Raw genomic sequence first — 113,178 nt, forward strand, 5'->3', positions numbered from 1 at the left:
ATGACGGCCACCATGCTTCCGTCTTCCTGGTGAACCTGAGCGTGTCCGGCGCGCTGATCGAATCGGCCCAGCCCTTGAGCCGCGAGGGCGAGACGGTGCAGCTGGACTTTACCCTGCTGGCGCCGCCGGACGACCGGCAAGTGCGCATCAATACCCCGGCGCTGGTGCGCAACGCCACGGTCGCGCAGTCGCAGAAGGGAGACGGGAAGGATGTGTTCAGCTATGGCGTGCAATTCATCGGACTCGATCCGGCACACTTCACCCTGCTGCAAAACCTGACTTACGAGGCCATGCTGGCCGACCGTCAAAAAATCGTCTGACCGGTCCAGGGGACCACTTCAACTTTGAACGTCAGCTGAGGCGGAATGCCATCAGGATGCCGCTGAGGTCGAGGATCTCGCCACCCTTCAATGGGTGCGGCTGGCGCGGCATCGGGTCGCCGTTCAGCAGGGGCGATTTGTCGCCTTCCACGTGGGCGACGGAATAGCCTTCCAGGGCGCGAGTGATGACCACCACTTGCACGCCTGGCCGGCCCAGGCTGGTGACGGCCTTGGTCAGGCTCAGGGTCTTGCCGGCGTTGCTGCCGTTCAGGACTTCGATATGGGCGAGCGGCAGTTCGGCGAACTGGGTGTTCGGCGCGACGGCCGGGGCCGATGGCGGAACCGGCATGGCCGGGATGGTCGCTGCTGCGGCGGCCAGGGGGCGGATGCCGTCGCTGACGAATTCGAGGTGGTACTTGGCCATCTTGATCACATCCTTGTTCTGCAGGAAGTGCTTGCCGATGCGGTGGCCGTTCACAAATGTACCATTTGTGCTTTGCAGGTCTTCCAGGAAGGAATCGTCCAGGATGGTGGTGACGAGGGCATGCTCACCACTGACTGCGGGGTGATTCAGGACAATGTCGTTATGCTTATGGCGGCCGACGGTCATGCGCTCCTTGGTGAGCTGCACTGTCTGCTCGATAACACCTTCTCGCATCACGAGTAGTTTTGCCAAATCGATATCCTCCGGGTAAACAAAAACGGGGAGCCGAAGCTCCCCGTTATCATACAGCTACTATTACAGCATTGCCTTCAACAGACGAGCCATTTCGGAAGGATTCTTGGTAACCTTGATGCCGCAGGCTTCCATGATTTCCAGTTTGGCTTGTGCAGTGTCGGCGCCGCCGGAGATCAGCGCGCCGGCGTGGCCCATGCGCTTGCCTGGAGGAGCGGTCACACCGGCGATGAAGCCAACCACTGGCTTCTTCATGTTGTCCTTGATCCAACGGGCTGCGTTGGCTTCGTCCGGACCGCCGATTTCGCCGATCATGATCACAGCGTCGGTGTCAGGATCGTCGTTGAACATGCGCATCACGTCGATGTGCTTCAGGCCGTTGATCGGGTCGCCGCCGATACCCACGGCGGAAGACTGGCCCAGGCCCAGTGCGGTCAGCTGGCCGACTGCTTCATAGGTCAGGGTGCCGGAGCGCGAAACCACGCCGATACGGCCTTTCTTGTGGATGTGGCCAGGCATGATGCCGATCTTGATTTCGTCAGGGGTGATCAGGCCTGGGCAGTTAGGGCCCAACAGCAGGGTCTTGGAACCTGCTTTAGCCATGCGGTCTTTCACTTCCATCATGTCGCGGACTGGGATGCCTTCGGTAATGCAGATGGCCAGGTCCAGTTCAGCTTCTACGGCTTCCCAGATGGCAGCGGCTGCGCCTGCTGGTGGAACGTAGATCACGGAAACGGTTGCGCCGGTTTCCGAAGCTGCTTCCTTGACGGATGCGTAGATTGGGATGCCTTCGAAATCTTCGCCGGCTTTCTTAGGGTTCACGCCAGCAACGAAAGCTTCTCGGCCGTTCGCGTAGTCGCGGCACATGCGGGTGTGGAACTGGCCGGTCTTGCCGGTGATGCCCTGGGTGATGACTTTGGTGTCTTTATTGATCAGGATAGACATAGTGATTCCTTAATTATTTACCGGCAGCGGCAGCAACAACGCTCTTGGCTGCATCTTCCATGGTGTCAGCGGAGATGATTGGCAGGCCGGAGTCGGCCAGCATCTTCTTGCCCAGGTCTTCGTTGGTGCCCTTCATGCGGACGACCAGCGGTACTTGCAGGGACACGGCTTTGGATGCGGTGATCACGCCTTCGGCGATCACGTCGCAGCGCATGATGCCGCCGAAGATGTTCACCAGGATGGCTTTCAGGCCTGGGTTCTTCAGCATGATCTTGAACGCTTCGGTGACTTTCTCGGCCGTTGCGCCGCCGCCCACGTCCAGGAAGTTGGCTGGCTCGCCGCCGAACAGCTTGATGGTGTCCATGGTTGCCATGGCCAGGCCGGCGCCGTTCACCAGGCAGCCGATGTTGCCGTCCAGGGAGATGTAGGCCAGGTCGAATTTCGAAGCTTCGACTTCGGCTGGATCTTCTTCGTCCAGGTCGCGGTAAGCAACGATTTCCGGGTGGCGGAACAGGGCGTTGGAGTCGAAGTTGAACTTGGCGTCCAGGGCGATGACCTTGCCGGAACCGGTCAGGATCAGCGGGTTGATTTCAGCCAGGGAAGCATCGGTTTCCCAGTAGGCTTTGTACAGGCCTTGCAGGTTGGTCACCGCGTCGGCGATCGAGCCTTCCGGCACGCCGATCTTGGCGGCGATGCCGGCGGCTTCAGCGTCGGTCAGGCCAACGGCTGGATCGATCGCGATCGAGTGGATTTTTTCCGGGTGCGATTCAGCGACTTCTTCGATGTCCATGCCGCCTTCGGAGGAAGCCATCAGGACTACGCGCTGGGTGACGCGGTCGGTCACCAGGGAAACGTACAGTTCCTTCTTGATGTCGGCGCCTTCTTCGATCAGCAGGCGGCGGACTTTCTGGCCTTCAGGGCCGGTCTGGTGGGTCACCAGCTGCATGCCCATGATCTGGTCGGCGTACTCTTTCACCTGTTCCATGGTCTTGGCAACTTTCACGCCGCCGCCTTTACCACGGCCACCTGCATGGATCTGTGCCTTCACGACCCACACTGGGCCGCCCAGGGTTTCAGCAGCTTTCACTGCCTCTTCCACGGACATGCACGGAATACCGCGCGGTACGGTCACTCCGAACTTTCGGAGGATTTCTTTGCCTTGATACTCATGGATTTTCATGCTGGCTTTCCCTTCTTTCGAATACCTGTTTGTTGGTTAGATGTATTTTGTACAGCACCTAGGCTGCTTCCGTCTTGTTGACGTACCAGCGTGGGTAGAACTCGGCAACTGCCCCGCCATCGGTCTTGAGGGCGTGGCACTTGTCAAGTTGGAACGGTTTTTCTGTCGCAGTGCTGGAGCGCTCGTTCACTGGCCAGACATCGTTGGCAAAGGCTTGCACGGCTGCCGTCGGCAGCACCAGGGCCAATTCTGTCAGGTGGGTACAGCCTTGTACGCCGGCCAGCCTTTCCTTGACTGCATGGCGAAAACCCTTCATCAGGTTCAGGCCGATCAAGGCTTTGTAGGCGGGGCCGATCGTGTTGCAATGGCCAGGATAGGGAACAGCGTCCGAACTTGCTTCGGCATCGACGATGGTCAGCTGCTTATCGACGGTCACGCGCAGCCACAGGTCGTGCAGGGCTTCGTTGCCCTTGCGCGGGCCCGATGCCAGCATGGTGTCGAAGGATTTGATGTCCGTGATATGGGCGTCAAGATCCCACAGGCCATCCTCGCGTGAATACGCCTGGATGTCTATGGCGCGCGTGTGCCGCAGCGCTCGTCGGGAGACAGGATTTGACAAGGACATAAGACCGATGCCACTCAAAAGTGGCCAAAATTATAAGCAGCTAATCAGTACGCCGCAGCTTCTACGGACAACCACCGCACCCGCGGTGCTGCATAAAACTCTCGAAGTGTAGCATACCTTCCGAGGCCAATTTAAAAGTCCTCGTCGGGCATGGTGCCCTTCATGGCGGTGCGGATGGCCTTTTGTGAGAAGCCGCGCGACATGAGGAAGCGCAATTGCTTCTGTCGGCCTTCGGGATCTTCGGCCACTTCGCCGAATTTGCGGCGCCAGACTTCGCAGCAGCGCTCGACTTCGTCTTCTTTCAGGCTTTCCTTGACTTCGGCCAGCATGTCGCCGCCGATGCCGTGGTGCTGCAGCTCGGCCACGATGCGGCTGTTGCCGTAGCGGGCGGCGCGGCGGTGCACCAGGTTTTCGGAGAAGCGCTCTTCCGAGAGCCATTTGTTTTGCTCGAGGAAATTCAGGAGGGCTTCGACGTCGTCGCCCTCTTCCGCGTGGCGCTGCAGCTTGCGGGCGAGCTCGAGGCGGCTGTGCTCGCGCTGGCTGAGCAGGCGGAGAGCACGGGCTTTTAGGGTGGGTTTGGGGAGGGGCATCTGTTAAACCGGTAAACCGATGTCTGACCCGCAGGGTCAGACACCTTCTGATCTACGGCCTGTGGCTCCGGCATACCAGTGTCTGACCCTGCGGGTCAGACGGGACGGCCATCCGGCTGCCTTACCGGTTTTAGTCGACCGCGCGCAGCTTCGGCGCTTCTTCGCCATCATCGGAAACGGCCGGCAGCTCACGCACGCCCAGTGCCGCACGCACCTTGTTCTCGATTTCACGCGCCAGTGCCGGACGCTCCTTGAGGAAGGAACGGGCATTGTCCTTGCCCTGGCCGATACGCTCGCCGCCGTAGCTGTACCAGGAACCCGACTTCTCGACGATCTTGGCTTCCACGCCCAGGTCGATGATCTCGCCTTCGCGCGAAGTGCCTTCGCCATACAGGATGTCGAAGTGGGCTTCCTTGAACGGCGGCGCAATCTTGTTCTTGACCACCTTGACCTTGGTCTCGTTACCGATCACCTCGTCGCCCGACTTGATCGAGCCGGTACGGCGGATGTCGAGGCGCACGGAGGCGTAAAACTTCAGGGCATTGCCGCCGGTGGTGGTTTCCGGCGAGCCGAACATCACGCCGATCTTCATGCGGATCTGGTTAATGAAGATTACCAGGGTGTTGGTGCGGTTGATGGTGCCGGTCAGCTTGCGCAGCGCCTGGGACATCAGTCGCGCCTGCAGGCCCGGCAGGGAATCGCCCATATCGCCTTCGATTTCGGCTTTCGGGGTCAGCGCGGCAACCGAGTCGACCACGATCAGGTCCACGGAACCGGAGCGCACCAGCGCGTCGCAGATTTCCAGGGCCTGTTCGCCGGTATCCGGCTGGGAGATCAGCAGCTCGTGCAGGTTGACGCCCAGTTTTTGGGCATACACCACGTCCAGCGCGTGTTCCGCGTCGATGAAGGCGCAGGTGCCGCCCATTTTCTGCATTTCAGCGATGGCTTGCAGGGTCAGGGTGGTTTTACCGGAAGATTCAGGACCGTAGATTTCCACCACACGGCCGCGTGGCAGGCCGCCTACGCCCAGCGCGATATCCAGGCCCAGGGAGCCGGTGGAGACAGTCTGCACTTCCTCGATCGGGGCGGATGCGTCCATGCGCATCACGGAGCCTTTGCCAAACTGCTTTTCAATCTGGGCCAGTGCGGCCGCCAGGGCCTTGGCTTTTTCCGATGCAGGTACTGCGCCTTTTTTGTCGTCCATGATGTTCTTTCGCGGGCTAAATGAATTGAGTCACTACGTTGTACAGGTGGTACTGTATAAAATTACAGTGCTTTTGACAAGCCCCTTTTTGCAAACTTTGCGAAAAGTCAAACGGCTGGAGTACAGTGTCCTTATGCGTATCCTATTAGCCGAAGATGACAGCGTCCTCGCGGACGGCCTGACGCGCTCCCTGCGCCAGTCCGGCTATGCGATCGACTGCGTAAAAAACGGGCAGGAGGCGGACACCGCCCTGTCCACCCAGGAATTCGACCTGCTGATCCTGGACCTGGGCCTGCCCAAGATGTCCGGGCTGGAAGTGCTGCGCCGCCTGCGCACGCGCGGCTCGCTGCTGCCGGTGCTGATCCTGACCGCCGCCGACTCGGTCGAGCAGAGGGTCAACGGCCTCGACCTGGGCGCCGACGATTACATGGCCAAGCCGTTCGCGCTGTCCGAGCTGGAGGCGCGGGTGCGGGCGCTGACCCGGCGCGGCCAGGGCGGCGGCTCCACCGTCGTCAAGCACGGCCCCCTCACCTACGACCAGGTCGGGCGCAGCGCCTATATCAACGAGCAGATGCTGGACCTGTCGGCGCGCGAACTGGGCTTGCTGGAAATCCTGCTGGCGCGCACCGGGCGCCTGGTGTCGAAAGAGCAGCTGGTGGACCACCTGTGCGAATGGGGCGAAGAGGTCAGCAACAACGCCATCGAGGTCTATGTGCACCGCCTGCGCAAGAAGATTGAAGTGGGCGGCATCCGCATCGCCACCGTGCGCGGCCTCGGCTACTGCCTGGAGAAATTCAACCCGCCGCAACCGCCGGCCGCACCGTGAACGGCGAGCAGCAGGCCGCCGACTGGGCCCACGCCCCGGCCGCCGAAGAGAACGAGATCCAGCACTCGCTGTTCGGCGAGATCCTCGACTGGATGCTCGCTCCCCTGCTGCTGCTGTGGCCAATGAGCATCGCCATCACCTACCTGGTGGCGAAGTCGATCGCCAACCAGCCCTTCGACCATGCGCTGGAAGACACCGTCACCGTGCTCACGCAGCAGGTGCGCGAAGTGGGCGGCGTGATTCCCCGCCTGCCCGGCCCGGCGCGCGACATCCTGCGTGCCGACGACGTGGACAATATCTATTACCAGGTCAGCAGCCCGACCGGCGCCCACGTCGACGGCGACCGCGACCTGCCGCCGCCGCCGAAGCAGGATCCCGAGCTGCAGGACATCCGCGCCGGCGCGGTCCTGTTCCGCAACTCCACCCTGCACGGCACGCCGATCCGCATCGCCTGGACCTGGGTCAACCTGGAAGAAGACAAGGCGCAGCCGCAGCGCCTGGCCCTGGTGCAGGTCGGCGAAACGCTGGAAAAGCGCGCCAAGCTGGCCAATGAAATCATCAAGGGCGTGATCCTGCCGCAGTTCATCATCCTGCCAATCGTGCTGGCCCTGGTGTGGTTTGCACTGTCGCGCGGGCTGCTGCCGCTGCGTGAACTGCAGGAGCGCATCCGCGCCCGCCCGTCGGACGACCTGAGCCCGATCCCGCCGCGCCAGGTGCCGGAAGAAATCACGCCGCTGGTCAAGTCGCTCAATGAAATGCTGGAGCGCCTCAAACTGTCGATCGATTCGCAAAAGCGTTTCATCGCCGATGCTGCGCACCAGATGAAAACCCCGCTGGCCGGCATGCGCACCCAATCGGAACTGGCGCTGCGCCAGACCGACCAGGCCGAGGTGCACCGTTCGCTGGAACAGCTGGCCAAATCGTCGCAGGCGGCCACCCGCCTGGTCAACCAGCTGCTGGCACTGGCGCGCGCCGAGAACCAGCCGCAGGCCGGCACCGCCATGGAGCCGCTGGAGCTGGGCGGAATGGCGCGCAGCACGGTGCACGACTGGGTCCAGGCGTCCTTCAACTACGGCATCGACCTTGGCTACGAACCGCCGCCCGAGGACGTGCCGATTTCCGGCAACGCGATGATGCTGCGCGAGATGCTGTCCAACCTGATCGACAATGCCTTGCGCTACACGCCGCGCGGCAGCGCCGTCACGGTGCGCGTGCGCCGCACAGGCAAGCATGCCCTGCTTGAAGTGGAAGACAACGGCCCCGGCATCCCGGCAGCGGAGCGCGGCCATGTGTTCGAGCGCTTCTACCGCATCCTGGGCAGCAACACCGAGGGCTCCGGGCTGGGCCTGCCGATCGTGCGCGAAGTGGCGCAGCAGCACGAAGCGGAAGTCGACCTGTTCGCCAACCCGCGCACCACCGACCCGAAATACCCAGGCTGCCTGTTCCGCGTGACGTTCCCGCTGCGCGTGCCGGACACGCCGCCCGAAGAAGAAGAGGTACCGCATTTTGGATAAGCTCGAGCGCCACTGGCGCCGCGTACGCCGCATGACCGGCTGGCTGCTGGCCACCTGGCTCCTCACCACGTTCTGCATCATTTTCTTCGCGCGCGAATTGAGCGGGCTGTCGATCTTCGGCTGGCCGCTGTCGTTCTACCTGGCGGCGCAAGGCGCTTCGCTGATCTACCTTGGCATCATCGGCTTCTACGCCTGGCGCATGCGCGCGCTGGAGCGGCGCTACAGAAGCGAGCAGTTGCGCGAAAGCGGGGGCCAGGCATGAGGACGCCCTTCTTCCGCAAGCTGCAGCGCTACTACACGATCTTTACCGGCTGCTTCGCCATGTTCCTGCTCGCGCTGGCGATGCTGGAAAAGGAAGGCATGCCGCGCCTGTGGATCGGCTACCTGTTCATGTTCGCCACCATCATCCTGTACGCAGCGATCGGGGTGATCAGCCGCACTTCCAACGTGGCGGAGTATTACGTGGCGGGAAGGCGCGTGCCCTCGCTGTTCAACGGCATGGCCACGGCGGCCGACTGGATTTCGGCCGCGTCCTTCATTTCGCTGGCGGGCGGCCTGTACCTGCACGGCTTCGACGGCCTGGCCTACATCATGGGCTGGACCGGCGGCTACTGCCTGGTGGCGCTGCTGATCGGGCCTTACCTGCGCAAGTTCGGCCAGTACACGATTCCCGACTTTTTCGCGGCGCGCTACGGCGGCGGCTACAACGGCCGCGCCGTGCGGCTGATGGCTGTCGGCGCCACCATCATCGTTTCCTTCACCTACGTGGTGGCGCAGATCTACGCGGTGGGACTGATCGCTTCGCGCTTTACCGGCGTCGATTTCTCGGTCGGCATCTTCCTCGGCCTGGCGTCGATTCTGGTGTGCTCCTTCCTGGGCGGCATGCGGGCCATTACCTGGACCCAGGTGGCGCAGTACATTATTATCCTCGTGGCCTTCCTGATGCCGGCCATGTGGCTGGCGGTCAAGCACGGCGGCAATCCGGTGCCGCAGGTCGCCTACGGCAAGCTGCTGCCCAAGCTCAGCGCACGCGAGACGCAGCTGGCGCGCGACGAGAAAGAGGCCGAGGTGCGCGAAGTGTTCCTGCAGCGCGCCGAAGATTTCGGCGTGCGGCTGCACGGCTTGCCGGCCTCCTGGGATTCGGGCCGGCTCGAAGCGCAGCACAATCTGGACATGGTCAAGCAGCGCAATGGCTCGCTGCTGGAAATCCGCGCTGCAGAACGGGCACTGGCCAACTATCCGAAAACCGTGGAAGACGCGGCCGTCGTGTGGACCGCGCAGCGCAACTACAACCTGGCGCGCGGACGCGAACTGGTGAAGCACGCCGAGCCCTTCCCCGGCGCCGACCGCGAGCAGTCGGACCAGAAGCGCAACAACTTCCTGGCGCTGGTGTTCTGCCTGATGGTGGGCACGGCGGCCCTGCCGCATATCCTGATGCGCTCCTACACCACGCCTTCGGTGCAGGCGACGCGGGTGTCGGTGTTCTGGACCCTGTTCTTCATCCTGCTGGTGTACCTGACCATCCCGGCGTTGGCGGTGCTGGTCAAGTACGACATCTACAGCTCGCTGGTGGGCAGCGACTTCGCCCACCTGCCGACCTGGGTCTCCTACTGGGCCAATGTGGACAAGACCAGCCCGCTGCTGTCGATCAGCGACATCAACCTGGACGGCATTGTGCAGCTGGCGGAAATCCAGATCGACAGCGACGTGCTGGTGCTGGCCACGCCCGAGATTGCCGGCTTGCCGTATGTGGTGTCGGGACTGGTGGCGGCAGGCGGGCTGGCGGCAGCGCTGTCGACCGCCGACGGCCTGCTGCTGGCGATCTCGAACGCGCTCTCGCATGACGTGTACTACAAGATCGTCGACCCGCAGGCATCGACCCAGAAGCGGGTGACGATTTCCAAGCTGCTGTTGCTGGCTGTGGCCTTCATTGCCGCCTATGCCGCCTCGACCAAGCCGGGCGACATCCTGTCGCTGGTGGGCGCCGCCTTCTCGCTGGCAGCATCGACGCTGTTCCCGGCCCTGGTGGCCGGCGTGTTCTGGCAGCGCGCCAACCATCAGGGCGCAATGGCCGCGATGGTGGCAGGCTTCTTCACCTGCCTGTACTACATGCTGCATGCCAACCCGGTACTGGGCGGCAGCCTCAGCGGGCAGTGGTTCGGCATTGCCGCCAATTCGGCCGGCGTGTTCGGCGTGCCGGCCGGCCTGGCAGCGCTGGTGGCAGTCAGCCTGCTGACGCCGGCGCCGGATGCGCGCACCTTGTCGCTTGTGCGCCACATCCGCACGCCAGAATAAACGAATGTTACATTTGGCTAGTAGTTATGATTGCCAATAGAGTAACATTCGTTTCCTGTGAATATCCCATCGCACGCTCTGGAGATGCTGCTGCCGCAGCAGTATCCCCACTAGAAGCCTTCGCCGACAACCCCTGCATTCTTCTCCAATGATCAAGTATTTCCTGGCCGGACTGGCTACCGTGGCCGGACTGGCCCAGGCTGCGCCGCCAGCCCAGCATTTCTTCGAAGCGGCGCGCTACAAGGAAGCCCGGCTCTCGCCGAGCGGCCGCTACCTGGCGCTGCGCGTCGGCAGCAACGAGACCCGCGATTCGCTGGCTGTGATCGATACCGACACTTTGCAAGTGGTGAGCACCAAACGGCTGGCCGAATACGACGTTGGCCACATCCGTTGGGTCAACGATGAGCGCCTGGTCTATACCGTCACGGACAAAGACGCGGCGCCGGGGGACCGTCGCGTTGCCCCGGGACTCTATGCCATGAGCCGCGACGGCAAGGAAACGCGCCAGCTGGCTGAACACCACGGCGGCAATCAAAGCACAGGTTCGCATATCAAGTCGCGGCTGGAGCCATGGAATACTTACCTGATGGATGAGGATGGCGCCCAGGATTCCACCATCATCTACGTCGAGCGCCCGATCTGGACGGCGAAGGCCGGCTACGACATCGAGCGTACCGAACTGGTCAAGCTCGACACCGCGAGCGGCCAATCCAGCGTGCTGTCCCATCCAGGCATATCGCAGGGCTGGATGCTGGACCACAAGGGCGTGCCGACGATCATGGTGTCTTCGAAAGACGGCAATGAGACCATCCATTACCGCGACGCTGGCGGCGAATGGCGCGACGTCGCGACCCAGGCAACCTACGGCAGCAGCTCACAAGGCCTGTCGCCGATCGGTTTCTATGACGACAAGCGCCTGCTGGTCAGGACCCGCAAGAACGGCGACAAGGCCGCGCTGTACCTGATGGACCTCGGCACGGGCAAGATCGATGCCGAGCCATTGGTGGCGATGGCGGACTTCGACTTCAACGGCCGCATGGTGTATTCCAAGCAGCGCCTGGTCGGCATCCATTACCTGGCCGACGCCCGCTCCAGCGCCTGGTTCGACCCGGCGCTGCAAACGGCGCAGAAAGAAGTGGACCGCCAATTGGCCGGCCTGGTCAACATCATCACTCCGCCGACGCACCCGGACAGCGCCTGGACGCTGGTAGCCAGCTACTCGGATCGCCAGCCGCGCTTCTATTCCCTGTACAACAGCAACACCCGTGAAGTCAAAGGCCTGGGTGGCACGCACCCGGACATCAAGGCCGCCGAAATGGGCGCCCAGGACATCGTCAAGTACCGCGCCCGCGACGGGCTGGAGATCCCGGCCTGGCTGACATTGCCGGCCAAGGGCGGCAAGAAGCTGCCGATGGTGGTGCTGGTCCATGGCGGGCCTTATGTGCGCGGCAGTGAATGGGGCTGGGATGCCGATGGGCAGTTCCTTGCCTCGCGCGGTTACGCCGTGCTCGAGCCGGAATTCCGCGGTTCCACCGGCTACGGCCTGAAGTTGTTCAATGCAGGCCGGAAGCAATGGGGCTTGAAAATGCAGGACGATATTGCCGACAGCGTCAAGTGGGCGGTGGACAAAGGCATCGCCGATCCTGAGCGCGTGTGCATCATGGGCGGCAGCTATGGCGGTTACGCCACGCTGATGGGCCTGGTCAACGATCCAGGCGTTTATCGCTGCGGCATCGCGTACGCGGCCGTCACCGACATCCCCCTGCTGTACGACAGCGGCATGGCCGTCCTGTCCGACCTGCCGCCCGATTACAAGACCTACGGCGTGCCGGTGCTGGTGGGCGACCTGGAAAAAGACGCCGCGCAGTTCACTGCGACTTCGCCGCTGAAGCAGGCGGCACGCATCAAGCGCCCGCTGCTGCTGGCGCACGGCACGGATGATCGCCGCGTCCCCTTCCCGCATTACAGCAAACTGCGCAACGCGCTGCAAGACGCCAAGGCCGATGCCGAATTCGTTGAATACATCGGCGAAGGCCACGGCTGGAGCACGTTGAAGACCCGTCTCGACTTTTGGGGCCGGGTCGAGAAATTCCTCGACAAGCATATCGGCCAGAAATGATAGGGCAAGCCGTGGCGGACCCGGTTCGCCCGCCACGGATCAAGGGGAAAGTTACATTTGGCTAGTTTTCAAAGCTTGCCATTCCAGTAACATACGTTTCCCACAACAGTATTGGCAGCAAGCATGATGATCAAGCATTTTCTTCTGTCCCTGGCTACCGTCGGCGGCCTGGCGCACGCGGCCCCGCCGCTGCAGCAATTCTTCGAACCGGCCCATTTCAAGGACGCCGCCATCTCGCCAAGCGGCCGCTATGTAGCACTTCGTATCGGCGATAACACGCTGCGCGACGGCATGGTGGTCATCGACAGCGAAACCCAAGCCGTTGTCGGCGGCACGCGCCTTGCCGGTTACGATATCGCCGCCATCCGCTGGGTCAACGACAACCGCCTGGTGTACAACGTGGACGATTCCAAGCTGACCGCTGGCGAAACAGAATTTGCCCCTGGCCTATGGGCCGTCAACCGTGACGGCACGGACAAACGCCAACTGGCCGAACACAGGATCGCGTACGTCATCGGCAGTCTGATCACGCGCCATGTCGAACCGTGGAATACTTTTCTGATGAGTGAACGGGGCGCGCAGGATTCGGAGTTCATCTATGCCCGCCGCCCCGAATGGAAAGAACGCTCCCATGTCATTGAGCGCACCGACCTGATCAGGTTGAACACTTCGACCGGGCAAGCGACTACTGTCAGCCGCCCGGCGGCTGCGAAGTACTGGATGCTGGATCACAAGGGCGAGCCCAGCATCATGGTGTCGCTCAAGGACGGCAAGCAAACCTTCCACTACCGTGACCCTGCCAGCCGCGAATGGCGCGTCCTGGCCACCTTCACAGCTTACGGCGAGGAAGACGGCATCGAGCCGGTCGGCTTCGTCAATGACGAGCAGATGCTGGTCAAGGCCCGCCTGAAAGGAGACAAGGCGGCTCTGCACACCCTGGACCTGTCCTCCGGCAAGGTCGACCCGGAACCTCTGGTTTCGCTGAGCGACTACGACTTCAGCGGCAGCATGGTGTATTCGAACAAGCATCTGCTTGGCATCCACTACCTTGGCGAGGCGCGCAGCAGCATATGGTTCGATGCCGGTATGAAGGCGGCCCAGGCGGAAGTGGACAAGAGGTTGCCGGACCTGGTCAATATCATCACCCCGCCGGCAACTCCGGAAGTGCCTTGGCTGCTGGTAAGGAGCTATTCCGATCGCCAGCCACACACCTATCTGCTGTTCAACAGTAAGACCGGCCAGTTGAAAGTCATCGGTGCCAGCCACCCCGACATCAATCCGGCTGAAATGGGACGCCAGGAACTGGTCAAGGTCAAGGCGCGCGACGGCATGCAGATCCCGGTCTGGCTGACCAAGCCAGCCAAGGGCGGCAGCAAGCTGCCGATGGTGGTGATGGTGCATGGCGGCCCTTATGTGCGAGGCACCGCATGGGGCTGGGATTCCGACGCCCAGTTCCTGGCTTCACGCGGCTATGCCGTGCTGGAACCGGAATACAGGGGCTCGACAGGTTACGGCGTCAAACTGTTCTCCGCAGGCTTCAAGCAATGGGGCCTGAAAATGCAGGATGATATTGCCGACAGCGTTAAGTGGGCCGTTGAAAAAGGCATTGCCGACCCCGATCGCGTCTGCATCATGGGCGGCAGCTATGGCGGCTATGCCACCTTGATGGGACTGGTCAACGATCCGGAACTGTACCGCTGCGGGATTTCCTACCTGGCTGTCACCGACATTCCGCTGCTGTATGACGGCGGTATGGCCCTGCTGTCCGATCTGCCGGACGACTACAAGAAGCACGGCGTGCCGGTGCTGGTGGGTGACCTGGAAAAGGACGCCGCGCAGCTTGTTGCCACATCGCCGCTGAAGCAGGCGGCCCGCATCAAGCGACCTCTGCTGATGGCACACGGCAGCGACGACCGCCGCGTGCCCTTCGTGCATTTCAAAAAGATGCGCAGCGCATTGGAAGACGCCAAGGCCGATGCCGAATTCGTTGAATACGTGGGTGAGCAACACGGCTGGCATACGCTGAAGACCCGCCTCGACTTCTGGGGCCGGGTCGAGAAATTCCTCGACAAGCATATCGGCGCGGGGGCAAAAACGGAGTAAGCTGGCGGCTCGTCCGTCACTCACTTCGAAGGAGGCAGCGCGATGTCGTCTGGCAAAATCCTGGTCGCACAAGGGGGCGGTCCGACCGCCGTGATCAACCAGTCGCTGGTCGGCGTCGTGCTCGAAGCGCGCCGCTTCCGCAACGTGACGCGCATCTACGGTGCGCTGCACGGCGTGCGCGGCATCGTCAACGAGGACTTCGTCGACCTGACGCAGGAGACCAGCCATAACCTGGAACTGGTCGCCGCCACCCCTTCCTCCGCCCTCGGTTCCACACGCGACAAGCCGGACCTGAAGTACTGCGAAGAGATCTTCAAGGTGCTGAAGGCGCACGAGATCGAACACTTCTTCTACATCGGCGGCAACGATTCCTCGGATACCGTGCGCATCGTGGCCGAGCAGGCGCAGGCTGCCGGCTATCCGCTGCGCGCCATCCACATCCCCAAGACCATCGACAACGACCTGGTGGGCAATGACCACACGCCGGGTTTCCCCTCCGCTGCGCGCTTTGTGGCACAGGCCTTTGCCGGCGCCAACCTGGATAACGCTTCGCTGCCGGGCGTGTACGTGGGCGTGGTCATGGGCCGCCATGCCGGCTTCCTGACGGCAGCTTCCGCACTGGGCAAGAAATTCCCGGACGATGGGCCGCACCTGATCTACCTGCCGGAGCGCGTATTCTCGATCGAGCAGTTCCTGGCCGACGTCAAGGACACTTACGCGCGCTACGGGCGCTGCGTGGTGGCGGTGTCGGAGGGCATCCACGATGCATCCGGCGCGCCGATCGCCACCTTGCTGGCGAAGGAAGTGGAGCGCGATGCGCATGGCAACGTGCAGCTGTCCGGCACCGGCGCGCTGGCCGACCTGCTGTGCGACGAGATCAAGGACAAGCTGGGCATCAAGCGCGTGCGCGGCGATACTTTCGGCTACCTGCAGCGCTCCTTCATCGGTTGCGTGTCCGACGTGGACCAGCGCGAGGCGCGCGAAGTGGGCGAGAAGGCCGTGCAGTTCGCCATGTGGGGCGACCGCAACGGCTCGGTGGCGATCAAGCGCACCGGCTTCTATTCGGTCGACTATGAGCTGATGCCGCTGGAAGCGGTGGCAGGCAAGACGCGCACCATGGAAGACGAATTCATTGACGAGAAAGGCACCGGCGTGACCGATGCCTTCCGCATGTACCTGCGTCCCCTGCTCGGCTCCGGCATGCCGGACGCCTATCGCCTGCGCCCGGCGCCGGTGCCGAAGATCCTCAAGCGTTAGAACATCGCCGGCAATTCCGCCGCCAGGAAGTCGGACAGGGCGCGCACCTTGGTCTGCAGGTGGCGGTTGCCGGGATAAACGATGTAGGCCACGCGCGGTTGCAAATGCCAGGCCGGCAGGACGCGTTCCAGCGCGCCGTGGGCCAGCATCGGCCGGGCAATGAAGGATGGCAGCGAACCGATGCCCTGCCCCGCCGCCAGCATCTGTCCCAGCATCAGGCTGTTGTCCAGCCACATGCGCACCGGCGGCTCGATTTCGACCGTCCCTCCCTCGCCATCCAACCGCCACAGGCCGGGCGCTTCCGCCAGGCGGAAGGCCAGGGCGCGGTGGGCAAGCAGGTCGTGCGGCTTCTGCGGCGCGCCGTGTTCTCGCAGGTAGCTGGGGGAGGCGCATAGCCATTGCTCCACCTTGCCGGCCGAACGTACCACCAGCGAGGAATCGGGCAGCGTGGTGCGCACGCGCAGCGACAGGTCGAAGCCTTCCGCCACTACGTCGAGCAAGCGGTCCGCCATGGTCAGCTCGACGTCGATCTCGGGATACTGGTCCATGAAACGCGCCAGCAGCGGCGGCAGCACCACCAGGCTGAGCGACATCGGGGCGTTGATACGCACGCGCCCTTTCATGGCGGCCTGCTCGCCGCTGGTGCTGCGTTCAAGCTCCTCCAGTTCGTCGAGCAGGCGGCAGCATTCCTGGAAATAGGCGCGGCCGGTATCGGTCAGGCTCATGGTGCGCGTGGTGCGCAATAGCAATGCTGCGTGCAGGCCCTGCTCCAGCCAGCGCACTTGCTTGCCGATGCCGGCCGGCGACAGCCCCAGTTCCTCGGCCGCCTTGCTGAAGCTGCCGCGCTCGACCACGCGGCGAAAGGCGTGCATGGCCGCCAGCTTGTCCATTCGATCCTCCTGGTAAAAAGTCTTTATCAAAAACGCCTGATTATCTTAGCGGCAGAATCAAATATGCTGGCCTCACTGAACTTTCTTTCAAAGGAACCAAGATGAGACTCGCAACTACCCTCGCCGCCTTGCTGCTGTCCGCCAATGCCCTGGCCGCCGAACCGGGCACCAGCCGCTGGGGGCCGCAAGATGAGATCGGGCGACTGAACCTGGTCACGCAAGCCTCCAGCGCGGCCATCCTGGCCCGCATCAGCGGAGGCCGCGCATACGACCTGTCGGTGGACTATTTCGTCGGCATGCCGAGCTGGCAGGCTGCCGGCGACCCGCCTTACCTGATGTGGATGACGCATACGCCGCACGGCAATGTGCTGTCGGACCCGATGGAGACCGGCAAAGCCATGAACCAGCACGTCAGCTACACGGGCAGCGCCATCTCGATGTATGCGCACATGGGCACCCATATCGATGCGCTCAACCACTTCGGCCTGAATGGCAAGATCTGGAATGGCTTCAAGGCTTCCGAACACCTGGGAGACCGGGGCTGGAAAGTGGCCGGTGCGGAGAAGCTGCCGCCCATCGTGGCGCGCGGCGTGCTGATCGACGTGGCGGCGGCCAAGGGCGTCTCCATGCTGCCGGATAACTACCGCGTCACTGGCAAGGACCTGGCCGAAGCGCTGGCGCGACAGAAGGTGGCGCTGCAGAAAGGCGATGTGGTGCTGATCCGCACCGGGCGCATGCAGCAGTTCGAGAAGGCCCAGGCCTTCATGCAGAACCCGCCCGGCATGGGCCTGGATGCGGCGCGCTTCCTGGTGGAGCAGAACGGCGCTATGGTGGTGGGGGCGGACAACCTGAGCTTCGAGGCCTTTCCTTCCGAGGCCAAGGACAACTACATCCCGGTCCACACCTACCTGCTGGCCGAGCATGGGGTGCCCATCATTGAGCTGGTCAACCTGGAAGAACTGGCGCGCGACAAGGTCTATGAGTTTGCCTTTATCGGCGCCTCGCTCAAGCTGCGCGGTGCGGATGCGGCGCCAATGCGGCCGATCGCGCTGCCGCTGCGTTGATCACTCCTGGTGGACGTCGCGGTAGGCCAGCATGTCCACCAGGCGTTCTTCCTTGTCGGGATCGAAGCCGCAGGTGGCTTCGAACTTCTCCGGGTTCTCGTAGGTTCCGAACAGCATGTCCCACCACACGATGTCTCCGTAGTTGTTCTTGTGGCGGCCGTACTGGTGGTGGATGCGGTGCATCTCGGGACGCTGGAAGAACCAGCCGACCCAGCGCGGCGTGGTAACGCTGGTGTGGTAGAAGAATTCGCCGAGCGCGGTGCACAGCGTATAGACCGCGCCGGATTCCGGAGACAGGCCAAGGAAGGCATAGACCAGCAGGCTGCCGATGATCGAGTTGACGATCATTTCGCCGGGATGCTTGTAGAACGAGGTGATGACTTCGATGCGCTGCGGGCTGTGGTGGATCTGGTGGAACAGGCGCCACAGCAAATCCGATTCGTGGCGCACGCGATGCCACCAGTAGAACACAAAGGTGGCGATGAAGTAGGCCAGCAGGCCGCCGACAACCGGGCCGACATGGTCCGACAAGTGCAGCAGCGAGGCTTGCGAAGTCCAGCGTTCCCAGCTCACGCCGGCCAGCAGCACGACGCCAAGCTGCACGGCATTGATGGCAAGAACGCGCACGGGCCAGGTGCGGATACGGGGAAGTTTCCAGCCGGGGCGCAGGCGCTCCAGTACAAAGCAGGCGGCGAAAACAATGAAGATTGTGGTGAGCATGGCGTGTCCTTTCGTTTGGCAAGGACGAAATGATCGCGCCAGCGCTTTGCACAAGCCCCGAAATTCCGCCGAGGTATCGGATTCAGATACTGCCGGCATATAGGGCAAGTTCTCGCCTGTTGGCGGCCTAGCATGGTGGCTCTTTCAAACAGGAGACAACCATGAAAAAACTGATTGGGGCACTGGCGCTGGCGGCAAGCGGCGCGGCTGGCGCGGTCGGCGGCACGGCGACGGCAAGTGCACCTGCTGCCGCCGAAATCGAACGGGCGCGGCATGCTTTCGACTTCCTGCACGGCGACTGGACGGTGCAGAACCGGCGCCAGTCCGATTACGCCAATCCGGACAGCCCGTGGGAAACCTTCAGCGCCAGCAACCTGGTGCACGCGCTGCCGGCCGGCATCGGCAACTTCGACGAGTACCGGCCGCTGGGCGACTGGCGGCCCGGCTTCGTGGCGATGACCTTGCGCGTATTCGATCCAACGACCGGGCGCTGGAGCATCTACTGGCTGACCAACCGCGACGGCGGGCTCGATCCCGCCACCGGCACCTTGCTGCCGCCGGCGGTGGGCCGTTTCGATGCCGATGGCGTGGGACGCTTCGAAGGCGAAGAAGTCTACAAAGGCCGCACGGCCCGCGTGCGCTTCACCTGGACCCGCAGCAGCGAGCGCCAGGCGCGCTGGGAGCAAGCCTACTCCTGGGATGATGGCACCAGCTGGCAGACCAACTGGGTCATGGAGTTCACCCGTCGATAGCTCAGATCTTCACGCGCACGTAAGCCATGACGCTACGCGGCGCACCTGGCTGGATCTGGAAGTTGTTGTTGGCCGATTCGTAATACACCTTGTCGGCAAGGTTGTTCAGGTTCAGCCCGGCTTCCCAGTTCTTGCCTTTGTAGCCAAGCATCGCATCGAAGCGCACATAGGATGGCAAGCGCACCGCATTGTCCTCAACGGCGAAACGGTCTCCCACGTAGAAGGCGCCGGCGCCGATGGTAAAGCCGTGGCCCAGCTCATAGTTGGACCACAAGCCCGCCGCATGCTTGGGAATGTTGGCGGGGCGATTGCCCACCCTGTAGTTGTTGGACTGGGTAATGCGGGCGTGGTTGACGGTGGCATTGGCAAACACTTTCCAGCCCTGCGCCAGGCTGCCCGTCAAGTCGACTTCGAGCCCGCGGCTTTGCTGTTCGCCGGTCTGCACCTGGCGCACGCCTGCCGGATCTGAAGGGTCTTTGGTCGCCACATTGCGTTGCGTGATCTCGTACAGGGCGACGGTCGACTGCAGGCGTCCATCGAACCATTCGCTCTTGTCGCCAATCTCCTTCTGCAAGGATTCAACTGGCTTGATCTGTGCAAAATCCTTGCCGCCGTAGAAGAAGTCATTCCCTACCGGGAGGAAGGAGCGGCTCAGGTTTGCGTACAGCGCGTGCGCCTGGCCCGGCTGGTAAACCACGCCGATGCGCGGGCTCCACACCGAGTCGGTGCGGCTCTGGACCAAGCCGGTGCGCCGGTCCTCCTGTTCCTGCTTGAAGCGGTCGAAGCGCACGCCGGCAAGCATCTTCCACTGCTCGTTAAACGAGACCTGGTCCTGTGCATACCATGCGGCCGTATCGGCCTTGAAGTCGTTGTCGATCGTGACCGGCAACGCGGCCAGGTCCGGCATGGCCATGAGCTGCTGTGGCGCCTGCAAGCTGACCGGCGTGGTCGCGGCAGCACGCACCAGGCGGCCGGACTTCTGGTGTCCCAGCTCAACGCCGGTCATCAGCGAATGACGAACGCCGCCGGCATCGAGCTGATACGCCGCTTCGGTCTGGTTCAGGAAATTGCTCTGGTCCTGAGGGAAGTAGGTGATCTGGCGACGCACTTGCGTGTTGGCTGCAGCCAGGCCCAGGGTGCGGGTATTGATCGCATCCAGCTTCAGCTTCGAATACTGGAAGCTATTGCGCAGAACCAGCTTGTCGTTGACCGCATGTTCGACATTGAAGCGGGCATTTTGCGCATCCGTCCTGGCGTAGTCATAGCGCTCGCCGTAGAAGTTGCCGACCGGGACATCGGCCGGCACGCCGTTCAGCGAAGGGATGCCACGATCGGGGGTACGGTTTTGGTGAAGGAATTCGGTTTGCAGCAGGAAGCTGGTGTCGCGCCCCGCCGTCCAGGCGATGGATGGCGCCAGCACTGCACGCTCGGAATGGACCACGTCGCGGTAGTTGTCGCCCGCTTCGTAGGCGCTGGTCAGGCGGAACGCTGCCTGTTCGCCAGCAGCACCGCCCAGGTCCAGGTCGATGCGGCGGAAGTTCTCCGAGCCGCCGCTCAACGTCACTTCGCGCACCGGCGTTTTCACCGGCTTCTTGGTGACGCGGTTGATCACGCCGCCCGCCGAGCCACGGCCGTACAGCACCGCGGCCGGGCCCTTCAGCACCTCGATCCGTTCCACATTGCCCAGGTCGCGGAAATACAGGCTGTCGTCGCGCATGCCGTCAAGCAGGGTGTCGCGGGTGGCGTCGAAGCCCCGGATGTAGAACTGGTCGCGCCGCCCTTCCCCCTGGGACGGGGCAACACCGCTGACGTTGCGCAGCACATCTTTCATATCCACCGCCCCTTGCGCCCGGATCAGCTCTTTGTCGACGAACTGCACCGACTGCGGCACGTCACGCAGCGGCACATCGAGCTTGGTGGCGCTGCTGGTGCCGTGCAGCGGATCGGACGCCGCTGCCGTCTGCACGGTGACCATCGGCAGTTCGGTGTCCGCCGCATAGGCAAATTGCGAGCACAGTGCGGCGGCGGCCAGCGCCAGGACATGGGGTTGAATACGACGATGTTGCATGACTTTCCTTCGGATGTGACGTTAAAAAAATCGTTAAGGCCTACGCATCTTCCTGCAGGTAGATATGCTGTGGATGCGGATGGCGCAGGAAATCGTGGTGCGAGATGTGCCAGGCGTAAGCGCCCGCATACTGGAACAGCAGCAGGTCGCCGACCCGCAGGCGATCGAGCATGGCGTCGCTGGCCAGCACGTCTTTCGGCGTGCATAACTGGCCGGCGACCGTCACCGACCGCTGCACGGATTCGGGACGCGAATAGGGATGGTTCCAATCCTCCACCGGCACTACCCGGAACGGATGGCTGTGGCCCTGTGCATAAGGGGTACGGAAGTGATGCGTGCCGCCGCGCACGATGGCGAATACGCGCTCTCCCGCCTCCTTGATGTCCAGCACCTCGGTGGCGTAGTAGCCGCAAAACGCGCTGACGAAACGCCCGAGTTCAAAGCGCAGGCGCGGCACGTCATCGCCATGCTGGCGTGCTTCTTCGGCCAGCAAGCTTGCCAGGCCGGCGCTGAAGCGCGGCCAGTCGAACTGGCGCTGCGGTTCGCGGTAATTGACCCCGATACCGCCACCGACGTTGATATGCTCGATGCGCAAGCCGTATTGTTCGCACCATTCGCGCGCCTGGCGCAGGTAGGCTGACAGCAATTGCAGGTGTTTGTCCGCATCGAGCTGGTGCGACAGCAGGTGGAAGTGGAAGCCGCGCAACTCCAGGAGTGGCTCTTGCCGCAGCCGTTCCAGGCAAGCCGGCAAGTGCTCGATGGCGATGCCGAACTGGGTCGGCTTGCCGCCCATTACCAGCGTGGTGGTCGCCAGCTCGGCCAGCGGCGGATTGACGCGCAGCAGGATCGAGGCCGGCTTGCCGCCGGCGTGGGCCAGCACCGCCAGGCGTTCCAGTTCATGCAGGCTTTCCACGTGCACCGTGGCGCCATGCTGCAAGGCCAGCGCCAGCTCGCTATCCAATTTTCCCGGTCCGCTGAAGATCACCGGCACCTGCGGAAAATGCTGGCGCAGCCAGGCGATTTCACCGCCGGACGAGGCTTCAAAACCATCGACGGTTGGCGCCAGCGTTTGCAGCAGGGGAACGTCCGAATTGGCTTTGATCGCGTAGAAGAAGTCGCATTGGCCGGGCAATCCTTCGCGCAAATGCACCGCGTGGCGCTTCAGCGCCGGCAAGTCGTAGATGAAGGCGCACAGCGGTTCATCCAAGGCGGCGTGCGCCTGCTTCGCCGCCGCGATCGCGCGGTCCCAGTCGAGCCTCATGCGAGTTGCTCCTTGATGGCGGCCAGCGGATTGACAAAGGGCGCGTAGTCGGCCGCGCGGTCGGCCTGCTTGAGGAAGCGGTTGCACAGGTTGCCCTTGGCCGGCAACGGTTCGCCATCGAGTACCGAAGCGATGCGCGCGGCGGATTCCGTCGTGCCGTGCAGGTGCTGGTATTGCTGCAGGTGATGGCGTACCTGCGTCCACAGCCTTTGCTGCAGGGCCGGATTGCCGGCTGCCAGCTGGTGGATCGCTTCGCAAAAATTGTTGACGAACAGGCAGTAGGCGATGCGCTTCCAGCCGCGCTCGCGGTCGTACTGCAGCGCTGCCTGCGCACGCTGGCTGACGCCGGACAGGCGGCTGGCGCCCCACTCTTCCTGCACCAGCTTGACGCCTTCGAAATCGCGCAGGAAGGCTTGCGCCGGCCAATCCCCGACCAAGCCGATCACCACGTTCTGCAGGTGCGGCTCGAACACGACGCCGTGCGCGAAGTAGCAATGCAGCACCGGATACATCATCTGTTGCACATAGCGCGAGAACCACTCGACAGCCACCGCCTCGGGCGCCATGCGCTCACGCTCGGCGATCTGGCGCAGCAGTGCCGACAGGCGCGCCTCGCCCAGTACGTGGTTGCCGAACAAGGCACCGGCCAGCAGGGGCACGGCGCCCGGCAGCAGGTTGTGCTGGTCGAAATTGCCGCGCAAGATCAGGCCGAAGCCTTCCGTGATTTCGCGCTTGGCATCGGCGTCGCCGTCGCGCAGGTTGACCGAGAGGAAGGCCGGTTCCGGCATGATGGCGGCGCCGGGGAAGCGCTCCCTCAGTTCCGGAATCAGGCCGCTCATGATGCGGTTCACTTGCAACGCGCCTTCCAGCTCGTACACCGCGTTCTTGCGCACGCAATTGGTCAGGCGCACATGCAGCGAGAATTTGTAGAAATATGGGTTGCCGGGCTGGTACAGGGTGCGTACCGAGGAGGTCGGGTAATACAGCTCGCCTTGCGCTCCCAGGTGGCGGATACGGCCGTCGCGCATGGCGGCGGCGATCAGCGGCTTTTCCAGCAGCCAGCGCGCCTGCCAAGGGTGGGCGGGAACCAGCAGGTAGTCGTCGCCGGCCACCACCCCTTGCGGCGCCTGGGCGGCCAGGATGTCACCGCAGGATTGCGCCAGGGTCGACTGCTGCAGCACGGCGTCGCGCTGCACGGCAAAATAGTGCAGAGGGAAGCCGCCGCGCAGTTCCGGCGAATAGCGGCGCAGGTCTTCTGCGCTGAAGCCTTGCCTGCTCTTGGGCGCGGGATGGAAGGGATGGCCGTAGGTCAGCGACTGTTCGGAATCCAGGTAGGCCGCCAGCGGATCGGACGGCATCGCGTTTGGCCATGGTGCTTCCAGGATGGCCGTGGTGACCTGCACGCTGTCTTCGATCTGCGCCAGCAATTCGTGGTTGTAGGGCTGGCCGGTCTTTGCCGCGAGGTCGCGGATGATCAGGTCGGCCAGCATGCGCCAATCCAGCAAGGCCCATGGCTGGCCGGCGCTCTTGCAATACAGCGCGGACAGGTAGCGATAGTTGGCGGTTGGCGAGTCATCCTGCACGGCGACCACGACGCGGCTATCGAGACGCGGCAGCACGATGTGCAGGGCCTGGCCGGTGGCCAGTGCGCAACGCAGGGCGAGCGGCCAGTCGTTCTGGCCGAACAGCGGGCCGATGCTGGCGTGTCCTTCCGGGATGGCCACTTCGCGGCAATAGCAGTTCAACAGGGTTTCCAGGCTGCGCTGGCTGGCGGCGCAGTACGCCGCCGACATATTCGGACTACGGTGCAAAGCTGATGTCGACATGAAATTTCTCCAAGCATGTGATGGCTGGCTACACGATCAGTCGGTGCTGTGCGCTGGCTGTTTGAAATCGCCCCGGTATAGGCGGAACATGAGTACAACGAGATAGATGCAACTGGCCGCGAGCGCCGCCGCGCCAAGCAGGAAATGGGATTGCAATCCCCAGCGCTCGGCGGCGATGCCGGCAGCCAGGCCGGCTGCCACCGCGCCCCATTTGGTGCTGCCCTCAAGGGAGCCGAAACGGCGGCCGGCGTTGCCGGCGTCGGTGATCGCGGCCACCATCCCGTGCAAGGCGATATAGCTGGCCGTCATCGCCACGCCCATCACGAGGCGCCATGCGGCCAGCGCTGCCAGAGAATGGCTGCCCGCCTGTCCCAGCAAGGCCGCGATGAGCACTGCCTGGGCGGCAGCCAGCGTCGCAAGCAGGCGCCGGCGGCCGCAAAAGCGCGACAACGGCAGCGCGCACAGCAAGTACACCAGGTGCGGCAGTCCGAACAGCAGCCCCGGCGCCGCCCCAGGCAAGTTCGCCAGCGTTTGCTCGGCATACGGCACGAAGTAGGGAAAGGTGATCACCGTCGCGAAAATGAAAGCGAATTGCAGGCCATACAGTTGGCCGGGCGGGATCGCTTCGCCGGCGAGTGCCTTGCCATCGCCGTCCGTGGCCAGCGCCTCGCTCGCAGCCGGCGGGGCCGCGACGGCCGGCAGGCGCCAGACCAGCAGGGCAGACAGGAGCGGCAGCAGCGCCAGGTAGCGATACATCAGCAAAGGTTCGGCCCCATGGGAGAGCATTCCCATCAAGGCAGGCCCGGCAAACAAGGCGGCGCGGGCCGAGCCTTGCATCAGTGTCAGCAAGCGGGTCAGGCGATGGCCGCTCACCACCGTGGCCAGGTAGGCGTTCGATGCGGCGAAGGTGCCGCCCAACAGGCCTTGCAGGATCAGCGCCGCGGCAAACTGCCAGACATTGCCGGCCAGGCTGGTCAGCCAGAAGCTCACCGCCAGCCCGAGATGGGCGCGCAACAGCAAGCGCTTCTTGCCATAGCGGTCGGCCAGGCGCCCCCACCATGGATTGGACAGCGCCGCCACCAGCGTCGGAATGACGAACAGCCAGCCGGCCAGCCATGCGGCATTGCTGCCCAAGGCCTCGTGCAGGATGCGGTCATAGAACGGCGGCATGCCCAGCGCGGCAAAGGCGGCGGCGAAATGGCCCGCCAGCGTGGCGGCGACAATCCGGCGCGTGCTCATGCGCTCGCCTTCGGTCGCCATCGATGCAATGGATTGGGCACGGTTTGCAGGCGCGCTTCGGTTTCCGCGAACAGGCGGCGCTTGGCCAGTTGCTCGATGCGGATGGCGGGAGCAAACAGGTCGAATGCCGCAAAGCGTTCGACAAGTTCCGGATGGCGCGCCTGGTAGCGGCCGATGCAGGCCGCGATGCGGCGCCAGAAATCGGCTTCCGCCAGGCCGTAGTGCTGCTGCAGGAACATCGCCAGTTCGCCGAAGTTGATGAAGAATACGGCGTCGTGGAAGTAGTCGTGCACCTCCTCCGGCGACATGCTTTCCATTCCCGCGGTGGCGTTGACCTGCTTGCGGAACGATGGCGTCGGCAGCAACTGCGGGCAGATGCCGGGATCGGCCAGGTATTGGCGCACGAAGCGCAAGCCGCCCGGCAAATCCTTGAGCGCAATGCGGTTGGGCAGGCCGGCGCGATGGATCAGCACGATGTTCTGCGCATGGGCCTCCATGCCGATGCCTTGCGCATAGAGCAGGTGGATCAGCGGCGGCAGCGAGGCTTCCATCAGCGCATCCAGCCACGGCAGCAGGCCATGCTGCTCGACCCACGGAGCGATGAAGGGGCGGCCATCCGCTTCACACTGCGAGAGGCCGGAAAACGGTGCGGCGGCTTCGCCAGCCTGCAAGGCACGGTCGGCACTTTCGCGCCAGACTGCGCCCAGCATGCCGTATTGCGCTGCCTGCAGCGCCAGCGGCAGCCCGGCATCGCGATAAGTGATGCCGGCCACTTCGCGCAGGAACACCAGTCCGGTGGCGCGCAGCGCTGCGTCGCGCTGCAGGATGTCGTTCAGCCAGTCCGATACCGGCGGCGCATTTTCCACGTTATGACAGGACAGGATGCGGTCAGCCGAGGTGTTGACGATACCGATCGGCAGTTTGACATGGGCGGCCAGCGGACGCGTGGCATTGGCCAGCGAACGGATCGATTGCAACGGCCGGTACACGTCGCTGCCTTCGCCAAGCCAGACCAGGTCGCGGCTGTGCAGCAAGGGGAACAATTGGCTGGCGATCTTCTCGCGCCAATGCCACGGGTGCGCCGGCAACAGCCAATAATCATCCGGCTCCAGTCCCATGGCGGCCAGCCTGGCGCTGAAACGCGCGTACTGCTCCTCGCCAGCTTCGCTGCGCAGGAAAGATGGCAAGTCGATGTCGCGGCAGGCGGCGACGTTGGCCTTGGCGCGCCGCAGCGCCAGCCAGGACAAGCGTACCGCCGGGGCAAACTCCGGCCCGTAGGCGGCATTGTCGAGCGGATCGAAGCCGACGCGCGACTTGTAGCAGGGGTGGTAGGGGTGCGCGTCCTGCAACTGGCCTTCCAAAGCGGTCAGGTCGCGCCCTTCGCCATCTTGCCGGCGCGTGTAGCGTGCCAGCGTGTCTTTTTGCAGCGTCTGTTGCAGCTCATGCAGGAAGCGGTGCAGCAGGTTCTCGTCGGTATCGATCAAGGCGCCTGCTTCGAGCACGAATTCCTGGAGCGATGCGACGGGCCGCGCGCCATCGGGCGCGCTGCGCATGAGCGAGGCGCCATCCACCCGGATGCGGCCGAAGCTCTCGCTGACGCGGCCCTTGCAGCGATAGGCTACCGGCTGGCCGGCCGCCGTCCGGCCGGGAATGTGGAAGCACACGCCGTCATCCTCTTGCGTGATTTCCGCAGCCAGCACCTGCTCGAACAGCAGTGCCTCGATCAGTTGGCGCAGCACACGCTGTTGCGCGGCCAGATAGTGTTGCGAAGCCAGGGCGTCCGCAAACAAGTCCCAGGTGATGGGCGAAGTCATACCGCCGCTCCAGCGGCAGCGAAGTTGGTCCACATAGGGGATTCCTTGGAAAGCGTGCCATGCCAAGGGAATGCCGGATCGCGCTCCCTGGCAAAACCTCAATGACTGGCAGCTCTCCGCAACTTAAGGAAGCCCGCTGGCTGTGTGGTGTGCAGTGAATAAAAATGCAATTCGCCGATCATAATACAAATGAGAATCATTTTCAATAAGATGGCTGAATCGGAACGGCGGGGGCAAAAAAAACGGAGCCGCGAAGGGCTCCGTTCTTGGGGCGGCAGGCGCTTAGACGACGATGGTCTGGTGTTCGCCTTCCGCGCGGGCGCGGATCTTGCCGATGCGGGATACAGTCTCGCCGGCTGCGGTCAGCTGGGCGACGGCTGCGTCGGCGTTTTCAGCGGACACGATGACGGTCATGCCGATGCCGCAGTTGAACACGCGGTGCATTTCGGCGTCGGCCACGCCGCCGTGCTGCTGCAACCACTTGAACAGTGGTGGCATGGTCCACGAAGAACCATCCAGTTCGGCAGTCAGGTTGTCGGCCAGCACGCGCGGGATGTTTTCCACCAGGCCGCCGCCGGTAATGTGCACCAGGCCTTTGACTTCCATCGATTCCATCAGCGCCAGCAGCGGCTTGACGTAGATGCGGGTCGGCTCCATCAGCACGTCGGCCAGCTTGCGGCCGTGGAAGTCGGCTTCCAGGTCCGGCTTGGCCACTTCGATGATCTTGCGCACCAGGGAGTAACCGTTGGAGTGGGCGCCCGAGGAGGCCAGGCCCAGCACCACGTCGCCCGGCTGAATCTTGCTGCCGTCGATCAGTTTGGATTTTTCCACCGCGCCGACGGCGAAGCCGGCCAGGTCGTATTCGCCGTCCGGGTACATGGACGGCATTTCAGCGGTTTCGCCGCCGATCAGGGCACAGCCGGAGATCTCGCAGCCCTTGGCAATGCCCTTGATCACGTCGGTGGCGGTGGCCACGTTCAGCTTGCCGCAGGCGAAGTAGTCGAGGAAGAACAGCGGCTCGGCGCCCTGCACCAGGATGTCGTTCACGCTCATGGCCACCAGGTCGATGCCCACGGTGTCGTGGCGGTTCAGCTCGAACGCCAGTTTCAGCTTGGTGCCGACGCCGTCGGTGCCGGAAACCAGCACCGGCTCCTTGTATTTCTTGCTGATCTCGAACAGCGCGCCGAAGCCGCCGATGCCGCCCATCACGCCTTCGCGCATGGTGCGCTTGGCGAATGGCTTGATCGCTTCAACTAGGGCGTCGCCGGCGTCGATATCGACACCTGCGTCACGGTAGGACAGGGAAACATTCGAAGGTTGGCTCATGGTGTTGTCGCAACTGAGGCGGAAGAATGGAAAAGCGGTGGCCGAATACGGCAAGTCCGCTATTTTAGCATTTTTGCCCCCGCATTTTCTCTTGTTATCGGCCGTTTTCAGCCACCGGACCGGCAAACTTCCCCAAATCCAGGGCGCGCACCCAGCTTCAGCAGGCGTGCAGCCAATTCCTCGTTCTGCTTTTCCAGGGCGACGTCGTAGGGCGTCAGGCATTCGTTGTCCGGGCTGGCCTTGCCATTCGGGTCGGCGCCTTGTTCGATGGCGAAGCTGACGCGGGCGGTTACCGCCGCCACGCATTTCTGCCACTCCGCTTCGAAGCGCTCGGGAGCAACCAGCTTGCGCGTCATGTCCTTGTCGCATTCGCTGACCAGGCGCACCAGCATGCTGCGCTTGCCCCAGGTGCTGCCGTTGGGATCGGCGCCCAGGGCGACCAAGCGCTTGGCGGCGTCAAACTGGTCCTTGCGGATGAAGCGGTTGAGCAGGGCCGAATAAGTCGTGGACTGGACGTTCGGGTTGGCGCCGGCCTGGATCAGCAGCGCCAGGAATTCATTATCAGTCTCGCAATGGTCGCAGGTGGACAGGTTGATGCCCTTGGCGCTGGCGCCGTGCTCGATCAGCAGTTGGGCCAGCGCCAGGCGGCGCGGCCAGCTTTCCTGCGGGGCATTGCGGGCGAAATAGGCCTGGCTCACGGTCTCCTGCAGCAGCACGGTACCCAGTTCGCCGGAGATGTCGGCCTTCCCGGCCAGGTATTCGAGGACGGCGAAGCGCTTGGCGTCCCTGGCCGGGTCGGGCTTGGTCAGGTAGGTATTGACGGCCACGCCCAGCATGTTTTCCGGCGCAAAGCTGGGGTCTTTCCTGGGGTCGAAGCGCTTGATGCGGTCCAGGTCACCCTCGTCCGTTGCGTCGATGACCTTGGTGGACGGCTTCTTGAAGTTCACCGCCTCGGCGACGTTGGCAGCGGCGTTGGCGGCGGCGTTTGCCACGCTGGCTGCAGCGGCCATGGGCAGGCACAGCAGGCGGTTGAAGCCTTCGCATTTTTCGCCATCATCCGCTGCCATGGCAGGGGAATGCGCGGCGAACGCCAGGGACAGGGCCGCTATGGCGGCTTGGGTACGAACAGACAGCATGACTTCCACTTCAAAGTTTATTTATGGAAATATTAAACTACTGGTAGGCCCCGCGCATGGTGTTTTTAACAGCAGAGGCGTTAGAATAGCCCTTCCTTCGTCCCGACCACGCCCCAGCAGATGCCTCTTCCCCTCTCGGCAGAACAAAAACAAACGCTATTCTGGGTATCGGTCTGGGCCGCCTTCTTTTTCCTGCTCTGGGTCCTGGGGCCGGTACTGACGCCCTTCCTGGCCGCCGCCATTTTCGCCTATGCGCTGAATCCCGCAGTCGACAAACTGTGCCGCCTGCGCCTGTTCAAGCGCTGGAAGATGCCGCGCGCACTGGCAGTATCCATCGTTATCACGCTGTTTGGCGCCGCCGTGCTGGCGCTGCTGCTGATCGTGGTGCCGGTGCTGCAAAAGGAAATCCCGCTGCTGCAGGCGGCCATTCCCGCTTCGCTGGCAAAACTGAATGACACGCTGGGGCCGCGCCTGCAGCAACTGGGCGTGGAATTCACGCTCGATGGCGCCAGCATCAAGGCCCTGGTGGCCGAAAAGATGGCGGAAAGCGGCAACCAGATCTGGACCGCCGTGCTGAATTCCGTGCGCACCGGCGGCAGCGCCGTGCTGGGCTGGCTGGCGACGCTGGTGCTGATCCCGGTCGTGCTGTTCTACCTGCTGCTGGACTGGCACCAGCTGCTGGCGCGCATTGCCGCTGCCGTGCCGCGCCGCTACATCGGCGCCACCATGGAAATGGCGCGCGAGTCGGATGCCTTGCTGGCGCAATACCTGCGCGGCCAGTTGCTGGTGATGCTGGTGTTGTCGGTTTATTACTCTACTGCGCTGGCGGTGGCGGGTTTCGACGTTGCGCTGCCGGTCGGCATCCTGTCCGGCGTGCTGGTCTTTATCCCCTATCTCGGCTTCGGCCTGGGCCTGCTGCTGGCGCTGATGGCGGCGGTGCTGCAATTTACCGACTGGAGCGGGCTGGTGGCCGTGGCCATCATCTACGGCCTGGGCCAGGTCATCGAAGGTTTTTTCCTGACGCCGCGGCTGGTGGGCGAACGCATCGGCCTCGATCCGCTGGCCGTGATCTTCGCTTTGTTGGCCTTCGGCCAGCTGTTCGGCTTCGTCGGCGTACTGCTCGCTTTGCCTGCTTCCGCCCTCTTGATGGTGGGTTTCAGGCACTTGCGCCGCCACTACCTGCGCAGCAGCTTTTATAATGCGTAGTGTGAAGATCGATTACGTTAGCAAAAAATCCACAAAGCCGGGACAAGTCCAATGAAACAGCTGGTGCTTGACCTGGGTGCGGAGCCGGTGTGCACCCTCGAATCCTTCGAGGTGGGCCGCAATGCGGAGGTGGCGGCGCTGATGCGCCAGTTCGCCGACCGCAGCTCCCGCGAGCATTTCGCCTACCTGTGGGGGGAAATTGGCGCAGGCAAGTCGCACCTGCTGAAGGCGCTCGCCTCGAGCGACCGTGCGCGCTATATTTCGCCGTTTTCGATTGAAACCGAGTTCCTGTATTCGCCGGACGTGGACCTGTACCTGCTGGACGACTGCGAAAAGCTGTCGCCGGTGGCCCAGATCGATGCCTTTGCCCTGTTCAACGAGATCCGCGCCAACAACGCCTTCATGGTGAGCGCGGGCTCGGTCGCCCCGGCCGTGCTGCCGGTGCGCGAGGACCTGCGCACACGCATGGGCTGGGGCCTGGTGTACCAGATCCATGGCCTGACCGACGAGGAAAAACTGGCAACGCTGACGCAGATGGCGGAAGCGCGCGGTTTGACCCTGTCGCCCGGTGTGCTACCTTACCTGCTGTCGCACTTCCAGCGCGACATGGTATCGCTGTCCTCGATGCTCGACTCGCTCGACCAGTATTCCCTGGAAACCAAACGCCCGATCACCCTGCCCCTGCTGCGCGAATGGCTGCAGGAGGAAGCGAACGAATGATGAAACTCGCCCTGTTCGACCTTGACCATACCCTGCTGCCGATCGATTCCGATTTCGAGTGGGGCCAATTCCTGTGCCGCGTAGGCGCCGTCGACGCCGTAGAATTCAAGCGCCGCAACGAAGAGTTCTTCGCACAGTACCAAGCGGGCACCCTGGACCCGGTGGAATACCTGGAATTTTCGCTCGGAACCCTGGCTTCCTTCGAGCCTGAGCAACTGGCCGAACTGCAGCAGCAGTACATGACCGAAGTGGTGATGCCGAACATCCTGCCTGCCGCCCGCGCGCTGCTGCAAAAGCACCTCGACGCCGGCGACCTGGTGGCGATCGTGACGGCGACCAACCACTTCGTGGTGGCGCCGATCGCCAAGGCCTTCGGCGTGGAGCACCTGATTGCCGCGATGCCGGAGCGCGATGCCGCCGGCCGCATCACCGGCAAGCTGCTCGGCACGCCAACCCAGGGCGAAGGCAAGATCGTGCACACCAAGGCATGGCTGGAGAAATTGGGACACTCGCTGGACAGCTTCGACAGCGTCCACTTCTACAGCGATTCCCATAACGACCTGCCGCTGCTGTCGATCGTCAGCCATCCGATTGCGACCAACCCGAACGCCAAGCTGTCCGAACACGCGACCGCGCAAGGCTGGCCACTAATTCACCTGTTCAATGATTAAGAAATTCATCCGCAAGATCCTGGGCGTCAAGAACGCGAGACCCCGCAACGAACCGCTCGTGCTGGGCCCGAAGGACCATGGCATCGACCCGCGCATGGTGTCGAACAACGCGATCCGCGTCACCAGCACGCTGCAGGAAGCCGGCTTTGAAGCCTTCGTGGTCGGCGGCGCAGTGCGCGACCTGCTGCTGGGCGTCAAGCCGAAAGACTTCGACGTTGCGACCAATGCCACCCCCGAACAGGTGAAGCGCCTGTTCCGCCGCGCCTTCATCATCGGCCGCCGCTTCCAGATCGTGCACGTGATGTTCGGCCAGGACCTGCTGGAAGTGACCACCTTCCGCGGCACCACCACCGACAATGCGCCGAAGGACGAACATGGCCGCGTGCTGCGCGACAACACCTTCGGCTCGCAGGCGGAGGACGCGGAGCGCCGCGACTTCACCATCAACGCCATGTACTACAATCCTGCCACGCAGGAAGTGCTGGACTACCACGGCGGCATCGAGGATATCCGCAGCAAGACGCTGCGCATCATCGGCCAGCCGGAAGCGCGCTACCGCGAAGACCCGGTGCGCATGCTGCGCGTGGTGCGCTTTGCGGCCAAGCTGAAATTCTCCATCGAGCGTTCGACCGCCGAGCCGATCGGGGTGATGGCGCCGCTGATCGACAATGTGCCTGCGGCACGCGTGTTCGACGAGATGCTCAAGCTGCTCACGTCCGGCCAGGCCCTGGCCTGCCTGCAGCAGCTGCGCAAGGAAGGCCTGCATCACGGCCTGCTGCCGATGCTGGATGTGGTGCTGGAACAGCCGATGGGCACCAAGTTCGTGACGCTGGCGCTGGACTCCACCGACAAGCGCGTCATGGCCGGCAAGACCGTGTCGCCGGGCTTCCTGTTTGCTTCGCTGCTGTGGCACCAGGTGCTGGAGAAATGGGAGGCCTACCAGGCGGCGGGCGAATTCCCGATTCCTGCGCTGCACCTGGCGGCCGACGAAGTGCTGGAGTCGCAGACCGAGAAGCTGGCGATCCAGCGCAAGATCGGTTCCGACATGCGCGACATCTGGGCCATGCAGCCGCGCTTCGAGCGCCGCAATGGCAAGAATCCTTACAAGCTGCTGGAACACCTGCGCTTCCGCGCCGGCTACGACTTCCTGCTGCTGCGTTGCGCTTCGGGCGAGATTGACCGCGAACTGGGCGACTGGTGGACGGCTTTCTATGAAGGCGACGAAACCATGCGCGCCGAACTGGTGTCGACCGCATCGTCCGGCGGTGGCAAGAAGAAGAAACCCGCGGCACGCCGCAGTCGCGCCGCAGCGCTTGACGACGCGCCGGTGGATGCCAATCCGGATGGCGAAGAAGGCGACGAGTCGGATGACGATGACTTCCTGAATCCGCGCCCTGAGGGCGAAGCGCCGACACGCAAGCGCCGCCGTCGTCCGCGCCGCGGCCGCCGCAGCGGCGGTGGCGGCAACGCCCCGGCCGGCGAAGCTTGATGCCTGTTACCGCGTATATCGGCATTGGCGCCAATCTCGGCGATGCGCGCGCGAATGTGCTGGATGCTTTCGAACGCCTGCGCAAAGTGCCGGGTTCCACGCTGGAGGCGGTGTCCTCGCTGTACCGTACGGCGCCCATCGATTCTTCGGGCGACGACTATATCAACGCGGTCGCCCGCCTGAAGACCTCCCTGCCTGCGCAGGCGCTGCTGGAAGCCCTGTTCGACATCGAGCAGGCCCACGGCCGCGAGCGGCCTTACTTCAATGCCCCGCGCACGCTGGACCTGGACCTGCTGCTGTACGGGGATGAACAGATTGCGACGCCGACGCTTACCGTGCCCCATCCGCGCGTGCACCAGCGGGCGTTTGTGCTGATGCCGCTGCTGGAGCTGGCGCCCGAGGTGGTGCTGCCGGGACTGGGGCGCGCGGGCGACTTCGCGCCTTCGGTTTCCGACCAAGGTATTATCCGGCTTTAAACCGGTAAACCTGGGTCCGACCCGCAGGGTCAGACCCAGTCTGCTCGACTGCCGCGGGTTTCGGTTGTGCGCCGGAACCAAACCCGTGGCTTCAAGACCGTCGAGGGTCAGACCCTTCGGGTCTGACCCTGGTTTACCGGTTTTGCCCGCTGTGTACAATAGCGCTTTTCGAATTTAAGGACATCCCATGTCTGGCAACCTGCAAAACCCTTACCCGGCGCCTGCGCGTGCCGTCCCTACCAAGGCGGTCACGATCCCTTCGATTAACGCCCTGAAGGCAGCCGGCGAAAAGATCACCATGCTGACCTGCTACGACGCCAGCTTCGCCTCCCTGATGGACGGCTGCGGCGTGGAAGTGCTGCTGATCGGCGATTCGCTGGGCATGGTATGCAACGGCCACCAGTCCACCCTGCCGGTGACCGTGCAGGAAATCGCCTACCACACCGCCGCCGTAGCCCGTGGTGCGAAAAACGCGCTGATCCTGGCCGACATGCCTTTCGGCTCCTACGCCACCCCTGAGCAGGCGTTCAACAACGCCGTGCAACTGATCCAGGCCGGCGCCCACATGGTGAAGATCGAAGGCGGCGCCTGGGTTGCCGAAACCGTGCGCTTCCTGGTGGAGCGCTCGATCCCGGTCTGCGCCCACCTGGGCCTGACCCCGCAGTCCGTGCACACGCTGGGCGGCTACAAGGTGCAGGGCAAGACCATCGAGAGCGCCGAACTGCTGAAACAGGATGCGCTCAAGCTGCAGGCCGCCGGCGCTGCCATGGTGGTGCTGGAAGCGATTCCTACCGCGCTGGGCAAGGAAGTGACCGACATGCTGTCGATGCCGACCATCGGCATTGGCGCAGGTCCGGATTGCTCGGGCCAGGTGCTGGTCATGCACGACATGCTGGGCGTGTTCCCAGGCCGCAAGGCGCGCTTCGTGAAGAACTTCATGGAAGGCCAGGTGTCGATCCAGGCTGCCGTGTCGGCCTACATTGACGCCGTCAAGGGCGGCACCTTCCCGGCACTGGAGCATTGCTTCTGAACCCACTGAACGACGACGAGTACGACCGGCTCGATGAGCTGCTGGCCGAAATCGGCCCGCGGAGCATGGACGTCGCCAAGCTGGAAGGCTTCCTGACCGCGCTGGCGGTCGGCCCGGCCGAGGTGGCGCAGGAGACGTGGTTGCCAGCAGTCTGGGGCGGCGCGGCCGGCAACGATGAAGCTGCCGCGCTGGCTGCGCGCCACCACGACTACATGCGCGTGTGGATGCAGAAAGACCCGGAGAGCTTTGAGCCGATCTACGAATGCGGCGGCAACTGGACGGCGGAAGCGTGGTGCGATGGCTTCGTGGCCGGCGTGAACATGGCGGCTGATGCCTGGGCGCCGCTGCGCGCCCAGCAGCCCGCCCTGCTGGTGCCGTTCCAGGCGCCGCTGAACGCCGCCAAGGTGCCGCAGGCCGTCATCAGGATCAACGAATTCTTCCACGCGCCGCAGACTAAAGTAGCCAAGGCCGGCCGCAACGACCCTTGCCCTTGTGGCAGCGGCAAGAAATTCAAGAAGTGCTGCGGCGCTTAAACCTGGATCCAGGTCGTCTTCAACTCGGTGTACTTGTCGAAGGCATGCAGCGACTTGTCGCGTCCATTGCCTGACTGCTTGTAGCCGCCAAACGGCACCGTGATGTCGTCGCCATCGTACTGGTTGACGTGCACGGTGCCCGCCCTCAGCGCCCGCGAGGTGCGGATCGCTTTCGAAATATCCGATGTCCACACTGCAGCATGCAGCCCATACGGCGTATCGTTGGCCTGCTTCACCGCCTCATCGAGATCCTTGAACGACAGCACCGACAGAACCGGGCCGAAAATTTCTTCCCGCGCAATTTTCATGGTGTTCTGCACGCCGTCAAACAGCGTCGGTTCGACATAGAAGCCGCCGGTTTCCTTGCGCACCGCATTACCGCCAGCCAGAAGCTTCGCCCCTTCGTCGCGGCCGGCTTCGATATAGCCCATCACCGTCTTCATCTGGACTGCATCGACAATTGCGCCCATCACGGTCTTTTCGTCGAGCGGGTCGCCCGGCGCGTAAGACGGCACCATGGCCAGCGCCTTCTCAAGGAACTTGTCCTTGATCGACTCTTCCACGAACAAGCGCGAAGGCGCGTTGCAGCTTTCGCCCTGGTTGAAGTAGATCGAACCCACCGCGGCGGCGACGGCAGCGTCGAGGTCAGGGCAATCGGCGCATACGATATTGGCCGACTTGCCGCCCAACTCCGTCCACGCGCGCTTCAAATTTGACTGCCCCGCCATCTGGATGATCTGCTTGCCCGTGCGCGTGGAACCTGTGAAGCCGATGCAGTCTACATCCATGTGCATGGCCAGCGCGGCGCCAGCCTCGTTACCGTAGCCAGGCAGCACGTTGAACACGCCTGGAGGAATTCCCGCCTCCACCGCAAGCTCCGCCAGCCGCAAGGCCGACAACGGCGATTTCTCGGACGGCTTGAGCACCACGCTGTTGCCGGCCGCCAGCGCCGGCGCGATCTTCCACGCTGCCATCAGGAGCGGGTAATTCCAGGGCACGATAGCCGCCACCACCCCGACCGGTTCGCGCGTGATCAAGGCCAGCGCATTGCCCGGCGTCGGCGCAATCTCGCCGTACACCTTGTCGATCGCTTCTCCGTACCAGCGGATGCAATTGGCCGCGAGCGAAACATCGACCACCTGGCTGTACTTGATGGGCTTGCCCATATCGAGTGTTTCGAGCAGCGCCAGTTCGTCCTTGTTCTGCATCATGAGGTCTGCGAACTTGATGAGAACACGCTTGCGCTGCGCCGGCGCCTGCCCGGCCCAGCGGCCGCTATCGAAGGCGCGGCGCGCCACGGCAACCGCCTGGTCGACGTCGGCCGCATCGCAGCGCGCCGTCTGCGACAGGTAGCGGCCGTCGATTGGAGAAAGGTTGTCGAACTTGCGCTCGCCGCGCGCCCAGGTGCGTTCGCCGTTGATGAAGGCGCGACCGTCGAGGGCCAGCATCTTGGCCCGGTCGTGCCAGTTGATCGCTTCTTTTGCCATGGCTACATCCATCCTCTCTGCTGCAGGTCCGCATAGGTATCGTCAAGGCAGCGCCGGATCAGCGCCACCATCTCGTCGATCTGCTCGCGCGTCATGACCAGCGGCGGCGCGATGATCATGCGGTCGCCGACGGCGCGCATGATCATGCCGTTGTTGAACATATAGCCGCGGCACACCATGCCCACTTCCAGTTTCGGATCGAAATACTCGTGGCCGTGGATTGTGGGTCCCTTGCGCCGTACGAGATTCAGGCCTGCGACGAAGCCGCAGCTATTGGCATAGCCAACCAGCGGATGGTCGCCGAGCGTGGCGAAACGCTGCGCAAGATATGGACCGGTATCTTCGGCCACGCGCTGCACCACCTTTTCTTCTTCGATGATGCGAATCGTCTCAAGCGCCGCAGCACACGCGACAGGGTGGCCAGAGTAAGTAAAGCCGTGCGCGAACTCGCCGCCCTGGCCAATCAGCACTTCCGCCACGCGCTCGCCTACCAGCACGCCACCGAGCGGGATATAGCCCGAAGTGACGCCCTTGGCGAAGGTAATCAGGTCCGGCTTGAAGTCAAAGTACTCGCAAGCGAACATGCGGCCGGTGCGGCCAAAGCCGGTGATCACTTCATCTGCGATCAGGAGAATGCCGTATTTGTCGCAGATGCGCTGGATCTCCGGCCAGTAGGTGCGCGGCGGAATCACCACACCGCCCGCTCCCTGGATCGGCTCGCCAATGAAGGCCGCCACCTTTTCCGGGCCGACGTCGAGGATCTTCTGCTCCAGCCACGATGCGGCCTCGATCCCGAATTCATCCTCCGACATGCCACGCCCCGACTCAAGGTAGTTCGGCTGCCGGATGTGCACGATGCCGGGGATCGGCAAGCCGCCCTGCGCATGCATGCCTTCCATGCCGCCCAGAGAGGCGCCCGCCATGGTGCTGCCATGGTAGGCGTTGAAGCGGCTGATGATGGTGTGGCGGTGTGGCTGACCCTTCAAGTCCCAATAGCGGCGCACCATGCGCACATTGGTGTCGTTTGCCTCCGATCCCGAGCCCGTGAAGAACACATGCTTGAAACCGGGTGGCGCAATCTCCGCCAGCTTGGCGGCCAGCGTCACGGCCGGCACATTGGTCGTGTTGAAGAAGCTGTTATAGAACGGCAGCGTTTCCATCTGGTCGAACACCGCCTTCGATATGCTGTGCCGGCCGTAGCCGACATTCACGCACCACAGCCCGGACATGCCGTCCAAAATCTTCTTGCCTTCAGAATCCCAGAGGTAGATGCCTTCGCCGCGTACCATCACGCGCACGCCGCGCTCGCCAAGCGCCTTGTGGTCAGTGAAGGGATGCATGTAGTGCGCGTGATCACGCGCCTGGAGTGTTTTGGTATCGTCCATGATCGCCTCCTCATACATGCAGCAGCAGGTGCTCGCGCTCCCACGGGCTGATCACGGTCATGAACTCCTGGTGCTCAAGGTCCTTGATGGCTGCATACACGTCGATGAAGCGCTCGCCGAGCACAAAGCGCAGCTTGTCCTCGCCACGCAGTATCTTCAGCGCTTCCGGCAAGCCTTGCGGCAGCTCGTATTTCATTTCGTAGGCGCTGCCGGTGGTCGGCGCGGTAGGTTCGAGCGATTCGGTCATCCCGAGGTAGCCGCAGGCCAGCGTCACTGCCAGCGCCAGGTAAGGATTTGCATCGGCGCCGATGATACGGTTCTCCACGCGCCGGTCTTGCACGCCCGATTCCGGAACCCGGAATCCGACGGTGCGATTATCCATGCCCCACTGGATATTGATCGGCGCCGCCGTGTGGCGCACCAGCCGGCGGTAGGAATTCACATACGGCGCGACGATGGCTAATGCGCTCGGCATATAGCGCTGCAGGCCGCCGATGTAGGCCTTGAACAGCTGCGATGGTGAACCATCCTGGTTGCTGAAGATGTTCCATCCGCTGCGCGCATCGACCACGCTCTGGTGGATGTGCATTGCCGATCCCGGCTCGCCTGCCATCGGCTTGGCCATGAAGGTGGCGTACATATGATGCTTCAATGCCGCCTCGCGCAAGGTACGCTTGAAGAAGAACACCTTGTCAGCCAGGCCAAGCGGCTCGCCGTGCAGGAAGTTGATCTCCATCTGGCCGGCGCCGATTTCGTGAATCAGGGTGTCCACGTCAAGGCCCATCAGATCGCAGTAATCGTAGATGTCCTCGAACAGCGGATCGAACTCGTTCACCGCGTCGATGCTGTACACCTGGCGGCTGGTTTCGGCGCGGCCGCTGCGGCCGATCGGCGCCTTCAGCGGCAGGTCGGGGTCGGAGTTCTTGTCGGTCAGGTAGAACTCCAGTTCCGGTGCAACGACAGGCTTCCAGCCCCGGTCTTCGAACAGTTTCAGCACGCGGCGTAGCACAGAGCGCGGGGCGAAGTCGACCAGGCGGCCATCGCTGAAATAGCAGTCGTGGATCACTTGCGCCGTCGGGTCGACCGCCCACGGCACCATGGTGATGGTGGTAGGGTCGGCCTTCAGGATCATGTCGCGGTCGGTACTGGAGATGGCACGGTCATAGGCATCATCCTCGGTCGGATAATTGCCGGTGACGGTCATGCCAAGCACCGCCTCAGGAATGCGCATGCCGCGCTCCTGGGTGAATTTGCCGCGCGGGAGAATCTTCCCGCGTGCGACGCCGGTCAGGTCAGGGACCAGGCATTCGATCTCGGTGACTCGCTTTTCATTGAGCCACTCGTCCATGTCGGTGTAACTGAAATTTTCGCGGATTGCCATAGCTTCCTCTCAGGTAGTTTAGAAAACAGCACTACTGAAGGAAAGCCACCTAAGGAATGCGATCCCTGTGCACGCGGCACGCGAGGCCGAATGCGCTGAACATGCGCATGGAGTCGTGGTTCTCTTCGATGCGCCATTCCGGGTGCCATTGCACCGCCAGCGCGAACGAAGGAGAAGCCGCGATGGAATAAGCTTCGATCAAGCCATCATCCGAACGTGCTTCGACTTGCAGTCCAGCCGCCAGGCGATCAATGCCCTGCCCGTGCAGCGAGTTCACTTGTATTTCGCTAGCACCATCGAGGATATGCGCCAGCAAGCCACCCTTTTCGAGCCTGACGCGGTGGGCTGCCGCATATTGCTGCTCCAGCGATTGCGACTTGTCTTCGCGATGGTCAAAGTAGCCTGGCACCGTGTGCACGGCTTGATGCAGCGTTCCGCCCAGCGCCACATTCACTTCCTGGAAGCCGCGGCAAACCGCCAATATCGGAATGCCATGCATCAGCGCAGCGCGGATCAGGGGCAAGGTGGTCTCATCGCGCGCGTGATCTTCCGGCAGCGAGGGGTCAAGGGTTTCCTGCCCATACAGGCTTGCCTGCAAATTGGAGGCAGCGCCGGTCAGCATGATGCCGTTGGCAATGCCAAGCAGGCTTTCAATATCGGTGTTGTCGCCCAAGGGAGGGACCAACAACGGCTGGCAGCGCGCTCCCACAGCCACCGCATCAACGTATTTGTTTTGAGCGGCGTAGCTGGGATGGGAGCCTTTATTCTGGCTGCAGGCGGGGACCAGTACGATGGGGCGGCGCATGTTTAGTTTTTTCGGTAACTATCAGTGTGCAGCTTGATCTTATTCCCAATTTTGGAATGTGGCAACCGTGCAGCGTGATACCCGGTATACTGGTTTTTTACTTTGGAGGTGAATCATGCTGACCCTGAAAGATCCCAGCCTTCTGCGCCAACAGTGCTTTATCGCTGGCCAATGGTGCGATGCCGACGGGGGCGCAACCATCAGCGTCACCAATCCCGCTACCGGCGAAGCCCTTGGCAGCGTGCCGAAAATGGGCGCTGCCGAAACGCGCCGCGCTATCGAAGCCGCGAATGCCGCATGGCCTGAATGGCGCAAGAAGCCAGCCAAGGCGCGCGCCGCCATCCTGCGCAAATGGAATGACCTGATCCTCGCCAACGCCGACGACCTGGCAGCCCTGATGACGGCGGAACAAGGCAAGCCGCTGGCTGAATCCAAAGGCGAAATCGCCTACGCGGCATCCTTCATCGAATGGTTTGGCGAAGAGGCCAAGCGCATTGCCGGCGAAACCCTGGCGTCGCCATGGCCCGACAAGCGCGTAGTGGTTACACGTGAGCCAATTGGCGTCAGTGCGGCGATCACGCCGTGGAACTTCCCGGCCGCGATGATCACGCGCAAAGCCGGACCGGCACTTGCCGCGGGTTGCCCAATGGTGGTGAAGCCGGCGGAACTCACGCCCTTCTCCGCATTGGCATTGGCCGTGCTGGCGGAACGCGCCGGCGTACCGGCTGGCGTGTTCAGCGTGATCACCGGCGCATCGCGCGAGATCGGTGGCGAGATGACCTCCAACCCCATCGTGCGCAAATTGAGTTTCACCGGTTCGACGGCAGTCGGCCGCCTGCTGATGGAACAGTGCGCACCGACGATCAAGAAGCTGTCGCTGGAACTTGGCGGCAACGCACCATTCATCGTGTTCGATGATGCCGACCTGGACGCCGCGGTGGAAGGTGCAATCGCATCCAAATACCGCAACGCCGGCCAAACCTGCGTATGCGCGAACCGCATCTACGTGCAGGATGGCGTGTACGACTCCTTCGCATCGAAACTGGTGGAAGCGGTACGCAAACTCAAAGTCGGCAACGGCGCCGATGACGGCGTGACGCAAGGCCCGCTGATCGAGGAGAAAGCCGTCGTCAAGGTGGAAGAGCATATCGCCGATGCCGTTGGCAAAGGCGCACGCTTGCTGTTAGGCGGCAAACGGCATGACCTGGGCCACAGCTTCTTCCAGCCAACCGTGCTGGCTGACGTGAATACCGACATGCTGGTCGCGCGCGAAGAAACCTTCGGCCCGCTGGCGCCGCTGTTCCGCTTCAAAACCGACGAGGAAGCCGTGGCGCTGGCCAACGACACCGAGTTCGGGCTTGCAGCATACTTCTACTCGCGCGATATCGGCCGTATCTGGCGCGTGGCCGAAGGCTTGGAGAGTGGCATGGTGGGCGTGAATACTGGCCTGATCTCGACCGAAATCGCACCATTCGGCGGCGTCAAGCAATCGGGCCTTGGCCGCGAAGGCTCGACGCACGGCATCGACGACTACCTCGTCATCAAATACATCTGCATGGGCGGCATCTAGCGTGCCTACCCTGCCCGGCGAACGCTGCGTTGTTTCACCACGCCCAACAGGGCCAGGCCTGCAGCCAGCATGGCATAGGTGAACGGCTCGGGAATCGGGATGGTGCCAACCGCGGTCTGTGCCGCGAACTCGAATGACAGGTCTACATAGATTTCGTCGTCCGTGGTATTGGCAAAGCCCAGCCAGAAATTCTCCACATTGGTGCTGCCTGCGCCTGTCGCCAGCTCGACGGTCCGCGTCAGGTACGTCCACAGCTCCGGCTGTCCAGCGGAGCGCATTTCGATCAGCGTGCCGGCCTTGCCCCAGGAGACTGAAAAGTCGGGGTCCTGGCGGATGACCGAGTATTCGGCCGTGCCAGCGACGGTCAAGGCCGCGTTAGGTGCAAGGAAGAACCCAAAGCGCTGATCCAGCCATGCGTTCGCCTTGCCGCCCGGGCCAAGATCGCTGTGGGCATCCGAAACGGCTCCGATGGATCCAGTCATGCCATACATGGCTTGCGCGGACGAATGCGCTGTCGCCAGACCAAGAATATCGTTCGCAGTCCCGGTGACATGACGGCTGTCGGTTTGGGTGTTCAGCGCGACCGTGAGATCCCCGGAAAGGCCGTCCGGACGGAAACTTGCGGCGACACCGTCGTCCGGCTGAAGATCGAGGACGCCGAACTGCAGGTTCGTAACGCGCGCGGTAGCGGTGACACCCGCGTCGGCGGCGGCGCTGGCCGCGACAAGAGCCAGCATTGCACCGGCCAGGAATCTACTGAAAGATGGAATGAGGTTCATTGCAGCCCCCTTTGTCAGCACGATTGTCGGCGCAGTGCGCCCAACAGCATCAAGCCCACGGCAAACATCGCATAAGCCGAAGGCTCAGGAATCGATGAAACGATCATGCCCGCGGCGGCCACGTAGGTATCGACCAGCACCTTCATGTCGCCGTCCGAGGGGTTCGCATACATCAGGAAAAAATTCTCGGACCAACTGTCCCCGCCGCTGTCAGGGGCGGTATCCACGAAGTGGCGGAACACGGTGAAAGTTCCCTCCCACGTCTTGATCAGGGCGGCGGCAGAGACGTAACCGAGGGAATCGTAGGTCCCCACGTCCGTTCTGGCGATGGAGGTGGAGGCTTCACCGCGTACTGTGAGCACGCTGTGCGGCGCGATAGTAACGGTATAGTTACGGAAAACGGACGCACCGGTATCTCCCCCGACGGCCAGGTTGTCATACGCGGCGATGCCAGCTTTCATGCTGCCCACCTGATCATAAGAGAATCCCGCGAACGACGGGCCAGAGGTGTAAAAGACCGTTTCGCTCATCCCCTTGGAGATTGAGCGGATGTCATGGCGTTCCAGCCCACCGGGACTGCGGTCGACAAGGTAGCGGCTGACCATGCCTTCCTCTCCATTGATGGTAATGCCGGCCGCTTGGCCATCGCTCGGCGTCAAGTCGATCACGCCAAACTGCAGATTGCTGATTTGAGACTCCGCGACGACACTAGGATCGGCCGCCGCCATGCCGCAGGCAGCGGCAAGCGCGGTACCGAGCAATTCCTTCCGCACGATATGCAAGACGTTCATTGGTGGACCTCGACAGGTATGGGTTGGGGGCTGTCAGCGCGCCCCAGCGCAATAACCGCAAAGTTGTCCTCGCTTGCATCAAATCAGTAACACTTTCGCAATTATTTCGCAGTCTACCTGTCGGATTTCACCGATGTGCTTTCGTTACCCGTGGACATTACGTGGTTGAAGGTGCAGGCCAGCGTCAATGTGCCGCCATCGGGATCGATCGGTTTTTTGCTTCAGCCCAGCTATATTGCAGCAGGCTATCCAATTCAACGTGCTGGCTTGCCAGTACCAGGCTCGCCATTGAGGCTACGAAGCCGTCAGGGCAATCGCCATTCAAAAGTTGCGACAGACAGGCCGTTACTCGATGCTGAATTTCATTCACCCTTCGAAGCTCAGAAGGATGAGTAAGCTCATTTGTACCTACCTCATAACTATTTCGTCCAGCTACTGTGAGGTTCAAGCTTAGCCTGGCCAGGAATCGAAGCTGACATTCAAGGGGAAGTTCATTAATCCAGGTAGCTTCGTCTGAAATTGTTTGCGCAGGTCTTGTAAGAAAATGGGTGAATCATATTCATGGTTTGCCAAACCATCTGGCTGCAATGGCAGCAGCGTTGCTTCTTTTGCTGGAGGAGTCGCTGGCCCAGGCAACGATACCGTCAGGACGTATCAACAGCGCGCTTAAATCCAGTCGCTCCTTTGCGGAACTCGCGACGTAGCGAATGCTATCGCCCCAGCGAGCGGCAATCTCCTTGAGCGAGTCGTCCCCGTCGAAGTCGAGCAAAACCCCCTGCCCTTTTCGAAGGTGCATGTTCAGCCTCGTTCCGTCGGCAAGCTCGAAATCTGGCGCGCTACGGCCAGCCAGCGGGTGAGCGTCTCCGAGATCGTAGCGGGTTTCGACGCCCCAAACACGTCCGGCGAAATAGGTCGCGCCATCATTCGTCTGAATCAAGTCGCGGATGATCGCTTCCAGCGCACGCGAACTCGGGCCAGGACGCATCAATCCTACCTGCGCACGGGACCAGTCGAGGATTCGTGCGCCTTCCGGATGCCGTTCGCGTTCGTAACTGTCAAGCAGATCGGCTGGAGCGGTTCCATGCAATGTCGCTGCAAGCTTCCAGCCCAGGTTCATTGCGTCGCCAAGCCCGAGGTTCAGCCCCTGCCCGCCAAGCGGCGAATGTATGTGCGCTGCGTCGCCGGCCAACAGCACACGGTCTTTCTTGTATTCCGTTGCCTGGTAAGCGCGGTCGGTCCAGGTAGCGGCAAGTTCGAGCTCCGTTACCCTGACGTCGGCGCCGGAAACCTTGCGTAGCACAGTCTCGACATGCTCTCGCGTGATTGGAACGGTGCGATGGAAAGCGCCTCCGTCAAAGTCGACCATGCCGAGCGTGCCGGGTGCTGCGTAGACATACATTCCTGTCGCCGTGTAATGGCGGCCGGGTTTGAGAATGCCCGGTTCAGCAAGCGTGACCTTGGCCGAGTAGCCTGTGAACTCAGGATCAGTGCCGCTAAACCCGATTCGCGCCAACTTGCGCACCGCGCTGCGGCCCCCGTCGCAGCCGACAAGCCACTGCCCTCGAAACTCGCGGCCTCCTGCGAAGACAGTTACGCCAGCTTCGGACTGCTTGAAATCTTCTACGCCGTAACCTCGCAATATCTCGACGCCCAGCTTGTTCGCGCGCGCAGCGAGAACCGCTTCGATACTTGCCATGTCTGTAGCGACAGTGCTGACCTGCCCCGGCAGACGGTACTGCCACTGCATGCTGTCAACCTGGTCGTGGAAAAATTGGATGCCGGCGAAGTGACCTGCGGGACGGCGCGGCTGCTGCAACCAGTGCGCGGCGGCCGGCGCGTCGCGGCTGACTGCACGCTCCTCGATTGGACGCAGCAGGTCGCGGCGGTCCAGGCTTTCGATGGTCGGTACGGTAAGGCCACGCAGCCCGAATGGGAGTTCCTTCAGCGGGCTGTATGGCTCTTGCGCCTGCTCCAGGATGAGCACTGAGCTGCCGGCCATGCGCAACTCGCAGGCGAGAAACAGGCCAACAGGACCAGCGCCTGCAATCAGGACGTCGTGGGAATTGAGTTTGGGGGTATGCATGTCGAGGCTCCTTTGTCGATGTTCGACCGGAGCGTTTCCTAGCTTGGACTCCGCACGGACGAACAATTGGACGCCAGGTGGCGTCAAATATTCGTCGCGGGGATCTCATGCAAGGGCCAAAGACCAGAGCTTTCGTTACCGAAAGGACTTGGGCTTACCAAACCAAGTCTGCCTTTTCCGACAAGGCGGAATATAGCATTAGCTTTAGAAGGCGGTCAATGCTTTGAAAACCGGTAAACCAGGGTCCGACCCATAGGGTCAGACCCGCCAGGGCTACTGTCTGCGATTCTTTTGGCTTTGCGATTTGCTGCTAGACGTGCAGGAGGAGGTGCTCGCGCTCCCAGGGGCTGATCACGCGCATGAATTCCTGGTGCTCGAGGTCTTTCACAGCGGCGTAGACGTCGATGAAACGCTCGCCCAACACCTGGTGCAGCTTTTCTTCCGCCCGTAGCGCGCGCAGTGCTTCGGGCAAGCCTTGCGGCAGTTCGTACTTCATATCATAAGCGCTGCCGGACGTTGGCGCGGTGGGTTCGATCCGTTCGGTCATGCCGAGGTAGCCACAGGCCAGCGTGACCGCCAGCGCGAGGTAGGGATTGGCGTCGGCGCCGATGATGCGGTTTTCAATGCGCCGGTCCTGCACGCCCGATTCCGGCACGCGGAAGCCTACCGTGCGGTTGTCGGTGCCCCATTGGATATTGATCGGTGCGGCCGTGTGCCGCACAAGCCGGCGGTAGGAATTCACATACGGCGCGGCGATCGCCAGCGCGGCGGGCATGTAGCGCTGCAGGCCGCCGATGTAGAACTTGAACAGTTGCGACGGTGCGCCGTCGGCGTCGCTGAAGATGTTCTTGCGCGTGCGTGCATCGAGTACGCTCTGGTGTACGTGCATCGCTGATCCGGGCTCGCCAGCCATGGGCTTGGCCATGAAGGTGGCGTACATGTGGTGCTTGATGGCGGCTTCGCGCAGCGTGCGCTTGAAATAAAACACATTGTCGGCAAGGCCCAGCGGTTCGCCGTGCAGGAAGTTGATTTCCATCTGGCCGGCGCCGATTTCATGGATCAGCGTGTCGACGTCGAGTCCCATCATGTCACAGTAGTCGTAGATGTCTTCGAACAGCGGGTCGAATTCATTCACCGCGTCGATGCTGTAGACCTGACGGCTGGTTTCGGCGCGGCCGCTGCGGCCGATGGGCGCCTTTAGCGGCAGGTCGGGGTCGGAGTTCTTGTCGGTCAGGTAGAACTCCAGCTCGGGCGCTACGATGGGGCACCAGCCCTTGTCTTCGTACAGCTTGAGCACGCGCCGCAGCACGGAGCGTGGCGCGAAGTCGACCAGGCGGCCATCGGCGAAGTAGCAATCGTGGATGACTTGTGCTGTGGGGTCGGCAGCCCAGGGCACCATGGTGATGGTGCTGGGGTCGGCCTTCAGCACCATGTCGCGGTCGGTGGGCGAGATGGCGCGGTCGTAGGCGGCATCGTCTTGCGGCGAATTGCCGGTGACGGTCATGCCGAGCACGGCCTCCGGGATGCGCATGCCCCGTACTTCGGTGAATTTAGCCCTCGGCAGTATCTTGCCGCGTGCGACGCCGGTCAGGTCCGGCACCAGACATTCAATTTCGGTGACCCGTTTATCGTTGAGCCACTCATCCATGTCCGTGTAGGTAAAGTTGTCACGGATTGCCATGATGCGCTCCCATAACAACTCTACCACGGGCGGGTTTTACGCGGTTTCCTCCACGCGTACTTCGCTCAGCAGTTTCTTCAGCTCCGGCACGCAGGAACCGCAATTCCCGCCGGCTTTCACACAGGCGGTGATCTGTGCCGGCGTAGTCAGGTTCTGCTCGCGGATCGCTTTGCAGATCGTATTGCGGCCGACGCCGAAGCAGGAGCATACCGTTGGCCCAGTGTCGGCGCCTGCCGCAATCGGGCGGCCAGCCAGCAGCGCTGCGCGGTCGGCCAGTTCCAGTTGCGCCTTGTCGAACAGGCTGGCCAGCCATTGGCGGGCCGGCAGGTCCGGGCGGGCCGAGATGAAGATGCACTGCGCAATGCGGTCGTCGACCAGGTGCACGGCGCGGAATACACCGGAGGTGCGGTCGGCGTATTCCAGCCAGTCGGCATCGTCGTCCTGGATGCCGAGCAGCTGGCGCGCCCAGGTGCCGAAATCTTCGATCGCATTGCGGCCGGCCAGTTCGTAGCGCTGGAAGTCCTTGCCCTGCACCTTGGTCCAGTAGGCCAGTGCATCAAGCTCCAGCCCTTCGCGGCTCAGGATAAAGCCGTGCCATTTGACCGGGAAGCGGTCGACCATCACGGGCGTGTGCTTGAACTCCGGCTCGCCGGAGACTGGGTCGACCACAGGATTCACCACGGCTCCGACGCGGGCGTCGGAAGCGGTCTGGTTGTTCCAGTGAATCGGCACGAAGACGCTGCCGCGAGCAATGCCGCCGCCGTGCTGGACGCGGGCGATCATGCTACCCCATTGGCTGGTGACGCGCGCCAGCTCGCCTTCCTTCACACCGCACAGCAGTGCATCCTGCGGGTGCATGTCGATGAAGGATTCCGGGATATGGTCGGCCAGCTTCGGTGCGCGGCCGGTGCGGGTCATTGTGTGCCAGTGGTCGCGCACGCGGCCGGTGTTGAGGGTGATCGGGAATTCGCCGTCCGGCAGGTTGGCCGGTGCGCGCGGCACTGTGGCGACGAAACGCGCGCGGCCGTCGGCGTGCGAGAAGCGGCCATCCGCGAATGGGCGGCTGGCTGGCGGTGCGTCGGTGGATGCAATCGCCGGCCATTGCGTCGGCTGCAGTGCATCGTAGGCCGCTTCACCCAGCGTGGCAAGACCGCCGATGTTGAAGGCGCGCGGCAGTTCGCTGTCGCTATTGCGCCAGGCGCTCAGGCGAGCATGTTCGGTGAAGATCTCGGCGGCGCTGGAGTAGCCAAAGCCATCGTAGCCCATGCGCAGCGCGAACTGCGACAGGATCAGCCAGTCCGCCCTCGCCTCGCCCGGCGCAAGCAGGAAGGCGCGCTGACGCGAGATGCGGCGCTCGGAGTTGGTGACCGTGCCGTCCTTTTCGCCCCAGGCCAACGCGGGCAGCAGGACGTCGGCGTAGGCATTGGTGTCGGTATCTCGCACCACGTCGGACACCACAACCAGTTCGCAGCGCTCCAGCGCGCGGCGCACCTGGTCGGCGTTTGGCAGGCTGACCACCGGGTTGGTGGCGATCACCCACACCGCCTTCACGCGTCCGGCTTCAATGGCTTCGAACAGGTCGACGGCCTTCAGGCCGGGCTTCGATGCAATGCGAGGCGATTCCCAGAATGTCTGCACGGCGTCGCGGTGCGCGGCGTTGTCCAGGTCCATGTGCGCTGCCAGCATATTGGCCAGGCCGCCCACTTCGCGGCCGCCCATGGCGTTGGGCTGGCCGGTGATGGAGAACGGGCCCATGCCCTGCTTGCCGATGCGGCCGCCGATCAGGTGGCAGTTGATGATGCTGTTCACCTTGTCGGTGCCGGCGCTGGACTGGTTGACGCCCATCGAGAAGCCGGTGATCACTTTCGCCGTCGCGGCGAAGGATTCGTAGAACTCCATCAGGTCCTGCAGGTTGAGGCGGCATGCGCGCGCGACCTCTTCCGGCGTCAGCGTGGCCACTGCCAAAGCGTCTTCCAGGCCGTTGGTATGAGCGGCCACGAACTCCGGATCGACGGCACCGATGCGCGACAGGTAACCCAGCAGGCCATTGAAGAGCCAGACGTCGGTTCCCGGCTTGATTGGCAGGTGCAGGTCGGCCAGCTCGCAGGTGGCGGTGCGGCGCGGGTCGACCACGACGATCTTCAGATTCGGGCGCGCTTCCTTGGCGCGCGTCAGGCGCTGGAACAGGATCGGGTGGCACCAGGCCAGGTTGGAGCCGACCAGCACCACCATGTCGGCGTGGTCGATGTCCTCGTAGTTGACCGGCACCACGTCTTCGCCGAAGGCCCGTTTGTGGCCTGCCACGGCGGACGACATGCACAGGCGGGAATTGGTATCGATGTTGGCGCTGCCGATATAGCCTTTAATCAGCTTGTTGGCGACGTAGTAGTCCTCGGTCAGCAACTGGCCGGAGACGTAGAAGGCCACGGCATCAGGGCCGTGTTCGTCGATGATGGCGCTCCATTTATCGGCCACATGGTCCAGCGCCTCCCCCCAGGCTACGCGCTGCAGCGAGCCATCGCCGCCCCGCTCGCGCATCATCGGATAAAGCAGCCGTCCTTCGAGGCCGATCGTCTCACCCAGCGCCGAGCCCTTCACGCACAAGCGCCCCTGGTTGGCGGGATGCGCGGCATCGCCGGCAATCTCGAACCCGCCTTCCGCACGCGGCGTCGCCGTGACACCGCAACCCACACCACAATAGGCGCACGTCGTCTTAATCATGAATTCACGCAGCCTGCGCGCAAAGCGCCTGCCCAAACAAAAGATGGTTGCGCATCGACGAAATGTCGGTGCGGTTCTGGATCAGGTCAAAGTACCAGGGGCCGTCCTGCACGTCGCCATACAGCACGGCGCCGGTGATGCGGCCGCCGTCGAGCACCAGGCGCTTGTAGACGCCGCGCCGCGGGTCTCGCAGCACCAGGTCCTCGCTGCCTTCACCGCCGATGAAGTCGCCAACCGAGTACAGGTCGACGCCGGTCACCTTCAGGCGGGTCGGCGTTACCTGCTGCACGTAACGGCGGTGGCCATTGCCTGCCAGGTGGGCGGCGCAGACGCGCGCCTGTTCCCAGATCGGCGCCACCAGGCCGAAGGTGGCGCGGCGGTGCTGCACGCATTCGCCCACGGCGTAAATGCGCGGATCGAAGCTTTGCAGCGTATCGTCCACCACAATGGCGCGTTCGCAATGCAGGCCGCTGCGCTTGGCCAGTTCGATATTCGGGCGTACGCCGGCGGTCATCACCACCAGGTCGGCCGGGATTTCGCTGCCGTCGGCAAAGCGCACGGCGGTCACGCGGTCGGGGCCGACGATTTCGCTGGTCTGCGCTTCCATGCGGAAGGCCAGGCCCTTCGCTTCCAGCGCCTTTTGCAGCAGTTGTGCAGCAGGCTTGTCCAGTTGCTGGTTCATCAGCGAGTCAGTCACGTGCACGACGGTGACCTGCATGCCCTGGCGCTGCAGGCCATTGGCTGCTTCCAGGCCGAGCAGGCCGCCACCGATAACGACTGCGTGACGGTGATTGCGCGCCGCCTCCAGCATCTGTTCGACGTCGTTGATGTCTCGGAAGGCCAGCACGCCAGGCAGCTCATGGCCCGGCACCGGGATGATGAACGGGCGCGAGCCGGTCGCGATCAGCAGGCGGTCATAGCGCACCTCGAGGCCGGAACGGGCGCGCACCAGGCGGCGCTTGCGGTCGATGAATTCGACCGCGTCGCCGGCGTGCAGGGTGATGCGGTTCTGTTCGTACCACTCGCGGGTGTTCAGCATGATGTCGTCGACCGTCTTTTCGCCCGCCAGCACCGGCGACAACAGGATGCGGTTGTAGTTGCCGTGCGGTTCGGCGCCAAAGACGGTGATGTCGTACATGTCCGGCGCGAGCTTGAGCAGCTCCTCGACCGTGCGCATGCCGGCCATGCCGTTGCCGATGACAACCAGCGCGGGTTTCATGCCCCGACCCAGACCTTTCCGCCTTCGATGCGTGCGGGCCAGGTCGGCACCGAGTGTTCCGGCGCTTCCAGGCATTCACCGGTCTGCAGGTCGAAATGGTGCTTGTAGATCGGCGAGGCAACGACGAGGCGCTCGCCCAGGTTGCCGACCAGGCCGCGCGACAGCACGGAGGCGTCCGAGTTCGGATCGTAGTTGCCGATGGCGAAGACGCGCGGCTCGCTGCCGTCGTTCAGGTGGAACACGGCGACCTGCTGGCCCTGCAGCAAGGCGCAGACACCGGTGTTCGGGACGATCTGGTCAACGTCGCAGATGGCGGTCCAGGCGGAGGCGGATTGGTCACGATGCATGGCTAGTCTCCTTATGCGATGGCTTTGATTGGGATGCGCTTGCGTTCTTCCACAGTGGCGGGGCGGATCTGGCCGCGCTCTTCCATGAAGACCACGTTGCTGTCTGCTTCCGGGCTGTTGACGAAGTGGCGGAAGCGGGCGCGCGTTTCAGGATTGTTGACGGCTTCCTTCCACTCGCAGGCGTAGGTATCGACCACGCGCTGCATGTCTTCTTCCATTTCGGCGTTGATGCCCAGCTTGTCGTTGATGATCACGTCCTTCAGGTAATCCAGGCCGCCTTCCAGGTTCTCGCGCCAGGTGCTGGTGCGCTGCAGGCGGTCGGCGGTACGGCTGTACAACATCAGGAAGCGGTCGACGTAGGCCACCAGGGTTGCCTTGTCCAGGTCGGAAGCGAGCAGCTCGGCATGGCGCGGCTTCATGCCGCCGTTGCCGCACACGTACAGGTTCCAGCCCTTCTCGGTGGCGATGATGCCGACGTCCTTGCCCTGCGCTTCGGCGCACTCGCGGGTGCAGCCGGACACGCCGAACTTGATCTTGTGCGGGGTGCGCAGGCCTTTGTAGCGGTTCTCCAGCTCAATCGCCAGGCCGACCGAATCACCGACGCCATAGCGGCACCAAGTGGAGCCGACGCAGGACTTCACGGTACGCAGCGACTTGCCGTAGGCGTGGCCCGTTTCGAAGCCGGCTTCGATCAGTTCTTCCCAGATCGCGGGCAACTGGTCGACGCGGGCGCCGAACAGGTCAACACGCTGGCCGCCAGTAATCTTGGTGTACAGGCCGTACTTCTTGGCCACCTGGCCAACGGCGATCAGGCCTTCCGGCGTCACTTCGCCGCCCGGCATGCGCGGCACCACCGAATAGGTGCCATCTTTCTGGATATTGCCCAGGAAGTAGTCGTTCGAATCCTGCAGGCTGGCGTGCTCTTTCTTCAGCACGAAATCGTTCCAGCAGGTGGCGAAGATGCTCGCCGCCAGCGGCTTGCAGACATCACAGCCCATGCCCTTGCCGTGGCGTGCCAGCAGGTCTTCGAAGGACTTGATCTGGCCGACGCGGATCAGGTGGAACAGTTCCTGGCGCGAATGCGGGAAGTGTTCGCAGACGTGGTTGTTCACGTCCATGCCCAGCTTCTTCATCTCGGCCTTCATGATCTGCGTCACCAGGGGCACGCAGCCGCCGCAGGAGGTGCCGGCGTTGCAGCACTGCTTGATGGCGCCGATGCTGGTGGCGCCGCCTGCAACAGCCTCGCAGATCGCGCCTTTCGACACGTCGTTGCAGGAGCAGATCTGGGCGCCGGCCGGCAGGGCATCCACGCCCAAGCCCGGCTTGGCGGCGCCGTCGGATTGCGGCAGGATCAGGAATTCCGGCGCTTCCGGCAATTCGATCTTGTTCAGCATCATTTGCAGCAGGGTGCCGTATTCGCCGGCATCGCCCACCATCACGCCACCCAGCAGGTACTTGCCGCAGTCGGAGACCACGATCTTCTTGTAGACCTGCTTGCGTTCATCGGTAAATTGGTAGCTGCGCGCACCTTCCGCCTTGGCGTGCGGATCGCCGATGCTGGCCACGTCCACGCCCATCAGCTTCAGCTTGGTGCTCATGTCGGCGCCGGTGAATTCAGCTTCGGTGTCGCCGCTGATGTGGCGCGCGGTAACGCGGGCCATGTCGTAGCCCGGTGCCACCAGGCCGTACACCATGCCGTTCCACAGTGCGCACTCGCCGATCGCGTACACATCCGGATCGCTGGTCTGGCAGTGGTTGTTGATGGCGATGCCGCCGCGCGGACCGACTTCCAGGCCGCATTCGCGTGCCAGGTAGTCGCGCGGGCGAATACCGGCGGAGAACACGATCATGTCGGCGTCCAGCGAAGTGCCGTCGGCGAACTGCATGCGGTGGGTGCCGGCCTCGCCGTCCACGATGGCGGTGGTGTTCTTGCCGGTGTGGACGGTCACGCCCAGGTCTTCGATCTTCTTGCGCAACACGCGGCCGCCGCCATCGTCGACCTGCACTGCCATCAGGCGCGGGGCAAATTCAACGACGTGGGTTTCCAGGCCCATGTCCTTCAGCGCCTTGGCGCACTCCAGGCCGAGCAGGCCGCCGCCGATCACCACGCCGGTTTTCGAGCGGGCGCCGCATTCCTGCATGGCTTCCAGGTCTTCGATGGTGCGGTAGACGAAGCAGTCCTTGCGGTCCTTGCCTTCCAGCGGCGGCACGAAGGGGAAAGAACCGGTGGCGATCACCAGCTTGTCGTAGGCCAGCACTTCGCCGCTGTTGCTGGTGACGGTGCGTGCGGCGCGGTCGATCGCGACGGCACGGCCGTTCAGCTTCAGGACCATGTCGTCGCGGTCGAAGAAGCCCGGCTCCACCAGGGACAGCTCGTCGGCGCTCTTGCCGCTGAAGAATTCCGACAGGTGCACGCGGTCATATGCCGGGCGCGGTTCTTCGCACAGGATGGTGACTTGCGCGCTGCCTGCCGGCAGGGATTTCAGGAACTGGTGGCCAACCATGCCGTGGCCGATGACGACGATCTTCTTCATGCTGCTGCTCCTGCAATGGCGTTTTCTTTTACGGTGGATTCGCTGAAACGTGCGGCCAGCGCGCACAGGGCGGAGACGGCGACGAACACACCCAGGATCCACAGGGTTTGCTGGGTATTGCCGATGCCTTTCAGCAGGAAGCCTGCGGCCACTGCGCCTACGTTGCCGCCGGCGCCGATGATGCCGGCCACGCCGCCCAGGGCGCGCTTGTCGACGAAAGGCACCAGCGCATACGTCGCGCCGCAGGCCATGTGGGTGAACAGGCCGAATACCAGCATGGCGATCACGGCGAGGGTCACGCTGTCCGCCTTGGCGAAGAACATCAGGCCGATGCCTTCGCCGATCATCATGGCGAACAGCAGGGTGACGCGGCTATTAAGGCTGCCGCGGGCGGCTGCCTTGTCCGAGACATAGCCGCCCAGGGCGCGGGCGAACAGCGCCAGCAGGCCGAAGCTGCCAGCCGCCAGGCCGGCTTGCGGCAGCGTGAGCTTGAAGGTGTCGACGTAATAAGTGGCGGCGATGTTGTGGATGAAGATCTCCACGCCGAAGCAGGCGCCGTAGGTGATGAACAGCAGCCACACACGGTAGTTGGCAGCAGCCAGCTTGAAGCTCGACCAGCCGCCCTTCTTGCCGCCTTCCAGCTCGACGCCGGCAGCGCGCAGCTCGGCGTAGTTGCCTTCCGGGCAGTCCTGGGTGAAGCGGTAGTAGACAAAAGCCATGACCAGCATCAGCACGCCCGGCACCACCAGGGCAGCGCGCCAGCCCATGGTTTCGTTCACGCCCAGCATGACCATGGCGGCCATGATCATCGGCATGGTGGACTGCACCACGCCGCCGCCGGCGTTGCCCCAGCCAGCTGCGGCCGCGTTGGCGGTGCCGACCACGTTCGGCGCAAACATGACCGAGGTGTGATATTGGGTGATGACGAAGCTGGCGCCGACCGCGCCGATCAGGAGGCGGAAGAACAGGAAGCTCTCATAGGTCTGCGCAGCGGCCACGCCCAGCACAGGGATGGCGCCCAGCAGCAGCAGGCCGGTGTAGGCCTTGCGCGGGCCGTAGCGGTCGCACAGCGGGCCGATGATCAGGCGCACGACGATGGTGATCGCCACTGCCGCGATATTGATATTGGCGATCTGCGCCGGGGTCAGGCCGAACTCGCCTTTAATCACCGGCATCAGCGGCGCGCAGGCGAACCACGCGAAGAAGCAGACGAAGAAGGCCATCCACGTGAGGTGGAAGGCACGCATCTGCGGCGTTGAGAACGAAAACAGTTTGATGCTGGTCGCTTTGGCCATGTCGTTATCCCTGAAAACAAAAAGGCGTCCGCACAGCCGCTGCCGATCGAATCGTGTCGAAGGTAGCGCTGCGCGGACGCCGTTGTCCGGTTTTGCCGATCCTCCGTTAGACCGACCCTTTACCTATTGCTTTGCAAGACCTGTGCCAGCTCCTTGCAGGGGGAAAAGCGCGTCAATGGGCCCTGCCGAGGGCCGATTTCGCCATCTCGCGGTGCACCGCGCCCAACTATGGTGCACCGCAATAGCGCACGCGGCTCAGGCACTGGCCGCTTGCAGGGCGGCCTTCACCATGTCGTCGATTTCCGTCGTGATATTCGAGAGCACGCCGGCCACCACGGCAAATTCGCGCCCGGCGTGGCCTGCCCGTGCCGCCACCACGCGTGCATTGAAGGTGACCATTTTTGCCTGCCGGGCAATTGTTTCGATATCGGTAATCACGCCGCGCAGTTGTTTCTTCATCAGCACCGCATGCTGCTTGGACTGCTCTTCATAGATAGCGGTAATCTGGTTCAGGACCGCCAGCACGGGCGTGGCCGTTTCCACCAGTTGCTCCAGCGCCGGACCGACGCGTCCCCGGTCGAGCGCGCGCTGGGCCAGGTCGATGAACTCCTTGATCTGGCGTGCGCCATCGGGCTTGCCGTAGTAGGCTTCCTGCAGCTCGGGGCAGAAAATGCCGGGCAGCGTGTCGCTGCCGTTCAGGAGAACGTGGTGCGCTTCGCGGAACAGGTTCAGCGCATCCTGCGCCGTTGCGGCGGCGCCAGGCTGGCCCTGGGCCGCCAGCACGGCATACAGCACCAGCCTTTGGGAGGTAAAGCGGCGACGGCCGGACAGGTTGATCAAAGCGCCGAATACTTCGCCCGACAGGGGCTTGGCCGGTTCCTGCATGGATTCTCCTTCGCTACATGTGGATGTCGAAGGAGCCGGCGTAGCGCTCGGGGTCCTTGCCATCCCAGGTGGTCCCGTCGATGAACACCGAGCTGCGCAAGGTGCTGGCGGGGATCGGAGTCTCCGTTATTTCCGCCGCCTCTTTATACAGGGCGGTCTGATGGACCTTGAGGGCCACGCCGAGGTAGTCGGGCGAGGCCTTGAGCAAGCCCCAGCGCTTTTGCTGGGTCATGAACCACATGCCGTCCGACAGGTAAGGGAAATTGGCCGCGCCTTCCTGGTGGAAGCGCATGCTGTGCGCATCTTCCCAGCTGCGTCCCATGCCGTCTTCATAATGGCCGAGGATGCGCTGCCAGATCACGTCCTTGCCGGTATTGACGTACTGGATGGCGGAAATGATCTCGGCCATCGCCATGCGGTTGGCGGAATTGGCGTCGATCCAGCGGCTGGCCTCCAGCACGGCGGCAACCAGGGCACGCGCGGTATTGGGGTGGCGGCGCACAAAATCGGCGGTAGTAGCCAGTACTTTTTCCGGATGGTCGGGCCAGATCTGCTGGCTGGTGGCGATGGTGACGCCCACGCCGTCCATCACGGCGCGGTGGTTCCACGGTTCGCCGGCGCAGAAGCCGTCCATATGCCCTGCCGCCAGGTTGGTCGCCATCTGCGATGGCGGCACCGTGATCACGCGCGCTTCCCGCAAAGGATGCACGCCATGCGCCGCCAGCCAGTAGTACAGCCACATGGCGTGGGTGCCGGTCGGGAAGGTCTGGGCCCAGCGCAGCTCACGCTCGTGCGACAGGGCGGCAACGGCGGCGCCGTCGCGCACGCCCTCCTCCGCCAGGCGGCGCGACAGGGTAATGGCCTGGCCGTTGCGATTCAAATTCATCAAGATTGCCATGTCGCGCCGCACCGAGCCCACGCCGAGGTGAGTTGCATAGACAAGCCCGTACAGCGCATGGGCGGCATCGAGTTCGCCGCTCAGCAGCTTGTCGCGCACGCCGGCCCACGACGTTTCCTTGCTCAATACGATGCGGATGCCGTGCTTGCGGTCCAGCCCAAGCACGGACGCCATCACCAGCGACGCGCAATCGGTCAGCGGGTTGAAGCCAATCCTGACGATGTCTTTTTCAATCTGCATACTTCACTCCTGCCGGGAATGCACCATCACGGTGCATCAGCCAAGCAAATCCTCCGCGTCCAGGATGCGCTGCGCCAGTTCGGCGAGCTTCAGGTTCTTGTTCATGGCCATGCTACGCAGCTTCTGGAAAGCCTGGTCTTCGGTCAGGCCCTGGCGCGCCATCAGGATGCCCTTGGCGCGGTCGAGAAGCTTGCGCTCGGCCAGCTTGAGACGGGTGCCTTCCAGCTCGTCCAGCAGCTTCTGTTCGCGCTTGAAGCGCACCAGCGCCACGTCCAGCACGGGCTTGATGCGCTCGGGCTGCAAACCCGCCACCACATAGGCGGAAACCCCCGCCGCCATTGCCGCTTCCATGGAATCGGCCTTGTCGTCTTCGGTGAACATGACGATGGGGCGGCGCTCGTCGCGGGTGGCGATGACGATGTGCTCAAGCACGTCGCGCGCATCCGATTCGGCGTCGACGATGATCATGTCGGGCTGCAGGCGGGCGATGTGTTCGGGCAGGTGGAAATCGGCCGGCAGCGAGGCGATAAGGTCGTACCCCGCCTCCGCCAGCCCGGCCTGCAGGGCGTGCGCGCGTGCCTCACTTTCGTGCGGCGGGTGAATCAAAACGATGCGTAACGGGCGGCTCATGCTACTAATCGAGCAAGAACCGGGCCAGCTTTCGAGTTACTATTCGCATATGAACAAAACAATCTCCCCCTTGCACCTGGCGCTGGGCGCCATTGTTCTTTTGGTATTGGCCTGGTCGGGCATCGGTCCTTATGACCGTGCGACCTGGTGGATGGAAGTGGCGCCGGCGCTGGTGGCCTTGCCGCTGATGGCAGCGACTTACCGCAGCTACCGCCTGACGGACCTGCTGTATGTGCTGATTGCGGTGCATTGCGTGATCCTGATGGTGGGCGGCGCCTACACCTATGCGCGGGTGCCGTTCGGCTTCGACCTGCAGCACTGGTTCGGGCTGTCGCGCAACCCTTACGACAAGATCGGGCATTTTGCGCAGGGCTTCGTACCGGTCATGGTGGCGCGCGAAATCCTGCTGCGCGGCCGCCACCTCCCGGCCGGGAAGATGCTGGCCTTTATCGTGCTCTCCATCGTGCTGGCGATCAGCGCGACCTATGAGCTGATCGAATGGGGCGCTGCCGTGGCGCTGGGCCAGGGCGCGGACGAATTCCTCGGCACCCAGGGCGACCCGTGGGATACGCAGTCGGACATGTTCATGGCCCTGATCGGGGGCATCGCCGCCCTGCTGACGCTGACCCGCCTGCACGACCGCCAACTGGCTGGCCGCTAAGATGCTTGGCTCGATCATCCCGGTCTTCCTGCTGATCATGCTGGGAGTGGCGATCCGCCAGTCCCGCTGGATGCCGGACGATTTCTTTCCCTCGGTCGAGAAGTTCTCGTATTTCATCGCCTTCCCTGCCCTGCTGTTCACCGGTATAGCGCGGCTCGACTTCCACGGCCGCATGGTGGAGGAACTGGCGCTGGCGACGCTGCTGCCGACCTTTATCGTGGTCGGCATCGCCCTGCTGGTGCTGCTGTTCTGGCGCGGGTTGCCCGACCCAAGCCGCTCCTCCGTAGTGCAGGGCGCGATGCGGCCGAACAGCTACTTCGGGATTGCGGTCTCCGCCCTGTTCTTCCAGCCGCAGACAGCTGCGCTGGTGATGCTGGCGCTGGCCTTATGCCTGCCGGTGGTGAACGTGGTCTCGATCCTGGCCCTGTCATGGTGGAGCGGCAGCAAGGCGGACCTGGGCAAAGTGGCGAAGACGCTGGCGACCAATCCCATCATCCTGGCGACACTTGCGGGGATGGTTTTCAGCCTTGGCGGGCTGGCCCTGCCGGCGCCGTTGATGAACACACTGGATATCCTCGGCAAGTCGGCGCTCGCGCTTGGCCTGATCAGCGTCGGGAGCGGCCTGGTGTTTTCCATGGAAGGCCTGCGGCCCGCGGCGCTGGCCTTTACTTCCGTTCTCAAGCTGCTGGTGCTGCCCTTTGTGGCATCGCGCGTGTGCCTGGCGTTCGGCGTGTCCGAACCCGTATCGCTGGCGGCCTGCTTCTACTGCGCGCTGCCGACCGCCCCTAACGCGTACATCATGGCGCGGCAACTTGGCGGCGATGCGCGGCTGATGGCGTCCCTGATTACGCTGCAAACGCTGCTGGCGGCAGCCACGATTCCGCTGAGCCGGATGCTCTCAGCTTAGGTTATAGCAGACGCTTTGCTTCGAGCAGTGCATCGATGATGGCCTGGCGCGCTGCGGCACGGGCTTCGCTGCCGGGGACGCGCAGCGCGTAGGCGGGATGGTAGGTGGCGATGATCCAGCGGCCGCCCCGCTCTACCGGCTGGCCCATATAGTCTTTCAACGCCACGCTGCCGCTTTGCAGGACAGACTTCAGCGCAGTAGCGCCAAGGGCGACGATGATGTCTGGCGCCACGCTTTCCAGTTCGGCTTCGAGCCAGTAGTGGCAAGCAGCGACTTCCTTCTGCGCCGGCGTCTTGTGCATTCGGCGCTTGCCGCGTGGTTCCCATTTGAAGTGTTTGACCGCGTTGGTGATGTAAACCTGGCGGCGGTCGATGCCGGCTGCCTCCAGCGCCTCATCCAGCAGGTCGCCTGCCGGGCCGACGAAGGGTTTGCCGGCCAGGTCTTCCTGGTCACCCGGCTGCTCACCGACCAGCATCAGCTTTGCATGGCGCGCGCCCTGCCCGCCGACAGGCTGCGTGGCATTGCGCCATAAATCGCAGCGGCGGCACTCATCCAGCGTGGAGGGACGTTGCTCATCCGGCTTGGCTTTCATCCGGCCATTGTACGGCGCACCCGGCAAAGCGGCGCACGATGCAGGGAAGAAAAAAAATGGCACGGGCGGCTGGCGCCCGTGCCACGAATACTAGCCTGGCTGGGAGTGCCCGGCCGGTCAGAGAGACACAGTAAAGTCGTCGATGTCGACGTAGCCACCCTGGGCGCTGGATGCTGCGCTGAACAGGCCCATGCGGGCGCCGACCCAGCGGCCCACGGTGGCGGTGAATGGCATGCCGATTTCCTGGAAGCGCTTTTGGTCCAGGCTGTAGCTGAAAACGGTGCGGCCGCCTTCCGTCACCTGCAGGCGCAGGTAGACACGGCGCGCAGGAACTTCGATGCCCGCCTGCTCTTCGTCGCGGCAGCCGGCCATCGCCTTCAAGCAGGTTTTCAATACAAGGCGGTTGGCGCCGCCGCTGCGCTGCACGCCGATCCAGGCGTAATCGAGGCCGTACATCAGCAAACCGCTGCTGTCGCCGTCGGCCATGCCGGACAGGTCAAGGCTGGCAGTGGCGGTGAAGCGCTCGGCCGGAAGCTTCTGCATCAACAGGGAGGCGCGGTTCCACAGGCTTCCCTGTTGCTGGGCCTGGGCGTCGAACTGGGAGAACAGGCGCAAGTGGCCGGGGCGGGCCTGGAGCGAATACCACTCGCTGCGCCAGTTGGCATTCCATTGCCATTGCAGGCCGAGTTGCGGGCCGTCGAAATTGTCGCTGGTGGCCGGGGCCACGGCATTGAATGCGCCGGCGACCGGCTGGCGATAGTTGCTGACTGGTTGGCCGATGCCTTTGCCATCCTGCTGTTCGCCCATCACCGGCCAACCATCCTGCCAACGCATCGGCTGCAGGTGGACGATGCGGCCATAGGCGCCCTTGTCCTGGAAGTGATAGAACCAGTCGCTGCCATCCGCCGCCTGCACCCATGCCCCCTGGTGCGGGCCGTTGACGGCCGTGCGCCCTTGGGCCAGCACGATCTTCGCTTCATACGGTCCTGCGATGCTGCGCGAGCGGAACACCGATTGCCAGCCCTGCCCAACGCCGCCAGCCGGGGCGAAGACATAGTAGTAGCCCAGGTGCTTGTACAGCTTGGGCCCTTCCAGCGTGTGGTAGCCGGTGAACTTGCTGCCGTCGATGGCGACGCTGCCTTTGTCGTCCAGCAGGCGACTGGCGTCGGGCGCCATGCGGCGCAGCGTCAGCAGGTTGTTGATGCCGGCGCGGCTGCGCGCCCAGGCGTGCATCAGCCATGCGCTGCCGTCGTCGTCCCAGAATGGCGCTGGATCAATGATGCCTTTGCCGGGTAACAGTAGCGTAGGCGCACTCCATGGGCCGCGGAAATCAGGTGCTGTCATCACGTACACGCCCTGGTCCGGGTCGGGATAGAAAATCCAGAACTTGCCATCGTGATGCCGCAACGCCGGTGCCCACACGCCCTTGCCGTGCGCGGGACGCTCGAACTGCGCGGCCGGCACCAGTTGCGGCAGTGCGTGGCCGACCAGCTGCCAATGCACCATGTCGCGCGACTCCAGCAGCGGCAAACCGGGGACGTTGTTGAAACTGGACGCGGTCATGTAGTAAGTGTCGCCGACACGGATCACGTCCGGGTCGGAATAGTCGGCGTGCAGGATCGGGTTGCTGTAGTCCGGCGCCAGGGCCTTCGCCACCGGCTTGGCCGCAGTGGGGGAAATGGTGAAACTGTAGCGCGCCGGCTGCAGTTTGATGCGATAGCGCGCCAGCGGCCAGCCATCCGGACTCCAGCCGGTATCGCCGCCCACGCCTGCCTGCGCAAGGTCCACCAGCAAGCTGCCATCGCCATGCGGCGCGATGTCGGTGTTATGGCGCTCGCCGCGCGGGCGCAGGTAAAGGTCTTCGTAGGGGAAGGCTAACGCGTTCATCGACAGCGGTACCGGGCCCGCTACGCGGATGCCTGCACCGTCGGCATCGGTCAGCGAGAGCCAGCGCACGCCGGTCTTGTTGCCGCTTTCCTGCGGACGCATATAGCCTGCATAGTATTGGTCGGCGACCTTGCCGCTGTAACGGCCAAGAGCGGCGCCGGTCAGGCGGTCGGCGTAGGATTCGCGCGGGCCGCGGCCATACCAGGTTACATTGTCCAGCGCTGCGCTATGGTTGAAACGCATGCCGATGCGCATTGGTTCCGGCAGGTCGTCGCGCAGCGGTGTAAAGGCAGCTTCCACCTGCAGCTTGCCGTCCGGCGCCATGCGGTAGGTGCTTTCCCATTCCGCTGCGCCGGCGCCGAAAGCGTATTGCACCTTGACGAAGTCATGGCCCGCTTCGATCGCGCGAACCTGGCGCTGCTCTGTGAAATGCTGCCATATCTTCTGGCGCTGTTCGGCACCCGTGCCTTCGTCATTGTCGGTCGCGCCGCGCCAGAAGTTCGGCATGCCGCCATTCAGTAGCAGCTGTCCGTTGGCACTGTAGTTTACCAGGCCGGTACTGGTGTCGATCTCCAGCTTTGCATTGGCGGCAGCCAGGGTAATCGAACCGGCGCTGCGCTGCGGAGCGATAAACTTGCCGGATGGCGCCTTGGCGGCCGGCGCGGAGGCAACGATGAACTGGCTCCAGCCGAGGATTGTTCCTGCCTCGACACCCGGGACCGCACCTTCCCTCACCTTTGCGCGCAGGGTCAGGACCAGCTCTCCTCCTTGCGGCGCGGCCGATGGCAGCTTGAAGGCGAAGCTGCGGGTAGCGCCGGCGGGCGCATTCACACCTTCCAGCTTGCCTGTGGCGATCTGCTCGCCGTCGCGCGCCAACATCCAGTCGAAGTCGAAGCCGGACAGGTCGCGAAAGTCGTAGCGGTTCACTACCGACAGCTTGCCGCTGCGCGGGTCGCCTTCGAAGACGACGGGCGAATACACTTTCTGCAGTTCGTAGTATTCGGGCTGCGGCGCGCGGTCGGCCGTGACCACGCCGTCGCCTACCACGCTGTTGTCGCCGCGTTCAGGATTGAGGTCGAAGCCGGAGGCCCAGTATTCGCGGCCTTGCGCATCCTTGGCGCGCACGCCCTGGTCGACCCAGTCCCACACGAAGCCGCCCTGCAGCTTGCGGTACGAGCGGATCACCTTCCAGTAGTCTTCCAGGTTGCCGAGCGAGTTGCCCATGGCGTGGGCATATTCGCATTGGATCATCGGCTGCAGGTAGCGTGGATCGCGCGCATAGCCGGCTATCTTGTCGATATCGTCGTACATCGGCGCGTAGATGTCGACGTAGGCGTTCGGCAGGTGCTCCTCGCCAAGGGTGCCGTGGCCCAGGTAGCTTATCAGGCGGCTCGGATCGCGCTGGCGGATCCATGCGGCGGCCTGCTCGAAGTTCATGCCGGTGCCGGCCTCGTTGCCGAGCGACCAGAAGATGATCGATGGATGGTTCTTGTCACGCTCGACCATGCGCGAGACGCGGTCCAGGTGGGCGTCCTTCCAGCTTTCCAGGTAGCCCAGCTGGGTTGCGGCGCGCGTCGCGGGATCGGTTGCGGCGTCACCCTTCTGCATGTATTCATGCGACTCGATATTGGCTTCGTCCATCACGTACATGCCGTATTCGTCGGCCAGTTCGTACCAGCGCGGGTCGTTCGGGTAATGCGAGGTGCGCACGGCGTTGATGTTGGCGCGCTTCATCAGCTCCATGTCGCGCCTCATCGATTCCAGCGACATTACGCGGTAAGTATCCGGGTCGTGCTCGTGGCGGTTCATGCCCTTGATCATCACGCGCTTGCCGTTCACGCGGACCTCGCTCTGCGCCACTTCGACCGTGCGGAAGCCGATCTTGCGCGAAGTGGCGGACAACAGCTTGCCGCCTGCATCGCGGTATTCCAGCTGCAGGCGGTACAGGTTTGGCGTTTCGGCCGACCAGGCTTTCACGTTGGGCAGCGTGGCGCGCAGCGCAGGAACCTGACCGGCAGTGATCGCGGCGGCCGCGCTCCAGACGCTCCTGGCGCCATCATAAATGGTGGCGACGATGCTGCCGCCGGCAGGCAGGCCCGCCATGGCGGCTTCCAGCGCAAAGATGCCGTCGCGGTAGTGGGCCTTGTCCAGTGCGGCAGTGACCGTGAAATCGCGCAGGCGCGCCTTCGGCTCGGCATAGATGTAGACGCTGCGTTCGATGCCGGACACCCGCCAGAAATCCTGGTCCTCCAGGTAGGAGCCGTCTGCCCAGCGATACAGTTCGATCGCGATGGTGTTGCGGCCGGCGCGCACGAATTTGCCGATGTTGAATTCGGACGGCAGCTTGGAGTCTTCCGAGTAGCCGACTTTTTCGCCGTTGATCCAGATGTAATAAGCCGCACCCGCGGCGCCGATGTGCAGGAATACGTCGCGTTCCTGCCAGCCTGCCGGCACCTCGAAATCGCGCCGGTAGGATCCTACTTCGTTCAGGTCATGCGGAATGAAGGGCTGGTTGGCCGGGAAAGGGTATTTGATATTGGTGAAAATGGGCTTGCCGTAGCCTTGCGCCTGCATCATGCCCGGAACCTGGATGGTCTTCCAGCTGCTGATGTCGTAACCGGGCTTGTAAAAGTCCACCGGGCGCTTGTCGGTTCCCTGCGTGTAGGCGAACGACCAGGTGCCGTCCAGCGAACGGTAATACTGCGATGCCGCCATATCGCCCGCCACTGCCTTTTCCACGCTCTCGAAATTGAAGAACGTCGCCTTCATCGGCTCGCGATTGAGCGCAACTACTCCTGGCTGTTCCCATTCCGGGGTGGCCGCTGCGCAGCCGAATGCGGCTGCCATGGCAAGGGCGGCGAAGATATAACGAATACTCACTGCATGCTTCCTTTAAAAAACGCCGGACCACGCCATTCAGGGCGAAGTCCGGCATCAAGGTGCTGGGATGGCACCGGAGAAAACAAAGCTTAGCCGCCGAACTTGTAGCTCAGGCCAAGGCTGAAGGTGCGGCCGTTGTAGAAGTGCTGGTACTCGATCGGCACCTGGGTCGAACCTGGCTCGCCAAGGGCGCGGTTAGCCGCCTTGTTGAGGATGTTCGAGGCGTTGAAGCGCAACGTCAGGCTTGGCGCAACCTGGTAGCTGATCGAACCATCCAGCAATCCGTAGGACTTGATGTAGCGGGCCCAGATCGGGAACGGGTCGACGTTGAACAGCACCGACGGCGAGCGCCAGGTATAGACCAGGCGGGCCGACAACTTGTCGTCCTCATACATGCCGGACACGCTGACATTGTTCTTGGAGACGAACGGCTGCATGGTTTCGACGATCTTTGGCGCGGCGGCGCTGCCGAAGTTGACCGGGTTGGAGGTCTTGACGTAGCTGTAGGAACCGGACACGCCGAAGTTGTTCAGGAAGCCGTAGCTGGAATCGAAGAAGTACTGGCCCGCCACTTCCAAGCCGCGTGCATAGCCTTTTTCGGAGTTGACCTTCTTGGTCACCAGGTACTGCCCGTCCGAGCAGCCATTCGCGATGGCGCCGGAATAAGCCGGGGCGTTGCTCAGGGTTTCGCAGGAATTGATCCCGTTCGGGAAGTCCTTGATCTCCTTGTCGAACAGGGCAAGCGAGGCGTAGTTGGTCTTGTTGAAGTAATGTTCGAGCGAGATGTCGAAGCTGTCGGCCACCAGTGGCTTCAGTTGCGTATTGCCGATGCTGCCGGTACCGGTGGTGGTGTTGACGCTGATCACAGGATTCAGGTCGCCCAGCCCCGGACGGGTCATGCCGCGGCCTGCGCCGAGGCGCAGCAGGGTGTCCTGCGCCAGGTCGTAGGTCATGTTAAAGGTCGGCAGCACATTGTTGTAGGTGGAATTCTTCACGACGTCCACCAGTTGGCCGGTGCGGGTATCGGTGGCGCGGGCCGTTGCCGTGGTGTTGGTGCGCACCAGACGCACACCGACGTTACCCTTGATGCGGTCGTTGAACGCGGTGAAGTCGCCAACCAGGTAGGCCGCCGAGTCGTGCTCGCCGAAGATGCTGCGCGCACCCTGGTTTTCAACATAGGAATCCTGCGGCAGGATGCCGGCGTTCGGGAATGCCGTGCGCACCTGGTCGCCCAGCAGGGCGTCCGGGGTGTAGACCAGGTAACCGCCGCTGTAGCCGGCTTGGCCGTTCATGAAGTTGGTCGGCGCCTGCTCCAGGTTGCCGGCCAGGGTGCTGGCCGACAGCGCATTGGAACGAGTGGCGTTGACGTCCTTGCCGTCAGTGGTCAGGAACTTGCTGAAGCCGTAGTTCTGGAAGAAGTCGTGCTGGTAGGCGTGGCGCGCACCGAAGCGCAGCTTGTTGAACATGCCGTCCATGGCATAGGAACCGGACAGCGCGACCGCGAAGCCGTTATCCTTGTTGTGGTAGTTCTGGCCGTTGCCGTAATCCTTGAACACGAAGTTCTGCGGATCGCTCAAGCTTGGGCCGGTGAACGTCAACGGATGCGGCGCGCCGTCGGCGACGCGGTTGGTGGTCCATTGCAGGCCGGCCGCAGAGTCCAGTCGAATCGAGCGGTTGTCGCTCTTCTTGTCGGACCTGATGTAGTTGGCGTCGGCCTTCAGCGACAGGCGCGAGGTCGGACTCCACTCGACGCCGATGGCGCCGATCATGGTTTCCCACGGCGTGTGCTCGTCGCCGCCGATGGTGGTCATGGTCGAATTGAGGAAACTGCCGCTCAGCAGGCGCTTGTTGACGATGGTGTCGTTGCTGCCGCCGTTGCTGTTGCGGTTAGCCAGGTTCTCGTCGTAGTTGAACGGGGTGGTCTGCAGGTTCTGCACGTTCGCGCCGTCGTTCGAGTTCAGGCCGCGGTAGTTCTGGTGGTACAGGAAGGAGTAATAATTCGCCTCGGTGTAGAAACGCAGGGTGTTGCTGACGCGGTAGTCCGCCGCCAGGTTCAGGCCTTTGCGCTCGCGCATGATGGTTTCCTGGAACACGTTGGTGTTCACCCACGGAGCGATCATCACACTGTCTTGCTGGGCGGCGGTCAGGCCCGCCAGGTTCGGCGTCTGGGCGCTGGTGGTCGGTACATTGGCCAGGTAGCTGATGTCGTTGCGGCCGACGTAGGCCGACATCGGCTGGTTGGTCGCATTCGCGGTATTGGCAGCCGCCATGGTGGCGTATTCGGCGCTGTCGGCGCGGATGGCGCGCTTCAGGTTCGGGCCGCGGCCGCCGGCCGGGTTGTTGTCATTGCGCGTGGTGCTTTTCTGGTAGGTCGCTGCTGCCAGCACGCCGATGCGGCTGCCGCCGCCCAGGTCGAAGCGGTTGGCGATCAGGCCGAAGAGTTCCGGATCGGCTTTCTTGGCCAGCGAGTTTTCGCGGTAATTCACGCCCAGCGATACGGTCAGGTTCTTGAAGTCGCTCGGGTTGCGGGTACGCACGTTCACCAGGCCGCCAATGCCGCCTTCGATGTGCTCCGCCGAAGGGTTCTTGTATACGTCGATGCCGGCCACCATCGCAGGGACCGCAGCTTCGACGTTGTATTCGCGGCTGCCGGCGCTGAAGTACGAGCGGCCGTTGGTCTGGAACGCGGTGTAGCCCAGGCCGCGGATGGTCACGCCGGAGCCGAAGCCGCCGAATGGGGCCGAAGCTTCGCCGCCAAAGCGGTAAGCCTGCACGCCGGGAATGCGGGTCAGCGTTTCGCCCACGTTCGGGTCGGGCAGCTTGCCGATATCGTCGGCAGTGATCGAGTCGACCACTTCCATCGTATCGCGCTTGATTGCCACGGAACTGCGGGCGCTGGCACGGATGCCGGTCACCACCACGGTGTTCTCATCGGACGCCTTTTCCTGCGCCATGGCTTGCGGCGCGAAGGCTTGCATCACTGCCAGCGCAACGCCGGACAGCTTGAGGGACATCTTGATCTGCTGCTGATTCATTCTCCATCTCCTCCAGGTATATATTTTTGTAATACTGATTTCGAAGACTGTCAGCGGAAGGTCACTCCGCTGGCGTGTGGGCCAATATCCAGCAAGTTGGGAGCGGCGCCGGTAAGACGCTTGCCGGCTACCGTCACGTTGTCGATGACGATGTTGCGCACCTGGCGGCCGGGATCGTAGCCGTAGATGACGGACGCGCTGGGCGAGCCCTTGCCGGTGTAACTGATATTGCGAAGCGTGACGTTTTCGATGCCACGCCCGGGACTGGTGTTGTACTTGGGTGTATAGGCAATGTGCAGGTTGAACAGCTTGCCTTCTTCGATGCGGTCGACGCGGATGTCCTCGAACACCACGTCGCGCACCAGGTTGTCGTCGCCGGCCATGATGCCGATGGCGCCTTCGTACTCGGGTTCATCCTCGTCGTGCTCGAGGATATCGATATTGCTGAAGCGGATGCGCTCCAGGACTTCGGGTTCGGGATGGGCAGGCGTCGGCGTATTGCCGTGGATGCCGATCATCACGGCGTGGGCCACGTCGGCCCACAGGGTGGAATCGGTCACCGTCACGTCGCGTGTATTGCCCCAGATGTCCCAGCGGTGGTTATACAGCGTGATGCAGTCGTCCGAAGTGCGGATGAAGCTGTCGGAGATGCGCACCCGTTCGCAGGCGAAGTGTCCCAGGCCATCGGACCATTGGCCGGCGCCGATGCTGCGGATGCTTTTTTCCTCGATGTCCTGCGAGGTGATGCAGCGCATGGTGCCGTGCGGCTGGTTGATGAAGATCGGGCCGTCGATGCTGACGTTTTTCGAGTTACGGATGGCGACCATGTCGACGCCGTCGAATACGCCATCGCTGATCACTTTTACGTTTTCCACGCCATCGATGAGCAGGGGGCTTTTCAGGAAGGCGGAGCCGTCGATATAGACCGTGCTGTTGGAACGCAGGCGAAACTCGCCGCTGTGGATACCTGGTCCGAAAACTACCACCGGCTGGGTGAAGTCGGGCGTCTTACCCTGGGTGATGCTGTAGCTGTCCAGGGCCGCCTGCTGCGCCGGCATGTCCTTGCGGATGGCATGGGTGAAGACGTGCAGGTTGTGCAGGCGGTCGTCGTCGAATTCCACGCTGAGGTTTTCCGGCCGCTGCATGGTGAAGTAGGCAATGCCGTCGCGTACCACAGGCTTGATGCCGCGCCCTGCGGGCCGCACGGCCACTTTGGCAAAGTTGCCGTTGTTCTTCTGCACCGCCACTTCCACCGCGCCGTCGAAATTGAAGTAGACCATGGAGGCGTCCTGCTGCTTGTCCAGGTCCACTTTGGCGCGGTATTCATACAGGTCCTGCCACACGCCGCCCGGGGTGCGCACGCGCACCGTGAAATCGTCGTTATGGTGCGAGTAGCGCAGCGGCTGCGGGAAAGGGAACACCTGCAGGCGATCGGCAGCCAGGGCGGCGGCCGGCAACAACAGGGCAAGGCTGGCGCAGGCAAGGCGCCGGGTCAGGTACGTCAACACTTGGTCTCCTCCGATGACTTAGTCATTCTAAGTTTAGTGTTATCGATAACGCGCTTTGACGAATGCAATGGCTGGGTTTTTGGCGCGTTTTTTACATGCTACTGAAAGAAGTAGACCCGGAACAATAAAAAAATGCATCAGAGCTATATGAATCTGGCATAAATCCGCCGCGCCGGAGCGCATATACTTGTTATCGATAACAGAAATGGAGGCGGTTAATGTTCGAAAAGTGCTACCACGCGACCCACCCTGACATGATGGCCGGCGCCAGCAACGAGCAGTTGCGCGAGCGCTACCTGGTCGACGGCTTGTTCCAGCCAGGCCAGCTCCGGCTCAATTACTGCCATCACGAGCGCTTCGTGATCGGCGGGGCGGCGCCGGTGCACAGCGAACTGGCGCTGCCGCGCCAGACCGAACCTGCCGCCGCCGCAGGCCAGCCTTTCCTGGCGCGGCGCGAACTGGGCATCATCAACGTGGCGGACGGCGCCGGCCGCGTCACGGTCGACGGCCAGGTCATTTCGCTGGCGCCGCGCGACGGCCTGTATGTGCCGATGGGCGCAGGCGACGTCAGTTTCGCTTCCGACGATCCGGCCAACCCGGCCCGCTTCTACCTGGTGTCGACGCCGGCCCACCAGCGCTTCGAACTCACCAAGATCACCCACGCCCAGGCGGTGCCGCTGGAACGCGGCAGCCCGGAAACTTCGAATGCGCGCACCATTTACCAGTATGTGGTGCCCGGCGTCTGCCAGTCGGCCCAACTACTGCTTGGCCTGACGGTGCTGCAGACCGGCAGCGTGTGGAACACCATGCCGCCCCACCTGCATGAGCGCCGCTCCGAGGTGTACTTCTATTTCGGCCTGCCGCCATCCGAACGCGTGTTTCACTTCATGGGCGAACCGGACAGCGCGCGCCACATCGTGGTGGCCAACGAGGAAGCCGTAGTGTCGCCGCCATGGTCGATCCATATGGGTTCCGGCACCTCGAACTATGCCTTCATCTGGGCCATGGGCGGCGAGAACCTCGACTACACCGACATGCAGGCAGTCGATATCTGCCAATTGAAATAAAGGACGCGCCATGCCTTACCTGTTCAACCTGAGCGGCCAGGTGGCGCTGGTAACCGGCGCCAACACGGGCCTGGGCCAGGCAATTGCCGTGGCGCTGGCGGCCGCCGGCGCCGACATCGTGGCTGCCGGCCGCAGCGCCGCCGACGATACCGCGGCGCGCGTGGCGGCAACCGGCCGCCGCTTCCTGTTCCTGCAGGCAGATTTTGCCGCCGATGGCGCCGCCATGCGGCAGGTGGCCGATGCGGCCTATGCCTGGCAGGGCAGGCTCGACATCCTGGTCAACAATGCCGGCACCATCCAGCGTGCCGACAGCCTGGATGTGAGCGAAGAGGACTGGGACCGCGTGGTCGACACCAACCTCAAGGCGCCCTTCTTCCTGGCGCAGGCGGCGGCGCGCCATATGGCCGGCCAGGGTTCCGGCAAGATCATCAACATCGCCTCCATGCTGTCCTTCCAGGGCGGCTTGCGGGTGCCGGCCTACGCCGCCAGCAAGAGCGCCATCGCCGGCCTGACACGCGCCCTGGCCAACGAATGGGCGGCGTGCGGCATCAACGTCAATGCGCTGGCGCCGGGCTACTTTGAAACCAATAACACCGCGCCGCTGCGCGACGACCCGCAGCGCGCGCCGGCGATCCTGGCGCGCATCCCGGCCGGCCGCTGGGGCCAGCCGGGCGACCTGGCCGGCGCCGCCGTATTCCTGGCCAGCCGCGCCAGCGACTACGTGCACGGCATCGTATTGCCGGTCGATGGCGGATGGCTGGCGCGATGAAGGGCCGCATCGTCTGCTTTGGCGAAATGCTGCTGCGCCTGTCCTCGCCGGCCGGACAACTGCTGCTGCAAACGCCGCAACTCGACACCTGCATAGGCGGGGCGGAAGCCAATGTCGCCGTCTCGCTGGCGCGCTTCGGCCAGCCGGCTGCCATGGCCAGCACCCTGCCGGACAACGCACTTGGCTGGGCCGCGCGCGACCAGTTGCGCATGCACGGCGTGGCGGTGGACGGGCTGCGTTTCGAGCCGGGCCGCATGGGCCTGTATTTCCTCACGCCGGGCGCCGTCATGCGCCCATCCGAAATCGTGTACGACCGCGCCGGCTCCGCTTTTGCGCTGGCCGATCCAGCGGCTTACGACTGGGCGGAGCTGCTTGATGGCGCGGCCTGGCTGCACGTGTCGGGCGTTTCGCCAGCCGTCGGCGAACAGGCGGCGCAAGCCGTGCTGGACGCGATGACGGCGGCGCGCGCATGCGGCGTGCAGGTGTCCTACGACGGCAATTACCGCGCCTCGTTGTGGGCCGCGCGCGGCAGCGACGGCGCCGGCGTGCTGCGCACCCTGCTGGCGCAAGCCGACCTGGCGTTTGCCGGGCCGCGCGACATCGCCCTGCTGCTCGGCGAACCTGGGCTGGCGCAGCAAGGATGCGCCGAGGAAGCCATTGCCGCCTGCTTCGCCGCCTTCCCGCAATTGCAGCGGCTGGCGGCCACGCAAAGGGCGCAGGACAGCGTCGACCAGCATACCCTGTCGGCCACGCTGCACACGCGCCAGGGCGCGCTGCAGGCCGGCAGCTACGCCATGCACGGCATTGTCGACCGCATCGGCGGCGGCGACGCATTTGCCGCAGGCATGCTGCATGGTTTGCACAGCGGCTGGAGCGACAGCGAAGCGCTGGAATTCGCGCTGGCAGCGGCCGTCGCCAAGCACAGCATCGCGGGCGACTTCAACCTGGCCAGCGTGGCGCAGGTGGAGGCCGTGCGCGGCGGGAGGCTGGATGTCCAGCGCTGACCACTTCGTGCGCACCACGCGCGGCCCGTGGCGCCTGTGCTGGGCCCACGGCAGCGCCGAAATCCAGGCCCTGGGCGGCATGCTAGGGCCGCTGCAGTTCCGCCTCGACGATGAACGCGAGCTGGACGTCATGCACGTGGCGCCCTGGTCCGGGCTGACGCGCGCCAGCGCCCTGCCCGGCGTGCTGCGCCGCCTGCGCGGCGAATGGCCCTGCATTCCTTTCGGCCGCGCCGACCAGCCGCCCGCGCTGCCGCCCGGCTGGCGGGTGCAGCCGGCCGACGACAGCTGGCATCATGGCTATGCCGCCAACCACCGCTGGCAATGCCTGCATGCCGATGCCGGCCGGGTACGGCTGGCGCTCGACTTTCCGCCCGGCGCCGCAGTGGCGCGCGTGGAGCGCGAAATCTGCGCCGACCCGCACGCGGCGGCCATCGATATCGGGCTGACGGTATGGGCGCGGCGCCCGGCCCGGCTGCCGCTCGGACTGCACCCCACATTCAGACTGCCGCCGGCGGCGCAGCGCGTACGCGTCATGCTGGGCCGCCACGACGGCATCCACAGCTACCCCGCCCTAGCCAGCGATTCGGTGACGCGGCTGCAGCCCGACACCTGTTCGGCGGACCTGTCGGCGCTGGCCGGCATCGACGGCCCGCTCGACCTGGCGCGATTGCCGGCACACGGCGTGTTTGAAGAATTGCTGCAGGCGCGTGCCGTGCAAAGCGCCAAGGAAGGCGCGCCGCCGTTCGCCCTGCATTACCTCGATTACGATGCCTGCGTCGGCCTGTGGTGGGACACCGCGCAATTGCCCGACCTGATGCTGTGGGTCAGCAACGGCGGGCGCCAGCGTTTTCCCTGGCAGGGCCGCCATCTGGCGCTCGGCGCGGAACCGGTCAACAGCCTGTTCGACCTGGGCCGCGTAGCCAAGGCGCCGCCCGGCCATCCGCTGGCCGACCGCACCGGCATTGCGCTCGATCCCGCCACGCCATGGCACACCCGTTACCGTATCGCCGCCTGGCAGCAGGCGGCCCATCCAGACGCCGACCACCATGCCTTATAAACCCGTGCCGTTCCGTTCGCGCCCAATGCTGCTGGCCCATATCCGCCACACCATGGGCTTCTACCATCCGCGCTGCATCGATCCGAGCGGCGGCTTCTATCATTTCTTCCTCGACGACGGCACGGTGTACGACCGCAGCACGCGCCACCTGGTCAGCAGCACCCGCTTCATCTTCAACTACGCCATGGCCTACCGACACTTCGGCGACCCCGCATACCTGCAGGCGCTGCGCCATGGCCTGGCTTTCCTGCGCGACGTGCAGCGCGATCCGCAGACCGGCGGCTATGCCTGGCAGCTGGAATGGCAGGATGGCCGCAAGCGCATCATCGACAGCGACAACCATTGCTACGGCCTGGCCTTCGTGCTGCTGGCCTATGCCCATGCCAGCATGGCCGGCGTGGCGGAAGCGCGGCCCCATATCGAAGAGACTTTCGCGCTGATGGAGCGCCGCTTCTGGCAGCCGCAGCACGGCCTGTACGCCGACCAGGCCAGCGCCGACTGGTCGGTGCTCGATCCGTATCGCGGCCAGAACGCCAATATGCACGCGTGCGAGGCGCTGCTGGCGGCTTATTCGGCCACCGGCGAACTGCGCTACCTGCACCGCGCCGAAACCGTGGCGCGCAATATCACGCAGCGCCAGGCCGGCCTGGCCGGCGGCTTTATCTGGGAGCACTACCGCGAAGACTGGTCGGTGGACTGGGACTACAACCGCCACGACAAGAGCAATATCTTCCGCCCCTGGGGCTACCAGCCGGGTCACTTTACCGAGTGGGCCAAGCTGTTGTTGCTGCTGGAGCGCGAAGCGCCGCAACTGGCCGGCCCAGGCGACTGGCTGCTGCCGCGCGCCAGGCAATTGTTCCAGGTCGCGCTGGAGCGGGCCTGGGACACGCAGCATGGCGGCATCGTCTACGGTTTCGGCCCGGATGGCGAAATCTGCGACGGCGACAAGTACTTTTGGGTGCAGGCGGAAAGCCTGGCCGCAGCAGCAGTGCTGGGCGCCCGGACCGACGACACCAGCTACTGGGACTGGTACGACAGGATCTGGGACTACAGCTGGCGCCACATGGTCGACCACGAGCACGGCGCGTGGTACCGCTTGCTCAGCCGCGACAACGTCAAGCAAAGCACGGAAAAGAGCCCGGCCGGCAAGACCGATTACCACACCATGGGCGCCTGCTATGAAGTGCTGGGCGCACTGGAGGCGGCGCCATGAGCGCACTGCCCCACTTCGTCGCCGCCGGCGAAGCGCTGACCGACCTGCTGCGCAGCGGCCCTCACGGTTGGACCAGCCAGGTGGGCGGTTCGACCTGGAACGTGGCGCGCGTGGTGGCCCGCCTCGGCATGCCCAGCGCCTTTGCCGGTGCCGTCAGTCGCGACGTATTCGGCGCGGCGCTGGCCACAGCCAGTGAGGCGGCCGGCCTGGATCGCCGCTTCCTGCAGCAGCTGGACCGCTCGCCGCTGCTGGCCGTAGTGCACGAACTGGACCCGCCGCGCTATTTCTTCGTAGGCGACGACAGCGCCGACCTGCATTTCGACGCGGCGCAACTGCCGGCCGGATGGCAGGCCGCTGCACGCTGGGTGCATTTCGGCGGCATCAGCCTGGCGCGCGAACCGCTGGCCGGCAAGCTGGTGGCGCTGGCGGCCGAACTGAAGGCGCAGGGTGTGTCGATCAGCTACGACCCTAATTTCCGCAGCCTGATGGACCAGCGCTACGACGCCACGCTGCGCCGCATGACCACCCTGGCCGACGTGATCAAGGTATCCGACGAAGACCTGCACGGACTGTTCCGCCATAACGACAGCGCGGCCTCGCTGGCTGCCATGCGCACGCTCAATCCCGGCGCCACCATCCTGTACACCCAGGGTGCGCAAGGCGCCACCCTGCTCAAGAAAGACAGTAGCTGGCATGCCAAGCCGCCCGCCGTGACTGTGGCCGACACCGTCGGCGCCGGCGACGCAAGCATCGGGGCCCTGGTCTACAGCCTGCTGCGCCATCCCGAGCGCGATGGCGGCGAACACCTGCGTTTCGCCGTCGCTGCCGGCGCCGCAGCCTGCACCGCGCCAGGCGCCACGCCGCCCGCGCTGGAGCAGGTGGCGGGCCTGCTGGCGGCGACAGCGGTGCAGGAAACCGGCGCCCCGAACCGGCCAACCCAATCTTTTACCCCGGCAGGATGACACCATGAACAGCCAGCAGTCGCATTTCCGCTTCCTGTGCAGCTTTGTCTTCATCTTCTTCTTTGCGCAGGCGATGGCTATCTCGCTTCTGGCCCTGTGGCTGCGCAGCAGCCTGCAATTGAGCGGCACCGAAGCGGGCATCGTCTTTTCCGCCAACTTCATCGCGGCCATGTGCTCGCAGCCGGTGTACGGCTTCGTCTCCGACCGGGTCGGCATGCGCAAGCACGTTCTGTGGCTGGTGGCCGGCCTGGTCACCCTTTGCGGCCTGTTCTTCAGCTTCGTGTACGCCCCGCTGCTGAAGGCAAATATCGTGGCCGGCGCGGTGCTGGGCGGTGCCTACCTGGGCGTAACCTTCATCGCAGGCAGCTATGCGCTGGAATCGTATGTGGACCGCATCGGCCGCCGCCACGGCTTCGAATACAGCCGCGTAAGGCTGTTCGGATCGCTGGGCTTTGCCAGCGCCGCCCTGGTGAGCGGCCGCCTGTTCAATGTCGACCCGGCCATCAACTTCTTCCTGGCCTCGGCCGCCGGCCTGCTGCTGCTTGGCCTGCTCCTGTTCTGGCGCACAGATGCCGCCGCCGGCGCAACGGACGCGCAGGCGCCGGCGCACAAGGTGCATCTGGCGGAAGCGCTGGCCCTGCTGCGCAACGGCCAGTTCTGGCGCTTCATGGTGTTCATCCTCGGTGTCACCAACCTGTACCTGGTATTCGACCAGCAGTTTCCCAGCTATTTCACCAGCCTGTTCGCCGACAAGGAAACCGGCGCCGCCATGTTCGGCTACCTCAATTCGCTGCAGATCTTCATCGAAGCCGGCGGCCTGTTCCTGTCGCCACTGCTGGTCAAGCGCATCGGCGCCAAGCGCGGCCTGCTGCTGGCCGGCGGCATCATGCTGGTGCGCATTGCCGGCTCCGGCCTTGCGGTCGGCCCGCTCAGCATCTCGGCGATGAAGCTGCTGCATTCAGTGGAGCTGCCGATCCTGGTGGTGTCGGTGTTCCGCTATATCGCCTGCCACTTCGACAACCGCCTGGCCTCCACCATCTACATGGTCGGCGTCAGCTTCGGCCATTCGCTCGGCCTGGCGATCCTGTCGCCGATCGCCGGCAAAGGCTACGACCTGCTCGGCTTCCCTGCCACCTACCTGTTGATGGCAGCTTTGGGCCTGGTGTTCCTGCTGCTGTCGGCATGGCTGCTGTCGCCCACTGCGCCGGAAATCGCCACACGCAACAAGCCCCAAGGAGTTACCGCATGACCCAAGCCCTGAACAGCGCGCGCCTGGAAGCGCTGGACGTCGAACGCCTGCCGCCGCACTGGGACGGCAGCATCGACAGCGTGCTGCTGCAGCGCGCCACCGCCCAGGCCCTGCTGTCCATCGACCGCAACCTGCGCCACTTCGGCGACAACTTTCCCGCACCATCGAGCAGCGGCCTGCAATACCCGGCAATCGGCAATATCGAATGGACCAACGGCTTCTGGACAGGCATGCTGTGGCTGGCCTATGAGCTGACCGGCGCACCGCATTACCGCGCCGGCGCCGAACGCCAGGTGCGCAGTTTTCATGCGCGCCAAGCCGGGCGCCAGCACACCAGCCACCACGACCTGGGCTTCCTGTACAGCCTTTCCTGCGTGGCCTCGCATCGCGTGACCGGCGACCCACTGGCAGCGGAAGCGGCGCTGGGTGCGGCACGCCTGCTGCTGGAACGCTACCTGCCGCACGCCGGCATCATCCAGGCCTGGGGCGAGCTGTGCGACCCGGCGCAGCAGGGCCGCATGATCATCGACTGCAACCTGAACCTGCCCTTGCTGTACTGGGCCAGCGAGCATAGCGGCGAGGCGGCGTTCCGCATCGCAGCCGACAGCCATATCGAGGCAGCGGCGCGCCATATCGTGCGGCCGGATGGTTCCACCTTCCACACCTTCTTCTTCGATCCCGCCAGCGGCCGTCCGCTGCAGGGCAATACCCATCAGGGCTTCGCCGACGATTCGTGCTGGGCGCGCGGGCAGGCCTGGGGCATCTCGGGCTTCCCGCTGGTGTACCGCTACAACGGCAATGCGCGCCTGCTGGACCTGGCCAAGGTGCTGGCCAACTACTTCCTGAACCGGTTGCCCGCAGACGGCATCTGCTACTGGGACCTGGTATTCACTTCCGGCAGCGAAGAGCGCGACAGTTCTGCTGCGGCCATCGCTGCCTGCGGCCTGCTGGAGCTGGAGGCGAGCCTGGCGGCCGACGACCCGCTGCGCCCGGCCTACCGGCGCGCCGCCATCGGCATCGTGCAGGAACTGTCGGCCAGCTACCTGGTCCGGGATACGGCGCCGGGCAGCGGCCTGCTGCAGCATGCGGTGTACCACAAGCCGCAAGGCATCGGCGTGGACGAATGCTGCATCTGGGGCGATTACTTCTACCTGGAGGCGCTCACCAGGCTGCAGCGCAACTGGCGGCCTTACTGGTAAGGAGCCGGGCTGCCGGCCGAGGATTCGCGCGTAACGAGGGTGTACGGCAGCAGGCGATGCGGCACGTGGCGCGACTCGCCCGCGCGGCGGCTGCGCACCTGGTCGACCAGCAGGTCGACCGCCAGGCGCGCCATGTCGCCGATCGGCTGGTGGATGGTGGTCAGTTCCGGCCAGACGGTGGTGGCCACCGGCGTATCGTCGAAACCGCACACCGTCAGGTCTTCCGGCACCTGCAGGTGCATGCCGTGGGCCACGGCGATCACGGCGGCCGCCATGTCGTCGTTGCTGGCGAAGATGGCTGTCGGCCGCGGCTCCTGCGCCAGCAGGCTGCGTGCCGCAGTCAAGCCGGAGCGGTAGGTGAACAGGCCCTGCGCCACGCGCTGCGGCGGCACCGCCAGGCCGGCTTCCTCCATTGTGTCCATGAAGGCCTGGTAGCGCAGTTGGGCCGGGGTGTGCTCAGGGTCGCCCTTGATGAAGGCGATGTTCTTGTGGCCCAGCGACAGCAGGTAGCGCGTCATGGTGCGAGCGCCTTCGTAGTCGTCGATGCGCACCGCTGCCACGCCGGTCAGCGGGCGCGCAGTGGCTACTGCCACCGTCGGGATGCCGATTTCATCGAGCTGGCGCAGCGCCTCTTCGGCGTCGCACAGGGGCGGCGGCACCAGGATGCCGTCGGCGCCTTCGGCGATCAGCCTTTCGATAGCCTTGCGCTGGCTGGACAGGCCGTCGCAGCGTTCCAGCAGCAACTGGGCGCCATTCTGGCCGCACTGGTCCATCGCGCCGACCAGCAGGGCGCTCAGGAAGGCGGCGCTGGGATTGCTGTACAGCAGGCCAACGCGCAGCGCACCGATGCGGGCCGCGCGTGCCGCATGGTTCACCTGGTATTTGAGCGAGGCGATGGCGGCCAGCACCTTGTCGCGCGTGGCCTCGCTGACATGGGAATTGCCGTTGATGACGCGCGAAACCGTCATGGCCGACACCCCGGCCGCGCGTGCCACGTCATATACGGTGGCGCCGCCAGTGGCGCGCGCCTGTTTGCTTACATCGTCCATTTTGTCCATGCCTGCTTCAACCCGACTGATTATCGCATCGAACGGCGCACGATGTAGCTGCCGATATCGAAGCGCCTGGTGATATGGCGGTAATGGAAGGTGAAGCCAGGCCAGATCACCAGATTGCGACCGCGCGAATCGAGGTACCAGCTCTTGCAGCCCGTATGCCATACGGTGCCCTTGAGCTTTTGCTGCAGCCGGCGGTTGTAGGCGCCCTGCACCTCCGGCTTCACCTCGACCGAGTGCAGGCTATCGCGCAGCACGCGCCGCACGCCATCCACGGCGTAGCGCACGCCGGATTCGATCATGTAGAGCATTGAATTGTGGCCCAGCAGGGTATTCGGCCCGGTGATCATGAAGAAGTTCGGAAACCCTGCCACAGTGGCGCCTTTGTAAGCGCCTGCGCCATCCTCCAGCGCCTGGCCGAAACTGCGGCCGCCGCGCCCGCGCAGTTCGATCGGGCCGTAGGCATGTTCGACGTCGAAACCGGTGGCGTAGATGATCACATCGACCGGGCGCTCCTCACCGCTGCCGGTGACGATGCTGTGCTCACGCACTTCGCGGATGCCGTCTTTCAGCACGGCGACGTTGGGCTGCGCCAGCGCGGGATAGTAATCGTTGGTCAGCAGCACGCGCTTGCAGCCCAGCGTGTACTCCGGCGCCAGCTTGGCGCGCAGCTGCGGATCGGCAACCTGCTGCTTCAGGTGGCGCATGGCCTGCCATTGCATGAGCTTGGCCAGCGCGGGCAGGAAAATGAATAGCACGACACGCGATTCGAACTGCACATAGTGCTTGGCGCGGAACAGCAGCTGCAGCGGGCGCACGCGATCGAGCAGCCATCGCTCGACGCGGGTGACGGCACGGTCGGGGCGCGGCAGCACCCAGTGTGCCGTACGCTGGAAGTGGTCCAGCTGCCGCACCAGCGGCTGTATCTCCGGCACGAACTGCACCGCGCTGGCGCCGCTGCCGATCACGGCCACGCGCTTGCCGCGCAAGTCGATGCTGTGGTCCCATTGCGCGGAATGGAAGGCCTGGCCGCGGAAACGCTCGATGCCTGGAAAGTGCGGCACGCTTGGGCGTCCCAGCAGGCCGATGGCGAAGATCACCGTGCGGGCGGTCATGTCGCCTTTGCTGGTGGCGATGCGCCAAGTGCCCGTGGCCTCATCGAACTGCGCCGAACGCAGCGCAGTGCCGAGGCGCAGGTGCCGCTCCAGGTCGAATTCGCGCACGACGCGCAAGGTGTATTCGAGCAGTTCGTCCTGGCGCGGGAACAGGCGGCTCCAGTGCGCGTTCTGCGCAAAGGAAAACGAGTACAGGTGGCTGGGAATATCGCAGGCTGCGCCGGGATAGGTGTTGACGCGCCAGGTGCCGCCGAACACTTCATCCTTTTCCAGCATGACGAAGTTGTCGATGCCTGCTTCCTTCAGCTTGATTGCGCTGCATATGCCGCCAAAGCCGCTGCCCACGATCACAACGTCATAGTCCATTGCCGCCCCCCTGGATGGTTTGGCAGACTATAATTTTGCATTAATAACAAGTCAATACGGAGGCGGGGATGTTCTTCTTTTACGCGTTAGGCGGCGCGGTGCTGGCGCTGGCGGCGGCGGACCGGCTGCTGCCAGGACCCGTGGCGCGGGCCTCGCTGGCACTGGAGCGCAAGCGTTCCGGTCTCACGCTGCGGCGTGCTTCCCTGCCCTACCTCGACAGCCGCGCCGGCACGGAAGTACTGCTGCTGGTGCACGGCTTTGCCGGCGACAAGGACAACTTCACCCGCATCGCGCGCTTCCTCGCTCCCCACTACCGCGTCATCATTCCCGACCTGCCGGGCTTCGGCGATGCGCGCCGCGATCCCGGCGCGAGGCACGACATGGCAACGCAAGTCGAGAATCTTCGCGCCTTCATGGCCGAACTGGGCGTGCAGCGCTTCCACATGGGCGGTAATTCGATGGGCGGCTTTATCGCCGCCGAATACGCGGCGCGCTACCCTGAGCAGGTGGCGAGCCTCTGGCTGCTGGCGCCCGCCGGTACGGAAGCTGCGTACGACAACCCCACTTTCCGAACTTATCTGGCCAGTGGCGCAATGCCGCTGCTGGTGTCCGGCCCGCGCGACTTCGACACGCTGATGGCGAGCTGCATGGCCAAACCGCCGTTCTTCCCCTACTCGCTGAAGCACATGCTGGCGCGACGTGCTGTGGCGGATTACGGGCTGCACTGCGCCATCATGCGCGAACTGGTCGACTCGCCGACGTTGCGCGGCACAATTGAAACGCCTGCTCTGATCGTGTGGGGCACCGAAGACCGCATCCTCAGCCCCGAAGGCGCCGCCGCAACAAAGGCACTAATGCCGAACGCCCGGCTGACCATGATGGCGGGCGTCGGTCACCTGCCGATGCTGGAAGCGACGCGCCGTGCGGCGTACGATTTCCTTGAATTCCAGCGTGAATTGGCAACTAGGCGGGACGACCAGTCAGCGCAAAAGCGCGGGTGCGCTTGAGGAACTCGTTGAACTGGGAGGCGTGCTCGGGGAAGAGTTCCTGGCCTTCGGTGAAGATGGCCTCGGCCTCGTCAAGGTGACCCAGTTTGAGCAAGCATTCCCCCTTGGCGAAGAAGGCTGCCATGCCTTCTGGATTGAGGTAGATCGATTCGTCCAGGTCGCGCAAGGCTTGCTGGTGCAGGCCCAATTCCATGAAGGCGAAGGCCCGCTTGCCCAGCGCGTCGGTGTAGGCGGGATACAGTTCGATTGCCTTGCCATATTCGTTGATGGCGTCGATGCGGCGGCCTTCGGCGGCGTGCATTCCGGCGCGTTCGAAATGCTCGGTGGCAGTGCGCATGATCGTGTCGACATCCTGCCCGGTCAGGCGGACATAGAGTTCGAAGTCCATATACTTCAGGCCTTGCAATTCGCGCGCTGTGGCGGGCTGGTTGCCGGCCAGCTCCCATCCTTCCGCCAGTGAAGCCGCGGCGCGCGGCGCATGCGCCATGCGCACGGCGGCTTGTGCCAGCGATGCCAGCGCAGGCTTGCCGATACTCGTTTCGTAAGTCAGGCAGTGGGCGGTGGCGCCGTCGACAGCGAACACCTTGAGCGAGCTCCAGCCCTGGCCATCCGGCAGCGGCTGGACGAGCACATCTCCCGCCTTCACGGCGAGCTGGGAGTGGGGATGGAAATTTCCCGCCGCCCTGGCGCGCGAGGCGCCAAGGGAAGCGAGGAAGGCAGTGATGGTTTTAAGCATGCACAGGAGTGTACATGCTTTTTTAACAGGTTTACTGCTTGGCGTAGGATGCCAGGCGGGCGTCGATGGAAGGCTGCAGGTCTGCCGGAGAGCTGATGTTCATGCCCAGGTCGTTCAGCAGGCCGTCCTTCAGGCCATACACAAAGCCGTGCACGGTCAGTTCCTGGCCGCGGTCCCAGGCGTCCTGCACGATGGTTGTGGAGCAGACGTTCGCCACCTGTTCCACCACGTTCAGTTCGCACAGGCGCTCGCTCTGCTTGTTGACATCGTTCAGCGCGGTGCCCAGGTAGCGTTCGTGCTTAGTGGCGACGTCTTGCACATGGCGCAGCCAGTTGTCGACCAGGCCCACGCGGCCGCCGGTCAGGGCGGTGTGCACGCCCTTGCAGCCGTAGTGGCCCACGATGATCACGTGCTTGACCTTCAGCACTTCGATCGAGAACTGCAGCACCGACAGGGAATTCAGGTCCGAGTGCACCACCACGTTGGCGATATTACGGTGTACGAACACTTTGCCTGGGGGCAGGCCAAGCAGTTCGTTTGCCGGTACGCGCGAATCGGAGCAACCGATCCACAGGTATTCCGGTCCCACCATCGACAGGTCGCGGAAGTAGTCCGGGTCCTTGGCCAATTTGGCCTCGGCCCATTTGCGGTTGTTTTCCAGCAGGTGCTTCAGTACGTCGTCGCTCATGTCTCTCACTCGAAGAAGTCTTTGACCTTGTCCATGAAGGACTTGGTCTGTGGGCTATGCTTCGCACCACCCTCGGTGGTGGAACGCTCGAATTCGCGCAGCAGTTCCTTCTGCTTGTCGGTCAGCTTGACCGGGGTCTCAACGGCGACATGGCAGAACAGGTCGCCCGGATAACCGGAGCGCACGCCCTTGATGCCCTTGCCCTTGAGGCGGAAGGTCTTGCCGGACTGGGTGCCGTCCGGAATGGTGAACGATACTTTACCATCGAGCGTCGGCACTTCGATTTCGCCGCCCAGCGCCGCCTTGGCGAAGCTGATCGGCATTTCGCAATGCAGGTCGTCGCCTTCGCGCTGGAACACCGGGTGCGGCTTGATGTGGATTTCCACATACAGGTCGCCCGGCGGCCCGCCGTTGGTGCCCGGCTCGCCGTTGCCGGTGGAGCGGATGCGCATGCCGTTGTCGATACCGACCGGGATCTTCACTTCCAGCGTCTTGTTGCGCTTGATGCGGCCCGCGCCGGAGCACGATGGGCATGGTTCAGGAATGATCTTGCCGGTGCCGTGGCACTTCGGGCAGGTCTGCTGGATGCTGAAGAAGCCCTGCTGCATGCGCACCTGGCCGTGGCCGCCGCAAGTGGAGCAGGTGACCGGCTGGGTGCCCGGCTTGGCGCCGGAACCGTGGCAGGTGTCGCACTTGTCCCAGCTCGGCACGCGGATGGTGGTGTCGAAACCGTGGGCGGCCTGCTCCAGGGTGATTTCCAGGTTGTAGCGCAGGTCGGCGCCGCGGTAAACCTGCGGGCCGGACTGGCGGCTGCGGCCACCGCCGAAAATATCGCCAAAGATGTCGCCGAAGGCGTCGCCAAAGCCGCCGAAGCCGCCGCCGCCGCCCGCACCCATGTTCGGGTCAACGCCGGCGTGACCGTAACGGTCATACGCTTCGCGCTTTTCAGGGTTGGTCAGCATCTCGTAGGCCTCTTTGACCTCCTTGAACTTCTCTTCGGCCTCTTTGTTATCCGGATTGCGGTCCGGATGGTATTTCATCGCGAGTTTGCGATAGGCCTTCTTGATTTCGTCTTCGGACGAGTTCTTAGCGACCCCGAGGATCTCGTAAAAATCACGCTTTGCCATGGTGTACCAATTTATGCGAAAAAGCCGAGCGAGCCCCTGTTGGATGCTCGGCTCGGCAGGTCATAGAGTTGACCGGATTTGAAGCTTACTTGCTGTCTTTGACTTCCTTGAAGTCAGCGTCGACCACGTCGTCCTGGGCTGGCTTGGATTCAGCCTGTGCACCGGCACCAGCGCCTTCGGCACCGGCTGCGCCTTGCTGCGCCTGCATGTCAGCGTACATTTTCTCGCCCAGCTTCTGCGAAGCTTCGGACAGCGCTGCCACCTTGGCGTCGATCGCTGCCTTGTCGCCATCCTTGATGGTGGCTTCCAGGGCGGTGATCGCAGCTTCGATCTTCTCTTTCTCGCCGGCTTCCAGCTTGTCGCCGTACTCGGTCAGGGACTTCTTGGTCGAGTGCACCAGCGCGTCGGCCTGGTTGCGGGACTCGGCCAGTTCCTTCAGCTTCTTGTCTTCTTCCGCGTTCAGTTCCGCGTCCTTCACCATCTTCTGGATTTCCTCTTCGGACAGGCCGGAGTTCGCCTTGATGGTGATCTTGTTTTCCTTGCCGGTGGCCTTGTCTTTCGCGCCCACGTGCAGGATGCCGTTGGCGTCGATGTCGAAGGTCACTTCGATCTGCGGGGTGCCGCGTGCTGCCGGCGGGATGCCTTCCAGGTTGAATTCGCCCAGGCCCTTGTTGCCCGCTGCGATTTCACGTTCGCCCTGGTACACCTTGATGGTCACGGCCGGCTGGTTGTCGTCGGCGGTGGAGAACACTTGCGAGAACTTGGTAGGAATCGTGGTGTTCTTGTGGATCATCTTGGTCATCACGCCGCCCAGGGTTTCGATACCCAGGGACAGCGGGGTCACGTCCAGCAGCAGCAGGTCCTTGCGGTCGCCCGACAGGACTGCACCCTGGATCGCGGCGCCAACAGCCACGGCTTCGTCAGGGTTCACGTCCTTGCGTGGATCCTTGCCGAAGAACTCTTTCACTTTTTCCTGCACCTTAGGCATACGGGTCATGCCGCCGACCAGGATGATGTCGTCGATGTCGGACACTTTCACGCCGGCGTCCTTGATCGCGGTGCGGCAAGGCTCGATGGTGGCGGTGATCAGCTCCTCAACCAGGGACTCCAGCTTGGCGCGGGTCATCTTCAGGTTCAGGTGGACTGGGGCACCGTTCGCCATGGCGATGTAAGGCTCGTTGATTTCGGTCTGCTGCGAGGACGACAGTTCGATCTTCGCGCGCTCGGCCGATGCCTTGATACGCTGCAGGGCGATTGGATCCTTCTTCAGGTCCAGGCCGTTGATCTTCTTGAACTCTTCGATGATGTAGTCGATCACGCGCTGGTCGAAGTCTTCGCCGCCCAGGAAGGTGTCGCCGTTGGTCGACAGCACTTCGAACTGCTTCTCGCCGTCCACGTCGGCGATTTCGATGATCGAGATGTCGAAGGTACCGCCACCCAGGTCATACACGGCGATCTTGCGGTCGCCCTTGTCGGTCTTGTCCAGGCCGAAAGCCAGTGCGGCTGCGGTAGGTTCGTTGATGATACGCTTGACGTCCAGGCCGGCGATACGGCCGGCGTCCTTGGTTGCCTGGCGCTGCGAGTCGTTGAAGTAGGCAGGCACGGTGATGACCGCTTCGGTCACTTCTTCGCCCAGGTAGTCTTCAGCGGTCTTCTTCATCTTGCGCAGCACTTCTGCGGAAATCTGAGGAGGAGCCAGTTTCTTGTCGCGCACGCCGATCCAGGCGTCGCCGTTGTCGGCCTTGGTGATTTCGTAAGGCATCAGGGAGATGTCCTTCTGGACTTCCTTCTCCTGGAACTTACGGCCGATCAGGCGCTTCACCGCGAACAGGGTGTTTTTTGGGTTGGTGACGGCCTGGCGCTTGGCAGGTGCGCCAACCAGGATTTCGCCGTCGTCTTGGTAGGCGATGATCGAAGGGGTGGTACGCGCGCCTTCTGCATTCTCGATGACCTTCGGCGAGCCATTTTCCATGATGGCGACGCAGGAATTGGTGGTGCCCAGGTCAATACCGATGATTTTGCCCATGATTTGTTCTTCCTTGTGTACTAAGTTTGATTACTTCTTATATGTGGAATTTGTGTTTCTTTTCAAGTGCTTACTTTGGCTGGGCAGCCGTCACGATGGCGGGGCGCAGCAAACGGTCCGCAATCATGTAACCCTTTTGCAGCACGGCGACAACGGTGTTCGCTTCCTGCTCGGCAGGCACCATGGCGACGGCCTGGTGCTTGTTCGGGTCCAGCTTGTCGCCAGCTGCAGGCATCACTTCGATCAGGCGGTTGCGCTCAAAGGCGGAATTCAGCTGCTTCAGGGTCATTTCGACGCCTTCTTTCAGCGATTCCAGGGTCGGATTTTCGACCTTGAGCGCCATTTCCAGGCTGTCTTTCACCGGCACTATGGCTTCGGCGAAGCTTTCAACAGCAAATTTGTGGGCCTTGGCAACGTCTTCCTGGGCGCGGCGGCGAATGTTTTCGCCTTCGGCCTTGGCACGCATGAAGGCATCATGCATTTCGGCCAGTTTCGCCTCGGTCGCGGACAGCTGCGCTTCCAGGTCGGACATCGCAGGGGCTTCAACTGGAGTCGTTTGCTCTTCTGCCTGTTCCACTTCCGGGTTCTGGCTTGGCTGGTTTTCCTGGTCTTGCATCTAAAAGACTCCTACAAAATCGTGTTTATCTGACATCTAATGCTTGTTGCACGTGCAAAAAATGGGGCTTGCCCCTATCTTTTCAAGGGGTATTCTGCGCCCCAGTGCAAAGGCCCGGCGCACGCCGGTGGGACTGTTGTTGTAACAGTAGAGTTACAAATTTTACAAAGCTCGCAGATACGTAAACCGAGGGTTTTGACTAAGATGAATCCATGCGGTGCCTGGACACCGCGTCCCCTCGGAGCGCATCATGAAGTTGCCATTCATTACAGCGTCGATCATCGCGTGGAGCTTCCTTGCTACAGCGGTGATCGTCTTCAGCGAACTCTTCCCCTAACCAGTTATTTTAGCAGGTTAGCACTCACCACCCGCAAGTGCTAACAACTGGCTAGCGGCGCAGCTTGCGCATGGACGACATGGTCGGCCAGCCGATCATGTGTTGCTCGGCAACCTCAGTCAGGGCAGCGATCCATGCGGGGTGGCTGTTCAGGCAAGGGATATAGTTGAACTCCTTGCCGCCATTGGACAGGAAGTCGTGGCGCACTTCCATTGCAATTTCTTCCAGGGTTTCCAGGCAGTCGCTGGTAAAGCCTGGACAAATTACATCCAGCTTGCGCACCCCGTCTTTTGCCAATTGCGCCACAGTCGGCGCGGTGTAAGGCTGCAGCCATTCGGCCTTGCCGAAGCGGGACTGAAAGGTGACCAGGTACTGGTTTTCGTTCAGGCGCAGCTTGTCGGCCAGCAGGCGGGCGGTTTCCATGCATTCGCGCTGGTAGGTGTCGCCCAGGTCGATGGTGCGTTTTGGCACGCCGTGGAAGCTCATGATGAGCTTTTCGCCGCGGCCATTGGTTTCCCAATGCGCCAGCACGGTCTTTTTCAGCGCATCGATATAGCCGTCGTGGTCGTGGTAGTCGCGCACGAACCGTAGCTCGGGAATATTGCGCACCTTCTTATAGTGGTCGAACACGGCGTCGCTGACCGAGGCAGTGGTGGTGCCGGAGTATTGCGGGTAGGCCGGCAGGATCAGGATGCGGTCGTGGCCGTCGGCTTTCAGCTTGCCCAGCACCTCAGGCAGGGATGGCGAGCCGTAGCGCATGGCCATCGCCACTGTCACGTCATTGTGGCCGCGCTCGCCGAGCAGGCCGCGCAGCAGCTTGGCTTGTGCTTGCGTGTGGTATTTCAGCGGCGAGCCGTCGCTGGTCCAGATCGAGGCATATTTTTCGGCTGACTGCCTGGAGCGGAAAGGCAGGATGATGCCGTTCAGGATGAACCACCAGACCGCCTTCGGGATTTCAACGACACGCGGGTCGGAAAGGAATTCCTTCAGATAGCGGCGCACCGCGCCAGGTGTCGGTTCGTCGGGAGTACCGAGGTTGACCAGTACCACGGCGGTCCTGGACACGGTGCCTTGTGCGAGTTGGGGTTCTTTGGCGAACGGCATCTTGGGTACTTTTTGTTATTCGTGGGCGCGCCATTATAAACCCGGTAACTCTGGGCCCATGAATAAGCAAGCTGTCTACAGCAGTCTGAAACTTTCCCCCAAGCGTCTAAAGGAGTCTACAAGTCAATGACTTATTCCTGAGGCGCCATCCAGACCAGGTTCCACAAATGGCCATCGAGATCCTCGAAGCCCTGGTCGTACATGAAGCCATGGTCCTCGGGCGGATGTGGTATGCGAGCACCTGCGGCAAGGGCTTTGGCAATCAGGCTGTCGTCTTCTTCCCGGTTCTCGCAATTTAGGCAAATCACCACCTCGTTGGCTTCTTTGGCATGCACAACGGGCTTGTTGATGAGCGACTTGAAGAACGCTTCTGTCGTCAGCATGACATCAATCGCGCCCTCGACGATGGTAATAAAGGCCGCGTTCTCGTTGCTGAATTGTGGCTTGAGACTGAAACCGAGGGCGAAAAAGAAGGCCCTGGATTTGTCCAGGTCCTTGACTGGCAAGTTAAAGATGACCGATTTGTTCATAGCGCCTCCAAGAAAATTTGGATGAGGTAAAAGGTGATACCTCTCTACGACGAATGACGGCAAGTGAATTCGACAAGGGTGATTCAGAGTCCCGCATGGATTGTCAGCAGTCCGAGCCCGGATGTCGCCGCACGCTTGACGCGATCTACGAATAAGGGGTACAGGTCATACTCAACCGTGCTACAGCCTTCCCAATGCATCATTTCCGTCCACAGGCACTCCACCTCAATCGGTGAAAGGTAGCCAGCAAATGAAAGGTCGTCGTACCCTGGCCAAATCGGCGATTCGGACGGAAACCAAGTCCCAGGAATGACTCGCTGAAAAAGGAACAGCGACTCAAAAAGTTCCTGGAGTTGCGCGGACGTGCCTTTACTGCGGCGCGAGTATTCGTAGTGCTTCGTCTCCGCATTCCAGTTAACTTCGAAGGCTGCTTCGAGGAAACTGTACTGGTTCTTCGTTCCCGCGACCTGAATTTTCACGGAGCCGCCGTCTGTGCTCGCGAAATAACTTCCTGTATACGGATCGTCACCAATTAAATTGACTGACGCAGACTGTTTGATCGCAACTTCAAGCAGATATGAGATGGAATCCGGAGCTTGGCAATACTCCCGACAATCGGCAGTCTCGTGGAGCTTGGCGCGACAGTACGGCGGATGCAGGGGTGTGTCGAACAGACGTAAGTACTTGGCGGGCGCAAAGTAATGATCTTCGAGCAAATCCCCATACATATCGCCGGCAGGCACGTAACGCGCGTAAAACTCAGCCGGCGTCGCTGTATTGGATAGAAGGGACAACCAGCTGGGAATTACCTCCTCCCACAGCAGTTTCCAATTCACGGGTACTACGCAGCTGTAGGAGGACATGTCGTATTTAAGAAGCCAGCAGCTCGCGGGCGTGCTTGCGCGTGGTAGCGGTGATTTCGAGGCCGCCCAGCATGCGCGCCACTTCCTCGATGCGCGCCTTCTGGTCGAGCACTTCGATGCGCGAGGCTGTGCGGCCATTGTCCGACGTTCCCTTGGCGACCTGGAAGTGCTGATTGCCCTGGCTCGCGACTTGCGGCAAGTGCGTCACGCACAACACTTGGCGTTCCTGGCCGAGGCGCTTGAGCAAGCGGCCCACGACTTCGGCCACGCCGCCGCCGATGCCGCTATCGACCTCATCGAAGATCAGGGTCGGCACCGTCGTCGCGTGCGAGGTGATGACCGAGATCGCCAGCGAGATACGCGCCAACTCGCCACCCGATGCCACCTTGGCCAGCGGACGCGGCGCCACGCCGGCATGACCGGCGACCAGGAACTCCACCTGTTCAACACCGTACGCCGTCGGCTCGCATGGGCGCAGTGCAATCTCGAAGCGGCCACCGGACATGCTCAGTTCCTGCATGCCTTGCGTAACGGCTGCGCCCAGCGCCTGCGCGGCTGCCGCGCGCGTTGCCGACAACTCTGCGGCTAACGCGAGATAGGACGCTTTCAGCTTTTCTTCCTGCTTGCGCAAGCCTTCCAGGTCGGCCGCATCGGCCAGTTGCGCCAGCTTTTCCGACAAGCGTTCGTGTTCGTCCGGCAAGTCATCGGCCTGCACGCGGAACTTGCGCGAGGCCGAATGCAGCGCTTCCATGCGCGCGTCGACCTGGCGCAGACGCTCCGGGTCGAGTTCCACGCGGTCCATGTAGTTGCTCAAGGCGTAGACCGACTCTTGCAACTGGATGCGCGCGGACTCCAGCATTTCCACCACGGGCTGCAACTCCGCATCAACCGATACCAGCTTGCCGAGACGTGTGCCGATGGCCGTGACTTGCGACAGCACCGGGTTCTCGTCCGATTCGGACAGCACGCCAAGCGCTTCCTGCGCGCCTTCCAGCAAACTGGCCGCGTGCGACAGGCGCGAATGCTCATTGCCGATTTCCGTCCACTCGCCCTTCTTCGGTGCCAGCTTGTCCAGCTCCGTCACCTGCCATTCCAGGCGTTCACGCTCGAACTGCAGGTTGGCCGCATTGGCCTCGTATTCTTCCAGCTGTTTCGACAAAGCGCGCCAGGCACGGTAAGCCGCCGTGACGTCGCGCACATTGGCGCCGCACTGGTTATCCAGCAGCTCGCGCTGCGAATCGGTTTTCAACAGCGACTGGTGGGCGTGCTGGCCGTGGATGTCCACCAGCATGTCGCCCAATTCGCGCAGCTGGCCCGCCGTCGCGGCCACGCCGTTGATGAAGGCTTTCGAGCGGCCGGCATTGTCGATCACGCGGCGCAGCAACGCCCCGCCCTCTTCCACCGCAAACTCGTTCGCTGCCAGCCAGGCCTGCGCCTGCTCGGTCAGCGCAAAATCGGCGGTGATGTCGGCCTTGGCCGCGCCTTCGCGCACCATGCTGCCATCGCCCCGGCCACCCAGCGCCAGCGTCAGTGCATCAATCAGGATGGATTTACCGGCACCGGTTTCGCCGGTGAAGACTGTGAAGCCAGGGGAAAATTCCAGTTCAATCGAATCGACAATAACGAAATCGCGGATGGACAGGGTTCGAAGCATCAGATTTTGCCGTCAGTAGATGGGTATTCGTTCCAGTGCAGCTTTTCGCGCAGGGTGTTGTAGTAGCTCCAGCCTTCCGGATGCAGGAAGGTGATGGTGTGCGGCGACAGGCGGATGTGGATCTGGTCGCCGTTGGCCAGGCTGGCGAAGGTCTGCATGTCGAAGTTCACGGTGATGTCCTTGCCGCGCTTGATCTCGATCACGATCTCACTGGAATCGGGCAGCACGATCGGGCGGTTGGACAGCGCGTGCGGTGCGATCGGCACCATCACGATGCCGCCCAGTGTCGGATGCAGCAGGGGGCCGCCCGCCGACAGCGCATAGGCGGTGGAGCCGGTCGGCGTGGAAATGATCAGGCCGTCCGAGCGCTGGTTGTACATGAACTGGTTGTCGACGTCGACGCTCAGCTCCACCATGCCCGCGCCGGCACCGCGCGACACCACCACGTCGTTGACGGCGGTGCCGAAGAAGATCGCCTTCCCTTCGCGCATGACACGGCCTTCGAGCAAGGTGCGGCGCTCGGCCTTGTGGGTCCCGCCGAGGATGCGGCCCAGCACCGGCAGCATGTCTTCCTGGCGGATGTCGGTCATGAAGCCGAGGCGGCCCTGGTTGATGCCGATCAGCGGGGTGTCGTAGGAGGCGAGCTGGCGTGCGATGCCCAGCATGGTGCCGTCGCCGCCCATCACCACCACGGCATCGGCGCGCTCGCCAATGCCCTGCACGCTCATCGAGGGGATGTCCGAAATGGCGAGGTGCTCTGCCGTGTCCGACTCCAGCACCACGCTGTAACCGCCCTGCTTCAGGAAGTCCAGCACATCCCGCACCGGCTCTTCGATGCCGGTGGTATTGGGGCGGACAACCAGGGCAATCGTGTTGTACATCGGATGCGTAACGGACATATCAATCTCGGTCAAAATATGGGGGTGGCAACACGCAGCAGAGTAACCCATAATGCTTGCTCATGCCATGCATTGCGACGCTGGCCGATACGCTAATAAATACTGTATGTTTGCACAGTATATAACAAGGGAGACTGGAATGGCAAAAGCATTGGGCATCGGCGGGATTTTCTTCAAATCCAAAGACCCGCAAGCGCTGATGGCCTGGTACCAGGCCTGCCTTGGCTTGCCGGATGAGGCCAAGGAGTATGCCTCCTTCGCGCCGGCCACCATGCCAGCAAATGGCGCTACCGTATTCAGCCCTTTCAAGAGCACCACTTCCTACTTCGCCCCGTCCAAGCGCGAGTTCATGATCAATTTCATCGTGGATGACCTGGATGGCGCGCTGAAACAGGTGGCCGATGGCGGCGGCACGCTGGTGGGCGATGTCCAGTCTTTCGACTACGGCCGCTTTGGCTGGTTCATCGATCCGGACGGGAATAAGGTCGAATTGTGGCAGCCGACTGCTGCGGAGTGAGGAACTGACCGCGCCAGGCGCAAACTTTCGTGACTTCGATGCTGGCCGCAGCCCGCGTGCTGATCCACCTCAAATGCAGGCCAGCAGCGCCTTTCCAGGCGGCAAGGTTGAGGTAAAATTCAAGCTATTGCGAGATTTGCTCCTTTTTTGCCGCGCCATGGATTCCGTATCAGAAGCTCAATTTGAACTTGACCAAATGCGCCTCCAGGCCAAGCGGCAGTTGCTTGGGACGGTGGTATTGGGTGTCATGGCGGGCCTGCTGGCGTTTGTCGGCCAGAGTGCGCTGGGTCAGGCCCGGCCGCTGCTGGAAGGTTCTTTCGGATCTTGGCAATCGTTCTACACTTTCGTGCTATGGGCACTGGCGATTGCCTGGGTGGTGGCGCTGGCCCAGCAAGCCATCCACTTCCAGAACATCAGCGAACGCTTCGAATCGCAGCGCCGCCTCGACACGGTCTACGCCGAGCGCGCCGCCAAGGCGCAGGCCGCCGAAGAAGACCGCCAGCGCCAGCGTGCCGAGACGGAAGCCCGCCAGGCCGCCGAACGCACGCGCCGCCAGAACAAAAACGCCCGCAGCACCAAATTCGATTTCTGGCAGGAATAACGAGACGTGACCGACAACCTATACGCGTCGCCCCGTTCGGACTTGAGCGCTGGAGATCAGCACAAGCGTCCTATCCCTGTGTACCTGATCGCGGCCTTGTGCACGTTCCAGGTTGCTGCCTTGATTTACCTGGTATCCAGCGGCTGGCGACAAATCGATTTGGCCATTTCAGCCGGGGCCTTGTCCCCGGTTGCGTTCCTGGCGAAATTCCTCTTCCCATTGTTCCATTTCATCTCTGGCATGCTGCTCTTCTTCATGAGGAAAGCCGGCGCCTATGCGTTCGGGGCTTACCTCGCATGGAGTGCCATCAGGCTGTTCACCGATGCGCACACCCCAACGACGCTGGCGGATTTCACGCTAACCGTCGTGATTACTGTCTATAGCGCCTGGCTGTATCGCCGTGGGTCGCTCAAATAAAGAAACAAAGCCCGCCATTGTCATGTTGCCCGGCATGGACGGAACGGGCGAGCTTTTCGCGCCATTCATCGCAGCACTCGGCGGGGAATTCGAAATGCGCGTGGTGCGGTATCCGGGCGACCATTGCGGCGGGTACGAAGAGCTGGAGGCATTCGCCCGGGCGGCGATTCCACTAGACCGACCGTATGTTCTTCTGGGCGAGTCGTTTTCGGGGCCGATTGCAATCTCCATTGCGGCATCGGCGCCGGGCCGGTTGCAAGGATTGGCGTTGTGCTGCACTTTTGCGCGCAACCCGAGGCCACGGTTGGGAGTGTTGAAGGCGCTACTCAACGTTATCCCGCTGAAAGCGCTGCCGGCAAGGTGGCTGGCAGGTGCGCAGATGCGGGCGCCGCTCAAAGCGGCATTGGAACTTGTGAGCTCCGCTGCGCTTCGGGCGCGCATGCGCGCGGTGCTGGCGGTCGATGTCAGCGACCGGCTGGCGGCCTGTGATGCACCTATCCTTTATTTGCGCGCGACGCGCGACCGGCTGGTGCCGCGAACTGCGGCGGAACTGGTCGCAAAAATAAAGCCGTCAACCAAGGTGGTCGAACTCGACGCGCCGCACTTTCTGCTGCAAACGGAGCCCGCGCAGGCCGCGCGCGAAATCGCGGCCTTCGTCCGGCTTAATGTGCAGAGATAATCCCCAGCGCCATCACGCCCAGAACGGCAATCGCCAGCGATATGCCGTGCAAGACGCCAAGCAGTGCCCAGCGCCAGAACGTGCCCCACTTGCCCTTTTGATAGACGCGCTGCATGGCCCACGGCAGGTAGCCAGCTACCCAGCAGAACGCTACAAACTTCAGGAAGCCATCGGGTAGGAAGATGAACACGCCGAGCATCACGAAGGCAAACGCATTGGTGTGCAGCGCGAACAGCATGTGCTCACCGTACTTCTTGCCGGTGCCGAGATAGAGCACCTTCATCCATAGCGCAAAAATTGGCATCAGCAGGAAGATCGCATACGGCGCGTATTTGTAGAACCCAGCCTGCATCACCGCGCTCTTCTGGTGGTCGTCCATCTTCTCGAAGCGGTCGACGGCGTGATAGATGGCAGGGTACTTTTGCTGCAGCGCCAGTTCCAGCTTGTCGTTCACGATCGGCGGATGATCTTCCTGGTTCGCCTTTACTTCGGCAATCGCGCGTTCGGCCTGCTGCTTGACGGCCGGCGGCGTCGGACGCGGATCGACTGTCGCCACATCGGCATCGCTGAACTTCAGCACAGCGAAAAAGATGATGCTGAGCGAGAGGTAGAGCCGCAGCGGCTCGACATAACGCTTGCGGCGGCCCGCCAGGTACTCGGCGGTCAGCAGCCCCGGGCGAAACAGCAGGCGCGAGATCGTGCCCCACAGGCGCCCCTCCAGCGCAACGTAATGGCCGATGAACTCGTGCATGAATTCACTGAAGCTTGGTGGATGCAGGTGGGTCTCCTGCCCGCACATATGGCAGAAATTCCCGGAAGTGGTGGCGCCGCAGTTGCGGCAAGTATTGTCGGTGGCGATATCCATATTGCAATGCTACCGGCGGAATTGCTTCTGTTCAAGCTGGCGACCACCGCCGCTGGCCTTCGCTACCATGAAGCGAGGAGGACGACACCATGGAACCGAACAGCAAGGACCGCAAGGTCAATACGCAGGCGCCCGTGGACAGCAGCGGCGGCAAGCGCCTGCCGCACGAGCGCGACGAATCGCCTCAGGGCGAAACGCAGCAGAAGACCCGCAGCGTGATCCGCCAGGCGGCCGAGGATATCGAGCAGGGCCTGGTCGACACGGACCTGCACGGCAAGCCGGGCCTGCAAAAGCCGCAGGCAGGCAACGAATCGAAAGCCCATCCCCTGCCCGGCACCAAGCGCGATTGAGGCCCACCATGCGAACCGCCATCCTTTCCCTCGCCGCCTGCATCGCCGCCAGCGCCGCCCTGGCGCAAACTTACCCCGCCGGCTGGGGGCCCAACCCAAGCCTGCCGGAGCCAAACAAGAAGCTGATCCCAACCATCAATGTCGCGCCAGTCGAGCGCTGGAAGGATGACGACAAGCCGGTGGCCGCCTCGGGCTTCAGCGTCAGCGCCTATGCACGAGAGCTCGAACATCCGCGCTGGCTGTACGTGCTGCCCAACGGCGACGTGCTGGTCGCCGAGACGGCCGCCCCGCCCAAGCCGGAAGACAGCAAGGGCATCAAGGGTGCGATCATGAAGCACGAGATGAAGAAGGCCGGCTCGGTCACGCCATCGGCCAACCGCATTACCCTGCTGCGCGATATCGACGAACGCGGCATGGCCAAGACGCGCGCCACCTTCATCAAGGACCTCAACTCGCCCTTCGGCATGGTACTGGTCGATAAGGACCTGTACGTCGCCAACACCGATGCAGTGGTGCGCTTCCCCTACGCCGAGGGTGCGACCTCGATCAGCGCCGCCGGCATCAAGGTGCTCGACCTGCCGGCCGGCCCGCTCAACCACCACTGGACCAAGAACATCACTGCCAGCCCCGACGGCCGCTTCCTGTACGTCACCGTCGGGTCGAACAGCAACGTCGCCGAGAACGGCATGGACAAGGAAGAAGGCCGCGCCGCCATCTGGGAATATGAGCGCGCCACGGGCAAATCGCGCCTGTTCGCAACCGGGCTGCGCAACGCCAACGGCATGGCATGGGAGCCCAGGACCAAGGCGCTGTGGACCGTGGTAAACGAGCGCGATGAACTGGGCGAGGACCTGGTGCCGGACTACCTGACGTCGGTGAAGGACGGCGCGTTCTACGGCTGGCCCTACAGCTATTACGGCCAGCGCGTCGACACGCGCGTCAAGGAGCCGCGCCCGGACCTGGTGGCGAAAGCAATCATGCCGGACTACGCGCTTGGCGGGCACACGGCCTCCCTCGGCCTCGCTTTCTACGATGCGAAACTGTTCCCCGCCAGCTGGCAGGGCGGCGCCTTCATCGGCCAGCACGGCTCCTGGAACCGCAGGCAATTCAGCGGCTACAAGGTGGCTTTCGTGCCGTTCGCGGAGGGGCGTCCTTCCGGGCCGCCGGTGGACTTCCTGTCCGGCTTCCTGACGCGCGACGGCAAGGCCAAGGGCCGCCCGGTGGGCGTGGCGGTGGACAAGGCGGGCGCCTTGCTGGTGGCGGACGACGTGGGCAACGTGGTGTGGCGTGTGACGCCGGCGGCGCGCTGATACAATAAACCCATGCGTATCCTACACACGATGCTGCGGGTTGGTGACCTGCAGCGCTCCATCGACTTCTACACCAAGGTGCTGGGCATGAAACTCTTGCGCACCAGCGACAATCCCGAATACAAGTACACGCTGGCCTTCCTCGGCTACGGGCATAACCCGGAGCATGCGGAACTGGAGCTCACGTACAACTACGGCGTCGAAAAATACGATATGGGCAATGCCTATGGCCATATCGCGATCTCCGCAACCGACATCGTGTCGGCCTGCGAGGCCGTGCGCGCCAACGGCGGCAACGTCACGCGCGAGCCGGGCCCGGTCAAGGGCGGCACGACCGTGATCGCCTTCGTCACCGACCCGGATGGCTACAAGATTGAACTGATCGAGCGCAGCTTCGACGGCCAGGGCGCCGGCCTGCGCTGAAGGGAACGGGCCGCGGCGCCTTGACTGGCGCCGCAACCGTTCAAAGGCTTAGTGCTGCAGCAGGGCGTTGATCGGCTCCAGGTCTTCTTCCTTGAGCGAGCCGGCCGCCGACTTCAGGCGCAGGCCATTCATGATGGTGTCGTAGCGCGCCTTCGACAGGTCCTTCTGCGTGGTGTACAGCTGGCGCTGCGCATTCAGCACGTCGATATTGATGCGCACGCCCACCTGGTAACCCAGCTTGTTCGATTCCAGCGCGGACTTGGACGACACTTCCGCCGCCTCCAGCGCCTTGACCTGGGCCAGGCCGCTGTTCACGCCGAGGAAGGCCTGGCGCGCGGTCTGCGCAGCCTGGCGGCGCGATGCCTCCAGGTCGTTGCGGGCCTTGTCTTCCAGGGCGATCGATTCACGCACCTTGCTGGTCACGGCGAAGCCGTTGAAGATCGGGATGTTCCAGGTCACGCCGATGGCGTTGTTGTTGGCCAGCGATGCGCCGGTGACCGAATTGCGGGACTTCTGCGCCACGAGGTCCAGGGTCGGCATATGGCCCGCCCGCTGCTTGCTGATCTCACGCTTGGCGATTTCCACATTCAGCTTGGCGCCGGTCACGCCGTAGTTCTGCTCTTCGGCAGCCCCCACCCAAGGCTCCAGCGTTGCCGGCTGCGGGCTGGCGATCGTGACGCCGGTGCGCAGCGGCGCCAGAGCACCTGGCGCCTGGCCGATGATCTGCTGCAGCGCGGTGCGTTTCACCTCCAGGTCGTTCTGGGCGGCGAACTCCTGCGCCACCACCAGGTCGTACGCGGCCTGCGCCTCGTGCGTGTCGGTGATGGTCTGGGTGCCCACCTCGAAGTTGCGCTTGGCCGATGCCAGCTGTTCGGTGGTGGCGGCCTTCTGCGCCTGGGTCGCGGTCAGGTTGTCCTGCGCGGTCAGCACGTCGAAGTAGGCCTGCGACACGCGCAGGATCACGTCCTGCTGCGCTTGTGCAAACACCGCTTCCGCGGCGGCGGCCGACAGCTTGCTCTGCTGGTAGTTTTCCCAGTTGGCCCAGCGGAACAGGGGCTGGGTCAGTTGCAGCTGCATCGTGTGGCTGTAGTTTTCCGTGTCGCCCGAGAGGCCTTTGATACGGTCAGTCTGGTCACCGTCGTTTTTCATGGCGGTGCCGCTAAGGCCTATGGTTGGAAGCAATTGCGAACGTCCCTGCACCGTGCGTTCCTGGCCAGCCGCCAGTGCGGCGCGGGCGCTGGCGTAAGTGGCGTCATTCGACAGCGCCTGTTTGTACACCTGGACCAGGTCGGCCGCCTGTGCATTCAGCGAGAACAGGGCGCTGGATACCAGCACGGCGAGGAGGGGTTTCTGCATTTGCATCTCCGTTGGAGTCGTCAAAAAGGATTAGTTTTCGTGCCTAGTACTGCGGCATTGAGCTGTCTACCTGCACAGCCCAGGCGTGGATCCCGCCTGTCAGATTGCTTACCTTGCTGAAACCGTGATGCTCGAGGAAGGCTGCCACCTTGAGGCTGCGCGCCCCGTGGTGGCAGATGCAGACAATCTCTGCATCCTCGTCGAGATCGTCGATGCGGGCCGGGATGGTCTGCATCGGCATCAGGGTCGAGCCTGCGATATGGCAGGTCTCGAACTCCCAGTTCTCGCGCACGTCCAGCAGGAAAGGCTGGGCGCGGCTCTCGTCATTGAGCCAGCCTGCCAGTTCCGGTGCGGTCAAGTGCTGCATTGGCGTTCCTTAGAAAGTGAACGCCGAAGGTTTCACCGCCAGGTCCAGCGGCTTGACATCGGTCTCAAACAGTTTGACGGTGTCGTAGCCGTGGTCGCCGGTGCGGGTGATGCGGTGCGCGGACATCACGGGCGAATCGCCGATGATGGCCACGATGCGGCCGCCCACCTTCACTTGCTGCAGCACTGCTTCCGGCAGTACCGGCAGCGAGCCGGAGAACACGATCACGTCGAACGGCGCGCCGTTGGCCCAGCCCTGGGCGCCATTGCCCAGTTCCACGGTCACGTTGGCGATGCCGTTCGCCGCCAGGTTCTTTTCCGCCAGCGCCTTCAGTTCGGGCGCGATTTCGACGGCGGTCACGTGGCGGGCACGGTGCGCCAGCAGCGCGGCCAGGTAGCCGGTGCCCGCGCCAACCAGCAGCACGTTTTCATGTTTCTTGATTTGCGCGTCTTGCACGATGCGCGCTTCCAGCTTCGGGGTCAGCATCTGCTCGCCACCCGGCAGCGGAATGAAAGTGTCGACAAAAGCCAGGTTCTTGTAGGCTTCTGGCACGAAATTCTCGCGTTTTACGACCAGCAAGAGATCGAGGATGTCCGTATCCAGCACGTCCCAAGGACGGATTTGCTGTTCGATCATATTGAAACGGGCTTGTTCGATATTCATCTTTGTTGACTCGGTGAGGGATAAATAATCCGTCATTTTATCGTTTGTCTGGTCAGGTGGGCATATTAACGATTAAGACAACGGACCGCGGGAAATTGCGACAGTCTGCAGATTTGGGGGGGTGAACGACCAAATTCGGCAATTTAAGCTGGTTTTTGCGGGGCCAGGCCCTGCTGCACGAGGCCGAGGAAGGTGTCCATGAAAGCGTCGGCATCGATGCCCTCGTGGGTTTCGCAGGGGAAGAAGCTGTGCTTCCACATCATCAGCGTCAGCACCGGGGCGACCAGGACGTTGGTCATCATGACCGGGTCGAGCGGCCGGAATTCGCCGCGTGCCACGCCGCGTTCCAGGATGCGGGTCAGCAGCGCGCTGCCGCGCTCGATGACTTCTTCGTTATAGAACAGGGCCAGTTCGGGGAAATTGCCCGATTCGGCCATCATCAGCTTGGCCAGCCCGGCGGCCTTGGTGGCGCCGACCTTGGTCCACCAGGTGCGCAGCATCTGGCGCAGCAGCTCGTCGCTGGGCATGTCGCGGGCGGCGGCGGCATCGGTTTCGGCCTGGCCGATAGTCTGCACGATGGTCTCGCGCACCACGGCCTTGAACAGTTCCTGCTTGTTCTCGAAATATAGATAGAGCGTGCCCTTGGAGACGCCGGCGGCGCGCGCCACGTCTTCCAGGCGGGTGGCGGCAAAGCCGCGATCGACGAACAGCTCCAGCGCGGCGGCCAGCAATTCCTGCGGACGCGCGTCCTTGCGCCGTTCCCAGCGGGGCTTGGTATCAGTCGGGTCTTGCATACTTAAAGTTGCGTTTCAGTAACTTACTCATGAGTCAGTTATCTTAGTTCCCGCGCCCGCCGGCGTCAAGTTTCAGCGTTGGACGACGCATCCGCTTGCGCTGGCGTCACATCTACTTGCGTTGGCAATAAGTTGCTGCCCCGCGAGATCACACTTGAGTTTAGGCCCAACGAAAGGGATCGACCGAGTACGCTCCATTCTCGGTCATGAAGATGTTACTTTGTAGTCTGATGCGCCTCGACCATAAAAAGGATGGTTGTTGCCGTGAGGTTTAATGCATATCGAGCCAAGTATTCAGGAACGGCTATAGGTGCAGCACCTTGGCCGTGGCCGCCGTTTTTATTTCGTACGGTTGGGACGCCGCTTTCCAGAAGACCACGGATTGAAGTGAACTGTGAATCGAAGTAGGCTGGAAACAAACCATTGCTGAGACAGGTTGCGATCAAGTTCTTCGCGGTATCCGTTGGCTGAGTTGGCCACTTGCGCAAAATGCAAATTGTTTTCATAGTGCTTTCGAACGCTTTCAGCGCGTCCACAAGGCACTCTTTATAGCGTGCGTGTCGATAGTGTTCATGAGCTTTCAAGAACTCTTCGTTAGCCCCTTTAAAATTCTTATCCCTGAGAATCACCAGCGTTGGCTTAACAGCCTCAGCATGTAGGAATTGAGAGTCAACACGAATAATCTCGCCGGACTCGAATTGATACCCAACTCCGTGTTCCTTGAAACGAGCATTCAATTCTGAAATTGCATCACCCGGCGCGACCTTGCGCATCGTGTGATAATTATATGTTTGGTCTTCAGCTATGTGAAAGTGGATAAATTTGAAGCATAATTCCACCACATCAAGAGAGCGTTCAATCGATTCTTCCTGCAAAAAGAAATTGAAAACCGAATCTTGATCTGATCTTGGATTTTTTACGAGCTCGAACTGCCCGTACTCACGGCATAGTGTCTGTTTAACGAATTTATAGGCTTCCTCCACATGGTTCGAACCATAGCTATCGACTCCAAACGCGTCCCTCACGATGTGCACGATCTGAACACGCAACGGTTGTGGTAAGTCATCGTAGACATACACATCGGGAATTTCCCCCCTTGCACGCTTTTGTCGCTTTGAAAATAAATCGAAGACTCCCATTTTTTCCTCTCTCTTGAATCTTATTAGGACCCGACGAATTTCTTCGCGTGGGCAACGATTACTGAAACGATATTTGATAGTATCGGATTGAACCTTTTAAAGTCGATCTTTTCCGCCGGGGCCTTCACAACCTTTTGCGCAAAAAACTACTTTCCAGTAGTGCTTCTCAGTCTCCTCATCAAGCTTAAGATCAAACGTCTTTCCACGGACGACAATCGAATTGGTCGAACAGTAAAAAATTCCGATCAGTGACTCCGCCGCGCCCGCGATAACCAGCGTCGCGGGCAAATAAAGATGGGCCGCGATATGAACGGAGGGCTCATGCCCTGTCACCTTGCTCTTAGTTATCTGTTTGGGGATGCTGTAGATTGTCGCAACGCCGCTGTCATTGTCCACCAAGAGGATGACCGGATGCCGGCAACCGCGGGCCGTGAACTTCGCACTCTCGTTTCGGTAGTCAAGAATGAAGCTTCCGAGATCACTGCTTGACTTGGATTTACAGCGGCGTAATAGTGAATGCAAACCCCACTCCGCCTTGCCGGGAACAACCATGGGACGCCTTTTTTACGCGACATGCTTTGTGTTCGCCGCCTGGTGTGCGGACGCGCACGCCGACACGCTCAGGGTCGGCTTCTACAATTACCCGCCGATGATGATCGAAAGCGAGCAGGCGGGCATTTATCAGGAAATCCTGGACGAGCTGAGCAAAATTACCGGCCATCGCTTCCAGATCCGGTACTTTCCCTACGCGCGGCTTGCCCAAGAGTTCGACCTGGGGCAGATCGACCTCGAACCTGGTGTCTTCCCCGGCTGGGTAAAGAAGCAACGGGTTCCTGGCCAGTTTTCAGTGCCGTTCGGGAAGGTGGTTGACGTGCTCGTGTTCGCCCCGGGCAAGCACTTTCGAATCAGCACGCCAAGAGACCTGAGTGGCAGGACGATCGGATTGGTCAGGGGCTACACCTACCCGGACTTGCGCGAACTGTTTGACAGTGGCCTCGTGCATCGCTCGGACGCCGTGAGCGAAGCGCAGCTCATGGCCATGCTCTCTGCCGGGCGGATGGACCAGATCTTGATCAACAAGGCGGTCGCGCAATACAACATGCTCCTGGTGCCCAAGTACCGGGAGTTCGTCCTCGGCGACGTTCTGGGCTCGTTTGATGTATCGATGCGCATCCACCCCAACAAGAAAGCCTTGTTGCCGGAACTGGATGAAGCCATCCTGGCAATGAAGCGCTCGGGCGCCATCGCCAGAATCTACGCCAAGTACGGCGTAACTCTTTAGTCCCGGCCAAACACCGCGTAGACCGACTGCACGACCATCGCCATGCGCTTGTAATCGAGCTTGTCGAACGTATCGCCGGCGCGGTGGTAGTTCCGATTGCGCATGAATGCCGTGTCGGTCACCATCAGCGCCGGGAAGCCTTGCGCCCAATAACTGCGATGGTCGGAAAAATCGACGCCCTGCACAAAGGCTGGCGCGTTAAGCGAATAGACCGGCAAGTCCGACGCTCCCGACATTGCCGCCTTCACTGAGCGGCTAAGGCCAAAGTCGCCGAATTGTCCCACCAGGGCGATGAAATGGCCGCGATCCGGATAGGCAAGCTTCATCGCGGACAGCGGGTACGCCTGGCTTCCCGGACTGTCGCTAAAGTAACCGATCATCTCCAGCGAGAGCATCAACTCCACATCACGCCCCTCTGCTTTCAGCGCGCGGGCATGCCACACGCTACCCATGTGGGGCGAGCGGAAGTGTGGCGGCTCTTCCAGGGTATATGCCACCAGTTCGACCGGGCGGCCTGGTGCGGATTTCCCCAGCAAGTGCGCCAGTTCCAGCAAGCCAGCGATGCCACTGGCATTGTCGTCGGCGCCCGGTGTGCCGCCGTGGCTGTCGTAGTGCGCGCCAATCACCAGCAGGCGCCCGCGCTCGGGACCAAAGCGGGCGACGACGTTCTTGTACCGTGCTTTGTCGACGATCACGTCCTGGATAGATACCTGCGCACCAGCTTCCTTGAATTGCTCTTCGATGTAGGACGCGGTACGTTCCAGGTTTGCGGCGTGATCGAAAGAGCGCGGGTAAAAATCGACGCTCAGTTTTTTCACGTGTGCCTCGAGCCGGGCAGGATCGACAGAGGGAGGCGTGGATGGCACCGAGGCCACCATGGGCTGGCAGAGCAATACGGTCAACATCAATATCCCCGCGCAGATGACTGCTGACGTAACAATGAGGCGGCGGGAGCTACTTGTGAAGGACTGCAAAAAACCCATTCCTGTGCCTTGTTATCAAATCGCACATACTACCCGTGCTGCCGCCAGATCCCAAGCGGCCTGGCCGACCGTTTTAAAGACCGGAGCCAGCGGCCCGTGCGGCGCGGCGCCGGCGAGGATATCGGCAATCGGCAGCACCCGATCCCAGGCGATGGCCGCTTGCAGCAGGTCGCCGGCTTCGTGCCGCGCACCGGCCAGGTCGTCCACCACAACCTGGCGGGCATGCAGCAATTCAGGCGGCAGTTCAGCCATGCCAGGGCGAAATGCGCCTACGCCGATAGCAAGTGTATGGGGCGGTAACGCAGCGGGAACGACCGGTTGCCGCGAGGTGGTCAGTGCAATGACCACGTCGGCCGCTGCGGCATGCTGCGCCAACTCGCCCTCGCCGACCGGCACGATGTTCACGCCGGGATGGCGGGCGCGCAGCACGGCGGCAAACTGCATCGCTTTCGCCATGCTGCTGCCGGCGACATGCAGTTCTGCCACGCCGAAGTAGTCGGCCAGTGCCTCGGCGTGTGCCGCTGCCTGCGCGCCGGTGCCGATCAGCAGCACCGTTACGGGCTTGCGCGGCGCCAGCGTGCGGATGCCAAGCAGGGACATGGCCGCAGTGCGGCGCTGCGTGACCGTTGGGCCGTCGAGGAGCGCCAGGCGCTTTCCAGTCGCGGAATCGAACACCACCACTTCGCCCTGGATCGCCGGCAATCCGTGCCGCGCATTATCGGTATGGACGGTAACCAGCTTGGTGACGCCAAGATCGGGGGCAACGGCAGGCATGCAGAGCAGCGTGCTGTCCGCATCGATCCCGACCGCCAATCGTTCCGGTGCCTTGATGATGCCTGCGGCCAGTTCCCTGGCGGCCTGGGCCAGTGCGTCGACCAGGCGGTCGTAGGGCAAAGCCTGGGCGGTTTGCGCGGGATCGAAAATCTGCATGGCGTCAGCGGAAGAAGAAACCGGTCGGGAACGGGTCGGCGTCTTCCAGCACCCATTGGTTGAAGCCACTGATATGGGCGCTGCCTGTGACTTCGGTAATAGCGCCGTCGAACTCGCCCACTTTCACTTTTTCGGTTACGCGCACGGTGAAGGCGCTGCCGACGATGCTGCCGTTCACATAGGGCTGTCCCAGCGGCAGTTGGCCGCGCAGGAACAACTGAGCCGCGCGGCCGGAGGTGCCGGTGCCAGTGGGCGAGCGGTCCACCTCGCGGTCGGCAAAGATGCAGACGTTCGACTGGTCCACGCCGGGACGGTTCGGCGCGCCGTCGATGATGGTGCCGTACAGCTGGTCCAGGCCCGGCTCGAGGGGATGGCGAATGCGCGCCCTGGCGATGACGGCCGCCTTGGTTTCCGCGCCGAGCTGGATCAGCGCGCGCACCTGTTCCGGCCGCACTTCCAGGCCCGCTTGCGCGCCGTTGATGTAGTAGTAGAAAGCGCCGCCGAACACGATGTCGCCGGCGATGCGGCCGAAGCCCGGCGTTTCCACTTCGAGGTCGCGCGCCAGGATGAAGGCCGGCACATTCCTGAAGGTCACCTCCCCTGCCCGCTGGCCGTCCCATGCCACGCGCGCTTCGATGAAGCCGGCCGGCGTGTCGAAACCAATGCGGGTGACCGGGCTTTGGCGCTCGACGTGCCCCATTTCCACCAGCACCTTGCCAAGGGCGATGATGCCGTGGCCGCACATATCGCTATAGCCTTCGTTGTGGATGAAGATGACGCCGAAATCCGCGTCTGCCGTGACAGGCGGCAGCAGGTAGGCGCCGTACATGTCGGCATGGCCGCGCGGTTCATTCATCAGGAAGCGCCGCAGATCGTCGCGGTGCTCCTTCAACCACGCCCTTTTCTCGAGGATGGTCGCGCCGGGAATGGCGGGCAAGCCATTCATCAGGATGCGCAGCGGTTCGCCGCCGGTGTGGGCGTCGATAGTGTGGATCGTACGGGAAAAGGTCAGCATGGTTGGCAGCAGGCTTGGTAAAATTGGTTCAGATTATAACCACATTGGATTATTAAAAAGACCAAAATGAACAAACTCGCTTCCGCCCTGCAGGCGCCGCAACTGTACGAGATCGTCGCCGACCGCCTCCAGGGCATGGTGCTGGCCGGGGAATATGCAACGGGTACGCGCCTGCCGGCGGAACGCAGCCTTTCGCTAGCGCTGGGCGTTGGCCGCGCCACGGTGCGCGAGGCGATTGCGGCGCTGGTCAACCGCGGCATCCTCGAAACCCGGCCCAATTCCGGCACCTATGTGCAGCCGGGTGCGCTGGACGCGATCCGCGCGGCAGGCGCGCCGCTGGCGGCCGATACCAGCCCAAGCGCAACCTTGGCCGCGCGCCTGGCCATCGAACCGCTGATCGCCGAATTCGCGGCGGCAGTGGGCAAGCGCGATCGGGAAATGGAAGCTTTGCTGGACCAGATGGAGGCCATCAGCGACTGGGCCGATGCCGGGGCGCGCCAGCAATGGAATGAACTCGACCGCCAGTTCCACCAGCGCATTGCCGCGATGAGCGGCAACCCGGTCATGATCGCCATCGCCGGCGTCGTCGCGGGCGCGGTCGATGAGCCGCTATGGCGCCAACTGCGCGATACCGGCATCCACGATCCGGCCCGCGCCCGCCTGTACGTCTACGAACACCGCCTAATCTACGAAGCCATCGCCAGCGGCAACCAGGAGGCGGCGCGCTTTTATGTGCGCCAGCACCTGGAACGCGTGCAGAAGGACATCCTCACCTACGCTTAAGGGCGTGGAGCCGCTTCGGTCTTTGCGGGCTCGATCAGCACCAGTTGGCCGGTCTTTGGGTCGCGGAATACTTCGCCGACGCGGTCGTAGCCGCTGCCGGCTTGCGTCACGCCGTCGGCGGGGCGCTCGATCTGACGGCCCTTCTCCACCGGCTTGTGCTGGAGCGCGCCCTGGCTGCCGGCGATGGCTGCGATCAGGCCGCAGGCGAACACCAGCATCACGTCGACCAGGTTGACCAGGCTCGCGCGCGGGTCTTCGTCGCTGTCGTCGAAGCGGGAGTCCAGGTGGCGGTACAGGCGCAGGCGCTTGCGGGCCGGGACGGCGGCATTGCCGGGAGCTTGGGGCTGGTCCCTCATGCCGCGTGCTCCATGGCGTCGAGCGTTTCTTCGTACCAGCGGCGGCGCAGCTTGCCGATCACCAGGCCGGCAATGCCGGCAACCAGTCCGAGAACCGTGGCGTCGAATGCGACGGTGACGGCGCTGGCTAGTTGTGCGGGGTTGCCCTGTCCAAGGGCTGCCAGGCCTGGGCCAAGGGGGATGATGGTGGCCATCAGGCCCAGCATCGGGGGGATGCGGGCCAGCAGGTCGGCGCGCTCAAGGCGATGGCGGGCAAGGGCCTGGATGTGGGCGGCGTTGCCGGCTGCGCGGAGCTTTTTCAATCCGCTGAAACGTTCGCCGGCGGCGATGCCTGCTTCCACTACCGCAATGGCGCACGCGACGAGGAGGGCCAGCAGCGCCGGCGCGAGGAGGTAGCTGACGCCGTCGTGCAGCCAGGCGTAGGTTTGGTTGTCGATCATTGATGTGCTCCTTTGAGGATGGGTGTCTGGATGCCGCGATGTACGCCCAGCGCAAACAGGGCCAGGCCGGCGGCCAGGGCGGCCAACAGGGCAAGCAGGTGCATGGCGCGCTCGGCGGGGGATTGCGTGGGTTCGGCAAGATCGCGCAACTCGTAGGCACGCGGCTGCGCCGACTGGGCGTTTGCGCGCGCAACGGCGCCCATTTCGGCGGCGTCGTGCGTGGTGCGCCGTTGCTGCGCCGGGCGGGCTGCGTCGGGCGCAGCGCTGTTGCGCGCAGCTGCCTCGGACGCGGCTTCCGCTTGCGAGGCAGCGGCGATGGCTGGCGCAGAGCCGGGTTGCGCGCCGGCGGCAGCGTTGGCGCCGGCCGGAACGGCAGTGGCGTACGCCTCGGCAGCCAGCGCATCGCCGCGCGCCTTGGCGAGGGTGCTGGCCAAAGCTTGCGCGTCGGCCGGATCGAGCTGCGGCGACAGCCATTGCCACATCGGGTGGTCAGGTGCAGTGTGGCCGCTGCCCGGCAAGCCGTTGCTGGCAACCAGGCGGGCCAGTTCGCCGCCCATTTTCTTGACGGTGGCATCGTCGGTTTTCCAGTAACCCTTCTCGGCCGCCACCATGAAGATTGCCAGCATATGCGCCTTGGCGTGCGCGTTGTGGCGCTGGCCGAGGAATTGCGGCAGGCCGAGCTTATGCGCATCGTCGAAGTAGACCGACTTCACTTCATCCCAGGCCCAGTTCTTCACCAGGTCCGGCCGCGTGACCTGCCAGCCCCACAGGTTCTCCAGGAACTCCTGCCCCATGGTGCGGGCGCCGGCATAACCATGCCCCATCAGGGGCTTGATCCACGCCGGGTTGAGGAAGCGGCCGCGCAGTTCGCCCAGCATGGCGGAAGCCAGCGGCTCAACGTCGGCGCGCCCCGGCTGTGCGTGCTGCAGGATCAGCGCTTCCGGCACGCGGCCGGTGCGGCTCTCGACGGCCAGCGACAGGCCGCCCAGGTAATCGAAGGCGTCATTGTTATCGAGCAGGCCGTACAGGTTGCTGGCGCGGCCGTGGTAGGTGCGCGTGATGCCGTCCAACGCCACGTCAAAGGCGGCATGGTTTGCCTCGCCGCTCGCATCGAGGCCGTAGGCGTGCCCCATGCGGTTGCGGTAAGCCTTGCCGATCTCGTCGCGCTCGCGCCAGGCGCCGGAACGCTCGGTTAGGCGGTTGACGCCGGCGCCGTAAGCGCCAGGAGCGTCACCGAAGATGCGCTGGGCGGCGGCGCGGCCGGCATCGGCCAGCGGCATGCCGCCCGCTTGCAGCGCGCGCACGCGCACCAGCCATTCACGCGCCACGCGGTTGTTCGCTGTCGGCTCGCGGCCCCATGCAGCGCTGGCACTGGCGCCGGTGCTGCCGCTGCCGGCGCCTGCGCTGCTGCCCAGCGGCGCCAGCGCAGCTTCCAGTGCCTCGCGCAATGCAGGCTCCTGCTCGGCGATGCCCGCAGCGGAGGCGGCCAATGACATTCGACCGGCGCGGTCGATCAGGCGAATCAGGTTCGGGTACAGGTCGCGAAACAGGCCGGACGTGGTCACCAGCGCATCGCGCCGCACTGCGCCCGGCACCAGCCGCACATCGTTGACGATGCCGCGCGCATTCCATACCGGCTCGGCGCCCATCATCGCCAGCGCGAACGCCACCATCACGCCTTCATCGCGCACCGCATCGGATGCCCACAGCAGGATGCCTTCGCTGCCCGCATCGGAATGCTCACGCGCCGCAGCCTTGGCCGCCAGGCTGGAGCCCATCTGGTAGCCGATTCTGGTCGGCAGGATATCGCCATCGACCGCATGGAAATTGCGGCCGGTCGGCAGCGCTTCCGGCGAGCGCAGGGGATCGTTGCCCTTGCCCGGTTCGATGAAGCGGCCATCCAGGCCCGCCAGCAGCGCGCGCATTTCATTGAGCGGCGACGCAGCCAGCTTGCGCGCAACCTCAGGATCGTCGATGCCGCCCTTCTTCATCGATTCCAGCATCAGGTCGATGGAGTCCCGCTTCCACGGACGCCCGAAGATGTGCAGGCCGTGCGGCATGAACTTTTCCTGCAGCTTTGTCAGGTAGTGGCCCACTTCGTGCGCCAGCAGGTCGTCGTCGGCCGCGTCGAAGCCGATGCCGCGCACGGCCAGCACGTCGGCCATCGACGCTTCCAGTTCCGCCTTCAGGTTCAGGGCCACAACGCGCTCGCGCATCAGCTGCGCCGCCTTGGCCTTCAGCGTGTCGGAGCTGGCTGCCTCGTAGCTCTCCACAATCTGGCGCAGCGACAGCAGTTCGTCGTACAGCGGCGTGGACGCCAGCGGCGGCGTCAGGTGGTCAACCATCACCGCCAGGCCGCGCCGCTTGGCCTGCGTGCCTTCGCCGACGCCGTCCACGATATAGGGATAGATGCCGGGCAGGTCGCCCGCGATCAGGCTGGGAAAGTCGTCGGCCGAAAGTCCGACCGCCTTCCCCGGCAAGAACTCATAGGTCGAGTGGCGGCCGATATGCACCAGCGCATCGGCCTTGAAGCGGTCGCGCAGCCAGTGGTAGAAGGCCAGGTACTGGTGCGGGGGCGGCACGCTGGTATTCGCATGCAGCAGCTCTTCGTCCACTTCCCAGCCGCGCGGCGGCTGTGGTCCGATGAACACGTTGCCGAACTGGATGCCCGGCACCAGCAGCTTGCCGCTGTCGACCATGATCTTGCCCGGTGCAGGCCCCCAGCCCTTCAAGCCCTCGATGCCGTAGGACGCGACCCGGCGTCGCAGCGGCTCCAGCGCAGCGCAGCGGCGCGGCGCCTTCGCCTGCAGGCAGCCCGCATAGCCATCGGACAGCGCAGCCAGGTCGCGGATCGCCGCCTCGCGCTGCGGATGATCGGCGCCCTCCACCAGGTGCTGCAGTTCCTTGATCACGACTTCCGCCTGCTTGCGGCCGAGTGCCCGTTCGCCGGCAGCTTCCGCTTCCAGCACGTCGGCGTGCAAGCGGCCCAGCAGGCCGCTGGTCATTTCTCCCTGCACGCGCGGCGACAGCGTCGCGAACCACTTCGCATAATCGGCGGCGCTGACGCTGTTCACGGAGCCCGCCAGTTCACGCAAGGCGCCGCGGTCCTCAGGCAGGTTGACGCCGTGCGCCATGATGCGGTCAAGCAGCGCTTCCGGCGTGGCCGGCAATTCGCCGACCGTGTAGCCGGCGTCCTTCAGGGCGTGCAGCATGTCGAACAGCGAAGCCGGCACATCAAGGTTGTCGGCGCCGATGTTCTGGCGGCCCGGCGGGTGATTGTAGTACACCAGCGCCACGCGCTTGTCGCGGTTGGATTTGGCGCGCAAGGCCAGCCAGCGCTCGACGCGCGCAGCCAGGCGCTCCGCTTCCGCCGCCAGTACTACCGGCGGGCGATTCTCGATGCCGGTCAGCTTGTCGCGCTGCGGCTCGCCCAGTGCCGCCACCACGATGGGCTGGCCGATGCCCTGCAGCTCGGGTAGCGCCACGCGGTACTGCACCGAATCAGGCGGCAAGCCGTCCGGCGACAAGCGCCATTGCATGGCGGTGCGGTCGGACAGCCGGATCGCCTTGAACAGCGGGATATCGAGCTTCTTGAATGCCTCGCTGACGGCTTCGCGCCCTTCGGCGGCGCCCACCACAAAGTCCTGCAGCACCACCATGGCGGCCGGCACGGCAGGCGCAATCAGTTCCGGCAAGCGCTCAAGCGCCTCGCGCGAGGCGCCGCCCCAGCGCGGCAGCACCTGCACGCATTGCTGGCCAATGCGTTCGACTTGCTTGCAGACGGCATCGGGCACCGTGCCATCCATGTTCGACAGGTCCAGCACTACCACGGTAGGACGCGCCTGCAGGCCTAGCTGCGCCGCCCTGCCCCATGCCGCCGCGTCGTGCAGTTCGCGCTGGCCGGCGCGCAGGCGCAGCGTCGGTTCCGGCTGCGGCTCGGCCAGGGCGCGCGAGGGGTCGAGCAGGTGCGCAAGCAGCGCTGCCGTGTTGTCGCGGCCACCGGCCTGCCAGACCTGGCGCGCAGCCAGCCACTGGCCTGCCGCCGGTCGCGCCCTGGCTGCCTGCAGTGCCGCTTCCGGCGGCTGCTCGGTCGAGAGCTGGCGCAGCGTTTCAGGCGAAAAGCCCTGCAAGCTGCCCTGCCGTCCGCGCGACAGCAGGCTAAGCGTGGCCTCGCCATTCATGGCCAGCACGCTGGCCTGCGGGCGGGCATGGCGCGGCAAGAATTCCTTCAGGCGCCGGGCCGGGTCGCCGAACAGCGATACGGCCAGGATGCTGTCCGCCTGCGCCAGCCACTGGGCGGCTTGCTTGTCGTCGGCCGCCATCCATTGCGCGGGCGTGCGCAACACGATACGGTCCTGGGGATGGCCGGCCAGGTGGCGATGGGCCGCCTCGATGGCGACAGGCGCAGCGCGTTCGGTCACGATGGCAAACAGCACGGCGGCGTTGGCACGCGCGCAAGCGAACGCACATAGCAGGACCGTAATGGTCCGGGCAAAGGTAGTGGTAGGCACAGCAGGATTCCGAGCACGCAAAACCACACCCCGGGCTTCGCACAATCAAAAGTGACCGGCCGGTCTTCTGGCTCGCCTTCTTCCTCCGCTGGCCTGGCCTTCCCGTGCGATGCACAGTGGCGTTGGTCAGCTTCGTCCGGCTTACAGCAGCGGGGGCTGCGCCGGACTGGCGCAAGATGGCTATCCCGCGCGGCACCGGCTTCCCGTTTCACCTCCCGGCAGGCTTGCAGGAAGGCACCAATCACATAACGTGCGTCATTCTAACAGACTGCACTTGGCCAACAATCTAGCCAGAAGAGCAACGACTGTTGTTATAAAGATCCACTTCTTAGAAATGATTGGTAATTCGTGAGAATTAGGTATTTACTGCTAAGTACGCGTCAAAGAACGTGTCTGGGAGAGTAAAAATGCATAACAAGACAACATTACAAGTCCTGGCAGCCGCCTCCGGACTTGCGGATGAGCGCATCCAGGAACTCTGGGAAGGGGCCGATATGTATGCCCGTGCCCAGGCTGGGAATCCGGATTCGCCGCGCTACCAGCAAGTGCTGCATGAGCGCATGGCGGCCATGGTCGAACGTGAAGTGGCCAAGCGCCATGCCGCGGACGGCGAGCCCTGGGTGCTGGCTGACGCCCACCTGGGACAGATTGAAGTGTCGCTGTCCGACGCCCTCAAGG

The 113,178-nt window shown here is 63.2% G+C and carries 99 protein-coding genes and 1 riboswitch (2 of these 100 running past the window's edge); of the genes, 39 read left to right on the forward strand and 60 right to left on the reverse strand.

Translation table 11 applies throughout. The features are described 5' to 3' along the window. Positions 1–320: the 3' end of a flagellar brake protein gene (locus tag ACN9MU_RS29340; RefSeq protein ID WP_426165389.1), read on the forward strand. Its footprint begins 379 nt before the window's first position; only the last 320 of its 699 coding nucleotides appear in the window; its start codon lies off the left edge, out of view; the stop codon is at positions 318–320. Between the two features lie 31 nt (positions 321–351). Here the strand turns inward: ACN9MU_RS29340 and ACN9MU_RS29345 are convergent, their stop codons facing one another. The 6 genes from ACN9MU_RS29345 to recA form a co-directional block, all read right to left on the reverse strand. Next, entirely contained in the window at positions 352–996 is a 645-nt protein-coding gene (locus ACN9MU_RS29345; protein ID WP_426343844.1) for an FHA domain-containing protein, read from the reverse strand. 63 nt (positions 997–1,059) lie between these two features. Continuing rightward, positions 1,060–1,941: a succinate--CoA ligase subunit alpha gene (gene sucD / locus ACN9MU_RS29350; protein ID WP_155454657.1), complete on the reverse strand. Its 882-nt coding sequence runs from the start codon at positions 1,939–1,941 to the stop codon at positions 1,060–1,062. Between the two features lie 13 nt (positions 1,942–1,954). Beyond that, positions 1,955–3,121 carry an ADP-forming succinate--CoA ligase subunit beta gene (gene sucC / locus ACN9MU_RS29355; RefSeq protein ID WP_426165393.1) on the reverse strand — a complete coding sequence of 389 codons (1,167 nt, stop codon included), beginning with the start codon at positions 3,119–3,121 and terminating at the stop codon, positions 1,955–1,957. A 58-nt stretch (positions 3,122–3,179) separates the two neighbouring features. Further along, entirely contained in the window at positions 3,180–3,746 is a 567-nt protein-coding gene (locus ACN9MU_RS29360) for a DUF2889 domain-containing protein (protein WP_426165395.1), read from the reverse strand. Positions 3,747–3,877: 131 nt separating this feature from the next. Further along, positions 3,878–4,336 carry a recombination regulator RecX gene (gene recX, locus ACN9MU_RS29365; protein WP_426165397.1) on the reverse strand — a complete coding sequence of 153 codons (459 nt, stop codon included), beginning with the start codon at positions 4,334–4,336 and terminating at the stop codon, positions 3,878–3,880. Between the two features lie 130 nt (positions 4,337–4,466). Next, complete coding sequence (gene recA / locus ACN9MU_RS29370) at positions 4,467–5,540, reverse strand: recombinase RecA (protein WP_426165399.1); 1,074 nt, start codon at positions 5,538–5,540, stop codon at positions 4,467–4,469. Between the two features lie 133 nt (positions 5,541–5,673). Here recA and ACN9MU_RS29375 point away from each other — a divergent pair, with 133 nt between their 5' ends. The 7 genes from ACN9MU_RS29375 (at position 5,674) to ACN9MU_RS29405 (ending at position 15,654) form a co-directional block, all read left to right on the forward strand. Then, positions 5,674–6,366, forward strand: coding sequence for a response regulator (locus tag ACN9MU_RS29375; protein WP_426165401.1), 693 nt, complete (start codon positions 5,674–5,676; stop codon positions 6,364–6,366). Continuing rightward, positions 6,363–7,880, forward strand: a complete 1,518-nt coding sequence (locus ACN9MU_RS29380; RefSeq protein ID WP_426319428.1) for a sensor histidine kinase N-terminal domain-containing protein — start codon at positions 6,363–6,365, stop codon at positions 7,878–7,880. Before ACN9MU_RS29375 ends, ACN9MU_RS29380 begins: the two co-directional genes overlap by 4 nt. Next, the gene (locus tag ACN9MU_RS29385) at positions 7,873–8,142 is read left to right on the forward strand and encodes a DUF4212 domain-containing protein (RefSeq protein ID WP_426319429.1); all 270 of its coding nucleotides are present in this window, start codon (positions 7,873–7,875) and stop codon (positions 8,140–8,142) included. Before ACN9MU_RS29380 ends, ACN9MU_RS29385 begins: the two co-directional genes overlap by 8 nt. After that, complete coding sequence (locus ACN9MU_RS29390; RefSeq protein WP_426343845.1) at positions 8,139–10,175, forward strand: sodium:solute symporter family protein; 2,037 nt, start codon at positions 8,139–8,141, stop codon at positions 10,173–10,175. The genes ACN9MU_RS29385 and ACN9MU_RS29390 overlap by 4 nt, the downstream gene beginning before the upstream one ends. Before the next feature lie 148 nt (positions 10,176–10,323). Next, a complete protein-coding gene (locus ACN9MU_RS29395) occupies positions 10,324–12,294 on the forward strand; it encodes a S9 family peptidase (protein ID WP_426343846.1) in 1,971 nt (656 codons plus the stop codon). A gap of 123 nt (positions 12,295–12,417) precedes the next feature. Continuing rightward, positions 12,418–14,397, forward strand: a complete 1,980-nt coding sequence (locus tag ACN9MU_RS29400) for an alpha/beta hydrolase family protein (protein WP_426343847.1) — start codon at positions 12,418–12,420, stop codon at positions 14,395–14,397. 42 nt (positions 14,398–14,439) lie between these two features. Further along, positions 14,440–15,654, forward strand: coding sequence for a 6-phosphofructokinase (locus tag ACN9MU_RS29405; RefSeq protein ID WP_426165413.1), 1,215 nt, complete (start codon positions 14,440–14,442; stop codon positions 15,652–15,654). Here the strand turns inward: ACN9MU_RS29405 and ACN9MU_RS29410 are convergent. After that, a complete protein-coding gene (locus ACN9MU_RS29410; RefSeq protein WP_426343848.1) occupies positions 15,651–16,544 on the reverse strand; it encodes a LysR family transcriptional regulator in 894 nt (297 codons plus the stop codon). The genes ACN9MU_RS29405 and ACN9MU_RS29410 overlap by 4 nt on opposite strands. Positions 16,545–16,645: 101 nt before the next feature. Here ACN9MU_RS29410 and ACN9MU_RS29415 point away from each other — a divergent pair, with 101 nt between their 5' ends. Further along, complete coding sequence (locus tag ACN9MU_RS29415) at positions 16,646–17,608, forward strand: cyclase family protein (protein WP_426343849.1); 963 nt, start codon at positions 16,646–16,648, stop codon at positions 17,606–17,608. Here the strand turns inward: ACN9MU_RS29415 and ACN9MU_RS29420 are convergent, their stop codons facing one another. Further along, positions 17,609–18,328, reverse strand: coding sequence for a sterol desaturase family protein (locus ACN9MU_RS29420; protein WP_426319435.1), 720 nt, complete (start codon positions 18,326–18,328; stop codon positions 17,609–17,611). Between the two features lie 161 nt (positions 18,329–18,489). On the opposite strand from ACN9MU_RS29420, the gene ACN9MU_RS29425 reads away from it, so the two are divergent. After that, complete coding sequence (locus ACN9MU_RS29425) at positions 18,490–19,080, forward strand: hypothetical protein (RefSeq protein WP_426343850.1); 591 nt, start codon at positions 18,490–18,492, stop codon at positions 19,078–19,080. Position 19,081: 1 nt separating this feature from the next. Here ACN9MU_RS29425 and ACN9MU_RS29430 read toward each other — a convergent pair whose 3' ends face one another. From ACN9MU_RS29430 to ACN9MU_RS29460, 7 genes are all read right to left on the reverse strand, one after another. Further along, positions 19,082–21,148 carry a TonB-dependent receptor gene (locus ACN9MU_RS29430; RefSeq protein WP_426165423.1) on the reverse strand — a complete coding sequence of 689 codons (2,067 nt, stop codon included), beginning with the start codon at positions 21,146–21,148 and terminating at the stop codon, positions 19,082–19,084. A 40-nt stretch (positions 21,149–21,188) separates the two neighbouring features. Continuing rightward, on the reverse strand, positions 21,189–22,409 hold the full coding sequence (locus tag ACN9MU_RS29435; protein WP_426336503.1) for a type III PLP-dependent enzyme: 1,221 nt from the start codon (positions 22,407–22,409) through the stop codon (positions 21,189–21,191). Next, positions 22,406–24,235, reverse strand: coding sequence for an IucA/IucC family protein (locus tag ACN9MU_RS29440; RefSeq protein ID WP_426343851.1), 1,830 nt, complete (start codon positions 24,233–24,235; stop codon positions 22,406–22,408). The genes ACN9MU_RS29435 and ACN9MU_RS29440 overlap by 4 nt, the downstream gene beginning before the upstream one ends. 36 nt (positions 24,236–24,271) lie before the next feature. Then, a complete protein-coding gene (locus ACN9MU_RS29445) occupies positions 24,272–25,474 on the reverse strand; it encodes an MFS transporter (RefSeq protein ID WP_426165429.1) in 1,203 nt (400 codons plus the stop codon). Next, on the reverse strand, positions 25,471–27,288 hold the full coding sequence (locus ACN9MU_RS29450) for an IucA/IucC family protein (protein ID WP_426165431.1): 1,818 nt from the start codon (positions 27,286–27,288) through the stop codon (positions 25,471–25,473). Before ACN9MU_RS29450 ends, ACN9MU_RS29445 begins: the two co-directional genes overlap by 4 nt. A 282-nt stretch (positions 27,289–27,570) precedes the next feature. Then, positions 27,571–28,614: a phosphoribosylformylglycinamidine cyclo-ligase gene (purM, locus tag ACN9MU_RS29455; protein WP_426165433.1), complete on the reverse strand. Its 1,044-nt coding sequence runs from the start codon at positions 28,612–28,614 to the stop codon at positions 27,571–27,573. A 107-nt stretch (positions 28,615–28,721) separates the two neighbouring features. Beyond that, complete coding sequence (locus tag ACN9MU_RS29460; RefSeq protein WP_426165435.1) at positions 28,722–29,750, reverse strand: ankyrin repeat domain-containing protein; 1,029 nt, start codon at positions 29,748–29,750, stop codon at positions 28,722–28,724. A gap of 120 nt (positions 29,751–29,870) precedes the next feature. Here ACN9MU_RS29460 and ACN9MU_RS29465 point away from each other — a divergent pair, with 120 nt between their 5' ends. The 7 genes from ACN9MU_RS29465 (at position 29,871) to ACN9MU_RS29495 (ending at position 35,875) form a co-directional block, all read left to right on the forward strand. Beyond that, positions 29,871–30,956, forward strand: a complete 1,086-nt coding sequence (locus ACN9MU_RS29465) for an AI-2E family transporter (protein WP_426336505.1) — start codon at positions 29,871–29,873, stop codon at positions 30,954–30,956. Positions 30,957–31,007: 51 nt separating this feature from the next. Next, a complete protein-coding gene (gene hda, locus ACN9MU_RS29470) occupies positions 31,008–31,676 on the forward strand; it encodes a DnaA regulatory inactivator Hda (RefSeq protein WP_426165439.1) in 669 nt (222 codons plus the stop codon). Beyond that, positions 31,676–32,347: an HAD family hydrolase gene (locus tag ACN9MU_RS29475; RefSeq protein WP_426172328.1), complete on the forward strand. Its 672-nt coding sequence runs from the start codon at positions 31,676–31,678 to the stop codon at positions 32,345–32,347. The genes hda and ACN9MU_RS29475 overlap by 1 nt, the downstream gene beginning before the upstream one ends. Beyond that, on the forward strand, positions 32,340–33,836 hold the full coding sequence (pcnB, locus tag ACN9MU_RS29480) for a polynucleotide adenylyltransferase PcnB (protein WP_426165441.1): 1,497 nt from the start codon (positions 32,340–32,342) through the stop codon (positions 33,834–33,836). The genes ACN9MU_RS29475 and pcnB overlap by 8 nt, the downstream gene beginning before the upstream one ends. Further along, positions 33,836–34,312: a 2-amino-4-hydroxy-6-hydroxymethyldihydropteridine diphosphokinase gene (folK, locus tag ACN9MU_RS29485; protein WP_426165443.1), complete on the forward strand. Its 477-nt coding sequence runs from the start codon at positions 33,836–33,838 to the stop codon at positions 34,310–34,312. Before pcnB ends, folK begins: the two co-directional genes overlap by 1 nt. Before the next feature lie 187 nt (positions 34,313–34,499). Further along, complete coding sequence (panB, locus tag ACN9MU_RS29490; RefSeq protein ID WP_426319442.1) at positions 34,500–35,342, forward strand: 3-methyl-2-oxobutanoate hydroxymethyltransferase; 843 nt, start codon at positions 34,500–34,502, stop codon at positions 35,340–35,342. Continuing rightward, positions 35,333–35,875, forward strand: coding sequence for a UPF0149 family protein (locus ACN9MU_RS29495; RefSeq protein WP_426343852.1), 543 nt, complete (start codon positions 35,333–35,335; stop codon positions 35,873–35,875). Before panB ends, ACN9MU_RS29495 begins: the two co-directional genes overlap by 10 nt. Here the strand turns inward: ACN9MU_RS29495 and ACN9MU_RS29500 are convergent. The 4 genes from ACN9MU_RS29500 to ACN9MU_RS29515 are packed head-to-tail and all read right to left on the reverse strand — an operon-like array spanning position 35,872 to position 40,933. Next, a complete protein-coding gene (locus tag ACN9MU_RS29500) occupies positions 35,872–37,362 on the reverse strand; it encodes an aldehyde dehydrogenase (RefSeq protein ID WP_426343853.1) in 1,491 nt (496 codons plus the stop codon). The genes ACN9MU_RS29495 and ACN9MU_RS29500 overlap by 4 nt on opposite strands. Positions 37,363–37,364: 2 nt before the next feature. After that, positions 37,365–38,747, reverse strand: a complete 1,383-nt coding sequence (locus tag ACN9MU_RS29505) for an aspartate aminotransferase family protein (protein WP_426165451.1) — start codon at positions 38,745–38,747, stop codon at positions 37,365–37,367. Between the two features lie 10 nt (positions 38,748–38,757). After that, positions 38,758–40,128, reverse strand: a complete 1,371-nt coding sequence (locus tag ACN9MU_RS29510) for a glutamine synthetase family protein (protein ID WP_426165453.1) — start codon at positions 40,126–40,128, stop codon at positions 38,758–38,760. A gap of 49 nt (positions 40,129–40,177) precedes the next feature. Beyond that, positions 40,178–40,933, reverse strand: a complete 756-nt coding sequence (locus ACN9MU_RS29515; RefSeq protein WP_426336508.1) for a gamma-glutamyl-gamma-aminobutyrate hydrolase family protein — start codon at positions 40,931–40,933, stop codon at positions 40,178–40,180. A gap of 115 nt (positions 40,934–41,048) precedes the next feature. Here ACN9MU_RS29515 and gabD point away from each other — a divergent pair, with 115 nt between their 5' ends. Next, complete coding sequence (gabD, locus tag ACN9MU_RS29520; protein ID WP_426343854.1) at positions 41,049–42,503, forward strand: NADP-dependent succinate-semialdehyde dehydrogenase; 1,455 nt, start codon at positions 41,049–41,051, stop codon at positions 42,501–42,503. A 5-nt stretch (positions 42,504–42,508) separates the two neighbouring features. On the opposite strand, the gene ACN9MU_RS29525 is transcribed toward gabD, so the two are convergent. The 12 genes from ACN9MU_RS29525 to ACN9MU_RS29580 all read right to left on the reverse strand — a co-directional run bounded on the left by ACN9MU_RS29525 (position 42,509) and on the right by ACN9MU_RS29580 (position 58,606). After that, a complete protein-coding gene (locus ACN9MU_RS29525; RefSeq protein ID WP_426165459.1) occupies positions 42,509–43,282 on the reverse strand; it encodes a hypothetical protein in 774 nt (257 codons plus the stop codon). A 14-nt stretch (positions 43,283–43,296) separates the two neighbouring features. After that, positions 43,297–44,073: a PEP-CTERM sorting domain-containing protein gene (locus tag ACN9MU_RS29530; protein WP_426165461.1), complete on the reverse strand. Its 777-nt coding sequence runs from the start codon at positions 44,071–44,073 to the stop codon at positions 43,297–43,299. A 559-nt stretch (positions 44,074–44,632) separates the two neighbouring features. After that, positions 44,633–46,156 (reverse strand): FAD-dependent monooxygenase, encoded by a 1,524-nt coding sequence (locus ACN9MU_RS29535; protein WP_426165463.1) that lies wholly within the window; start codon positions 46,154–46,156, stop codon positions 44,633–44,635. Positions 46,157–46,466: 310 nt separating this feature from the next. Beyond that, a complete protein-coding gene (locus ACN9MU_RS29540; protein WP_426343855.1) occupies positions 46,467–47,837 on the reverse strand; it encodes a glutamine synthetase family protein in 1,371 nt (456 codons plus the stop codon). Positions 47,838–47,873: 36 nt separating this feature from the next. Next, positions 47,874–50,558: a molybdopterin-dependent oxidoreductase gene (locus ACN9MU_RS29545; RefSeq protein ID WP_426165467.1), complete on the reverse strand. Its 2,685-nt coding sequence runs from the start codon at positions 50,556–50,558 to the stop codon at positions 47,874–47,876. A gap of 4 nt (positions 50,559–50,562) precedes the next feature. Further along, positions 50,563–51,777: an NAD(P)/FAD-dependent oxidoreductase gene (locus tag ACN9MU_RS29550; RefSeq protein ID WP_426165469.1), complete on the reverse strand. Its 1,215-nt coding sequence runs from the start codon at positions 51,775–51,777 to the stop codon at positions 50,563–50,565. Continuing rightward, positions 51,774–52,124, reverse strand: a complete 351-nt coding sequence (gene nirD, locus ACN9MU_RS29555; RefSeq protein WP_426165471.1) for a nitrite reductase small subunit NirD — start codon at positions 52,122–52,124, stop codon at positions 51,774–51,776. Before nirD ends, ACN9MU_RS29550 begins: the two co-directional genes overlap by 4 nt. 11 nt (positions 52,125–52,135) lie before the next feature. Continuing rightward, positions 52,136–54,658, reverse strand: a complete 2,523-nt coding sequence (gene nirB, locus ACN9MU_RS29560; protein WP_426165473.1) for a nitrite reductase large subunit NirB — start codon at positions 54,656–54,658, stop codon at positions 52,136–52,138. After that, positions 54,655–55,953: an MFS transporter gene (locus ACN9MU_RS29565; protein WP_426343856.1), complete on the reverse strand. Its 1,299-nt coding sequence runs from the start codon at positions 55,951–55,953 to the stop codon at positions 54,655–54,657. The genes nirB and ACN9MU_RS29565 overlap by 4 nt, the downstream gene beginning before the upstream one ends. 255 nt (positions 55,954–56,208) lie before the next feature. Then, positions 56,209–56,838 carry a methyl-accepting chemotaxis protein gene (locus ACN9MU_RS29570; RefSeq protein ID WP_426343857.1) on the reverse strand — a complete coding sequence of 210 codons (630 nt, stop codon included), beginning with the start codon at positions 56,836–56,838 and terminating at the stop codon, positions 56,209–56,211. A 13-nt stretch (positions 56,839–56,851) separates the two neighbouring features. Then, positions 56,852–57,976: a CmpA/NrtA family ABC transporter substrate-binding protein gene (locus ACN9MU_RS29575; RefSeq protein ID WP_426165479.1), complete on the reverse strand. Its 1,125-nt coding sequence runs from the start codon at positions 57,974–57,976 to the stop codon at positions 56,852–56,854. Between the two features lie 36 nt (positions 57,977–58,012). Continuing rightward, positions 58,013–58,606 carry an ANTAR domain-containing response regulator gene (locus tag ACN9MU_RS29580; RefSeq protein WP_426319449.1) on the reverse strand — a complete coding sequence of 198 codons (594 nt, stop codon included), beginning with the start codon at positions 58,604–58,606 and terminating at the stop codon, positions 58,013–58,015. A 49-nt stretch (positions 58,607–58,655) separates the two neighbouring features. Here ACN9MU_RS29580 and ACN9MU_RS29585 point away from each other — a divergent pair, with 49 nt between their 5' ends. Beyond that, positions 58,656–59,267: a DUF2238 domain-containing protein gene (locus tag ACN9MU_RS29585; RefSeq protein WP_426165483.1), complete on the forward strand. Its 612-nt coding sequence runs from the start codon at positions 58,656–58,658 to the stop codon at positions 59,265–59,267. A 1-nt stretch (position 59,268) separates the two neighbouring features. Continuing rightward, positions 59,269–60,174 carry an AEC family transporter gene (locus tag ACN9MU_RS29590; protein ID WP_426165485.1) on the forward strand — a complete coding sequence of 302 codons (906 nt, stop codon included), beginning with the start codon at positions 59,269–59,271 and terminating at the stop codon, positions 60,172–60,174. Between the two features lies 1 nt (position 60,175). Here the strand turns inward: ACN9MU_RS29590 and ACN9MU_RS29595 are convergent, their stop codons facing one another. The 4 genes from ACN9MU_RS29595 to ACN9MU_RS29610 form a co-directional block, all read right to left on the reverse strand. After that, positions 60,176–60,766 (reverse strand): UdgX family uracil-DNA binding protein, encoded by a 591-nt coding sequence (locus tag ACN9MU_RS29595; protein ID WP_426165487.1) that lies wholly within the window; start codon positions 60,764–60,766, stop codon positions 60,176–60,178. Positions 60,767–60,883: 117 nt separating this feature from the next. Next, on the reverse strand, positions 60,884–65,533 hold the full coding sequence (locus tag ACN9MU_RS29600) for a glycoside hydrolase family 2 TIM barrel-domain containing protein (protein WP_426343858.1): 4,650 nt from the start codon (positions 65,531–65,533) through the stop codon (positions 60,884–60,886). 89 nt (positions 65,534–65,622) lie between these two features. Continuing rightward, on the reverse strand, positions 65,623–68,568 hold the full coding sequence (locus ACN9MU_RS29605) for a TonB-dependent receptor (protein WP_426165491.1): 2,946 nt from the start codon (positions 68,566–68,568) through the stop codon (positions 65,623–65,625). A gap of 50 nt (positions 68,569–68,618) precedes the next feature. Further along, positions 68,619–70,076, reverse strand: coding sequence for a hypothetical protein (locus tag ACN9MU_RS29610; RefSeq protein ID WP_426336520.1), 1,458 nt, complete (start codon positions 70,074–70,076; stop codon positions 68,619–68,621). Between the two features lie 218 nt (positions 70,077–70,294). On the opposite strand from ACN9MU_RS29610, the gene kduI reads away from it, so the two are divergent. Genes kduI through ACN9MU_RS29650 form a run of 8 tightly spaced genes read left to right on the forward strand, consistent with a single transcriptional unit; the run spans position 70,295 to position 78,596 of the window. Next, positions 70,295–71,143 (forward strand): 5-dehydro-4-deoxy-D-glucuronate isomerase, encoded by an 849-nt coding sequence (gene kduI, locus ACN9MU_RS29615; RefSeq protein WP_426336521.1) that lies wholly within the window; start codon positions 70,295–70,297, stop codon positions 71,141–71,143. 10 nt (positions 71,144–71,153) lie between these two features. Beyond that, positions 71,154–71,912 carry a 2-dehydro-3-deoxy-D-gluconate 5-dehydrogenase KduD gene (gene kduD, locus ACN9MU_RS29620; RefSeq protein WP_426319455.1) on the forward strand — a complete coding sequence of 253 codons (759 nt, stop codon included), beginning with the start codon at positions 71,154–71,156 and terminating at the stop codon, positions 71,910–71,912. Then, positions 71,897–72,916: a sugar kinase gene (locus tag ACN9MU_RS29625; protein WP_426343859.1), complete on the forward strand. Its 1,020-nt coding sequence runs from the start codon at positions 71,897–71,899 to the stop codon at positions 72,914–72,916. Before kduD ends, ACN9MU_RS29625 begins: the two co-directional genes overlap by 16 nt. Further along, a complete protein-coding gene (locus ACN9MU_RS29630; RefSeq protein ID WP_426165502.1) occupies positions 72,903–73,973 on the forward strand; it encodes a hypothetical protein in 1,071 nt (356 codons plus the stop codon). The genes ACN9MU_RS29625 and ACN9MU_RS29630 overlap by 14 nt, the downstream gene beginning before the upstream one ends. Continuing rightward, entirely contained in the window at positions 73,963–75,186 is a 1,224-nt protein-coding gene (locus tag ACN9MU_RS29635) for an AGE family epimerase/isomerase (protein ID WP_426165504.1), read from the forward strand. Before ACN9MU_RS29630 ends, ACN9MU_RS29635 begins: the two co-directional genes overlap by 11 nt. Next, complete coding sequence (locus ACN9MU_RS29640; protein ID WP_426165506.1) at positions 75,183–76,148, forward strand: carbohydrate kinase family protein; 966 nt, start codon at positions 75,183–75,185, stop codon at positions 76,146–76,148. The genes ACN9MU_RS29635 and ACN9MU_RS29640 overlap by 4 nt, the downstream gene beginning before the upstream one ends. 4 nt (positions 76,149–76,152) lie before the next feature. After that, complete coding sequence (locus tag ACN9MU_RS29645) at positions 76,153–77,397, forward strand: oligosaccharide MFS transporter (RefSeq protein ID WP_426165508.1); 1,245 nt, start codon at positions 76,153–76,155, stop codon at positions 77,395–77,397. Beyond that, positions 77,394–78,596: a glycoside hydrolase family 88 protein gene (locus ACN9MU_RS29650; protein WP_426165510.1), complete on the forward strand. Its 1,203-nt coding sequence runs from the start codon at positions 77,394–77,396 to the stop codon at positions 78,594–78,596. Before ACN9MU_RS29645 ends, ACN9MU_RS29650 begins: the two co-directional genes overlap by 4 nt. On the opposite strand, the gene ACN9MU_RS29655 is transcribed toward ACN9MU_RS29650, so the two are convergent. Further along, complete coding sequence (locus ACN9MU_RS29655) at positions 78,587–79,654, reverse strand: LacI family DNA-binding transcriptional regulator (RefSeq protein ID WP_426343860.1); 1,068 nt, start codon at positions 79,652–79,654, stop codon at positions 78,587–78,589. The two genes, ACN9MU_RS29650 and ACN9MU_RS29655, sit on opposite strands and share 10 nt — an antisense overlap. Positions 79,655–79,674: 20 nt before the next feature. Then, a complete protein-coding gene (locus ACN9MU_RS29660; RefSeq protein WP_426319456.1) occupies positions 79,675–81,132 on the reverse strand; it encodes a flavin-containing monooxygenase in 1,458 nt (485 codons plus the stop codon). A gap of 68 nt (positions 81,133–81,200) precedes the next feature. Here ACN9MU_RS29660 and ACN9MU_RS29665 point away from each other — a divergent pair, with 68 nt between their 5' ends. After that, complete coding sequence (locus ACN9MU_RS29665; RefSeq protein WP_426319457.1) at positions 81,201–82,139, forward strand: alpha/beta fold hydrolase; 939 nt, start codon at positions 81,201–81,203, stop codon at positions 82,137–82,139. On the opposite strand, the gene ACN9MU_RS29670 is transcribed toward ACN9MU_RS29665, so the two are convergent. The 10 genes from ACN9MU_RS29670 to ACN9MU_RS29715 form a co-directional block, all read right to left on the reverse strand. Then, positions 82,096–82,875 carry a tetratricopeptide repeat protein gene (locus tag ACN9MU_RS29670; RefSeq protein ID WP_426165518.1) on the reverse strand — a complete coding sequence of 260 codons (780 nt, stop codon included), beginning with the start codon at positions 82,873–82,875 and terminating at the stop codon, positions 82,096–82,098. The two genes, ACN9MU_RS29665 and ACN9MU_RS29670, sit on opposite strands and share 44 nt — an antisense overlap. 31 nt (positions 82,876–82,906) lie before the next feature. Continuing rightward, the gene (locus tag ACN9MU_RS29675; RefSeq protein WP_426165520.1) at positions 82,907–83,563 is read right to left on the reverse strand and encodes a carbonic anhydrase; all 657 of its coding nucleotides are present in this window, start codon (positions 83,561–83,563) and stop codon (positions 82,907–82,909) included. A 5-nt stretch (positions 83,564–83,568) separates the two neighbouring features. Beyond that, complete coding sequence (gene dnaJ, locus ACN9MU_RS29680; protein WP_426319458.1) at positions 83,569–84,690, reverse strand: molecular chaperone DnaJ; 1,122 nt, start codon at positions 84,688–84,690, stop codon at positions 83,569–83,571. A gap of 85 nt (positions 84,691–84,775) precedes the next feature. Then, positions 84,776–86,716, reverse strand: coding sequence for a molecular chaperone DnaK (gene dnaK / locus ACN9MU_RS29685; protein WP_426336526.1), 1,941 nt, complete (start codon positions 86,714–86,716; stop codon positions 84,776–84,778). Between the two features lie 70 nt (positions 86,717–86,786). After that, positions 86,787–87,332, reverse strand: coding sequence for a nucleotide exchange factor GrpE (gene grpE / locus ACN9MU_RS29690; protein ID WP_426343861.1), 546 nt, complete (start codon positions 87,330–87,332; stop codon positions 86,787–86,789). 388 nt (positions 87,333–87,720) lie between these two features. Beyond that, positions 87,721–88,773, reverse strand: coding sequence for a ferrochelatase (hemH, locus tag ACN9MU_RS29695; protein WP_426319460.1), 1,053 nt, complete (start codon positions 88,771–88,773; stop codon positions 87,721–87,723). A gap of 131 nt (positions 88,774–88,904) precedes the next feature. Further along, positions 88,905–89,303, reverse strand: a complete 399-nt coding sequence (locus ACN9MU_RS29700) for a VOC family protein (protein WP_426343862.1) — start codon at positions 89,301–89,303, stop codon at positions 88,905–88,907. 83 nt (positions 89,304–89,386) lie between these two features. Beyond that, positions 89,387–90,139 carry a hypothetical protein gene (locus ACN9MU_RS29705; RefSeq protein ID WP_426319462.1) on the reverse strand — a complete coding sequence of 251 codons (753 nt, stop codon included), beginning with the start codon at positions 90,137–90,139 and terminating at the stop codon, positions 89,387–89,389. Positions 90,140–90,173: 34 nt separating this feature from the next. Beyond that, the gene (recN, locus tag ACN9MU_RS29710; protein WP_426319463.1) at positions 90,174–91,820 is read right to left on the reverse strand and encodes a DNA repair protein RecN; all 1,647 of its coding nucleotides are present in this window, start codon (positions 91,818–91,820) and stop codon (positions 90,174–90,176) included. Continuing rightward, positions 91,820–92,719: an NAD kinase gene (locus tag ACN9MU_RS29715; protein WP_426319464.1), complete on the reverse strand. Its 900-nt coding sequence runs from the start codon at positions 92,717–92,719 to the stop codon at positions 91,820–91,822. The genes recN and ACN9MU_RS29715 overlap by 1 nt, the downstream gene beginning before the upstream one ends. Positions 92,720–92,858: 139 nt before the next feature. Between ACN9MU_RS29715 and ACN9MU_RS29720 the strand changes: the two genes are divergently transcribed. From ACN9MU_RS29720 to ACN9MU_RS29735, 4 genes are all read left to right on the forward strand, one after another. Beyond that, a complete protein-coding gene (locus ACN9MU_RS29720) occupies positions 92,859–93,236 on the forward strand; it encodes a VOC family protein (protein WP_426165538.1) in 378 nt (125 codons plus the stop codon). A 196-nt stretch (positions 93,237–93,432) separates the two neighbouring features. Next, the gene (locus ACN9MU_RS29725) at positions 93,433–93,837 is read left to right on the forward strand and encodes a hypothetical protein (protein WP_426165540.1); all 405 of its coding nucleotides are present in this window, start codon (positions 93,433–93,435) and stop codon (positions 93,835–93,837) included. Positions 93,838–93,843: 6 nt separating this feature from the next. After that, positions 93,844–94,254 carry a hypothetical protein gene (locus tag ACN9MU_RS29730; RefSeq protein ID WP_426319465.1) on the forward strand — a complete coding sequence of 137 codons (411 nt, stop codon included), beginning with the start codon at positions 93,844–93,846 and terminating at the stop codon, positions 94,252–94,254. Between the two features lie 22 nt (positions 94,255–94,276). Continuing rightward, positions 94,277–94,933, forward strand: a complete 657-nt coding sequence (locus ACN9MU_RS29735) for an alpha/beta fold hydrolase (RefSeq protein WP_426323875.1) — start codon at positions 94,277–94,279, stop codon at positions 94,931–94,933. On the opposite strand, the gene ACN9MU_RS29740 is transcribed toward ACN9MU_RS29735, so the two are convergent. Beyond that, entirely contained in the window at positions 94,917–95,798 is an 882-nt protein-coding gene (locus tag ACN9MU_RS29740; protein WP_426319466.1) for a DUF3667 domain-containing protein, read from the reverse strand. The genes ACN9MU_RS29735 and ACN9MU_RS29740 overlap by 17 nt on opposite strands. 89 nt (positions 95,799–95,887) lie before the next feature. Here ACN9MU_RS29740 and ACN9MU_RS29745 point away from each other — a divergent pair, with 89 nt between their 5' ends. The 3 genes from ACN9MU_RS29745 to gloA are packed head-to-tail and all read left to right on the forward strand — an operon-like array spanning position 95,888 to position 97,881. Next, the gene (locus ACN9MU_RS29745; protein ID WP_426319467.1) at positions 95,888–96,148 is read left to right on the forward strand and encodes a hypothetical protein; all 261 of its coding nucleotides are present in this window, start codon (positions 95,888–95,890) and stop codon (positions 96,146–96,148) included. 8 nt (positions 96,149–96,156) lie between these two features. Next, the gene (locus ACN9MU_RS29750; protein ID WP_426319468.1) at positions 96,157–97,458 is read left to right on the forward strand and encodes a PQQ-dependent sugar dehydrogenase; all 1,302 of its coding nucleotides are present in this window, start codon (positions 96,157–96,159) and stop codon (positions 97,456–97,458) included. A gap of 12 nt (positions 97,459–97,470) precedes the next feature. Next, positions 97,471–97,881: a lactoylglutathione lyase gene (gene gloA / locus ACN9MU_RS29755; RefSeq protein WP_082565302.1), complete on the forward strand. Its 411-nt coding sequence runs from the start codon at positions 97,471–97,473 to the stop codon at positions 97,879–97,881. A gap of 48 nt (positions 97,882–97,929) precedes the next feature. Here the strand turns inward: gloA and ACN9MU_RS29760 are convergent, their stop codons facing one another. The 6 genes from ACN9MU_RS29760 to ACN9MU_RS29785 form a co-directional block, all read right to left on the reverse strand. Next, positions 97,930–99,237: a TolC family outer membrane protein gene (locus tag ACN9MU_RS29760; protein WP_426319469.1), complete on the reverse strand. Its 1,308-nt coding sequence runs from the start codon at positions 99,235–99,237 to the stop codon at positions 97,930–97,932. A 43-nt stretch (positions 99,238–99,280) separates the two neighbouring features. Then, positions 99,281–99,604, reverse strand: a complete 324-nt coding sequence (locus ACN9MU_RS29765; protein ID WP_426319470.1) for a rhodanese-like domain-containing protein — start codon at positions 99,602–99,604, stop codon at positions 99,281–99,283. 9 nt (positions 99,605–99,613) lie between these two features. After that, on the reverse strand, positions 99,614–100,267 hold the full coding sequence (locus ACN9MU_RS29770) for a protein-L-isoaspartate O-methyltransferase family protein (protein WP_426319471.1): 654 nt from the start codon (positions 100,265–100,267) through the stop codon (positions 99,614–99,616). A gap of 143 nt (positions 100,268–100,410) precedes the next feature. Continuing rightward, positions 100,411–101,061 (reverse strand): TetR/AcrR family transcriptional regulator, encoded by a 651-nt coding sequence (locus tag ACN9MU_RS29775; RefSeq protein ID WP_426319472.1) that lies wholly within the window; start codon positions 101,059–101,061, stop codon positions 100,411–100,413. 215 nt (positions 101,062–101,276) lie between these two features. After that, a complete protein-coding gene (locus ACN9MU_RS29780; protein ID WP_426319473.1) occupies positions 101,277–102,200 on the reverse strand; it encodes an STM4504/CBY_0614 family protein in 924 nt (307 codons plus the stop codon). 96 nt (positions 102,201–102,296) lie between these two features. Continuing rightward, positions 102,297–102,752, reverse strand: a complete 456-nt coding sequence (locus ACN9MU_RS29785; protein WP_426319474.1) for a hypothetical protein — start codon at positions 102,750–102,752, stop codon at positions 102,297–102,299. Between ACN9MU_RS29785 and ACN9MU_RS29790 the strand changes: the two genes are divergently transcribed. Further along, positions 102,751–103,482: a substrate-binding periplasmic protein gene (locus tag ACN9MU_RS29790; RefSeq protein WP_426319475.1), complete on the forward strand. Its 732-nt coding sequence runs from the start codon at positions 102,751–102,753 to the stop codon at positions 103,480–103,482. The two genes, ACN9MU_RS29785 and ACN9MU_RS29790, sit on opposite strands and share 2 nt — an antisense overlap. On the opposite strand, the gene ACN9MU_RS29795 is transcribed toward ACN9MU_RS29790, so the two are convergent. From ACN9MU_RS29795 to lhpH, 3 genes are all read right to left on the reverse strand, one after another. Further along, entirely contained in the window at positions 103,479–104,387 is a 909-nt protein-coding gene (locus tag ACN9MU_RS29795; RefSeq protein WP_426319476.1) for a M28 family peptidase, read from the reverse strand. The genes ACN9MU_RS29790 and ACN9MU_RS29795 overlap by 4 nt on opposite strands. 93 nt (positions 104,388–104,480) lie before the next feature. After that, positions 104,481–105,395, reverse strand: coding sequence for a delta(1)-pyrroline-2-carboxylate reductase family protein (locus ACN9MU_RS29800; RefSeq protein WP_426319477.1), 915 nt, complete (start codon positions 105,393–105,395; stop codon positions 104,481–104,483). A 4-nt stretch (positions 105,396–105,399) separates the two neighbouring features. Next, complete coding sequence (gene lhpH / locus ACN9MU_RS29805) at positions 105,400–106,410, reverse strand: trans-3-hydroxy-L-proline dehydratase (protein ID WP_426319478.1); 1,011 nt, start codon at positions 106,408–106,410, stop codon at positions 105,400–105,402. A gap of 66 nt (positions 106,411–106,476) precedes the next feature. On the opposite strand from lhpH, the gene ACN9MU_RS29810 reads away from it, so the two are divergent. Further along, positions 106,477–107,193 carry a FadR/GntR family transcriptional regulator gene (locus ACN9MU_RS29810; RefSeq protein WP_426319479.1) on the forward strand — a complete coding sequence of 239 codons (717 nt, stop codon included), beginning with the start codon at positions 106,477–106,479 and terminating at the stop codon, positions 107,191–107,193. Here ACN9MU_RS29810 and ACN9MU_RS29815 read toward each other — a convergent pair. The 3 genes from ACN9MU_RS29815 to ACN9MU_RS29825 are packed head-to-tail and all read right to left on the reverse strand — an operon-like array spanning position 107,190 to position 112,500. Then, entirely contained in the window at positions 107,190–107,549 is a 360-nt protein-coding gene (locus ACN9MU_RS29815) for a hypothetical protein (RefSeq protein WP_426319480.1), read from the reverse strand. The two genes, ACN9MU_RS29810 and ACN9MU_RS29815, sit on opposite strands and share 4 nt — an antisense overlap. Continuing rightward, the gene (locus ACN9MU_RS29820; RefSeq protein WP_426319481.1) at positions 107,546–107,989 is read right to left on the reverse strand and encodes a MotA/TolQ/ExbB proton channel family protein; all 444 of its coding nucleotides are present in this window, start codon (positions 107,987–107,989) and stop codon (positions 107,546–107,548) included. The genes ACN9MU_RS29815 and ACN9MU_RS29820 overlap by 4 nt, the downstream gene beginning before the upstream one ends. Continuing rightward, complete coding sequence (locus tag ACN9MU_RS29825) at positions 107,986–112,500, reverse strand: cobaltochelatase subunit CobN (RefSeq protein ID WP_426343863.1); 4,515 nt, start codon at positions 112,498–112,500, stop codon at positions 107,986–107,988. Before ACN9MU_RS29825 ends, ACN9MU_RS29820 begins: the two co-directional genes overlap by 4 nt. A gap of 40 nt (positions 112,501–112,540) precedes the next feature. Beyond that, positions 112,541–112,757, reverse strand: a riboswitch (cobalamin riboswitch). Between the two features lie 150 nt (positions 112,758–112,907). On the opposite strand from ACN9MU_RS29825, the gene ACN9MU_RS29830 reads away from it, so the two are divergent. Then, a protein-coding gene (locus ACN9MU_RS29830; RefSeq protein WP_426165576.1) for a hypothetical protein crosses the window boundary here: on the forward strand, positions 112,908–113,178 show its 5' portion. 35 nt of this gene lie beyond the right edge of the window; only the first 271 of its 306 coding nucleotides appear in the window; the start codon lies at positions 112,908–112,910; its stop codon lies off the right edge, out of view.

This window comes from Pseudoduganella sp. R-32 (genome assembly GCF_049913245.1).
GTDB lineage: Bacteria > Pseudomonadota > Gammaproteobacteria > Burkholderiales > Burkholderiaceae_D > Rugamonas.

Bases quoted from the DNA above. Each gene is read 5' to 3' on its own strand.
- ACN9MU_RS29585 (WP_426165483.1), top strand. From the start codon at position 58,656: ATGAACAAAACAATCTCCCCCTTGCACCTGGCGCTGGGCGCCATTGTT.
- ACN9MU_RS29810 (WP_426319479.1), top strand. From the start codon at position 106,477: ATGAACAAACTCGCTTCCGCCCTGCAGGCGCCGCAACTGTACGAGATC.
- ACN9MU_RS29465 (WP_426336505.1), top strand. From the start codon at position 29,871: ATGCCTCTTCCCCTCTCGGCAGAACAAAAACAAACGCTATTCTGGGTA.
- ACN9MU_RS29735 (WP_426323875.1), top strand. From the start codon at position 94,277: ATGTTGCCCGGCATGGACGGAACGGGCGAGCTTTTCGCGCCATTCATC.
- ACN9MU_RS29740 (WP_426319466.1), bottom strand. From the start codon at position 95,798: ATGGATATCGCCACCGACAATACTTGCCGCAACTGCGGCGCCACCACT.
- ACN9MU_RS29565 (WP_426343856.1), bottom strand. From the start codon at position 55,953: ATGGCCAAAGCGACCAGCATCAAACTGTTTTCGTTCTCAACGCCGCAG.
- gabD (WP_426343854.1), top strand. From the start codon at position 41,049: ATGCTGACCCTGAAAGATCCCAGCCTTCTGCGCCAACAGTGCTTTATC.
- hda (WP_426165439.1), top strand. From the start codon at position 31,008: ATGAAACAGCTGGTGCTTGACCTGGGTGCGGAGCCGGTGTGCACCCTC.
- pcnB (WP_426165441.1), top strand. From the start codon at position 32,340: ATGATTAAGAAATTCATCCGCAAGATCCTGGGCGTCAAGAACGCGAGA.
- ACN9MU_RS29445 (WP_426165429.1), bottom strand. From the start codon at position 25,474: ATGAGCACGCGCCGGATTGTCGCCGCCACGCTGGCGGGCCATTTCGCC.
- sucC (WP_426165393.1), bottom strand. From the start codon at position 3,121: ATGAAAATCCATGAGTATCAAGGCAAAGAAATCCTCCGAAAGTTCGGA.
- ACN9MU_RS29815 (WP_426319480.1), bottom strand. From the start codon at position 107,549: ATGAGGGACCAGCCCCAAGCTCCCGGCAATGCCGCCGTCCCGGCCCGC.
- ACN9MU_RS29655 (WP_426343860.1), bottom strand. From the start codon at position 79,654: ATGGACAAAATGGACGATGTAAGCAAACAGGCGCGCGCCACTGGCGGC.
- ACN9MU_RS29460 (WP_426165435.1), bottom strand. From the start codon at position 29,750: ATGCTGTCTGTTCGTACCCAAGCCGCCATAGCGGCCCTGTCCCTGGCG.
- ACN9MU_RS29785 (WP_426319474.1), bottom strand. From the start codon at position 102,752: ATGGTTGTTCCCGGCAAGGCGGAGTGGGGTTTGCATTCACTATTACGC.
- gloA (WP_082565302.1), top strand. From the start codon at position 97,471: ATGCGTATCCTACACACGATGCTGCGGGTTGGTGACCTGCAGCGCTCC.
- ACN9MU_RS29670 (WP_426165518.1), bottom strand. From the start codon at position 82,875: ATGCTTAAAACCATCACTGCCTTCCTCGCTTCCCTTGGCGCCTCGCGC.
- ACN9MU_RS29510 (WP_426165453.1), bottom strand. From the start codon at position 40,128: ATGGCAATCCGCGAAAATTTCAGTTACACCGACATGGACGAGTGGCTC.
- folK (WP_426165443.1), top strand. From the start codon at position 33,836: ATGCCTGTTACCGCGTATATCGGCATTGGCGCCAATCTCGGCGATGCG.
- ACN9MU_RS29715 (WP_426319464.1), bottom strand. From the start codon at position 92,719: ATGTCCGTTACGCATCCGATGTACAACACGATTGCCCTGGTTGTCCGC.
- ACN9MU_RS29435 (WP_426336503.1), bottom strand. From the start codon at position 22,409: ATGAGGCTCGACTGGGACCGCGCGATCGCGGCGGCGAAGCAGGCGCAC.
- ACN9MU_RS29570 (WP_426343857.1), bottom strand. From the start codon at position 56,838: ATGCAGGAACCGGCCAAGCCCCTGTCGGGCGAAGTATTCGGCGCTTTG.
- ACN9MU_RS29725 (WP_426165540.1), top strand. From the start codon at position 93,433: ATGCGCCTCCAGGCCAAGCGGCAGTTGCTTGGGACGGTGGTATTGGGT.
- ACN9MU_RS29720 (WP_426165538.1), top strand. From the start codon at position 92,859: ATGGCAAAAGCATTGGGCATCGGCGGGATTTTCTTCAAATCCAAAGAC.
- ACN9MU_RS29550 (WP_426165469.1), bottom strand. From the start codon at position 51,777: ATGAAACCCGCGCTGGTTGTCATCGGCAACGGCATGGCCGGCATGCGC.
- grpE (WP_426343861.1), bottom strand. From the start codon at position 87,332: ATGCAAGACCAGGAAAACCAGCCAAGCCAGAACCCGGAAGTGGAACAG.
- ACN9MU_RS29420 (WP_426319435.1), bottom strand. From the start codon at position 18,328: ATGCTCACCACAATCTTCATTGTTTTCGCCGCCTGCTTTGTACTGGAG.
- ACN9MU_RS29660 (WP_426319456.1), bottom strand. From the start codon at position 81,132: ATGGACTATGACGTTGTGATCGTGGGCAGCGGCTTTGGCGGCATATGC.
- ACN9MU_RS29765 (WP_426319470.1), bottom strand. From the start codon at position 99,604: ATGCAGCACTTGACCGCACCGGAACTGGCAGGCTGGCTCAATGACGAG.
- ACN9MU_RS29700 (WP_426343862.1), bottom strand. From the start codon at position 89,303: ATGAACAAATCGGTCATCTTTAACTTGCCAGTCAAGGACCTGGACAAA.
- ACN9MU_RS29540 (WP_426343855.1), bottom strand. From the start codon at position 47,837: ATGGCAATCCGTGACAACTTTACCTACACGGACATGGATGAGTGGCTC.
- ACN9MU_RS29525 (WP_426165459.1), bottom strand. From the start codon at position 43,282: ATGAACCTCATTCCATCTTTCAGTAGATTCCTGGCCGGTGCAATGCTG.
- ACN9MU_RS29770 (WP_426319471.1), bottom strand. From the start codon at position 100,267: ATGAATATCGAACAAGCCCGTTTCAATATGATCGAACAGCAAATCCGT.
- ACN9MU_RS29360 (WP_426165395.1), bottom strand. From the start codon at position 3,746: ATGTCCTTGTCAAATCCTGTCTCCCGACGAGCGCTGCGGCACACGCGC.
- ACN9MU_RS29395 (WP_426343846.1), top strand. From the start codon at position 10,324: ATGATCAAGTATTTCCTGGCCGGACTGGCTACCGTGGCCGGACTGGCC.
- ACN9MU_RS29745 (WP_426319467.1), top strand. From the start codon at position 95,888: ATGGAACCGAACAGCAAGGACCGCAAGGTCAATACGCAGGCGCCCGTG.
- nirB (WP_426165473.1), bottom strand. From the start codon at position 54,658: ATGAAGAAGATCGTCGTCATCGGCCACGGCATGGTTGGCCACCAGTTC.
- purM (WP_426165433.1), bottom strand. From the start codon at position 28,614: ATGAGCCAACCTTCGAATGTTTCCCTGTCCTACCGTGACGCAGGTGTC.
- ACN9MU_RS29580 (WP_426319449.1), bottom strand. From the start codon at position 58,606: ATGAGCCGCCCGTTACGCATCGTTTTGATTCACCCGCCGCACGAAAGT.
- hemH (WP_426319460.1), bottom strand. From the start codon at position 88,773: ATGCCGTTCGCCAAAGAACCCCAACTCGCACAAGGCACCGTGTCCAGG.
- recA (WP_426165399.1), bottom strand. From the start codon at position 5,540: ATGGACGACAAAAAAGGCGCAGTACCTGCATCGGAAAAAGCCAAGGCC.
- ACN9MU_RS29750 (WP_426319468.1), top strand. From the start codon at position 96,157: ATGCGAACCGCCATCCTTTCCCTCGCCGCCTGCATCGCCGCCAGCGCC.
- ACN9MU_RS29405 (WP_426165413.1), top strand. From the start codon at position 14,440: ATGTCGTCTGGCAAAATCCTGGTCGCACAAGGGGGCGGTCCGACCGCC.
- ACN9MU_RS29475 (WP_426172328.1), top strand. From the start codon at position 31,676: ATGAAACTCGCCCTGTTCGACCTTGACCATACCCTGCTGCCGATCGAT.
- ACN9MU_RS29450 (WP_426165431.1), bottom strand. From the start codon at position 27,288: ATGACTTCGCCCATCACCTGGGACTTGTTTGCGGACGCCCTGGCTTCG.
- nirD (WP_426165471.1), bottom strand. From the start codon at position 52,124: ATGCATCGTGACCAATCCGCCTCCGCCTGGACCGCCATCTGCGACGTT.
- ACN9MU_RS29505 (WP_426165451.1), bottom strand. From the start codon at position 38,747: ATGGACGATACCAAAACACTCCAGGCGCGTGATCACGCGCACTACATG.
- ACN9MU_RS29795 (WP_426319476.1), bottom strand. From the start codon at position 104,387: ATGTTGACCGTATTGCTCTGCCAGCCCATGGTGGCCTCGGTGCCATCC.
- ACN9MU_RS29590 (WP_426165485.1), top strand. From the start codon at position 59,269: ATGCTTGGCTCGATCATCCCGGTCTTCCTGCTGATCATGCTGGGAGTG.
- ACN9MU_RS29575 (WP_426165479.1), bottom strand. From the start codon at position 57,976: ATGCAGATTGAAAAAGACATCGTCAGGATTGGCTTCAACCCGCTGACC.
- ACN9MU_RS29800 (WP_426319477.1), bottom strand. From the start codon at position 105,395: ATGCAGATTTTCGATCCCGCGCAAACCGCCCAGGCTTTGCCCTACGAC.
- recX (WP_426165397.1), bottom strand. From the start codon at position 4,336: ATGCCCCTCCCCAAACCCACCCTAAAAGCCCGTGCTCTCCGCCTGCTC.
- ACN9MU_RS29430 (WP_426165423.1), bottom strand. From the start codon at position 21,148: ATGCAACATCGTCGTATTCAACCCCATGTCCTGGCGCTGGCCGCCGCC.
- panB (WP_426319442.1), top strand. From the start codon at position 34,500: ATGTCTGGCAACCTGCAAAACCCTTACCCGGCGCCTGCGCGTGCCGTC.
- ACN9MU_RS29390 (WP_426343845.1), top strand. From the start codon at position 8,139: ATGAGGACGCCCTTCTTCCGCAAGCTGCAGCGCTACTACACGATCTTT.
- kduI (WP_426336521.1), top strand. From the start codon at position 70,295: ATGTTCGAAAAGTGCTACCACGCGACCCACCCTGACATGATGGCCGGC.
- ACN9MU_RS29605 (WP_426165491.1), bottom strand. From the start codon at position 68,568: ATGAATCAGCAGCAGATCAAGATGTCCCTCAAGCTGTCCGGCGTTGCG.
- ACN9MU_RS29630 (WP_426165502.1), top strand. From the start codon at position 72,903: ATGTCCAGCGCTGACCACTTCGTGCGCACCACGCGCGGCCCGTGGCGC.
- ACN9MU_RS29665 (WP_426319457.1), top strand. From the start codon at position 81,201: ATGTTCTTCTTTTACGCGTTAGGCGGCGCGGTGCTGGCGCTGGCGGCG.
- ACN9MU_RS29780 (WP_426319473.1), bottom strand. From the start codon at position 102,200: ATGGGAGTCTTCGATTTATTTTCAAAGCGACAAAAGCGTGCAAGGGGG.
- lhpH (WP_426319478.1), bottom strand. From the start codon at position 106,410: ATGCTGACCTTTTCCCGTACGATCCACACTATCGACGCCCACACCGGC.
- ACN9MU_RS29375 (WP_426165401.1), top strand. From the start codon at position 5,674: ATGCGTATCCTATTAGCCGAAGATGACAGCGTCCTCGCGGACGGCCTG.
- ACN9MU_RS29595 (WP_426165487.1), bottom strand. From the start codon at position 60,766: ATGAAAGCCAAGCCGGATGAGCAACGTCCCTCCACGCTGGATGAGTGC.
- ACN9MU_RS29675 (WP_426165520.1), bottom strand. From the start codon at position 83,563: ATGAGCGACGACGTACTGAAGCACCTGCTGGAAAACAACCGCAAATGG.
- dnaK (WP_426336526.1), bottom strand. From the start codon at position 86,716: ATGGGCAAAATCATCGGTATTGACCTGGGCACCACCAATTCCTGCGTC.
- ACN9MU_RS29790 (WP_426319475.1), top strand. From the start codon at position 102,751: ATGGGACGCCTTTTTTACGCGACATGCTTTGTGTTCGCCGCCTGGTGT.
- ACN9MU_RS29410 (WP_426343848.1), bottom strand. From the start codon at position 16,544: ATGGACAAGCTGGCGGCCATGCACGCCTTTCGCCGCGTGGTCGAGCGC.
- ACN9MU_RS29645 (WP_426165508.1), top strand. From the start codon at position 76,153: ATGAACAGCCAGCAGTCGCATTTCCGCTTCCTGTGCAGCTTTGTCTTC.
- ACN9MU_RS29650 (WP_426165510.1), top strand. From the start codon at position 77,394: ATGACCCAAGCCCTGAACAGCGCGCGCCTGGAAGCGCTGGACGTCGAA.
- recN (WP_426319463.1), bottom strand. From the start codon at position 91,820: ATGCTTCGAACCCTGTCCATCCGCGATTTCGTTATTGTCGATTCGATT.
- ACN9MU_RS29400 (WP_426343847.1), top strand. From the start codon at position 12,418: ATGATGATCAAGCATTTTCTTCTGTCCCTGGCTACCGTCGGCGGCCTG.
- ACN9MU_RS29640 (WP_426165506.1), top strand. From the start codon at position 75,183: ATGAGCGCACTGCCCCACTTCGTCGCCGCCGGCGAAGCGCTGACCGAC.
- ACN9MU_RS29515 (WP_426336508.1), bottom strand. From the start codon at position 40,933: ATGCGCCGCCCCATCGTACTGGTCCCCGCCTGCAGCCAGAATAAAGGC.
- ACN9MU_RS29545 (WP_426165467.1), bottom strand. From the start codon at position 50,558: ATGATTAAGACGACGTGCGCCTATTGTGGTGTGGGTTGCGGTGTCACG.
- ACN9MU_RS29530 (WP_426165461.1), bottom strand. From the start codon at position 44,073: ATGAACGTCTTGCATATCGTGCGGAAGGAATTGCTCGGTACCGCGCTT.
- ACN9MU_RS29440 (WP_426343851.1), bottom strand. From the start codon at position 24,235: ATGTCGACATCAGCTTTGCACCGTAGTCCGAATATGTCGGCGGCGTAC.
- ACN9MU_RS29415 (WP_426343849.1), top strand. From the start codon at position 16,646: ATGAGACTCGCAACTACCCTCGCCGCCTTGCTGCTGTCCGCCAATGCC.
- dnaJ (WP_426319458.1), bottom strand. From the start codon at position 84,690: ATGGCAAAGCGTGATTTTTACGAGATCCTCGGGGTCGCTAAGAACTCG.
- sucD (WP_155454657.1), bottom strand. From the start codon at position 1,941: ATGTCTATCCTGATCAATAAAGACACCAAAGTCATCACCCAGGGCATC.
- ACN9MU_RS29625 (WP_426343859.1), top strand. From the start codon at position 71,897: ATGGCTGGCGCGATGAAGGGCCGCATCGTCTGCTTTGGCGAAATGCTG.
- ACN9MU_RS29535 (WP_426165463.1), bottom strand. From the start codon at position 46,156: ATGCATACCCCCAAACTCAATTCCCACGACGTCCTGATTGCAGGCGCT.
- ACN9MU_RS29500 (WP_426343853.1), bottom strand. From the start codon at position 37,362: ATGGCAAAAGAAGCGATCAACTGGCACGACCGGGCCAAGATGCTGGCC.
- ACN9MU_RS29820 (WP_426319481.1), bottom strand. From the start codon at position 107,989: ATGATCGACAACCAAACCTACGCCTGGCTGCACGACGGCGTCAGCTAC.
- ACN9MU_RS29635 (WP_426165504.1), top strand. From the start codon at position 73,963: ATGCCTTATAAACCCGTGCCGTTCCGTTCGCGCCCAATGCTGCTGGCC.
- kduD (WP_426319455.1), top strand. From the start codon at position 71,154: ATGCCTTACCTGTTCAACCTGAGCGGCCAGGTGGCGCTGGTAACCGGC.
- ACN9MU_RS29775 (WP_426319472.1), bottom strand. From the start codon at position 101,061: ATGCAAGACCCGACTGATACCAAGCCCCGCTGGGAACGGCGCAAGGAC.
- ACN9MU_RS29425 (WP_426343850.1), top strand. From the start codon at position 18,490: ATGAAAAAACTGATTGGGGCACTGGCGCTGGCGGCAAGCGGCGCGGCT.
- ACN9MU_RS29760 (WP_426319469.1), bottom strand. From the start codon at position 99,237: ATGCAGAAACCCCTCCTCGCCGTGCTGGTATCCAGCGCCCTGTTCTCG.